The 115,343-nt window shown below is 60.0% G+C and carries 87 protein-coding genes and 1 CRISPR repeat array (1 of these 88 running past the window's edge); of the genes, 44 read left to right on the top strand and 43 right to left on the bottom strand.

Annotated elements, in window-relative coordinates; translation table 11 throughout:
- From IE111_RS12435 to IE111_RS12490, 12 genes are all read right to left on the bottom strand, one after another.
- Window positions 1-1,217: hypothetical protein (locus IE111_RS12435; protein WP_189609111.1), on the bottom strand; the 1,217-nt coding region annotated here is incomplete at its 3' end.
- A 474-nt stretch (window positions 1,218-1,691) separates the two neighbouring features.
- A CRISPR array of direct repeats spans window positions 1,692-5,585; the repeat unit is 32 nt; unit sequence GTTTCTATCCACGCGCCCGCGTGGGGCGCGAC.
- A gap of 180 nt (window positions 5,586-5,765) precedes the next feature.
- Window positions 5,766-6,059: a CRISPR-associated endonuclease Cas2 gene (cas2, locus tag IE111_RS12440; RefSeq protein WP_189609120.1), complete on the bottom strand. Its 294-nt coding sequence runs from the start codon at window positions 6,057-6,059 to the stop codon at window positions 5,766-5,768.
- 1 nt (window position 6,060) lies between these two features.
- Window positions 6,061-7,083: a type I-C CRISPR-associated endonuclease Cas1c gene (cas1c, locus tag IE111_RS12445; RefSeq protein WP_189609122.1), complete on the bottom strand. Its 1,023-nt coding sequence runs from the start codon at window positions 7,081-7,083 to the stop codon at window positions 6,061-6,063.
- The gene (cas4, locus tag IE111_RS12450) at window positions 7,080-7,694 is read right to left on the bottom strand and encodes a CRISPR-associated protein Cas4 (RefSeq protein WP_189609123.1); all 615 of its coding nucleotides are present in this window, start codon (window positions 7,692-7,694) and stop codon (window positions 7,080-7,082) included. Before cas4 ends, cas1c begins: the two co-directional genes overlap by 4 nt.
- Window positions 7,695-7,703: 9 nt before the next feature.
- Complete coding sequence (gene cas7c / locus IE111_RS12455) at window positions 7,704-8,585, bottom strand: type I-C CRISPR-associated protein Cas7/Csd2 (protein ID WP_189609125.1); 882 nt, start codon at window positions 8,583-8,585, stop codon at window positions 7,704-7,706.
- On the bottom strand, window positions 8,582-10,393 hold the full coding sequence (gene cas8c / locus IE111_RS12460; protein ID WP_189609127.1) for a type I-C CRISPR-associated protein Cas8c/Csd1: 1,812 nt from the start codon (window positions 10,391-10,393) through the stop codon (window positions 8,582-8,584). Before cas8c ends, cas7c begins: the two co-directional genes overlap by 4 nt.
- The gene (gene cas5c / locus IE111_RS12465; RefSeq protein ID WP_189609129.1) at window positions 10,390-11,064 is read right to left on the bottom strand and encodes a type I-C CRISPR-associated protein Cas5c; all 675 of its coding nucleotides are present in this window, start codon (window positions 11,062-11,064) and stop codon (window positions 10,390-10,392) included. The genes cas8c and cas5c overlap by 4 nt, the downstream gene beginning before the upstream one ends.
- 51 nt (window positions 11,065-11,115) lie before the next feature.
- Window positions 11,116-13,347, bottom strand: coding sequence for a CRISPR-associated endonuclease Cas3'' (locus IE111_RS12470; protein WP_229805343.1), 2,232 nt, complete (start codon window positions 13,345-13,347; stop codon window positions 11,116-11,118).
- Between the two features lie 124 nt (window positions 13,348-13,471).
- Window positions 13,472-14,296: a helix-turn-helix transcriptional regulator gene (locus IE111_RS12475; protein ID WP_189609134.1), complete on the bottom strand. Its 825-nt coding sequence runs from the start codon at window positions 14,294-14,296 to the stop codon at window positions 13,472-13,474.
- Between the two features lie 386 nt (window positions 14,297-14,682).
- On the bottom strand, window positions 14,683-15,438 hold the full coding sequence (locus tag IE111_RS12480) for a YdcF family protein (protein ID WP_189609136.1): 756 nt from the start codon (window positions 15,436-15,438) through the stop codon (window positions 14,683-14,685).
- Window positions 15,435-16,895 carry a molybdate ABC transporter ATP-binding protein ModF gene (modF, locus tag IE111_RS12485; RefSeq protein WP_189609138.1) on the bottom strand — a complete coding sequence of 487 codons (1,461 nt, stop codon included), beginning with the start codon at window positions 16,893-16,895 and terminating at the stop codon, window positions 15,435-15,437. Before modF ends, IE111_RS12480 begins: the two co-directional genes overlap by 4 nt.
- Before the next feature lie 279 nt (window positions 16,896-17,174).
- Window positions 17,175-18,275, bottom strand: coding sequence for a GNAT family N-acetyltransferase/peptidase C39 family protein (locus IE111_RS12490; protein WP_189609139.1), 1,101 nt, complete (start codon window positions 18,273-18,275; stop codon window positions 17,175-17,177).
- Between the two features lie 124 nt (window positions 18,276-18,399).
- On the opposite strand from IE111_RS12490, the gene IE111_RS12495 reads away from it, so the two are divergent.
- On the top strand, window positions 18,400-19,845 hold the full coding sequence (locus IE111_RS12495) for a RimK family ATP-grasp domain-containing protein (RefSeq protein WP_189609141.1): 1,446 nt from the start codon (window positions 18,400-18,402) through the stop codon (window positions 19,843-19,845).
- A 166-nt stretch (window positions 19,846-20,011) separates the two neighbouring features.
- Here the strand turns inward: IE111_RS12495 and IE111_RS12500 are convergent, their stop codons facing one another.
- Together IE111_RS12500 and IE111_RS12505 are read right to left on the bottom strand one after the other, a co-directional pair.
- Entirely contained in the window at window positions 20,012-21,769 is a 1,758-nt protein-coding gene (locus tag IE111_RS12500) for a response regulator (protein ID WP_189609143.1), read from the bottom strand.
- A gap of 3 nt (window positions 21,770-21,772) precedes the next feature.
- Complete coding sequence (locus IE111_RS12505; protein ID WP_189609146.1) at window positions 21,773-22,240, bottom strand: putative pterin-binding protein; 468 nt, start codon at window positions 22,238-22,240, stop codon at window positions 21,773-21,775.
- 156 nt (window positions 22,241-22,396) lie between these two features.
- Between IE111_RS12505 and IE111_RS12510 the strand changes: the two genes are divergently transcribed.
- Window positions 22,397-23,899, top strand: a complete 1,503-nt coding sequence (locus IE111_RS12510) for a carboxypeptidase M32 (RefSeq protein ID WP_189609148.1) — start codon at window positions 22,397-22,399, stop codon at window positions 23,897-23,899.
- Window positions 23,900-24,026: 127 nt separating this feature from the next.
- Here the strand turns inward: IE111_RS12510 and IE111_RS12515 are convergent, their stop codons facing one another.
- Entirely contained in the window at window positions 24,027-24,659 is a 633-nt protein-coding gene (locus IE111_RS12515; RefSeq protein WP_229805344.1) for a DNA-deoxyinosine glycosylase, read from the bottom strand.
- A 78-nt stretch (window positions 24,660-24,737) separates the two neighbouring features.
- Here IE111_RS12515 and IE111_RS12520 point away from each other — a divergent pair, with 78 nt between their 5' ends.
- Entirely contained in the window at window positions 24,738-26,573 is a 1,836-nt protein-coding gene (locus tag IE111_RS12520; protein ID WP_189609156.1) for a sensor domain-containing diguanylate cyclase, read from the top strand.
- Window positions 26,574-26,582: 9 nt separating this feature from the next.
- On the opposite strand, the gene uvrD is transcribed toward IE111_RS12520, so the two are convergent.
- A complete protein-coding gene (gene uvrD / locus IE111_RS12525) occupies window positions 26,583-28,748 on the bottom strand; it encodes a DNA helicase II (RefSeq protein WP_189609158.1) in 2,166 nt (721 codons plus the stop codon).
- Between the two features lie 163 nt (window positions 28,749-28,911).
- On the opposite strand from uvrD, the gene IE111_RS12530 reads away from it, so the two are divergent.
- Together IE111_RS12530 and IE111_RS12535 are read left to right on the top strand one after the other, a co-directional pair.
- Window positions 28,912-31,650: a putative bifunctional diguanylate cyclase/phosphodiesterase gene (locus tag IE111_RS12530; RefSeq protein ID WP_189609160.1), complete on the top strand. Its 2,739-nt coding sequence runs from the start codon at window positions 28,912-28,914 to the stop codon at window positions 31,648-31,650.
- Between the two features lie 329 nt (window positions 31,651-31,979).
- The gene (locus IE111_RS12535) at window positions 31,980-32,171 is read left to right on the top strand and encodes a PA3496 family putative envelope integrity protein (RefSeq protein ID WP_189609823.1); all 192 of its coding nucleotides are present in this window, start codon (window positions 31,980-31,982) and stop codon (window positions 32,169-32,171) included.
- 292 nt (window positions 32,172-32,463) lie between these two features.
- Here IE111_RS12535 and IE111_RS12540 read toward each other — a convergent pair whose 3' ends face one another.
- Both IE111_RS12540 and IE111_RS12545 read right to left on the bottom strand, forming a co-directional pair.
- Window positions 32,464-34,524 carry an EAL domain-containing protein gene (locus IE111_RS12540; RefSeq protein WP_189609163.1) on the bottom strand — a complete coding sequence of 687 codons (2,061 nt, stop codon included), beginning with the start codon at window positions 34,522-34,524 and terminating at the stop codon, window positions 32,464-32,466.
- 405 nt (window positions 34,525-34,929) lie between these two features.
- Entirely contained in the window at window positions 34,930-36,132 is a 1,203-nt protein-coding gene (locus tag IE111_RS12545; protein ID WP_189609164.1) for a sensor histidine kinase, read from the bottom strand.
- Window positions 36,133-36,430: 298 nt separating this feature from the next.
- Here IE111_RS12545 and IE111_RS12550 point away from each other — a divergent pair, with 298 nt between their 5' ends.
- From IE111_RS12550 to thpD, 8 genes are all read left to right on the top strand, one after another.
- On the top strand, window positions 36,431-37,204 hold the full coding sequence (locus IE111_RS12550) for a response regulator (protein WP_189609167.1): 774 nt from the start codon (window positions 36,431-36,433) through the stop codon (window positions 37,202-37,204).
- Between the two features lie 18 nt (window positions 37,205-37,222).
- The gene (locus tag IE111_RS12555) at window positions 37,223-38,593 is read left to right on the top strand and encodes an HD domain-containing phosphohydrolase (RefSeq protein ID WP_189609170.1); all 1,371 of its coding nucleotides are present in this window, start codon (window positions 37,223-37,225) and stop codon (window positions 38,591-38,593) included.
- A 6-nt stretch (window positions 38,594-38,599) separates the two neighbouring features.
- Window positions 38,600-39,289: a DUF6901 family protein gene (locus IE111_RS12560; protein ID WP_189609171.1), complete on the top strand. Its 690-nt coding sequence runs from the start codon at window positions 38,600-38,602 to the stop codon at window positions 39,287-39,289.
- 505 nt (window positions 39,290-39,794) lie between these two features.
- The gene (locus tag IE111_RS12565) at window positions 39,795-40,061 is read left to right on the top strand and encodes a DUF4212 domain-containing protein (RefSeq protein WP_189609174.1); all 267 of its coding nucleotides are present in this window, start codon (window positions 39,795-39,797) and stop codon (window positions 40,059-40,061) included.
- Between the two features lie 11 nt (window positions 40,062-40,072).
- Window positions 40,073-41,773, top strand: a complete 1,701-nt coding sequence (locus IE111_RS12570) for a sodium:solute symporter family protein (RefSeq protein WP_189609176.1) — start codon at window positions 40,073-40,075, stop codon at window positions 41,771-41,773.
- A 356-nt stretch (window positions 41,774-42,129) separates the two neighbouring features.
- The gene (locus tag IE111_RS12575; RefSeq protein ID WP_189609178.1) at window positions 42,130-43,998 is read left to right on the top strand and encodes a DUF294 nucleotidyltransferase-like domain-containing protein; all 1,869 of its coding nucleotides are present in this window, start codon (window positions 42,130-42,132) and stop codon (window positions 43,996-43,998) included.
- Entirely contained in the window at window positions 43,991-44,617 is a 627-nt protein-coding gene (locus IE111_RS12580; RefSeq protein ID WP_189609180.1) for a 3'-5' exonuclease, read from the top strand. Before IE111_RS12575 ends, IE111_RS12580 begins: the two co-directional genes overlap by 8 nt.
- Before the next feature lie 459 nt (window positions 44,618-45,076).
- Window positions 45,077-46,033 carry an ectoine hydroxylase gene (thpD, locus tag IE111_RS12585; RefSeq protein WP_189609182.1) on the top strand — a complete coding sequence of 319 codons (957 nt, stop codon included), beginning with the start codon at window positions 45,077-45,079 and terminating at the stop codon, window positions 46,031-46,033.
- Between the two features lie 43 nt (window positions 46,034-46,076).
- Here thpD and IE111_RS12590 read toward each other — a convergent pair whose 3' ends face one another.
- Window positions 46,077-46,523: a MerR family transcriptional regulator gene (locus IE111_RS12590; RefSeq protein ID WP_189609185.1), complete on the bottom strand. Its 447-nt coding sequence runs from the start codon at window positions 46,521-46,523 to the stop codon at window positions 46,077-46,079.
- A 74-nt stretch (window positions 46,524-46,597) separates the two neighbouring features.
- Here IE111_RS12590 and IE111_RS12595 point away from each other — a divergent pair, with 74 nt between their 5' ends.
- The 3 genes from IE111_RS12595 to IE111_RS12605 are packed head-to-tail and all read left to right on the top strand — an operon-like array spanning window position 46,598 to window position 48,720.
- On the top strand, window positions 46,598-47,221 hold the full coding sequence (locus tag IE111_RS12595; protein WP_189609187.1) for a cation efflux transmembrane domain-containing protein: 624 nt from the start codon (window positions 46,598-46,600) through the stop codon (window positions 47,219-47,221).
- A 57-nt stretch (window positions 47,222-47,278) separates the two neighbouring features.
- Entirely contained in the window at window positions 47,279-48,136 is an 858-nt protein-coding gene (locus IE111_RS12600; protein WP_189609189.1) for a cytochrome c oxidase assembly protein, read from the top strand.
- A complete protein-coding gene (locus IE111_RS12605; protein WP_229805345.1) occupies window positions 48,133-48,720 on the top strand; it encodes an SCO family protein in 588 nt (195 codons plus the stop codon). Before IE111_RS12600 ends, IE111_RS12605 begins: the two co-directional genes overlap by 4 nt.
- Before the next feature lie 18 nt (window positions 48,721-48,738).
- Here the strand turns inward: IE111_RS12605 and IE111_RS12610 are convergent, their stop codons facing one another.
- The 5 genes from IE111_RS12610 to IE111_RS12630 all read right to left on the bottom strand — a co-directional run bounded on the left by IE111_RS12610 (window position 48,739) and on the right by IE111_RS12630 (window position 54,838).
- On the bottom strand, window positions 48,739-50,313 hold the full coding sequence (locus IE111_RS12610; RefSeq protein ID WP_189609190.1) for a methyl-accepting chemotaxis protein: 1,575 nt from the start codon (window positions 50,311-50,313) through the stop codon (window positions 48,739-48,741).
- Window positions 50,314-50,404: 91 nt separating this feature from the next.
- Entirely contained in the window at window positions 50,405-51,250 is an 846-nt protein-coding gene (locus tag IE111_RS12615) for an ion transporter (protein WP_189609192.1), read from the bottom strand.
- A gap of 61 nt (window positions 51,251-51,311) precedes the next feature.
- Window positions 51,312-53,066, bottom strand: coding sequence for a putative bifunctional diguanylate cyclase/phosphodiesterase (locus tag IE111_RS12620; protein WP_189609194.1), 1,755 nt, complete (start codon window positions 53,064-53,066; stop codon window positions 51,312-51,314).
- Window positions 53,067-53,082: 16 nt separating this feature from the next.
- The gene (locus tag IE111_RS12625; protein ID WP_189609196.1) at window positions 53,083-53,466 is read right to left on the bottom strand and encodes a PleD family two-component system response regulator; all 384 of its coding nucleotides are present in this window, start codon (window positions 53,464-53,466) and stop codon (window positions 53,083-53,085) included.
- Window positions 53,459-54,838 carry an ATPase domain-containing protein gene (locus tag IE111_RS12630; protein WP_189609198.1) on the bottom strand — a complete coding sequence of 460 codons (1,380 nt, stop codon included), beginning with the start codon at window positions 54,836-54,838 and terminating at the stop codon, window positions 53,459-53,461. The genes IE111_RS12625 and IE111_RS12630 overlap by 8 nt, the downstream gene beginning before the upstream one ends.
- A gap of 159 nt (window positions 54,839-54,997) precedes the next feature.
- Here IE111_RS12630 and IE111_RS12635 point away from each other — a divergent pair, with 159 nt between their 5' ends.
- The 5 genes from IE111_RS12635 (at window position 54,998) to IE111_RS12655 (ending at window position 61,935) form a co-directional block, all read left to right on the top strand.
- A complete protein-coding gene (locus IE111_RS12635) occupies window positions 54,998-55,309 on the top strand; it encodes a putative signal transducing protein (RefSeq protein ID WP_189609200.1) in 312 nt (103 codons plus the stop codon).
- A gap of 278 nt (window positions 55,310-55,587) precedes the next feature.
- Window positions 55,588-57,453, top strand: coding sequence for an ABC transporter ATP-binding protein (locus tag IE111_RS12640; RefSeq protein ID WP_189609202.1), 1,866 nt, complete (start codon window positions 55,588-55,590; stop codon window positions 57,451-57,453).
- Between the two features lie 31 nt (window positions 57,454-57,484).
- Entirely contained in the window at window positions 57,485-58,285 is an 801-nt protein-coding gene (locus tag IE111_RS12645; protein ID WP_189609204.1) for an acyl-CoA thioesterase, read from the top strand.
- 291 nt (window positions 58,286-58,576) lie between these two features.
- Window positions 58,577-60,898, top strand: a complete 2,322-nt coding sequence (locus IE111_RS12650) for a YncE family protein (RefSeq protein WP_189609206.1) — start codon at window positions 58,577-58,579, stop codon at window positions 60,896-60,898.
- 35 nt (window positions 60,899-60,933) lie between these two features.
- Window positions 60,934-61,935 carry a hypothetical protein gene (locus IE111_RS12655; RefSeq protein WP_189609208.1) on the top strand — a complete coding sequence of 334 codons (1,002 nt, stop codon included), beginning with the start codon at window positions 60,934-60,936 and terminating at the stop codon, window positions 61,933-61,935.
- 115 nt (window positions 61,936-62,050) lie between these two features.
- Here IE111_RS12655 and IE111_RS12660 read toward each other — a convergent pair whose 3' ends face one another.
- The 4 genes from IE111_RS12660 to IE111_RS12675 all read right to left on the bottom strand — a co-directional run bounded on the left by IE111_RS12660 (window position 62,051) and on the right by IE111_RS12675 (window position 66,070).
- Entirely contained in the window at window positions 62,051-62,881 is an 831-nt protein-coding gene (locus IE111_RS12660) for a heparin lyase I family protein (protein WP_189609210.1), read from the bottom strand.
- Between the two features lie 98 nt (window positions 62,882-62,979).
- A complete protein-coding gene (gene mgtE, locus IE111_RS12665) occupies window positions 62,980-64,323 on the bottom strand; it encodes a magnesium transporter (protein WP_189609211.1) in 1,344 nt (447 codons plus the stop codon).
- The gene (locus tag IE111_RS12670; protein WP_189609213.1) at window positions 64,320-65,171 is read right to left on the bottom strand and encodes a magnesium transporter MgtE N-terminal domain-containing protein; all 852 of its coding nucleotides are present in this window, start codon (window positions 65,169-65,171) and stop codon (window positions 64,320-64,322) included. The genes mgtE and IE111_RS12670 overlap by 4 nt, the downstream gene beginning before the upstream one ends.
- A 44-nt stretch (window positions 65,172-65,215) precedes the next feature.
- Entirely contained in the window at window positions 65,216-66,070 is an 855-nt protein-coding gene (locus tag IE111_RS12675; protein ID WP_189609215.1) for a mechanosensitive ion channel family protein, read from the bottom strand.
- Window positions 66,071-66,341: 271 nt separating this feature from the next.
- Between IE111_RS12675 and IE111_RS12680 the strand changes: the two genes are divergently transcribed.
- A complete protein-coding gene (locus IE111_RS12680; RefSeq protein ID WP_189609223.1) occupies window positions 66,342-67,430 on the top strand; it encodes a GGDEF domain-containing protein in 1,089 nt (362 codons plus the stop codon).
- A gap of 121 nt (window positions 67,431-67,551) precedes the next feature.
- Window positions 67,552-68,541, top strand: a complete 990-nt coding sequence (locus IE111_RS12685) for an LLM class flavin-dependent oxidoreductase (protein WP_189609225.1) — start codon at window positions 67,552-67,554, stop codon at window positions 68,539-68,541.
- Between the two features lies 1 nt (window position 68,542).
- Here the strand turns inward: IE111_RS12685 and IE111_RS12690 are convergent, their stop codons facing one another.
- Together IE111_RS12690 and IE111_RS12695 are read right to left on the bottom strand one after the other, a co-directional pair.
- Window positions 68,543-70,132, bottom strand: coding sequence for an ABC-F family ATPase (locus IE111_RS12690; protein ID WP_189609227.1), 1,590 nt, complete (start codon window positions 70,130-70,132; stop codon window positions 68,543-68,545).
- A gap of 124 nt (window positions 70,133-70,256) precedes the next feature.
- Window positions 70,257-71,366, bottom strand: a complete 1,110-nt coding sequence (locus IE111_RS12695; protein ID WP_189609235.1) for a GGDEF domain-containing protein — start codon at window positions 71,364-71,366, stop codon at window positions 70,257-70,259.
- Window positions 71,367-71,620: 254 nt separating this feature from the next.
- Between IE111_RS12695 and IE111_RS12700 the strand changes: the two genes are divergently transcribed.
- The 3 genes from IE111_RS12700 to IE111_RS12710 all read left to right on the top strand — a co-directional run bounded on the left by IE111_RS12700 (window position 71,621) and on the right by IE111_RS12710 (window position 73,587).
- On the top strand, window positions 71,621-72,409 hold the full coding sequence (locus IE111_RS12700) for an oxygen-binding di-iron domain-containing protein (RefSeq protein WP_189609237.1): 789 nt from the start codon (window positions 71,621-71,623) through the stop codon (window positions 72,407-72,409).
- A 25-nt stretch (window positions 72,410-72,434) separates the two neighbouring features.
- Complete coding sequence (locus tag IE111_RS12705) at window positions 72,435-72,872, top strand: ester cyclase (protein ID WP_189609239.1); 438 nt, start codon at window positions 72,435-72,437, stop codon at window positions 72,870-72,872.
- Between the two features lie 127 nt (window positions 72,873-72,999).
- A complete protein-coding gene (locus IE111_RS12710; RefSeq protein WP_189609241.1) occupies window positions 73,000-73,587 on the top strand; it encodes a TetR/AcrR family transcriptional regulator in 588 nt (195 codons plus the stop codon).
- Between the two features lie 12 nt (window positions 73,588-73,599).
- Here the strand turns inward: IE111_RS12710 and IE111_RS12715 are convergent, their stop codons facing one another.
- Window positions 73,600-74,958, bottom strand: a complete 1,359-nt coding sequence (locus tag IE111_RS12715; protein ID WP_189609243.1) for an MATE family efflux transporter — start codon at window positions 74,956-74,958, stop codon at window positions 73,600-73,602.
- 295 nt (window positions 74,959-75,253) lie between these two features.
- On the opposite strand from IE111_RS12715, the gene IE111_RS12720 reads away from it, so the two are divergent.
- From IE111_RS12720 to fghA, 7 genes are all read left to right on the top strand, one after another.
- Window positions 75,254-76,033 carry a substrate-binding periplasmic protein gene (locus IE111_RS12720; protein ID WP_189609245.1) on the top strand — a complete coding sequence of 260 codons (780 nt, stop codon included), beginning with the start codon at window positions 75,254-75,256 and terminating at the stop codon, window positions 76,031-76,033.
- Between the two features lie 351 nt (window positions 76,034-76,384).
- The gene (locus tag IE111_RS12725; protein WP_229805346.1) at window positions 76,385-78,520 is read left to right on the top strand and encodes a choice-of-anchor B family protein; all 2,136 of its coding nucleotides are present in this window, start codon (window positions 76,385-76,387) and stop codon (window positions 78,518-78,520) included.
- 126 nt (window positions 78,521-78,646) lie between these two features.
- Window positions 78,647-79,588 (top strand): FixH family protein, encoded by a 942-nt coding sequence (locus IE111_RS12730; RefSeq protein WP_189609247.1) that lies wholly within the window; start codon window positions 78,647-78,649, stop codon window positions 79,586-79,588.
- A gap of 148 nt (window positions 79,589-79,736) precedes the next feature.
- Window positions 79,737-81,023: a cytochrome-c peroxidase gene (locus IE111_RS12735; protein ID WP_189609248.1), complete on the top strand. Its 1,287-nt coding sequence runs from the start codon at window positions 79,737-79,739 to the stop codon at window positions 81,021-81,023.
- A gap of 599 nt (window positions 81,024-81,622) precedes the next feature.
- Entirely contained in the window at window positions 81,623-82,138 is a 516-nt protein-coding gene (locus tag IE111_RS12740) for an REP-associated tyrosine transposase (RefSeq protein WP_189609251.1), read from the top strand.
- A gap of 277 nt (window positions 82,139-82,415) precedes the next feature.
- Entirely contained in the window at window positions 82,416-83,531 is a 1,116-nt protein-coding gene (locus tag IE111_RS12745; RefSeq protein WP_189609781.1) for an S-(hydroxymethyl)glutathione dehydrogenase/class III alcohol dehydrogenase, read from the top strand.
- A gap of 252 nt (window positions 83,532-83,783) precedes the next feature.
- Complete coding sequence (gene fghA, locus IE111_RS12750) at window positions 83,784-84,629, top strand: S-formylglutathione hydrolase (protein ID WP_189609252.1); 846 nt, start codon at window positions 83,784-83,786, stop codon at window positions 84,627-84,629.
- 236 nt (window positions 84,630-84,865) lie between these two features.
- On the opposite strand, the gene purU is transcribed toward fghA, so the two are convergent.
- From purU to IE111_RS12775, 5 genes are read right to left on the bottom strand one after another with little or no spacing between them, the layout of a single operon-like run.
- Window positions 84,866-85,732: a formyltetrahydrofolate deformylase gene (gene purU, locus IE111_RS12755; protein ID WP_189609254.1), complete on the bottom strand. Its 867-nt coding sequence runs from the start codon at window positions 85,730-85,732 to the stop codon at window positions 84,866-84,868.
- Window positions 85,733-85,743: 11 nt separating this feature from the next.
- Window positions 85,744-86,460 (bottom strand): sarcosine oxidase subunit gamma, encoded by a 717-nt coding sequence (locus IE111_RS12760; protein ID WP_189609256.1) that lies wholly within the window; start codon window positions 86,458-86,460, stop codon window positions 85,744-85,746.
- Window positions 86,453-89,473: a sarcosine oxidase subunit alpha gene (locus IE111_RS12765; RefSeq protein ID WP_189609258.1), complete on the bottom strand. Its 3,021-nt coding sequence runs from the start codon at window positions 89,471-89,473 to the stop codon at window positions 86,453-86,455. The genes IE111_RS12760 and IE111_RS12765 overlap by 8 nt, the downstream gene beginning before the upstream one ends.
- An 11-nt stretch (window positions 89,474-89,484) precedes the next feature.
- Window positions 89,485-89,784: a sarcosine oxidase subunit delta gene (locus tag IE111_RS12770; RefSeq protein ID WP_189609261.1), complete on the bottom strand. Its 300-nt coding sequence runs from the start codon at window positions 89,782-89,784 to the stop codon at window positions 89,485-89,487.
- A 15-nt stretch (window positions 89,785-89,799) separates the two neighbouring features.
- Window positions 89,800-91,053, bottom strand: a complete 1,254-nt coding sequence (locus IE111_RS12775; RefSeq protein WP_189609262.1) for a sarcosine oxidase subunit beta family protein — start codon at window positions 91,051-91,053, stop codon at window positions 89,800-89,802.
- Window positions 91,054-91,447: 394 nt separating this feature from the next.
- Here IE111_RS12775 and IE111_RS12780 point away from each other — a divergent pair, with 394 nt between their 5' ends.
- Entirely contained in the window at window positions 91,448-91,987 is a 540-nt protein-coding gene (locus tag IE111_RS12780) for a flavodoxin family protein (protein WP_189609265.1), read from the top strand.
- 144 nt (window positions 91,988-92,131) lie between these two features.
- Here IE111_RS12780 and IE111_RS12785 read toward each other — a convergent pair whose 3' ends face one another.
- The 3 genes from IE111_RS12785 to gbca form a co-directional block, all read right to left on the bottom strand.
- Window positions 92,132-93,514 carry an L-serine ammonia-lyase gene (locus tag IE111_RS12785; protein ID WP_268245029.1) on the bottom strand — a complete coding sequence of 461 codons (1,383 nt, stop codon included), beginning with the start codon at window positions 93,512-93,514 and terminating at the stop codon, window positions 92,132-92,134.
- 199 nt (window positions 93,515-93,713) lie between these two features.
- Window positions 93,714-94,976: a serine hydroxymethyltransferase gene (glyA, locus tag IE111_RS12790; RefSeq protein ID WP_189609267.1), complete on the bottom strand. Its 1,263-nt coding sequence runs from the start codon at window positions 94,974-94,976 to the stop codon at window positions 93,714-93,716.
- 307 nt (window positions 94,977-95,283) lie between these two features.
- Complete coding sequence (gbca, locus tag IE111_RS12795) at window positions 95,284-96,555, bottom strand: glycine betaine monooxygenase oxygenase subunit (protein ID WP_189609269.1); 1,272 nt, start codon at window positions 96,553-96,555, stop codon at window positions 95,284-95,286.
- A gap of 321 nt (window positions 96,556-96,876) precedes the next feature.
- Between gbca and gbcB the strand changes: the two genes are divergently transcribed.
- The 10 genes from gbcB (at window position 96,877) to IE111_RS12845 (ending at window position 111,074) form a co-directional block, all read left to right on the top strand.
- The gene (gbcB, locus tag IE111_RS12800) at window positions 96,877-98,004 is read left to right on the top strand and encodes a glycine betaine monooxygenase reductase subunit (protein WP_308427542.1); all 1,128 of its coding nucleotides are present in this window, start codon (window positions 96,877-96,879) and stop codon (window positions 98,002-98,004) included.
- Window positions 98,005-98,528: 524 nt separating this feature from the next.
- A complete protein-coding gene (gbdR, locus tag IE111_RS12805; protein WP_189609271.1) occupies window positions 98,529-99,677 on the top strand; it encodes a choline metabolism transcriptional regulator GbdR in 1,149 nt (382 codons plus the stop codon).
- Window positions 99,678-100,024: 347 nt separating this feature from the next.
- Complete coding sequence (locus IE111_RS12810) at window positions 100,025-101,002, top strand: dipeptidase (protein WP_189609273.1); 978 nt, start codon at window positions 100,025-100,027, stop codon at window positions 101,000-101,002.
- Window positions 101,003-101,004: 2 nt separating this feature from the next.
- Window positions 101,005-101,556: a 4-vinyl reductase gene (locus tag IE111_RS12815; RefSeq protein ID WP_189609275.1), complete on the top strand. Its 552-nt coding sequence runs from the start codon at window positions 101,005-101,007 to the stop codon at window positions 101,554-101,556.
- A 347-nt stretch (window positions 101,557-101,903) separates the two neighbouring features.
- A complete protein-coding gene (gene dgcA / locus IE111_RS12820; RefSeq protein WP_189609277.1) occupies window positions 101,904-103,967 on the top strand; it encodes a dimethylglycine demethylation protein DgcA in 2,064 nt (687 codons plus the stop codon).
- A 179-nt stretch (window positions 103,968-104,146) separates the two neighbouring features.
- Window positions 104,147-106,099 carry a (Fe-S)-binding protein gene (locus IE111_RS12825; protein ID WP_189609280.1) on the top strand — a complete coding sequence of 651 codons (1,953 nt, stop codon included), beginning with the start codon at window positions 104,147-104,149 and terminating at the stop codon, window positions 106,097-106,099.
- A complete protein-coding gene (etfA, locus tag IE111_RS12830) occupies window positions 106,099-107,415 on the top strand; it encodes an electron transfer flavoprotein subunit alpha (protein ID WP_229805348.1) in 1,317 nt (438 codons plus the stop codon). Before IE111_RS12825 ends, etfA begins: the two co-directional genes overlap by 1 nt.
- Window positions 107,405-108,187 carry an electron transfer flavoprotein subunit beta gene (gene etfB / locus IE111_RS12835; protein WP_189609282.1) on the top strand — a complete coding sequence of 261 codons (783 nt, stop codon included), beginning with the start codon at window positions 107,405-107,407 and terminating at the stop codon, window positions 108,185-108,187. The genes etfA and etfB overlap by 11 nt, the downstream gene beginning before the upstream one ends.
- 173 nt (window positions 108,188-108,360) lie before the next feature.
- A complete protein-coding gene (locus tag IE111_RS12840; RefSeq protein ID WP_189609284.1) occupies window positions 108,361-109,113 on the top strand; it encodes a substrate-binding periplasmic protein in 753 nt (250 codons plus the stop codon).
- 353 nt (window positions 109,114-109,466) lie between these two features.
- Window positions 109,467-111,074, top strand: a complete 1,608-nt coding sequence (locus IE111_RS12845) for a BCCT family transporter (RefSeq protein ID WP_189609286.1) — start codon at window positions 109,467-109,469, stop codon at window positions 111,072-111,074.
- Window positions 111,075-111,155: 81 nt separating this feature from the next.
- On the opposite strand, the gene IE111_RS12850 is transcribed toward IE111_RS12845, so the two are convergent.
- The 4 genes in view from IE111_RS12850 to IE111_RS12865 are tightly spaced (at most 11 nt apart) and all read right to left on the bottom strand, a layout consistent with a single transcriptional unit that may run on beyond the window.
- The gene (locus IE111_RS12850) at window positions 111,156-111,842 is read right to left on the bottom strand and encodes a nucleotidyltransferase family protein (protein WP_189609288.1); all 687 of its coding nucleotides are present in this window, start codon (window positions 111,840-111,842) and stop codon (window positions 111,156-111,158) included.
- Window positions 111,814-112,815 carry an XdhC family protein gene (locus IE111_RS12855; protein WP_189609290.1) on the bottom strand — a complete coding sequence of 334 codons (1,002 nt, stop codon included), beginning with the start codon at window positions 112,813-112,815 and terminating at the stop codon, window positions 111,814-111,816. Before IE111_RS12855 ends, IE111_RS12850 begins: the two co-directional genes overlap by 29 nt.
- Window positions 112,812-113,369 (bottom strand): hypothetical protein, encoded by a 558-nt coding sequence (locus IE111_RS12860; protein WP_189609292.1) that lies wholly within the window; start codon window positions 113,367-113,369, stop codon window positions 112,812-112,814. Before IE111_RS12860 ends, IE111_RS12855 begins: the two co-directional genes overlap by 4 nt.
- Window positions 113,370-113,380: 11 nt before the next feature.
- A protein-coding gene (locus IE111_RS12865; protein ID WP_189609294.1) for a xanthine dehydrogenase family protein molybdopterin-binding subunit crosses the window boundary here: on the bottom strand, window positions 113,381-115,343 show its 3' portion. It continues 284 nt past the right edge of the window; only the last 1,963 of its 2,247 coding nucleotides appear in the window; its start codon lies off the right edge, out of view; the stop codon is at window positions 113,381-113,383.

Below are 115,343 nucleotides of genomic sequence, written 5' to 3' on the forward strand. Positions count from 1 at the left end.
GGTACTTGCAGGGTGGCGGTGACCAATTGCGAGTCCGGCGCGGACTGGGTCAGTACCTTGGCCTGTTGGCGCATCCACTCGGCCAATTGCGTCAGGCTTTGGCCAATGTTCGCCAGCACGTTGTGGTAAGGCGACCGGTTGCCGGCCTGGGATGATGGTGCGACAGAGCAGCGTTGGCTCAGCAGGGCCACCAGGGCCGCTTCCAAGGCCCAGGCCTCCGGTTCGGCATAGTCCCAGTCCGTTGCCAGGGTGACCAGCGGTTCCAGTACGGCGTCGTCACTGAGCAGGTAAATCAGGTCCAACAGGCTGTTGGAGACGGTGTCGATCCGAACCGTCCGTGTGGACAGTCCCAGGCTCGAGCCAAGATGTTGGCTTAACGTTCCAGGCTCTACCGTGCAACGATCCCGAAAGCCATCGACGAACCGGTTCGGTCGATGTGTTTGCCGTTCCCAGAGTTGGGCGGCGGTATCGAACAGGGTGGCGAAGGGATAGCCCGAGCTGAACAGCTCGGTGGGCATATCGGCCGGGTTACCCGGCGTCAGTACCCGGGTGTTGATCAGGTGCAGCGGTTGCAGCCGGTTGGGGATGTGCTGGGTGTCGCCGGTATCGTCCCGCGCTTCCGCCAGGGCTTGGCAATGGTCTTTCAACCGGTCCAGCTCGGTTTGCCACGCTTCCGTCGAGACCGGCGTGCCGACTGTGTAGGTGACCGTGCCCGCTTTACTCAGCGGTCGCTTGCGGGTATCGCCACCGATGAGGCGGCCTTCGAACGATTCGGTATCGGTCTCAATGGTGAACGGCGCGACCACGCCGGACCCATCCGGGTAGGTGAATCGCAGTTGGGCGTAGAACTCGGGTGCTACTTCGGGCTCCACGCCCGGAGTCCCTTCCGGCAACGGCGTGTCTTCAATCACCTCCGCCTTGGGCCGGTTCAGTTCCACCCGCGGCGCGGCCGGTTTGGGGCCGCCGATGCCTTCGCTGCGGTGAATGGCGTACACGATGCCGCGTTTGTGGTTGGAATGCCGGGTGAGGAACTCAAAACCGGTGTTGCCTTTCAGCAGATAAAAACGCCGGTGCGTGCGTTCCGGTTCGAACCGTTTGGCGTCATCCGGGTAGCGATAACTGGCGTGCCACACCAAGGGGTTCAGTGAAATGCCGTGTCGGCGCAAAAAGTTCTTGGCGTCGTCGGGGAGTTGGGCGATGTCCCTCTGGGTGCTCATGGGTATCCCTGGTCGTGTGTGTCCGTGTCCATGGCGTACGTCCTGGCTCGCCGAGGGGATAGATACCAGAGAAAGTTAAAGTGTTCATCTCTGAATAGGAAATATCGGTTGGTTTGTATCAAAAACGGGAGGTTGATCACATAAAGAATTACACAGTGTAATATGGGGTTTGGAAGGTAATTACTTTGAGTGATTGGTAGGCAGAATATCAGCTCTGACGTTCTGGTGAAACTGTTTACTTCGGATCTTCAGGAGTGGCAGTAAAGGCTATGATGTGTTCCTCTGTAACTGAAAACCTTCATGAATTGTCAATACCACAGCGAAGTTACGCCCGAACCGGAAAGCAGTTTTATTCTATGCGTCTCCGGAGCTCTATGACTACGATCTAGAGGTACTGACCTGGATGATCGTTTCATTCCACTTGGCCGTGAGTGGCGGACAACGCACAGGCGATCGAATACATGAGTATATGATGTTCCAATCCACGCGCCCGCGTGGGGCGCGACCCAGTTTATGACGATCAGCCAGGGCTTATCCTGGGAGTTTCTATCCACGCGCCCGCATGGGGCGCGACGAGGAATGCTCCAGGTCGACATACAATTTGTCGTAGTTTCTATCCACGCGCCCGCGTGGGGCGCGACCCATGGAAGCGGCTGGCATCCCGTTACTGGACGACACGTTTCTATCCACGCGCCCGCGTGGGGCGCGACACTTCAACCGTCGCGGCCAGGCCGGTACCACGCTGTTTCTATCCACGTGCCCGCGTGGGGCGCGACGACGAAGCCAATGCGAATCGAGCGATCCCAAAAGGTTTCTATCCACGCGCCCGCGTGGGGCGCGACTTCATCGATAACTTCAGCGTCCAATAGGCAAGGATGTTTCTATCCACGCGCCCGCGTGGGGCGCGACACTGGATCAATTCGGAGTATCTTATGCTGGTACAGTTTCTATCCACGCGCCCGCGTGGGGCGCGACGCCATGACGGTTCCGATCAGCCTGGAGCTGGGTGAGTTTCTATCCACGCGCCCGCGTGGGGCGCGACATTGGATCACTTCGGAGTATCTCATGTTAGTAAAGTTTCTATCCACGCGCCCGCGTGGGGCGCGACGAGCCAGGCCAGGCCACACAGGTTGATCAGGGAGTTTCTATCCACGCGCCCGCGTGGGGCGCGACCTGTGTCAGGGCCGTTCACCAGGTCGGTGAACTGCAGTTTCTATCCACGCGCCCGCGTGGGGCGCGACATGCTGTAGTGGTGCTGACCCCACACCGACGTGTTGTTTCTATCCACGCGCCCGCGTGGGGCGCGACCAGCGGCAAACGAGAACATCGCCACCAGGGATAGGAGTTTCTATCCACGCGCCCGCGTGGGGCGCGACCTGCAGTATTGGTTTTTGGGTATTACGCGGTGTGTGTTTCTATCCACGCGCCCGCGTGGGGCGCGACCACCTTAACCCTGTTTCTGTCGGCGCTGGTTGTACTGTTTCTATCCACGCGCCCGCGTGGGGCGCGACGCAGTTCCCCGAATTGCCCGGTAATCCATGGGATGTTTCTATCCACGCGCCCGCGTGGGGCGCGACTTTCCCGCCAATGCGAACCCGGCAGCCGTGATGCATGTTTCTATCCACGCGCCCGCGTGGGGCGCGACGGAGGCTTTCCTGGAGCGCCACATCGATCGGTACGTTTCTATCCACGCGCCCGCGTGGGGCGCGACGCGTACAAGGACCGGATCCACGGTGACCTCGAACGTTTCTATCCACGCGCCCGCGTGGGGCGCGACGCCGGTTAACGGTGAAGTGATTAATAACATGGCTAGGTTTCTATCCACGCGCCCGCGTGGGGCGCGACGGTGGTCATCATCGACGAAGCCGCCTTCCACGAGTTTCTATCCACGCGCCCGCGTGGGGCGCGACGTATAAATGCCGTTTAACCGTCCCTCACTGCCGGTTTCTATCCACGCGCCCGCGTGGGGCGCGACCGGGTGGTCCGGATCCGCCAGGTTGGCGTTTTCCAGTTTCTATCCACGCGCCCGCGTGGGGCGCGACGCGCAAAAGCGGCGCACGTTTCGGGCATGACAAGTTTCTATCCACGCGCCCGCGTGGGGCGCGACGCTGATCAGATAGGTCTGACCGTTGTCGCACTCGTTTCTATCCACGCGCCCGCGTGGGGCGCGACGTCAAGCACGTTTACGACATGCTGTGGGGTACAATGGTTTCTATCCACGCGCCCGCGTGGGGCGCGACCAGCTCTCTCTACGGCGTCTGACGGGGATACCATGTTTCTATCCACGCGCCCGCGTGGGGCGCGACACCTTAGACACTTCGGTGTCTTTGTTTTCTTTCATGTTTCTATCCACGCGCCCGCGTGGGGCGCGACTCCTCAACCGGGCGGATATGGATGGCGTTGATGTGTTTCTATCCATGCGCCCGCGTGGGGCGCGACGTTGGGACTGACTTTACCCTAGTCAAACTAGGTCTGTTTCTATCCACGCGCCCGCGTGGGGCGCGACAAACGGACACGTGTTACACCTAACAGTGGTCCACCTGTTTCTATCCACGCGCCCGCGTGGGGCGCGACCCAGTACGTACCTTTTCGCGTCTTCCAGTTTGCGGTTTCTATCCACGCGCCCGCGTGGGGCGCGACGTTGCTACTGGTGCCGCTTGTACGCCGGTAACAAAGTTTCTATCCACGCGCCCGCGTGGGGCGCGACGCGTCTGAGAAGGCTTGTTTCGTGTCGTAGGCCCTGTTTCTATCCACGCGCCCGCGTGGGGCGCGACCCGTCTACTGGAAGCGGACTCCGCGGGCCAAAATGTTTCTATCCACGCGCCCGCGTGGGGCGCGACAATCACGCCACGATAGAATAAATGCTGTGCATGTGTTTCTATCCACGCGCCCGCGTGGGGCGCGACATGCCGTCCCTGACCTGGGCATCGAGTTCCACCCGTTTCTATCCACGCGCCCGCGTGGGGCGCGACTCGCGGCGGTCGACAAGCCGACCCAAAAAACCGCCGTCGTTTCTATCCACGCGCCCGCGTGGGGCGCGACCAGCCACCCAGTCGGAAAACGTCATGGACGGGGTGTTTCTATCCACGCGCCCGCGTGGGGCGCGACATGGGCCGCTGTTGGCCGCGATGACCGTGCAAGAGTTTCTATCCACGCGCCCGCGTGGGGCGCGACATGCTGACCCAGGCATCCGAAGGCGCTGATAACATGTTTCTATCCACGCGCCCGCGTGGGGCGCGACAGGGGCGCTTGGTAATCAGCCACGCCGTCCAGCGGGTTTCTATCCACGCGCCCGCGTGGGGCGCGACGATCGTCATAACGGCCAATCCGCAGCGGCATGCCGTTTCTATCCACGCGCCCGCGTGGGGCGCGACTTCACGGACTTGGGTGGCTTGGCGTCGACCACTGTTTCTATCCACGCGCCCGCGTGGGGCGCGACGTCCAGTCGGCGATAGACCGCTTGCAGGTCTTCATGGGTTTCTATCCACGCGCCCGCGTGGGGCGCGACCACCCGGCGCCGGTCTTCCGGCGATAAGTGCTTGGTTTCTATCCACGCGCCCGCGTGGGGCGCGACATTGCTAAATGGAAGCCAATCGCCAGACCGCTCTGGTTTCTATCCACGCGCCCGCGTGGGGCGCGACGCCGATACGCGAACCGCCAGGGATCCAATCGCCATGTTTCTATCCACGCGCCCGCGTGGGGCGCGACCGAGCCAAGTATACAATCCAAATAGTGCCACAGTTTCTATCCACGCGCCCGCGTGGGGCGCGACCAGCGCGGGTCGCTGTTGTTGATGTGGTAGTCCACGTTTCTATCCACGCGCCCGCGTGGGGCGCGACCGCGGGTGTTCATAAGGAAGGCTCCAAAACTTTGTTTCTATCCACGCGCCCGCGTGGGGCGCGACATGGCGATCTTGCTCCAGGTCGACGGAGCCGCTTCGTTTCTATCCACGCGCCCGCGTGGGGCGCGACTCATGGGCGACCCCCGTTGTTCATCATGTAGTCGTGTTTCTATCCACGCGCCCGCGTGGGGCGCGACTTCGTCACTGAGACAGCGGAACTCAATGGCAGTGTTTCTATCCACGCGCCCGCGTGGGGCGCGACTTTACTGACAGGGTTCGTCAGGCGGCTGGTTTCAGTTTCTATCCACGCGCCCGCGTGGGGCGCGACGGATCAGTTTCGGGACGGGCAGGTCCAGGAAAATGTTTCTATCCACGCGCCCGCGTGGGGCGCGACTTCCAGCACGTCGAACTTCTGGTTCGACCTGGCGGGGTTTCTATCCACGCGCCCGCGTGGGGCGCGACGGCGGCGCCCAGGGCTTCGGGCTTCAGTTGGTTGTTTCTATCCACGCGCCCGCGTGGGGCGCGACCGCTCAAGTCTAGGTTGTTAAAGAGCAAAGGAAAATACGTCTGTTTGCGATAACCACGGAAATCCAAGTGCAATGGCCAAGAGTAATTAGGAGTGAATGAGAAGAATGTAGTAAAATCAGTTGGTTAGATATGCGCTAACAAACCAGCACTTTCATGAGAACTCCTGGTTAGCGCACGCATCAGACAATCAGCGGATCGGAAGTTGGATCACTAACAGGCTTACTACCATAGTGCTCGACACGCTGTCGACCTTTCTTACCCAGAAAATAAAATCGAAGACTGTCCTCATTAGAATCGTAAGTGCTTATCAGTTCTTCCTTCAAGACGGCAAATTGCGCAGGGTCGACATCGCACTCGAAGACCGAGTTCTGCACTCGCATGCCATAATCCAGGCAAATTTTCGCAATGGTTCTCAGTCGTCTCCTACCCTCGGATGTCGTTACGCTTACATCATAGGTAACCAGTACCAGCATATCATCTCACCAAGTAAGGAGTATAAAACTCTGTATCTCCGCGGAGGTGTCGGGCCAGAAGCAACGCCTGGCAGTGTGGCAGTAATCCAATCGGTACTTGCTCGTCAAGGTAAGGATGCACCACTTCTTCCTGCTTACGTTCCTGGTAGGCTGTCAGCACTTTCTTGCGTGGCTCTTCTTTCAGTCTTACAGCGCCCGATGCTTCTGTCACAAAGTCCTTCAACTGAATCTGCTTTCGGTTCACGAGAGTTAGCACAAAACGATCTGCCCAAGGTGCTCGGAACTCCTCAAGGAGATCCAGCGCAAGGCTGGTTCGGCCTGGCCTGTCCTTGTGCAGGAACCCGACATAGGGATCAAGACCGACCCCCTGCAGAGCTGAAACACACTCCTGAGTAATTAATGTATACACAAATGACAATAGTGCATTAACCGGATCCGTAGGTGGCCGCCTCACCCGGCCACTGAACGTATAACCGGTGCCTCGCAGCAATGTATCAAATACACCGAAATATGTCCTTGCGGCATCTCCCTCCATACCCATGGCCTCTTCAACGCTGTTGCTATTCCGAACTCGTCTTAGGTTAACGGCCAGATTGTCAATCGCTTTCCGAAGTTGCTCAGATTCGTTGTCACCGTGATTTCTCTTTTCACGCTGGAGAATGGATCTCGAATTGGCCACTTTCGCTGCTACGGACAGTCGGGCAATTTGAACAGACTTCGCAGGGTCGTCGGCCCAGCGATATTGCTCGCGGCGCAACAATACATTGCCATTTTCCGGTCCCTGTACACGAGCCAGAAACCGGCCATACTGGGTGTAGTAAGCAAGTCCGATGGCCCGTTCCGCACAATAACCCATCAGATATGGTGAAACTGAGACACGACCAAAGCACATAATCCCACCGAGTGAGAGAGCAGGAAACTGGCCCAGTTTTTCGTCGCCCTGCTTGATGACTATTGTCTCCCGATCCTTATGGAGGTAAGTCTCCTGGCGAGTGATAAATAGAGTATTCAGAAGTTTCTTCATTTTTCAAACAGCCGGGTAATATAGTTGCTGGAACGATCATCTCGAAACATCTGAGGCTGACAAATATCAGCCAGTGAACAGGCTCGGCAGCGCTTCCTGTGGCTGGTGGGTGGTGGCGTCCTGCCTTGCGACAATAGTACCCGTGCGTTTCTGACGATGTTCTTCGTTGCTTCACGCAACTCCAGGTCAATTTCAACGGCAACTCTCTGCCTGACCTCCCAGTACCAGATGGCACCTTCCTTTACCTGAACACTTCGCATCTCTTCGATACATAGTGCTTGAGCACACAACTGAATGCGATCCCAATCCTCTGTCTTCGGTTTACCTCTTTTATACTCGACCGGCGTATACTTAGGCGTCTTGCCCGACTTGATTTCCAGTAAGTCCAGCTTCCCAGTGAGCCCAAGCACATTGGACAATACACTTACACTTCTTTCAAACCGGGTATCGCCCCGCTGTTCAGGCTCGGCGGAATCTACTCGTTTATGGAGTATTCTGCCCTCTGCGGTGAAGCGGTTCTCTGACCATACCTGCTCCACGTGAATCAGCGCAAACTGCCTGGGACAGTAGGCATAATGTTGTAAAGCAGATATAGCCAGAAATTCGTCCATAAAGTACCTTTAAAGTTTTTCCTCGACACTGACGCCCTTGGGCACGGATTCGGAATCAATACTGACTTCGTAATCCGTGAAGCTGCGGGCTGGCGTGTCTTCTTCCCCCTCGACGCGTTTCACCTTGACCGCATCAAATAACAGATGTGCCGGTGCATTACCCATCGGGTTGTCATGCTTAAAGACAATCAACTTGCGAGCTGACATTTCCCCTCGGGCGGCCGATCGATCATGCTCAAACATGTTGATCAATGACCTCCACACCAGATCCAGGTCTTCCTCACTGAAGCCGGTCCGCTCCGCAAGTTTGGCAGAAATGAAACCATGGGCCCGATACAGGCCATAGGGGACAATATGCTTTCTGCCCATGGTTCGGTTATCACCACTCTGTTTTTCGGCCTCGGCCTCTGTCGTTACGGCCATTCGGGTGATAGATACTTCCAGCGGAACAACAGGGTCAATGGAGCTAGCAAAGGCTAGCTGAACTGGGCCACGGACCTGACCACTGTTAACTTTGGTGGTCATAACGGCACCGAATGTGCGCACGTCGAAAAAGTTCTTGCACATCCACTGAGTCAACTCTTTCGACTTTGCTTCTTCCTTGGGCAGCTTGTTGTCCACGGGCTCTATCGACAGTGCCTCATAAGCTTTCTTGTGCTGATTGTTGAGTACAGCCTTCTCCTGCATATAAATGCTGTAACCGGGGCTGTCCTCCTTCTCGAGGCTGACGTAGTTCCGAATCTTCCGCTTCAGACAAACGTCCGTTACCAGACCTTCATTGGTTTCAGGGTCTATGCGAGGCAGGTTACCGGCATCCGGGTCTCCATTTGGGTTGCCATTGGTCACGTCGAACAGAAAGACGAATTCGTATCGGTTGGATATAGGGTTCATTGGGCTTCTCCTTCCTCGGAATTACTTTGTTTGGTATAGCGGGCTTTCGACTGATGGTAGTAGCCAATAGCGAACTGCCCTTGGGCCTCTATTCTCAGGCTTTTCGGGAACTGTGCCGGTAGCCCATCCACGATTTCTTGAATATCCCTCTCCAGATTGACTGCCAGACCGGGCTTGTCTTTCCGCAACCGTGACAAATGATGCTGACTGTTTCGCAGCAGTACGGGGAATATCGAGGCCGGTGTTGCCGAGGCCGCTCCATAGTAGCGGTCGCGGATGGTCGCATTCACACTCTTTCCGAGTGCCGAGATTTGAATATTCTCCAGCACAGAGAACAATCGCCCCAGCCGATAACCGGGACTCGTATTGTTGATATCTAGACTCACAGGCACCTCCTCTTTGATTCCTTTGACGTCAAGCCGGCGGTCCCGGCTCAGGACAGCTTTACAGAGTGCAACCCGCAGATCGGTAATATGACCATCCGCTCGAAGTCGCATGACAATGTTGGTTAACAGACTTCTTGGATACCGGCGGCCGGTCAGAATGCTGCGTGTCATTTCTCCGGCAAGTTGAGGCTGGATATCGTCTGCCTTCGGATTGCCGGTTTTGGGTCTTGGCGCGGTTTCAAGTAGAAGTCGCCAGACACCGGGCTCATGTTTCCATGGCCGTGGCTCCAGAATCAAATCTTCATAGTGGCGCGTCAGCCGCTCTGCAAACAGACTCAGAGTGCCGACTTCCCAGAAGCGAACAGAGAGTCTGGAAGCGTTAGGTGCCAGGCCCAGAACATAGATGAATGTATCGTCATCCAAGTCAACTCCCAAATCCCTAAGTGGCTTCCCTTGGGCAATATTGTTCATGACACTCCTGAGCTTGTCCGTTTCCGAATCATCATCCGGTCTTGGATCCAGAAATGCTGCCAATGTGTTTTCAGCTGCTTCCGCCTTTGCAGGATTGTCGGCTTCTGCCCAAAACACCGTTGTGGCGTCTCCAATCTGCAGTTTCTGACGGTTGCTTGGGTCGCCGCTAAGCAGGTAATTCAGGACCGTGGTATAAGAGAATGCAGCCTTTTCGGAGACAGGCGAGTTCTCACCCTGTGACTTGCCATAGGAAGTAAAGGCACTCAGGTTGAACGAAACTATAGAAGCTCCTGAACTCTGCGCATCTCGCACCCCTTTTATCTTTGGGTGGAGTTTGGACAGCGGTGCGTTTTCCCCGGTCACAAGGCAAATACCAGGCTGTGCAGACTCGTTTTCAAGCAGCTTCGACCGGATTGTTCGTGCTTCTTCACTTTCATGAATAAAGGCCTGTTCAGCGTCCAGCCTGAACACCAGGTTGCTGGTCAGAACCTCATCCACCAGTTTAGGGTACTCATCCCTTTTCTCAGGTGACCACTTGTTAAAAAACGCTAGCAATGCCAACAAACCATCATCATTCGTGTTTCTGAGAACATCCTTGTGATAGGCCTTGAACGCTTCATGTTCTTCAAGGATTCTTGCCTCACGCTTTTCTTTCTTTTTCTGTGTAGTTTCCTGATTGTCACCAAGACCCAGCACATAACTGGACTTGTCCCACAAGAAAAACGGCTTCACACCGACTGTCCTGATTTCAGGTTGTGGAACGCTCATAGATCTAGGTCTCGGTTTCTTGGATGAGGTATCTCTCAGGTCCATGACATCCACCAAATCTCCGGATGGACTAATTACCAGCGCATAGCTTATTTTCTCGTAGCTGTACCCTATCGGGGCAATATCGGTATCCGGTTGCGCAAGCAGTCGATCATAGTAGCGATCCAGCGCTGTCAGAATCATGCACGAACCTCCTCTGATTGCAGGGGCGGTACTTGAACTGTGCCATCTTGCATCCGGGCCCTGAAGAAATGGGGGGTTACCTCATTGGCAAAGTCGAAGTCATGAAGCATATACCCCAGGTCCTTTTGGCCCACCAGTGAATCATCGACTGCCAATGGGGGTTCGCCATCTTCTATCAACCGAAAATAGGCAGGAAACTCTCGCACACCAAGACAAGGTGCATGGTAATACTGACCTTTTCTGGCACGGCGACTAAAAATGTCCAAATGCTTGCCTTCGGTGTCATCGCTGCCGGCCTTGGGAGTTATCTCGAAATGGGCTTCGATTACATAAGCGACATCTCTTAGAACGGTTGCTGCTCGTTGCTGTCTGTCATCCTCGACAACGTTGTGCAAACCTTCGGTGGTCCCTTTTTTCATGGCGCTGCCAATGGTTCCGGCAGAAGCCTTTGAGCCAACTTCGTTGCGTCTGATCGACTCGAATCGAATCGGCTTAAGAACCGTAATTCGGTCAATAACCCAGCGTATGGCTGGTTTCCAGTGTATAGCTTCCAGGATGCCCCGTGCTGCCGACGGAGTAATAACGTCATAGCTGACACGCTCCACCTTCATCTCCGGTCGCGTAAAGCAGGCTCGCTCGCCCCAGACTAGCAATTTCACTCCGTACGCCATATTACCTCCTGATTTATCCACTCCCCCGATGCTCGGGTCGACATTTCTTGTTCAAAAAACTGATGTATCGGCCCTGATGAATGCAGGTTCATCCCAATTTAGACCATAGTGGTCGCTGTAAACGTCTGTATTGACCAATTCCATGAACTGCTCACCAAATCGTTCCTCGGCTACCGGCTGAATCGCCCCAGCACTTTCAAGTGATTTGTAGCCCTGCGCGGGTATCTGGACTAGATAAGGCTGTAGCTGTCGAGCAATACCGCCAACCTTGTCTGCAAACGCCAAGTCCCTCAGTGCCCTCCTGGCTGAGTCATCAAAAGGAATGATGATGGGAATCATGGTGCTTTCGATCATCCGGAACTTCTCGGCCATCCATTCATATGGAATATTGTCTATCTGCCCATTCTTTACCCTTTCTAGCAGTTGATGCCGGTCTAAGTCACTGTCTCCCTTTTGCCAATAGAGCTCTCGGAAGTAGGCGTTGATCGCCTCCAGAGACATCGGGTCATCAGGAAACTGCCGAAAGATGGATCTTGCGGCTTGGGCATATTGAGCCAATTCAGTAGGAGTGGGCCATTCGTCAGCCACTGAAAAAACCAGCACTTCGCTATCAGAAGCCGCTCTCTTGCCTTCGCGGTTACACCGGCCGGCGGCCTGGGCAATCGAGTCCAGTCCGGTTTCTGCCCGAAGTACGGTTGGGAAATCCACATCGACACCCGCCTCAATCAGTGAGGTTGATATCAGGCGGCAAGGCCTGCCGGCTTTCAGTTCTTTACGAACCTTCGCCAGCACCATGCTACGATGCTTAGCACACATCAGAGTCGTCAGGTGATAAGCGCCAGGCTCACCCGAAATGCGCTCGTATAGCGCTCGAGCGTGACGCCTATTGTTGACGATACACAGTGCCTGCTCGCGCCGCTGCATTGCCTCGGAAAGATTATCATCCGACAACGGACCAACATGCCTCAGCTGAACTCGCTTTAGGGCGCCATAAAGGTAGAGTGGGTCAGGAGCGAGTTCTCTGACATCAGAGAGCCCACCCTTGAACTCATCCTGCGCTTTGAGTGCCGGTTGAGTTGCTGTACAAAGTACAACCGAACTCCGATAGTTCAGTGCCAGTTCATCCATGGCGGCAACGCATGGACGCAGCAACGGCAGCGGTAACGTCTGGGCTTCATCCAAAATAACTACGCTGTTGGCGATGTTATGCAACTTCCTGCATTTGGAGGGTCGGTCAGCAAACAGGCTTTCAAAGAATTGCACGGCCGTTGTCACGATAATGGGGGCTTCCCAGTTCTCCATCGCCAACCTGAGTTTGGCGATGGATTCCGGGTTCTCTGACGGATTCTCCTGATAGGTGCTGTGGTGTTCCAATACCGCAGCCTCGCCCAGTGGGCCCAGTGCTTTTCTAAATACCGCAGCGTTCTGCTCCACTATGCTGGTGAATGGGATCACGTAGATGACCCGACGCTGGCCATGGCGGATGGCATGATCCAGCGCGAAAGATAGAGAAGTCAGCGTTTTTCCGCCTCCCGTTGGAACGGTCAGGGAAAACAGACCCGGCTCGAGAGCTGCCTTTTCCTGACCGTGCGCCAGAATGCGCGCGCGTAACTTATTCACGTCCGTATCGGCTTTGAACGTGCTCAGAGTCTTGTTCAGTTCATTTCGAAGTGATTCAAGTGAAGGAAAGCCCGTTCTGTCTTTTACCTCACCTTCGACCTGAGAATAAAAATACTCCGTATCCCTAAAGTCTGCATCGACCAAGCTCGAAAATAACATCCTGCCAAGCATTGACAGCTGAAAATGCTCCCGGCCTTCTCTGGGCTTGAAACATGGTGGGAGATTCAGTTTTTCGCTGAGTGCGATTTCTTGTTTCCAGTATGGATCAAGTGGCGGCAGGTCATAATCTTTCAGGCGCACCTGCAACGGCGTTCTAGCACCGCTGTCCCGCCCATTGGCAAGGCCTGCATGATGACCAGCAATGCCATAGGCAATCAACTTGCCCAGTTGGCCGTAACGTTCAGTGACGATCTGTGCACCCCGTGTCGAGTGGTCGACGCGCACACTGTCACCGTAAAGCCTCCTCTGGAATGGTTGTGTGTACTTACCAACATCGTGAAGCCGCCCGGCAACCTCCGCCAAATCTGATGCACCAAAGTGCTTAGCGAACTCTGCCGCCAGGTGTCCGCTCGCCAACAGATGCGCTGACAAAAGATGCCAATCGCACTGATCGGTACTACCGGTAGAGTGCGCATAAAACACCGGTTTTTGTATCGCGTGCACCTTGGATTTCCTCTTAGTTCTGTCCTGACTATGTCTGGCCACTTTATCGCCCAACCTCCGACACACAACACTGTCCATAACCACAGGTCAACTAAGCTGACAGGTTTACCGCCGGTCGGCTACATTAGCCGTCGAACAACCACGGCTTTATGTCATCCCGGTTGACCAGTATCAATTGTTGGGCCAGGGGCGAGGCGTCGATCATCTTGGTGTTCACCTGCATTTCCTGGAGGACGTAATGCACCAGGGCGGCGCGAGTGGTGACGGCCAGTTGCCCGTTCTCCATCTGGTAGTCCTGTTCGATAACGGCGCGTTTGTCAGCCGGTAAGCGTGAATCCGCTTCGAATTGCAAGGTGACCCGGGTATTCCAGGCCTGATCGTCTTCGATGCCGTGAGGCGATGTATCCAGCAGTTCGGGCTCACCCCGGAAGCGACTGAGTACGAAATCCCGATACTCCTGGGATTTTTCGCACCAGGCGCGCAAGTGCCAGCGCAGGCCGGTGTTGACGAAAGTATGAGGGACGATGATGCGGCCTTCACGGTCGGGGTTGGTGAGGGAGACGTAATCCACTTCCAGCCGGCGTCTTTCCCGGAGCGCTTGGGTCATGGGTCTCAATACAGTGGGGGCGACGTTTCGGCGGGGCGGGTCGAGTGTGGCGAAACCGGAGTTCAGTGCGGTGGGGTGTCGGTGTTCACTCACCCAATTGAAATATTCGGCGACATCGCCACTGATCAATGACAGCGTCATTTGGTCAGTGGGTCGGTAAGCTTTGGCGCTTCGACTGTAGACCAAGTTGCCTGGATATTCCTCTTGGTACTGACCCAGCAATTTACTGGCGTGCTGGCGCGATATGGCGAATTCACGGGTCAGCAAGGTAGTGTTGATCCGCCCTTCCCACCAGGCGTGCAGTTCGATGAACCAATATCGGATCCAAGTATCCGTGGCCATAAAGTAGGGCTCCATAGGCAAAAGAGATGCGCCCAATGAACCCTAACACAGTTTTATAAGCATGAGGGAGGCGGTCAAATGTGTCCGCTCGTCACTTCGGGGCACAGCAGCACGTTCGAAAATCTGAGCTGAATCGACAAGGTGGTTCGAAACATGATTAGCCGTCTTGATCAGCCGATTTCTGAGAATGAATTGGCCGCCGTGGGCGCGGAACAGGGATGCAGGGTCGAGAGTCTGATGATGTCAGCGTTGGTCGGCCATTATCAATCAGACAAACTGTCACCAGTTATGATTATCTGGTGACAGTTTGTCTGACGTCGGTAAACGGTCAAATTCGAGGTCTAGACTGAAGACAGGATATTGACCCGCTTATAAAACTGATCCTCTCAATACAACACCCGATACGCCAACATCCCCAGATACTCATGAATCGCCATACTGCTGCCGTTCAAAGCCAGGGCGGATGGTGTAAGCCCCAGTATGCCGGTGTCGGTCATGCCATAGGAGGTGGTCGGCGCCGGTATCACTTCGAGCCCCTGGTTTTCGAAGGCCTGAACCGAGCGCGGCATGTGGAAGGCTTCGGTGACCAGCAGGATGCGGTCGATGCCGGCCTCGGCCAGCATCTCGGCGCTGTAGGTGGCGTTCTCGTGGGTGGTTCGGCTGTTTTGTTCGCGCCAGCGCACCGGGACCCGGTACAAGGTTTCCAGTTCGCGCGCCATGATCCCGGCAAGCGTTTCATCGGTCTCGCCGAACACGGAGCCGCCGGATACCAGAATCGGCAGGTCGGTGCGCCGTTGCAGATAGGCGCCGTAGCGCAGCCGCATCAGAGTGTGGTTGCTGGCCATGGGCTGGCCGTATTCGTGGGCATTGGTGACCACGCCGGCGGCGAGAATGACGATGGCCTGGGCGTCGGTCCGGTCGGCCTGTTCCGGGGTCAGGAAGTCATGTCGGGTTTCCAGTGATTCGAGGAGGCCGTTGGCCACCATGGGTGTGGCCAGCAACCACAGGCTGACGATCGACAGGGCGGTGAGCCAGCGTGCCAGGCGCGGCCGCCAGCGCCAGAACAACAGCGCCGCCAGAAGCATCAGCAGTTGCAGGAAAGGCGGCAGTATCATTCCTTTGAGCAGGTAACGCAGGATCATGTGATGTGTATCCGGTAGAGGGCGTCGTTATTGTCGGGGGTGTTGGGTTCGAAGACCAGTCGATGCCGGATCAGGGCCGGACGTTCGTCCTCGCGGTGGCTGACGAACAACAGGGTGGTTGGGCCGTCGGTGAGGATGCGGTCGACGGCGGCCAGCACGCGGAAGCGGTTCACGTCGTCCAGGCCCTGGGTGGGTTCGTCCAGAATCAACAGCGGCGGTTGCTTGATTAGGGCACGGGCGATCAACACCAGCCGCTGCTCGCCGGTGGACAGGCTGCGAAAGGCGTGTCCGGCCTTGTCGGCCAGGCCGAGTAAATCGAGCCACTCACGAGCCAGTCGCGCTTCCTCTTTACCGGTGCTCTGGTAGACGCCGATGGAATCGGTCAGCCCGGAGACGACGGCGGTGATGGCGTTGCCGGCGACGCGGTAGTCGCGGTGCAGGTGGCCGGAGACCAGGCCGAGGTGTTTCTTGATGTCCCAGATGCTCTCGCCGCGTCCGCGGCGATAGCCGAATACCGTCAGGTCATTGCTGTAGCACTGCGGGTGGTCGCCGGAGACTAGGTTCAATAATGTGGATTTGCCGCAGCCGTTGGGGCCTACGATCTGGGTGTGTTCGCCGGGCATCAGGTCCCAGTCCAGACCCTGGAACTGACGGCCACTGGCGTATTCGACCCGGCCATCGCGCAACCGCACCAGGGGTTCGTCGGCCGGCCAGTCGGGCAGTTGATAATCGGACTGGCGCGGTGGCAGCGTCAGGTCCTCACTGTGCACCCAGTGCAGAGCGGCCTGCCAATCCGGATGGTCGGTTACTTCCGCGACCGGGCCGGCCAACATCAGACGGTGCCGGTCGATCAGCGCCAGATGGCTGGCCCAGTCCGGGATGTCCTGGCGCTGGTTGATCAACAGCATCAGCCATTGGCCCTCGTCGGACAGACGGCCGAGGGTGTGCAGCAGGTCCTGCCGGGCATGCGGGTCGAGCCCTTCGAAGGGTTCGTCGAGCAGCAGGAGGTCGGGTCGGGCGAGCACGGCGCGGGCCAGCATCACCTTGCGCCCTTCGCCGCTGCTGAGCAGGCGGTAGCCCCGGTCGAGCAGTGTGGCCATACCGAGCAGCTCGACCAGACGATCATGCTCGTCGCTCCAGGGGGCGATCTCCTCCATCAGCACGCGCACTGGCGTGCCCGGGTCGAGCTGGTCGGTCAGGTCGGTGTCGTCCCGGTAGAGTTCACGCTCGTAGAGTTCCTGTTGCCGTTCCAGCGATAGCCAATGCACGCGTTTGGGTGCATCGGTCAGTGTGCCGCCGGTCGGTGTCAGCTCACCGCACAATACCCGCGCCAGCGTGCTCTTGCCGCTGCCGTTGCCGCCGAGTACCACCCAGGCGTCGCCGGGTGTGAGGGTCCAGTCGGCGATGTGCAGGGTGGGCCTTTTGGCCGCGTTTACTTCGACCTGATCGAATCGCATCCGTATGCTCCGTGAGAGTGTTGAACGAGGCTTCTTAACTCAGGTTTCGGGGGTGCTCACCAGGGCAGTTTTGGTCCGGTTGTCGGGTCGGAGCCGTCAACCGCCGCAAGGAGCATATTGCGCCTGTGGATGAGCCGGTGCCGCCTTATCTTACCGCGGCAGATAACGGCCTTCGGCCTCTTCTGCCCTACAACCGCCTGCCGTTTGCGAACTCCGAAACGTGAGAGCCTAAGCTATTGGCCGGACGAGACGCGATCAAGATCGATTTCGGCAACGAAGTCATGCAACGCGTTTCCGCACCAGAACCGCCGCCCGGTAGCGGTGCTTGCCGTAGCGGGTCATGGCGTCCAGTTCATCGAGCGAGACCGGCATGAACTGGTTGTCCAGTTCGGATTGCTGGGTGTCGTCGTCAATGTCCGGGTCGTTCAGGTAGGCGTGATGGTCGTCCAAATCGACCAGCCAGACCCAGTGCGGGGCCTTGTTACGGTTCAGTCGCCAGGTGCTGATCAACAGCAGGATGCCCCAGCCTTCGGCCAGCAGGTCGGGAATGTCGGTGCGATACAGATCGCGGGCTTCAAGCGACACGCCGTGTTGGCCGCACTCGTCAATGAACTGTCGATGCACCAGCGTCATCAGGTCGCGTTTGTGGTCGGAGCGCACACTGTCGAGAAAAGGCACATCCAGGTGGCTGGCCCAGACACGCGCCTCGAAGCCGCGTCGGGCAGCAGCCAGAGCCAACCCGAACGGTGAGGTGCCGCCAAGCCCCGTGGTCATATAGACGGTAGTGGCTTCACGCCAGAGTTGCACTTCCTCTTCGCGCGACAAGGGGCGCTGCCGGTCCTGGGCGTGCAGAACCATCATCAGCGCGGCCGGGCCGCAGGTGAAGGGTGTGGATTGGGGGTAATACGGCAGGTTCCTGGGGTGCGGCCGGGCCGTGCGCAGCCGTTTCTCCATCAGCAGGGCGTCGCCCCCGTCCTCGTAGTAGCCGGTGCGTTGTCCGATGGGCCGATAGCCCTCGGCCCGGTAGAGGGCGATGGCGCCTTCATTGCCGGTGCGGACTTCGAGCCGTATGAAGCGGCAATCGAATGGCCGGGAGGCGTCTTCCAGCGCGCGCAACAGCGCACGACCCACGCCCTGACCGCGTGCGCGGGGCGAGACCGCGAGCGAATACAGGCGCGCCAGATGGGTGCCACGCCGTTGCAACAACAGCCCGTAGCCGAACAATTCGCCGGTGTCGGTTTCCGCGACCAGCAACAGGTCCAGCGGTTGTTTGAGAAAGCGGCGAAAGCTGCGCGGACTGAGCCTATCCGTGTCGAAGCAGGTTTCCTCGAGTGCGATCAGGGCGTTTAAATCGGCGCGTACAGCGGGCCGAATCTGCATGACATTTCCTCAGTGAAAAAAGTGCGCGCGCGGGGTTTGAAAATCATTGTGTTTGTGCCAAAACTGGAGACACTCTCACATCTCGATGGGTTCGCATGGTGCGAACCGCCGCAAGGATCACAGAGTGACCAAACTCCGTATTATCGTCGAACAGGCTGCCGACTGGAAAGCCTATTACCCGACGGAAGACCTGCGCTCGGCGCAAGACTATCTTGACGTGGCGGACCTGGAACCGCAACGCGTCATCAACCTGTGTCGAAACTACAAATACATGAGCCGGGGCTATTACGTCTCCCTGCTGGCCGAGGCGCGCGGTCACAAGGTCATCCCGTCGGTGAAGACGCTGACCGACCTGTCGCAGCCGGCCGTCTACGGCGTGCTGCCGCCGGGCTTGCACAAGACGCTGGATGCGCTGTCCGGGGGCGCGAAAAGCTATCGCTGGCGCATCTACTTCGGGGACGCCGAGCAACCGGCCCTGAACGAGGTGTCGCGCCAGTTGTTCGAACGGTTTCCGGTGCCGATCCTGGACGTCACCTTTCAGCACAAGACCGACTGGCAACTGACCCACATCAAGGCAGTCGGACTGACCAAATTGTCCGACGCGGAAGAAACCCGTTTCGCCAACAGCCTGGAGCACTTTTCCCGGAAAGTCTGGCGCGCGCCCAGGGCCAAACGCAGCTACCGGTACGATCTGGCGATCCTGGTCAATCCCGAGGAGGAACTGCCGCCGAGCGACAAGGCGGCGTTGCGCAAATTCGAGAAGGCCGCCAAACGCCAGGGTATGGATGTCGATTTCATTCACCCGAGCGATTATTTCCGGCTGGCGGAATACGATGCGCTGTTTATCCGCGAGACCACCAACGTCAATCATCACACCTATCGGTTCGCGCGTAAGGCGGCGCATGAAGGCATGGTGGTCATGGACGACCCGGACAGCATTCTGCGCTGTACCAACAAGATTTATCTGTCGGATCTGATCACCCATCGCAAACTGCCGGCGCCCAAGAGCCGGGTTGTTTCGCAAACCAATGCCCGGGTGATGGCGGACCTGGAAGCCGACCTCGGTTACCCGATGGTGCTGAAAATACCGGACGGCGCCTTCTCGCGCGGCGTGGTCAAGGTGCGCGACGCCGACGAACTGAAACGGACCGCCACCGAATTGCTCAAACAAAGCGCTATTATCCTCGCCCAGGCCTTCGTACCCACCGACTACGACTGGCGCATCGGCGTGCTGGCCGGGCGTGCCATCTACGCCTGTCGCTATTTCATGGCCAAGGGGCACTGGCAGATCTACAACCACAGCGCCAAACCCAAGGACCAGAGCGGAGGGTTTGAGACACTGCCGACCCACGAAGTGCCCCGCAAGGTACTGAAGGCGGCGCTCGACGTCGCCAGCGCCTTCGGCGACGGCCTCTACGGGGTGGATCTGAAACAGCGCGGGGACGAGGTTTACATCATCGAGGTGAACGACAACCCCTCCATCGACAGTGGCGTCGAGGATGCCTGGGCCGGTGATGGTCTCTATGACACCATTATGGGGGAATTCCGGTTGCGGTTGGATCGCCGTTAGGGTCGGTCCCCGACGATGGTCGAGTAGGGTGGGCATTGCCCACCATGGAAAGATACGTCGGTTCCGGTCTGTCTCATCGCTGAACGTGCCCTACTGTGATTGCATTTCACAGGCTGGTGGGCGGCCGAAGCGTCGGACCGACCCACCCTACTGTTCAGGCAGCCGCCTATACCTCCTGTCGGTTGGTGAGATGCCGCTGCAGCACCGCGCGCAGGCCCGTGTAGCGGAACGGCTTGGAAATGAAGTCCACCATGCCGGCCTCGATGCAGGCCTGGCGGCTTTCCAGGGTGGCGTTGGCGGTGAGTGCGACGATGGGCGCGGGATAGCTGCGCAGCCGCAGCCGGCGCGCCGCTTCCAGCCCGTCCAGTTCCGGCATCTGCACGTCCATGAAAATCAGGTCGTAGCGGTGGTCGCGGCAGGCCGCCAGAACTTCGTGACCGTTTTCGGCGATGTCCACCCGCAAGCCGGTCTTCTCCAGCATACGCCGGGCGATGGTCTGGTTTACGGCGTTGTCCTCGGCCACCAGCACCCGGCCGCTCAGTTTCAGCGGCGCCTCCTCGGCTTCCGACTCATCCGACTCCAGGCGTTTGGCCTGCTCGGTGCGCGGCAGTTCCAGCAACAGGCGGAATTCACTGCCGACGCCCACCTTGCTGTCCAGTTCGATGCGCCCGCCCAGCAACTCGGCCAGTTGACGGCTGATCGCCAGCCCCAGGCCGGTGCCGCCGAAGCGTCGGCTGGTGGTGGTATCGCCCTGACTGAACGGCTTGAACAGCAGGTCCTGTTTGTCGTCCGGAATGCCAATGCCGGTATCGCGCACGGTCAGCGTGACGGCCAGAAAGTCGTCTTCCGAAGTCACATCGAGAAACACATCGACCCGTCCCCGGTCGGTGAACTTGATGGCGTTGCCGACCAGGTTGAGCAGGATCTGGCGGATCTTGGCGTCGTCCGACAGGACCCAGGCGTGTGACCGGTCCGGCTCGTGGAAGCGCAGTTCGATCCCCTTGGACTGGGCCTGGGCGGAAAACACCTGGACCGAGGTGCCCACCAGCTCCATCACGTCGAAGGCCTGGGCATCGATGTGCTGACGACCGGATTCCAACCGGCTGTAGTCGAGCACATCGTTGATTTGCGCCAGCAGAGCTTCGGACGAGTGGGCCAGGGTCGCGATCAGCGAATTCCGTTCGGATATCGAATCGGAATCCCGCAGTAACTGGATGGTGCCGATGATGCCATTCAGGGGGGTGCGGATTTCATGGCTCATATTGGCCAGGAAGTCCGCCTGAATGCGGTTGGCCTGTTCGGCGGCCACACGCAGACGGCGGTTGCGGTAATAGGCATACAACAACAGCGTTACCGCGACAAAGCCCATGGTGCCGAGACTGATCAGAATTGTGCGAATGGAATTATAGGTGCTTTGAACCATATGGCTGCGCTCGACGGCCGCCCGGTAACCGTCCTCGGACAAGCGCACGATGCGGTACTGGAAGGCCTCGATCCAGTTGTTCAGCCGCTGCCAAAGCTCCTGAGCATAGGCCGGGGACATCTCGTAGATGTGGTCTTCATGGGCGCGCAAATAGTTCAGGATGCCCTGAATTTGCTGGTGCAACTGGGTGTCGTATTTCTCGACATAGTCGCCGGTATCGCCCTCGTTCAGCAGCTTGGCCCGGCTCCAGAAGATCTCGGTGTGCAACACGGCCCGGCCGCGGTGTTCGGGACTGGGGTCGAGCAGGTACAGATCGAGCGAGCCCTTCATGCGCTCCATCTCGATCTGCAACTGGCTGATGTGCCAGGGCCGGTCGTCGCGCAATTGCTCGCCGTACTGTTCGATTTCGCCGGACACGCGCACCACCAGACTGCCCAGCCAGACCAACAACCCGATAAAGACGAGCGCCCAGACGGCGATGACGCCGTATCGCTTCAGCATGCGTTATTCCAGAGACTGCAGACGTTGCAACTGCCAGATCGACCAGGCGTGGACGTCGCGGTTATCCAGGTCCGCATTGGACGACCAGGGAAACACGATCCAATATGGGCCCTTGTCCTTGACGCGCATGGGTTCACCATCGAGGTGCGAGGCCAGGAAGGCGCCGGCCTCGACGACGGCTTGCACCGGAATGTCGACGCTGTAACCGTTCAAGGCTTCGGCCGCGACCCGACCGCTTTCGATGCCGGCCACGGCCAGCACCCGCTCAAGTGGAACGCCGCCAAAACTCTGCGGACCGTCGGTCCAGGGGGTTTCGGTCTCCAACCGGTCCCGGCCAAGCTCCAGCAGTGACGTCTGGGTGTAGGTGTGGGTGCCGTTCGGGCCGGCAACCTCCAGGGTTTCCGCCAGTGCCCGAGCTACTGGACAGATGAGCAACAGGAGGACGGCCAACGTATACAGTGGACGCATCATAAAGGTATCCCGACCGTTGGTGAGTAAAACAGAGTGTAGTAGGGCGTGGGTCGTTCACATCCCTGTAGTACAACGGTGCCGAAGACCATTCTTCCCGGCTTGAAACAGACCGTCAATGCTGGCTTGATAAACCCAGTTGAAACCGGAGCCCGAAACATGAGTTATCACGAACTGGAACGTACTTTTTATCGTTTGTCACAACTGGACCATGCGTCCGGCATGCTTCAGTGGGACCGCTACGTCATGATGCCGCCGGGCGGCAACGCGGCCCGCAGTCGGGCCCTGGCCGAGCTCGACGTCATGCGCACCGAAATCCTGCAGGACCCGGCCCTGGACGAACGCTTTGCGAGTGCTCTTGAGGCGAACGACCTGAGCGACTGGCAGCAGGCCAATCTGCGTCAGATGACGCTGGACTGGAAGCGTGCCCGGGCCTTGCCGAAAGACCTGGTCGAAGCCCAGTCGCTGGCGAGCACCGAATGCGAGCACGCCTGGCGCACACTACGGCCCGAAAACAACTGGCGCGATTTTCAGCCGCTGCTGCAGAAGGTGTTCGATCTGGCGCGCGAGGCGGCCCAGGCCCAGCGCGAGGCTCTGTCCGAGGAGCGTGGCTTCGCCAACGATTACGATGCCCTGCTCGACCAGTTCGACCCCGGCACCCTGATGCACTGCATCGACCCGGTGTTCGACCGGCTGAAGTCGACCCTGCCGAACCTCACGCGTGACATTCTTGAACGGCAGGCGACCCGTCCGACACCGATGACGCCCGCCAAGCCGGTGCCGGTGGACAAACAGGACGCCCTGGCGCGTGAATTGATGGCCGTGCTCGGCTTCAATTTCGACGCCGGCCGGCTCGACCCCACCGCCCATCCGTTCAGCGGTGGGGCGCCGGAAGACAGCCGGGTCACTACCCGCTACGACGAGCACAACGTCATCGAAGGTCTGATGGGCGTCATCCACGAAACCGGTCATGCCCGTTATGAATCCGGCCTGCCGCGGGACTGGCTGCATCAACCGGTAGGCCGCAGCATGGGCATGGGCGTTCATGAAAGCCAGAGCCTGTTCTTCGAGATGCAACTGGGCCGGTCGCGCCCGTTCATCAACGCCATTGCCCCGTTGGTACGCAAACACCTCGGCGAAGACCCCGCGTTCGAGGCGGACAACCTGCACGCCCTCTACACCCGTGTCGAGCCGGGCAAGATCCGCGTCAACGCGGACGAAGTCACCTACCCGATGCACGTCATCCTGCGCTACGAACTCGAACGCGACATCATCCTCGGCCGCTCCGAGGTCGCCGACATTCCCGAACGCTGGGACGAAGCCATGTCACGCTATCTGGGGCTCGACACCAAGGGCGATTTCCGAGATGGCCCGATGCAGGACATCCACTGGCCCATGGGCGCCGTCGGCTATTTCCCGAGCTATACCCTGGGCGCGCTCAACGCCGCACAATTGCACGCGGCCCTGGTTCGCGCCGTGCCGGATGCGGGAGACTGCATCGCCCGGCTGGAACTGCAGCCGATTTTCGACTGGCTGGCGGAGAACATTTGGCAGAAAGGATGCTACCTCGAATACGACGACCTGATGAAACAGGCCACCGGCGATACCCTGAACCCGGATTACTTCCTGAACCACGTCCGCGAGCGGTATTTGGGCGAATGAGGTGACTTTGTAGGGCAGAAGAGCGACAGCGTTATCTGCCGGGGGCGAATGTGGAGGCACGGGTTAATCCACTGGCAACCTATGCTTCCTCGGCAGATAACGGCTTCGCCTCTTCTGCCCTACGGACCTATAAATACCCTCCGATCAACTCGATCCACTGCTCCGCCTTCTGCTCCGGCCGCATGGCCGCATGTGCCGGGCTGGTCGAGGGCAGTTTGTGCACCGGCCGCTCCCGAACGGACTCCGGCAAGATCGGCACCACGCGTCGCTGAAAACTCTCGTACGCCTTGCCGCCGTTGCAAAACACCGCCCGCGTATCCGGATGCCGCTCGAACCAGCCCGGGAAATCGTTGATCACGATCGAGGATTCGACGATGTCCGAATCCAGACTCGAGGTGCGGGTGCAGGTTTGCAGCACATCCCACAGGCCGACGCCGTTGTCTCTCAATTGCGTGACTCGCCCTGCGTAGGGCAGGTTGTCGTCGAAGCCGAGTAATTGCCCGAGGATCGGCCAGAAGGCGTTGCGCGGATGGGCGTAATACTGACCGGCCCGTAACGAGGCCTTGCCGGGCATGGACCCGAGGATCAGGATTTTGGCGCGCCCGGGTTCGACGGGCGCGAAACTGTGGACGGTGGTCATGGTGTCTCGATGTATTGAAATCGACGCCAGCCTATCAAAAAGTGTGCGTCGATTCAGGGTGCGATCGACTACCTCGTCCTGGGTGGTGCGCACAGCATTACCGGTGATTCGGACGCTCAATTCGTGAACTCTACCGACGTAAGGCGGGCAGGCTTTGTTATGCTTGCCGGGGAAAGCATGTGAAACAGGCCACCCCGAATGAACGACATCTCGATTGAGCTCACGTCCGATCAAACCCCTCGCCTGCAGGAATTGCTGGAAGTTCAGGCCAAACTGGCCAGCAGTGACCTGGGGCTGGACGACCTGATGCAGGAGGTCGTGCTGTCGGTCCAGCGTCTGACCGATGCCCAGGGAGCCATAGTGGAGCTGGTGGAAGGCGATGAGCTGGTGTACCGGGCCGCCTGCGGTAATGTGGCCGATGCCGTCGGCACTCGCTTGAAGGTGGCGTCCAGCTTGTCCGGGCTCAGCGTTCGATCGGCCTCGGTACTGCGTTGCATGGACACAGAAACCGATGATCGTGTCGACCGGACCCTGACGCGCAAACTCAACATCCGGTCGATGGTGGTCACGCCGTTGTTTCATGGCCAGAAGGTCATCGGGGTATTGAAAGTCTCGGCGGACGAGGCGCATTGGTTCGACGACCTCGATACGCACATCCTGCAGCGCATGGGCGATGTCATCGCGGCGGCGCTGAGCCGTCGGATCGAAGCCGATGCCCGTCAGCAATTGTACGAAGATCGCGCTCTGGCATTGGAAGCCCTGTCCGAGAGCGAAGAGCAATTGCAAAACATCATCGCCTCGATTCCCGGCGTCGTTTACCAGCAAACCATCCAGGCCGATAGCCAGCGGCGCAGTGTCTATCTCAGCCCGACCGCGGCCCGGTTTTTCGGGTACGAGGAGGTCGAGTCACTGCAAAGTTGGGAGCAGACGGTGCCGCCGGCGGACCGGGAACTGGTCGACCGAACCCTGAAGCATGCCGTCGAGACCGGCCTGGACTGGCAGTTCGACCACCGGGTACGGCTGGCCGACAACAGCACGCGCTGGGTGCGCAACCGGGCCCAGCGAGCGCGGCAAAACGGTGATGATGTTCTCTATACCGGCGTCCTGTTGGACATCACCCGCGAATACAAGGCCAAGGAGGCGGTCGAGGAAAACGAACGCCGTTTCCGGGCCCTGGCGGAAGGGTCGATTCAGGGCATCGTGGTCGAGCGCATCCACGAGAATTATCGCCCGCTCTACGTCAACGAGGCCGCCGCCCGCATGTTCGGCTTCGACTCCGCCGGCGACGTGATGGACCTGCCGTCATTGGCGCATCTGATGCCGGAGCTCACCCGTGAGGCCGGTGACAATCAATGGGTCCAGTTGCTGCACGGCGAGGTATCCAGTGTGCGCGATACCGTGCCCGTACATCGCAAAGACGGCGGTACGATGTGGATCGAATTGCTCGGCACCATGGTCGAATGGGACGGTGAGCCGGCCTTTCAGATGACGCTGACCGATGTCACCGAACGCCAGCGGATGATGGACGAACTCAGGCTCATGGCCGCGACCGACGAGTTGACCGGCGTGCTCAACCGGCGCCAGTTTCAGTTGGTGGCCGACCAGGAAATGCGGCGCAGTAAACGACACCCGCTCAACTTGTCGGTACTGGCGTTCGATCTCGATCGATTCAAGGCCATCAACGACACCTACGGCCATCCCGGCGGCGATGAAGTATTGAAGGCGTTCGCCTCCCTGTTGCAGCAGGAATTGCGGGACAGCGACGTGGTCTGCCGTTATGGCGGCGAGGAATTCATCGCCCTGTTGATCAACGCGACGGCACAGCGGGCGCTTGAGGTGGCCGAGCGCATCCGCGAGCGCTGGGCATCGACACGGGTGCCGTACAACGACGATGCCATTTCAACCACGGTGAGCATCGGTGTGACGGAGATCCAGACGACGGACGACCAGATCAGCGACGGCATTCGCCGGGCGGATGTGGCCTTGTACGAGGCCAAAAACAGCGGCCGTGATCGGGTTAAATTGCGGGACTGAACGGGCGGCTTACACCGCCTCCAGCTTCGCGTACTGCATCATCAGCCAACGCTCGTTGCCGTCGTCGAAGGCCACCTGTATCCGCGCCTGGGCGCCGCCGCCTTCGGCATTGACAATGATGCCCTCGCCGAACATCGGGTGACGCACGCGCTGGTTCAGATTAAAGCCGCCGGCGTCCATCGCCAGGTCTTCCTGTATACCGAAACTCACCGGGCGGCTGACGGTCGAACGCAGCCGGACTTCGCTGAGCAGTTCGGCCGGAATTTCCTTGACGAAACGCGACACCGAATTGAATTGTTCCGAGCCGTAGAGGCGCCGGCTTTCGGCGTAGGTGAGCGTCAGCTCCTTGCGCGCCCGGGTGATGCCGACATAGGCCAGGCGCCGTTCTTCCTGCAGGCCGCTGGCTTCGTCCATCGACATCTTGTGCGGGAACAGGCCTTCTTCCAGGCCGACCAGATAGACGTGATCGAATTCCAGGCCCTTGGCACTGTGCAGCGTCATCAGGTTCACGCTTTCCTCGAACTCGTCGGCCTGTCGGTCGCCGGCATCGAGTGAGGCTTCACCGAGGAACTGGGCGAGCATTTCAATGGGCGTGGCGGCTTCGTCGTCGCCGGCGAAACTCTGCGCGGCCGTGACCAGTTCCTGCAGGTTCTCGACCCGGGCGCGGCCTTTCTCGCCTTTCTCTTTTTCGTGGTGCTCGATCAGGCCGCTGACCTCGTTGACGATCTTCACCATTTCGCCCAGTTCTTCTTTTTCCTGAACCAGGCCTTCCAGGTCGGAAATCAGCAGCATGAAATCTTCGAGCGCGTTGGTGGCACGCTTGGCCAATACCTTGTTCTCGATCGCGAACAGGGCGGACTGCCACAGCGAACAGCCCTGGTCGCGGGCGATGGTGCGCAGCGTCTCGATGGTTTTGTTGCCGATGCCGCGCGTCGGCACATTGATGATGCGTTCGATGGCGGCGTCGTCCTGGCGGTTGAGGATCAGCCGAAGATAAGCGACGCTGTTGCGGATTTCCATCCGCTCGTAGAAGCGTTGGCCGCCGTAAATCCGATAGGGGATCTGGCTGTGGATCAACGCTTCTTCCAACACCCGGCTCTGGGCGTTGGAACGGTACAGCAGCGCGACCTCGTCGGCGTTGGTACCGCCTTCGATCAGACGGTTGATCTCGTCGGCGATGTAGCGGGCTTCATCCTGTTCGTTGAAGGCCGCGTACAGTCGAATCGGGTCGCCACGTTCGCCCTCGGTCCACAGGTTCTTGCCCAGGCGGGCCGGGTTCCGGGCGATTACGGCGTTGGCCGCGTCGAGAATGGTCGAGGTCGAGCGGTAGTTCTGTTCCAGGCGCACCACCTGGGTGCCGGCGTAGTCGTGGCCGAAGGTCTGGATGGTCTCGACTTTGGCGCCGCGCCAGCCGTAGATCGACTGGTCGTCGTCGCCGACGATGGTCAGGCTCAGGCGCTCGCCGGCCAGCACGCGCAACCAGGCGTACTGGATGGTGTTGATGTCCTGGAACTCGTCGACCAGCAAATGGGTGAAGCGTTGCTGGTAGTGGGCCAGCAGCTCCGGGTTGTTCAACCAGAGTTCGTGCGCGCGCAGCAGCAGTTCGCCGAAGTCGACCAGGCCGCTGCGCTGGCAGACGGTCTCGTATTCGGTGTAGATGTCGCGCAGGGTTTCCTCGAACCAGTCGCCGTGGGTCTGGACATAGCGGGCGCGGCGCCCCTCGTCTTTCTGGCCGTTGATGAACCACTGCACCTGCTTGGGCTGGATGCGGTCGTCCTGGATGTTCATGTCGGCCAGCAGGCGTTTGATCAGCCGCAGCTGGTCGTCGCTGTCCATGACCTGGAAATTGTCGGGTAACTCCGCCAGCCGGCTGTGCGCCTTGAGCAACCGATGCGCCAGACCGTGAAAAGTACCGATCCACAGATGATTGGCCGGGCCTTCAAGCAATTCTTCAACCCGGCCACGCATCTCGCGCGCCGCCTTATTGGTGAACGTCACGGCCAGAACGCTGTACGGCGATGCCAGGCCGGCGGCGATCAACCAGGCGATGCGGTGGGTCAGCACACGCGTCTTGCCACTGCCGGCGCCGGCGAGCACCAGCAAATGCTGGGCGTCGCTTTCGACCGCCTGGCGCTGTTCGGGGTTCAACTGGTCCAGAAGGGCGTTCAGGTTCATGGGTGTCGCATCACTGTACAAAAAAACAGGGAAAGTGTATCAGAACCCTTCGCCGATGTTGATGAGCCGGGTACGGCTACTTTATCTTGAACGGCGGTTCAACAATCCGTGCAGAATAGTGCATCTGCACTATACTGGCGGGAGTATCACGACGGATTGAGCGATGCACCAACCCCAGGACACCCTGCGACATCTCCGGAACGTCTATCTGCTGCGCTACAGCCGTCTGCTGTGGGTCGCTTCGGCTATTCTCGGCGTGCTCTGCCTGGCCTCCCAGAATCTGAACCTGGGAATGCTGGTCGGGCGCTCGGTGTTGCTGGTGATGTTGGCCGGTGCCGGGCTGATGCTGGTGTCGCTGGGTCGGGAGCATCTGGACACTCACCCGGGCTGGAATCCGGCGGTCTGGGTTGGCGGTCTGGCGGTGTTGCATGCGCTGGTCTGGGGCTTTCAGGCCCGCATGGGCGGGGTGTGTCTGACCCTGGCCATCGCCTTCGCCGGGTTGGCCGGTGTCGCCTTTTTCACCCATTGGCGTCTCTTTTTGATGAGCTGGCTCCCGGTCGCCGGGATGCCGTTCCTGTTCGACGGGCCGGTCACCAACGCCGAACTGCTGCAGGTGCATGTCCCGTTGATGGCCGTGGTTGTGGTCGGCATCTGGCAGGGGCATCGCATGTCGATGCGGATGCTGGAAAACACCCTGGAAAGCCGGCATTTGAGCGAACTGCTGGCCCGCCATCGCGATCAACTCGAAGACACCGTCACCCGGCGCACGACCGAGCTGGAACAAAGCAACGACCGGCTCAACAACGAAGTCGAACTGCGCAAGCAGATCAACCAGTCGCTGGTAAAAAGCGAAGAACAGATGAACATGGCGATGGCCGCCAGCGGCATCGGCTTTTGGGACTGGGACATCGCCAACCGCCGCGTCTATCACTCCGACAAGCAGAAGTTCTTTGGCCACGCCACCGATGATGCCGACTACATCGACCTTGAATCCCGGGTCTATGAAGCCGATCGGCCGCGCGTGCGTCGTGCGCTGATGCTGCACCTGAAAGACCGAACCCGCTACTACCACGCCCGCTACCGCATCCGCCACGACGATGTCGACGGCTATAAATGGCTCGAGGACAGTGGCAAGGTGATCGAGCGGGATGCCCGCGGCCGGCCGATGCGCATGGTCGGTACCCGGCGCGACATCACCGACGACATGCGCAAGCAGGAAGAGCTGCGGCTGTCGTCTTCGTTGTTCAACAACAGCCCGGACGGCGTCTTCGTGCTCGACAGCGACCAGCGGCTGCGCACTTGCAACCGGATGTTCAGCCAGATGTTCCATCAGCAGAAGGGCCAGATCATCGGTTTGCCGCTGTTCCAGGTCATCCCCACGGAGCAACAGTCGCGCATCGCCCAGGGCATGGTGAACAACGGTCGCTGGCAGGGCGACATCGTCGCGCTGCGCAAGGGTCATCAACGGTTCCCGATGAGCCTGACGCTGACCGCGATTCGCGACACCGACGGTCGGATCAGCCACTACCTCGGCATCGGCCGCGACCTGACCGACCAGCGCCGCAGTGCCCTGCAGCTCGATTATTTGAACAACTACGACAAGCTGACCGGCCTGGTCAATCGGAGTTACTTCCACCGCCTGATCAAACAGTTCGAAGAGCACGAACCCCTGCTGCGCGACCACTATGCCATCGCCGTGCTCAACCTGGACCGCTTCAAGACCGTCAACGACAGCCTGGGCCAGGACGTCGGCGACCAATTGCTGAAAGACGTCGCCGCTCGCCTGAACAACCTGAACGACCCGGTGCGCCAGGTCGCGCGTCTCGGCGGCGACGAATTCGCGCTTTACATCGACTACGAAGGCGACCGGCAGGCACTGGACGAAGTGCTCGCCCTGGCGCTGGAAGAAGTCAGCCGCCCGAGCCTGATCGACGACCACGAATTGATCGTCACCGCCAGCATCGGCGCCTGTATCGTCCACCACGACAACCTGCGCCAGCTCCTGAACCAGGCCATCAGCGCGATGAACCAGGCCCGGTTGCAGGGCGGCAATAACGTCCAGTTTTATCGCCAGTTGTTGCCGAACCAGCCGGAACAGCGCCAGAACCTGGAAGACAGCCTGAAACACGCCGTCGACAACGGCGATCTGACCATCAACTACCAACCCAAACTCAACCTCGCCACCGGTCTGATCGATTCGGTCGAGGCGCTGGTGCGCTGGCATCACCCGGAACAGGGGCCAATCGCACCGGAGGACTTCCTGCCGCTGGCCGAGGAAACCGGCCTGATCAACCGCATCAGCGACCAGGTGCTGCAACGGGCCTGTCGCGACGCGGCGAATTGGCGTAACCAGGGGCTGGGCGACATTTCGGTATCCGTGAACCTCTCCGGTCAGCAGGTCTTCCGAGACGACCTCTACGATCGCGTGGCCGGCGCCCTCGAACACAGCGGGCTGCCTGCCGAATACCTGGAACTGGAAGTCACCGAAAGTGTCCTGATGGAAGACGCCGCCCACGCCCAGGACTTCCTCAACCAGTTGCGGTCACTGGGCGTGCAACTGGCGCTGGACGACTTCGGCACTGGCTATTCCTCGCTCAGCTATCTGAAACGACTGCCGATCGACACCCTGAAGATCGACCGTTCCTTCCTGCGCGAAGTCAACGACGGCGGTGCCAGCCAGGTCATCGAGGCGATTATGGCGATGGCCGAAAGCCTGAAGATGTCCGTCGTGGCCGAAGGCGTCGAAACCCGCGAGCAACTCGGCTACCTGAAAAAACGGGGCTGCGACTACGCCCAGGGTTTCCTGATCAGCCGCCCGTTGCCGGCCCACGAGATCCTGCCGCTGATCCGTCACTCCAACCTGCGCCTGTTCGGGGAAGCCCAACCGGATCAATTGCATTAACCACACTGTAGGAGCCATGGTCCGCACTCGGCTCCGTGCGCGAAGGCTTAAAGGGCCACAGCCGAAATTGTCGCGCACTGAGCCGCGTGCCGACCGTGGCTCCTACAGGTCAGGCACGCATTCTGCATATAAGTTCTAACGTTAGACCGAATTCCAGGGGTTGTTGGCAAATCGCGGTGCTGTTTCACAGATTTGCCACAACAGCCGCCTAGAATGCAGTCGTGATACCGGGAAGGCGCGCTGTATCGGCCCAAAAGGCCGCCCCGAGGCGCTTCCCATGCAAGAAAAATAAGAAACGGCAGTCGCCATTGAAAAGGAGCTGAACTCTTATGTCTGTGAATCTTTTTGACCTGGAACTGGCCAACATCGAGGATAACCAACTGCACAAGCCGGCCGAAGCCAGCGAAACGAAACGCACGACGAACCACCGTAGACTGGCGGCCCGGCGGGCCATCGAGGATCACCTCGAGCAGCAACGCCTGCGCCAGGAGCTCGACGATCTGGACCTGGAGTTGTTCTAAAAAGCGATCCCGCACGGCCCGGACCCGATTGGGCCGGGCCGTTGTTCCCTCCCCCGCCTGCTCTCTTTCCCCACTGTTACACAACCTCACACCCGGTGTTACCAACCGTTACCGGTCACATCGCGTGGTCGTTATTGGGCTTGAACCTGAAGCCGGATGTCGGCCAGAGAGGCGGACATGATCGACACCTTTTTCAACTGCCCGCACCAAGCTAACGGCAAGGCGTCATTGGATGGTGCGGATCGGGCATCAATCGCACCGTTATCTGGCATTCAGGGTTTGCCAGGGTCATTCAGGGGCGGGAAGCGTTCAGATCGAAGGCATCGCTGATGATCTGGCGCAGTTCGTCGTCGTCCCAGGGCTTGGTCAGAAACTTGTAGATGGCACCCTGGTTGATGGCGTCGGTGACGGATTGGAGGTCGGTGTACCCGGACAGAATGATGCGCACGGTTTCCGGATAGAGCGATTTGACCCGTTTGAAAAACTCGGTGCCGCTCATTTCCGGCATGCGCTGGTCGGACAGGATCACCTGCACATCCACCTGGGCCAGCATGCGGAAGGCATCGTCCGCCTTGTTCGCGAGCAGGACCTGATAGCCCTCTCCCCTCAATGCGCGGGATAAAGACTTCAGAATGAATTCGTCGTCGTCGAGGATCAGCAGACAGCGTGAGTTGTCCGGTGTGACCGAGGCGTCGTTTTCAGCCTGCCAGCGCGTACGGTCCAGATAGGTGATCAGGTCGGGCAACGGTAAGGCACGACTGTGCAGGAAGCCCTGAATCTCGTCGCACCCTTCGCGCTTCAGGAACGCGGACTGGGATTCGGTCTCCACGCCTTCGGCGGTGACACTCAACTTCAGTAAATGCGCCATCGAGATAATGGCCCGTACGATGGCCGCATCGTTCTGGTCACTGATCAGGTCCTGGACAAAGGAGCGGTCGATTTTGACCTTGTGAATCGGCAGGCTTTTCAGGTAATTCAAACTGGAAAACCCGGTACCGAAATCGTCCAGCGACAATCGAAAGCCGGCGTCGCGCATTTCATTCAGCAACGTGAGCGCGCGGTCGTGATGACCGAACATCACGCTTTCGAGAATTTCCAGTTCGAACTGGTCGCACCGAAGACCATTTTCGGTAATGGTCCGGACCATGTGTTTGACCAGTTGGTTGTCCTTGAACAGCACCGGCGACAGGTTCAGGGAAATGGGCAGATTGTGGTCCAGTTTGAGCAGTTGCCGGCGCGCATCGCACGCGGTTTGCAAAACCCAGTCGCTGAGTGCGGCGATCTGACCGGTCGATTCGGCCAGTGGAATGAAATCGCCGGGAGAGACCATGCCCAGTTCCGGATGGCGCCAGCGAATCAGGGCTTCGAGCCCGGTTACCCGACCGGTGGTCAGGCTCAGTTGAGGCTGGTAGTGCAATTCGAAATCGCCGGAATCCAGGGCGTTTTGCAAGTCACTGCGCAGCCGCAGGGAATGGGACACTTCCCGGTTCAGGTCATCGGTGTACCAGTGGTAGATATTGCGCCCGGCTTGTTTGGCCTGGTACATGGCGAGATCGGCCTGTCGCACCAGTTTCATCGGGTCCTCGTCTTCGTCCTGATTAACCGCGATGCCGATGCTCGCGGTCAGGTGGTAGGACGTTGATTCGATCCAGTACGGTTGGGCGATGCTGGTCAACAACTTTTCGGAAATGGGAACGATGTCGTCGTGATGCGCCAGATCCGGCAGCAGCACCACGAATTCGTCGGCCGCCAGACGGGCCACGGTATCGCCCGGCCGCAGCACCTGCTCGATTCGCCGGCCGACCTCGATCAACACCTGGTCGCCGCTCAGGTGTCCCAGGGTGTCGTTGATCGCCTTGAAGCCGTCCAGGTCGATGTAGAGCACCGCCAAAGTGCGTTGATACCGGTGGGCGATCTGCATGCCCTGTCGGATACGATCCTCCAGCAGAGACCGGTTGGGCAGGTTGGTCAGTACGTCGTGGCTGGCGTTGTAGGCCAGGGTGTGCTCGTAGCGTCGCTGTTCCGAGATGTCATTGACGATGCCGATGAAATGGGTGACCTCTCCCTGTTCGTCCGGCACCGGGGAAATGTAGAGATCGTTCCAGAAGGCGGTGCCGTCCTTGCGGTAGTTCTTCAGGACCAGGCTGGTCTCGACGCGCTGTTCGATCGCTTCCGCAAGCTGGCGTACGGAAGAGGAACCGGTGTCCGGTCCTTGCAGAAAACGGCAATTCCGACCCAGAACTTCGTCCAGCGTATAGCCGGTGATGCGCTCGAAAGCCGGGTTGGCGTAGATGATCGGAATATCGTCCTGGCGGACGTCGCAAATCAGCACGCCATTGCGTGTCGATGCCAAGCTGCGCTCCAGCAACCGCAATCGCTCGCTGTCGACCTCTTGAACCGCGGGCCCGGATCTTAGGGCATCATCGCCTGGCATCAGTTGGCCTGTCGTTCGCCGGTAACGAAGCGAACATCAATGGAGCGTGTGACAAAATTCCTTTGACTCACCATAGACACCTCTTGGCAAAAGAGAGCCGGCCGACGCCATCAATTCCGTTTGGGGCGATCCGTCCGGCGCGTCCGGCGGACGCGTTTTCCGATCAATCGTTTAGTAATGTGATGGACTTCAAGTTTTGGTCGCTCCGTGGATGCTGTCAAGCCGGGAACCATGCGTTCCCCATATCGGGGCGAAACCGTTCTTGGACCGTCAATGAATCGTTGTTGTCGGTGAATCCTGAACGAGCGATAACGTTCAAAACCGTCAATTCGCAGGCGAACGGTTCGGTTGTGTAATCGGCAGCCAGACACGAAAGCAACTGCCGTGGCCGATTTCGCTGTCCACTTCGATGCGCCCGTGATGACGCTGGACGATAGTATAGCTCAGGGACAAGCCGAGCCCCGTACCTTTACCGACGTGTTTGGTGGTGAAGAAAGGCTCGAAGATGCGTTGACGATGGGATTCGTCGATGCCCCGGCCGTCGTCCTCGACCTCCAGCCACACCCAGCCGTTGGTCTGACCCAGGCGAAGCCAGATGGTGCCCTGCTCCTCGATCGCATGGGCGGCGTTGACCAGGAGGTTCATGATCACCTGTTTGATCTGGCCCGGGTTGCACTCCACCGGCGGGACCTCGGCGAAGTCCTGATGCAGCGTGCATTTGTATTTCAGTTCGTTGGTGACCAGGCGCAGCGTCGAGGTAATGGCCTGTTCGAGCCGGGTGGGGGTGAAGCGTCCATCGTCCGAATGGGAGAAGTCCTTCAGCGCCGCAATGATGTCGCGCACGCGGTTGGCGCCCTCGATGGACTCGACGATGCAGTCCTCGATATCGGTCTTGATGTAGTCGTAATCCAGCTTGTCGCGCATCCGGCGCAATTCATCGAGTGACTCGACCTGATCGATCTTGTTCGCCAGTTCGATCAAATCCGAGGTGTAATCCGACAGGGAATTCAGGTTCGAGCAGATGTAACCGATCGGGTTGTTGATCTCGTGCGCCACCCCGGCCGCCAGTTGACCGACCGCGGCCATCTTGTCGGATTGGATCAGGTTGCGGTCCTGTTCGGTCAGCGGGCGGCTGTTCACCGCGCTGCGATCACGCCTCTGGTTGAGCAGCCCGATCAGGGATTGGATGGGCACCGTGGTGTTCTCGTTCGCACTGGCATTGAGCAATAAAACGACGGAATAGCGATCCCCGGACAGGGTTGTGATCGGAAAAACCACCAGGCTGTGATCCGCCGAGTCGAGCGACACCAGGCTGGCTTCAACCTCGTTCTGTTGCCAGAGTGAATCCAGGGTTTCACTGGCGCGGGCCGAACCGGGAATGGGCAGCTCGCTGAGCGGCAAGCCGAGCCGTTCGTTCCAGGGACCCGGAAAATGGTGTTCCAGCGCCGGGCTGACGTAGCTGACGGTCCGATCGGCATCGACAATCAGCAACGGCAGGGAATCGGAATAGCGCCAGGTTTCCAGCATCTGCAGACTTCCTTCCCGGCCGGACGGTCCGGTGAGTTTGGGTACAAGGTTAATTCGGGTATAGCAAAGCCCGTCAGTCCCCGCAACTCGTTGGCTCGAATTCACGCCAAAGCGGACACACTCGACACTTTTTACACGAAACCGGCGGTCATTTGTTGGCACCGACTGTGCAAGCCCTGAAATTGAACTAAGCTTCATTTCAGGTACGCACAACCGGTTTTATGTGAATGATCACCGGCCAGACCGGGTAAATTTTTCCGGGAATAATTTTCAGCCGTCGGGCGAATGAGGAAGACCGATGACCAGCCACCATTCATTGCTGATCGTGGATGATGAACCCCATATTCTGAAAGCGTTGGGCCGGGTGTTGCACAGCGACCGCTATACCCTGAGGACGGCCGGCAGTGCGGAAGAAGCACTGGCGTCGATGGAGCGCGAACCGCCCTCGGTTTTGGTAACCGACCAGCGTATGCCGGGAAAATCCGGCACCGCGCTGTTGGCGGAAGTGGCGCAACGATACCCGGATGTGGTCGGCATTCTGATGAGCGGTTACGCCGATTTCGACAGTCTGACCGATGCCGTCAACGACGGCCAGATCTACAAATTCGTGCTCAAACCCTGGGATAACGCCGAGCTGCGCCAGAGCATCAACGACCTCTTTACCCAGATCGAACTGGGTGAAGAGGGGTTGCGTGCGCAGCGTCGCCTGAAAGCGGAAAAGGAAGCGCTGGAGCAACGCCTGAACGCCGACGATCGTCCTCGCGAGACGTTCTACAATCGTTACGAACATCTGTTCAATGAAGTGCCGGTCGCTCTGGTCATGACCGATCCGGAGGGTGAGATCCTGGACTACAATGCCGCTTTTGGTGCTCTGGTCGATGTTCGCCATTCCCTGATCGGCCGAACGGTGGACCCATGGCTGCCCCGGAGCCTGAGGGACAGGCTGGTCGACTCCGACCCGGATGATGCCGTCCCGGTTACTCTGGAAAATATGAACTGTTCGGTCGCCGCCTGCCTGCTGCATCACGGCCCGGCGGTCCACCATGTCTATGTCGTGACGCCGAAGAGATGACTCGATTAGGAAACGATAGTGACCCAGACACAAGGTGATACCACCGCAACCGACAAGGTCCCCGCCTCCCGCGTTCTGGTGGTGGACGACGAATCCAACATCCGCAAATCGCTCGAACGGTTGCTGCGCCGTCGTGGCTACGAGGTCGTGCAAGCCGAATCCGTCGCCCGCGCCAAGGGCGTACTGGCGAATGCCGGCGACGTCGACCTGATCATCACCGACCTGAAAATGCCCGGCGAGGACGGCATCGCCCTGTTGATTCACGCGGCCGACCACTACCCCAGTATCCCCCGGATTCTGTTGACCGGACATGCCGACCTAGAACAAACCATGCGGGCCATCAACGAAGGCTGCAGTGGACAAATCCTGACCAAGCCCTGGGAGGACAACCATCTGCTCCGGGTTGTGGCCGAGCAACTCGAACGCTCTCAGCTGCAACGCAAGAACGCGCAACTGCTGAAGCTCAACCAGAAGCAGAATGCCCAGCTGCGGGAAATGAACAAGCTGTTGGAGGAGCGTGTACAGGCCCGCACGGCCCAGTTGAAAGCGTCGGCCGATACCCTGAAGAAATCGAACAAGTCGCTGCTGCAGTCGTACAAATCCACCGTGCGCCTGGTGTTGGAGCTGGCGAGCATGAACCCCGCCATCGACAGCGATCTGGCCCAGGACATGTCCGAACTCGGCGTCACACTGGCCCTGTCGATGGAACTGAAACCGGCGGACGTCAGTGCCATCCGCTACGCCTGTCAATTGCATGAACTGGGCAAGTTGGCCCTGCCGCAGGACATCGCCACCTCGCGCGAAGCCCTGCTGTCGTCTTCCGAATGGAAGACCTACAGTCAGTATCCGGAACAGGGGTCGCTGGCGCTGACCAGTGTCGAATACCTTTCAAGTGTGAGTCAGTTGATCGCCAATCACCGGGAGCACTGGGACGGCACCGGTTTCCCGCGCAATCTCGAAGGCGAGGAAATTCCGCTGGGCAGCCGGGTCGTATTGATGTGTCGCGACTACGTTCAGGCGCTCAACAAATACAAGAACAAGAAAGAAGCCATCGGCAAACGCGCCGGTGACATGAACATTCAATTGCTGGCGTTCGAAGAGATCGAGCAATGGCGCGACGTGCGCTACGACGGCGCCCTGGTCGACGTGCTGAAAGACACCCTGGCCGTGCGCGAAGTCGAAGAGGAAGGCGGTTCGGACGCGCCCCGCGGACACCTGGTGTCGGCCCAGTCGATCGAACCCGGCATGGTGCTGGCGCAGGACGTCTACACCGATAAGGACCTGCTGATGCTGACCAAAGGGCAGAAACTCACGGCCCGTCACATCGAAAAATTGCTCGCGATGGAAACCGAGTATGGACGCGATCTGAGCATCTACATTCAGAGCTGACAAGCGATGAACGACTGGCTTTACCGGTTCGAATTCCACACCGGCGACACAATCGACATCGAGGCCCGTTGGTCGGAAGACGACGGGGTGATTCAGGCGACGCCAGGTCCCGACTCGCTGCCGGACGACCTGAAACAATCGGTCTGGCTGGAAAACGACCAGTGTTCCCACTGCCCGCTGGTCCCCTCGCGTTCGCCGCTGTGTCCTCTGGCGGCCACCATCATCCCGGTGACCCATCGATTCGAACAGCACGACTCCACCGAAGCCGTCCGCGTCATCGCCACCAGTCGCGACCGGGAAGTGCGCGCGGACACCAACCTGCAACGCGGTCTCGGCTCATTGCTCGGCTTGCTGATGGGCGGCAGCGCCTGCCCGCATTTCGCGTTCTTCCGACCCATGGCCGCGATGCACCTGCCCTTTTCGAACGATGAAGAAACCTTTTTCCGGGTGATCGGCAATGCCCTGCTGAGTCTCGCGATGCGCGACGAAGAGACCAGTCTGGATCAAGCCAACGAGCATCTGAAGAAACAGTACGAAGCCCTGGGCGTCGTCAACCTCGGCATGGCGCAACGCCTGCGCCGCTGTGCGACCACCGACTCGGGCATCAACGCCGTTATCGTCCTCGATATGTTGGCGCGATTGATTGGTGATGATCCCGAGGAGTACATTGAGGCGTTGCGACCCTGGTATACATAATACGTAGGGCGGAAGAGCCCGAAGGGCGTTATCCGCCATTGGTAGCATAAAGCACCGATGGTCCAACCAGCGCCATCCCAGCCTACCGACGGCAGATAACGCTGTCGCTCTTCTGCCCTACGAAAACCACCCATAACCGCTCCCCCAAAAGGAATTAATATTTGGCCTAGCCGATAAACCGAGTGCTGGATGCCGGGTTAGCCCTTACAGGGATGTCCGCAGCATGGATGCTGCGGCCAAGCCTACAGGGCGGTCCGACGCTTCGGGGTATTCACGGCGACCCTGTAAGGGCTAACCCGGTAGCCAGCATGGATTCCCGCCACAGACCCATTTATCCATTAGTCGTAATCCATACCAAAGTCTAAGCGTTCCGATTTCCTCGCGGTGATAGCTTGTTATTGCTCGTCACTGCCACCCGGCTCAGTGTCCGGTGGGGGACCCCAACCGGGGTGGCCCGGCCGGTGTCGCAGCAGTGCACAACAACAACAATCTTGGAGGAAACGCGATGAGCTTCGAGAGCAAAGAACACGCCGCGAAATACTGGCGTGAAAATGTTCGCCTGATGCTCACTCTGCTGGCGATCTGGTTTGCCGTATCCTACGGTGCCGGCATTCTGCTGGTGGATGTGCTGAACGAAATCAAATTCTTCGGGTTCAAACTCGGCTTCTGGTTTGCGCAGCAAGGTGCCATCTACACCTTTATCGTGCTCATCTTTGTTTATGTGAAAAAGATGAATGCGCTCGATAAGAAATACAACGTACACGAAGACTGAGGGGCTCGGGGATGGATATACAATTACTGAGTTACCTCTTCGTCGGGGTAACGTTCGCACTCTACATCGGCATCGCGGTCTGGTCGCGGGCCGGTTCCACCAATGAATTCTACGTCGCCGGCGGCGGCGTTCCGGCCGTGGCCAACGGCATGGCGACAGCGGCGGACTGGATGTCGGCGGCGTCGTTTATTTCCATGGCGGGGATCATTTCCTTCCTGGGGTACGACGGTTCCGTCTACCTGATGGGCTGGACCGGTGGCTACGTCTTGCTGGCCCTGTGTCTGGCGCCCTACTTGCGCAAATTCGGCAAGTTCACGGTACCGGACTTCATCGGCGACCGTTACTACAGTCAGGCGGCCCGCGTGATCGCGGTGATCTGCGCCATCTTCGTCTCCTTCACCTATGTCGCCGGGCAGATGCGCGGTGTCGGCGTGGTGTTCTCCCGTTTTCTGGAAGTGGGTGTCAGCACCGGGGTCGTTATCGGTATGGTCATCGTCTTCTTCTACGCCGTGCTCGGCGGCATGAAGGGCATCACCTATACCCAGGTCGCCCAGTACTGCGTGATGATTTTCGCCTACATCGTACCGGCGATCTTCATTTCCCTGCTGATGACCGGCAACGTCTTCCCGCAGTTGGGCTTCGGCGGGTCGGTCGGTGACGGGACGCCCTTGCTGCAAAAACTCGACGGTTTGTCGACCGAGTTGGGCTTCGCGCAGTACACCGAAGGGTCGAAACCGATGATCGACGTCTTCTTCATCACCGCCGCCCTGATGGTCGGTACCGCCGGTCTGCCGCACGTGATTGTCCGTTTCTTCACCGTGCCGAACGTGCGTGATGCCCGTCGCAGTGCCGGCTGGGCTCTGGTGTTCATCGCCATCCTGTACACCACCGCACCGGCCGTGGCGGCCTTTGCCCGGGTGAACATGATCAACACAATCAATGGCGAGAACATGCAGGGCACACTCTATGAAGACGCGCCGAGCTGGATCAAGAACTGGGAGACCACAGGCCTGATCGGTTGGCAGGACAAGAACGGCGACGGTCGCATGTTCTACGCTGCCGACGAGCGCAACGAGATGACCATCGACCGCGACATCATGGTGCTGGCGAACCCGGAAATCGCGCAATTGCCGAACTGGGTGGTGGCGCTGGTGGCGGCCGGTGGCATGGCGGCGGCGTTGTCGACCGCGGCCGGTCTGTTGTTGGTGATCTCGACTTCGATCTCGCACGACCTGTTGAAACGAAACCTGATGCCGAACATCACGGACAAACAGGAGCTGCTTTTCGCCCGAATGGCGGCCGCCGTTGCGGTGGTCGTGGCCGGTTATCTCGGCATTAACCCGCCCGGCTTCGTAGCCCAGGTGGTGGCCTTCGCCTTCGGTCTGGCGGCGTCGAGTTTCTTCCCGGCCATTATCCTGGGTATCTTCCATAAGAAGATGAATAAGGAAGGCGCCTTGTCCGGTATGGTGGTGGGCATCACCTTCACCGCCGCCTACATCATCTACTTCAAGTTCATCAACCCGGGTGCGAACGTGGCGGACAATTGGTTGTTCGGTATTTCGCCGGAAGGCATCGGTACCCTGGGCATGATCCTGAACTTCGCGGTCGCCTTCGGGGTCCACAAGTTGACCGGCGATGCACCGGACAATGTCCAGGACATTGTCGAAAGCATCCGCTTCCCGAAAGGCTCCGGGGCCGCATCCTCGCATTGAGGTGAGTGCAAGGTCAGGTAGAATTGAAAGCCGGGGCATGCCCCGGCTTTTTTGTGGCAACAGTGACATATTAGCTTGAATCCGGGGAGGCGACCCGGTGGCTATGTGCGGGGTCGCCGTGGACCCATCCATGGGGGCTTGACCTCGGCATCCTGCCTCGCACATCCCCGCACATAGCCACCGGGCCTCCTCCCCTGACCAAATGTGCCACAGGCTCGAAATGTGTAGGGCAGAAGAGCGACAGCGTTATCTGCCGTTCATTACGGAGGCGTGGGTCTCCCCCTTGGCCACGGACACATTCGGCGGATAACGCTGTCGCTCTTCCGCCCTACACCCCACCGACCTGAGGTTGAAACATGACCACCGCCGATGATTTACGAGACGTTGTCTCTTTCCTGGCCGACACTCTCCCTTTTTCCGCGTTGTCGGAAGACGACCGCCTGGACGTCGCGCGGTGCCTGACCATCGATTACATTCCCCGCCACCAGAACCGGGCGCTCGATCTGGGCAAGCAGTTGTTCCTGATCCGAACCGGCGCCTTCGAGCTGAAAACCGCGGATGGTGAATTGGTGGATCGTCTGGGCGAGCACGATCTTTTCGGGATCAATACCCTGATGACGGGTAACCCGCAGGGGTTGAAGGTGTATCCAATCGAGGATGCGCTGGTGTTCAAGCTGCCGCAGGCGGATTTCGAGCGACTGTGCGAACGCTACAGTCCCATGCGCCAGTTTTTCCATCAGGTCAGCAGTCAGCGCGACCGATTGGGCCGGTTGCGCGTGCGCGATGACCGGTCGCAACGGCTGGAGCAGCAGTTGATGCAGCGGGTGGCGGAGTTCGCCAGTCAGACGCCGGTGAGTTGCGCCTTCGATGCGACCATTCGCGAGGCGGCGTCGGTGATGCGGGAACACCGCGTGTCGTCGTTGTTGTTGCTGGAGGGGTCGGAGCTGCGCGGCATTGTCACCGACCGGGATTTGCGCAATCGGGTGGTGGCCGAGGGGTTGGATGTCAACCAAGCGGTTATCGGCGTCGCGACCCAGGAACCGGTGGCGATCGGTCCCGATGCCTTGCTGTTCGATGCGCAAAAACTGATGAGCCAGTTTCAGGTGCATCACTTGCCGGTGCTGGATGACGGTCGTCCGGTCGGCATGATCACGGCGACGGATCTGATCCGCGCCCAGCAGGTGTCGCCCTTGTATCTGATCAACGACATTCTGCGCCAGACCGATCTCGATGCCCTGGCCGAGCTCCGGCATAAGGTACCGGCGTTGATTCATAATTGGGTGCAGGCCGACATTCATCCCTATGAAATGGGGCGGGTGCTCGCGGCCATCGGCGATGCCTTTGTGCAACGCTGCCTGCGGCTGGCTCAAGACGAGTTGGGCGAAGCGCCGTTTGCGTTTGCCTGGTTGGCGTTCGGTTCCCAGGCGCGCATGGACCAGACGTTCGCATCGGATCAAGACAACGCGCTGATCCTGGGTCGTGAGCCGACACACGAGGAAGCCGAGTATTTCGGTCGACTGGCGGACTGGGTCTGCCGGGCGCTGGACCGATGCGGTTATAAGCTGTGTCCCGGCGACATCATGGCCAGCAATCCGAGGTGGCGGCGAACGGTCGCGGGCTGGATCGAGTTGTTCGATCATTGGATCGACAGTCCGACCCCCGAGGCTTTGTTGAACGGCAGCATCTTTTTTGACGTGCGCGTCGTCGAGGGTGATGAGCGCTTGCTGACGCCAATTCAGGACCGGCTGGTACAGCGCACGCCAAAGGCGGAAATTTTCCTCGCCATGATGACGCAGACGGCGGTGCGCAACCGGCCGCCGCTGGGTTTCTTTCGCCAGTTCGTGGTCAAGAGCGGCGGCGAGCACGAGGACGCTCTGGATCTGAAGCACCGGGGTGTTGCCCTGGTCAACGATCTGGCCCGCATTCACGCGCTGGCCGCGGGCTCACGCGCCGTCAGTACCCAGGAACGGCTTGAGGCCGCGATGGCGGCCGGTGTGCTCGACCGCGATCTCGGCCACAGCTTGCAGGAGGCCTGGAGCCTGATCGCCGGTTTGCGCATCGAGGAACAGAGCCTGGCCGTGCGTCGTGGTGAAACCCCGACCAGCTATCTGGATCCGGACGGTTTGAACCCGCTTACCCGGGCTCACCTGAAGGACGCCTTCGGCACCTTGAAGCGTGCCCAGCAGGCCGCGCTGCAGCAGTTCGCCCGGGGTCTGCATGGTTAAATTCTGGAACCGGTCGACGACACCGGCGCGGCCCTGGACCGAACGCACCTTCTGGGTGCTCGATCTTGAACTGTCCAGTCTCGACGCCCGTACCGGCCATGTGCTCAGTGCCGGCTGGGTGTGCATCGAGCACGGGCAGGTGCGGCTCGCCGAGGCGGGGCATTGCCTGTTTCGACAGAGTGCCATGATGGGTGACGACGTCAGCGCCAGTGCGCATCTGCATCACATTACCGACCAGCAACGTGAGCAGGGGGTCGACCTCGGCGACTGGCTCACCGAGCGGCTCGCCCGACATGCCGATGACCTCTGGGTCTGCCACCATGCGCCGCTCGACATCGCCTTTCTGAAGGAACAGTGCCGCCGTTTCGCCATCGACTGGCCGGAGCCGAAAGTGCTCGACACCCTGCGCTTCGAGAAAAAACGTCTGCCCCGGGAAATTCCGGGTTCCTATCGGGACCTGAACCTGAACGCCTGTCGGCGGCGCTACGGCTTGCCTACCTACCGGGCGCACCATGCGTTCAGCGATGCCCTGGCGACCGCCGAACTGTGCCTGGCACAGGTGCGCAGCCGACTAGGGCCGGACCCGACCGACGTCGATCTGATCAAGGCCTATCGCTGAGGGTTGAAAAATAAACAGAAGCCGCCACACTGTGTGGCGCTGGACGTAGAGGTTCGCCGATACGGTTCAGGCTGGCCGGCACCGCCCGGTGTCGCGACACGCCAGCTGCAATCAGCCAATTCAAGGCTCTGGCATCCAGAGCACATTCGGCAACCGCGTCCCAAGCCCGGCTAACGGCAGGCGGCATCAACAGCGACGCCTATCACCGCATGATTCAGTAGACGCACGCGTCGCAACGCACGGCTCGCCCCTGCCCGACTGGCGGGATGCCCGGCGGAAGACGTTCGACAGGACACATTGCACCCGTATCGATTCATCCGCCGGCATCGGACAAGGCTTTCGGATGGGCGACCCTTGTCGGCCCATCCCGTCTTCCGTCGACCGACCTCCCGCCACGCCGGGTACATCAGACTGCACAACAGTGAATGTTCGAGTACTCAAGTGGAAGGAGGTAACAGTATGAGTCATGTACACGATCTCTATCCCAGTCGTCTGGACCAACACAAGTCACCTTTCGAACGCCTGGATCCGGTGGTCTACACCGAGGGTCGTGAACGCCGTGAAGGCCCCCTGAGCGAAGACCAATTGCGTCAATACGATGAACAGGGCTTTCTGTTTTTCGAGTCGTTCTTCTCCGAACGCGAGATGCAGGGCTTCCTGGACGATCTGAAAGAGTACGACAAGGACCCGTCGCTGAAAGAGCAGGACCAGGTGATCATCGAGCCGTACGCCGATGAAATTCGCTCCATCTTCGCCATCCACAAACTGTCTGAACGGTTCGACCGGCTGACTCGTGATCCGCGCTTGCTGGATATGGCGCATCAGATTCTCGGCAGTGATGTCTATATCCACCAATCGCGCATCAACGACAAGCCGGGCTTCACCGGCACCGGGTTCAACTGGCACTCCGACTTCGAGACCTGGCACACCGAGGACGGTATGCCGCGCATGCGCTGTTTCAGCCTGTCGATCCTGCTGAGCGAGAACAACCAGTTCAACGGCCCGCTGATGCTGATTCCGGGCTCGCACCGCTGGTTCGTACCGACCGCCGGCAAGACGCCGCAGGAGAACTGGAAGCAATCGCTTAAGGCGCAGGAAATCGGCGTGCCCGACACCAAAGTGCTTGAGGAAATGACCGCAAACGGGGAATTGGTCGCACCGCAGGGGCCGGCCGGGTCGGTCATCCTGTTCGAGTGCAACACCCTGCACGCCTCGGCCAACAACCTCTCGCCCTGGCCACGGCGCAACCTGTTCTTCGTCTACAACAGCATCGAAAACCAGATGGAAGCGCCCTACTGCGGCAACCGGCCACGTCCGGAATTCGTGGCCACGCGCGAGGATGTCGAGCCGTTGCGGAGTCTGGAAGATGAGCGGCAGGGTAAGGTCGTCGCCGCCAACTTCCGTCGGACGGCCTGACCTGTAGGAGCGCACGCCGTGCGCGATCCACGCCGACTCCCCCTCAATCGCGCACGGCGTGCGCTCCTACATGATGATCCCCATGCTGACACAAGTCATGATTCCCCAGCACTTCGATCACCCGGCAATTCGCCACCACGTTGCACTCGCATTGCTCGACCATATCCGCCAATTCCGCCTCGAGCGCCTGTAGCCGCGCGATCCGCGACCGCACCTGATGCAACTGTTCGCGCGCCAGGGCGTCGGCCTGTTGGCAGGGTTCATCCGAATGACGGCTGAGGCGCAGCAGGGTGCGGATCGAATCCAGCGAGAACCCCAATTCCCGGGAGTGCCGGATAAACTTCAGGTGCTCCAGATCCTTCTGGCCGTAACGCCGCTGACCGCCCTCGGTGCGATGGGCGGGGGCGACCAGCCCGATTTGTTCGTAGTAGCGCAATGTCTGGACATTGCACCCGAGGCGTTTGGCCACCTCGCCGATGCTGAAACTCATACCGACCCCCTTGAACCTACAGTCACTGTAGGTTCTATAGTAAGGGCATCGACACACAATTCGAGAGGTGAACCATGGGTTCGTGCTGTGGAAACGATGTCCGCTTTGACGGGGCCTCGAAGGGCTATCGACGCGCACTCTGGGCAGTGATCGCCATCAACGCGGTCATGTTTGTGGTGGAAATGACGGCCGGTGCCTTGTCCGGTTCCCGGGCCTTACAGGCGGATGCCCTCGACTTTCTGGGTGACTCCTTCACCTATTCCATCAGTCTTTTTGTCATCGGCAAGGCGTTGATCAGCCGCGCCAATGCGGCCCTGTTCAAGGGCGTCACCCTGGGCCTGATGGGGCTCTGGGTACTGGGGTCGACCGTCTATCACAGCCTGGTGCTGGGCCTGCCCAGCGCTCCGATCATGGGCGCGGTCGGCGCGCTGGCCCTGGCCGCCAACCTGACCAGTGTGGTTATCCTGATGCGGTACCGCGACGGCGATGCCAATGTCCGCTCGGTCTGGCTGTGCAGTCGCAACGACGCCATCGGCAACGTCGCCGTGATCGGTGCCGCCCTGATGGTGGGTGTGACCGCCTCGCCCTGGCCGGATCTGATCGTCGCCGCGCTGATGGCCACGTTATTCCTGCGCTCCGCCAGCCTGATCCTGCGTCAGGCCTGGCAGGAACGTCGGGAAGCGCTGACTGCGCATTGAGACCGGTAGCCGGGTTCGATACCCTGCTGCTTCCGATCCACCCAGCGGAGACCGCTTATGGACTGGGCCCAAGCCGCCTCGGCCCTGCTGCCCTACCGATTTTCCTGGCTGGCCGTACTGTTCTTCGGCCTGGCCGCCCTGGCGTATGGCCGGGGTATACGTGTTCTGTCCGAACAGGGCGAGCCGGTGTCGCGCTGGCGGCAACTGGCCTTCTGGGTGGGGCTGGCGTTGGCCTATGGGGTCATGCACACGCGCTTCGATTATTACGCCCAGTTCATGTTTTTCATTCACCGGGGCCAGCATCTGGTGCTGCATCACCTGGCGCCGCTGCTGATCGCGCTGGCCAACCCCTGGCGGGCACTGGCGGCGGGTGTGCCCGAGAGCCGGTTCAAGGCCTTTCTGGGCTCGGTGTTGGGTTCCGCGCCGGTTCGGTGGGGCTATCGCGTCCTGCAATTCCCGCCGGTCGCCGCCTTCCTGTTCGTCGGCCTGATCTTCTTCTGGCTGCAGCCGGAGGTGCATTTCTACGCCATGCTCAGCGAACCCCGCTACCTGCTGATGAACTGGAGCATGTGGCTCGACGGTTTGCTGTTCTGGTGGTTGATCCTCGACCCCCGCTCGCCGCTCAAGGCCGGCACGCTCGGTTTCGGTAAGCGTATTTTGCTGATCTGGGCGGTGACGGTGCCGCAACTGGCGCTGGGCGCACGCATCGCCGTCAGCAAGACGCCCCTGTTCGACGTCTACGAGGTCTGTGGCCGAGCCTGGCCGATCGACCCGATGAACGATCAACTGCTCGGCGGCATACTGACCTGGATTCCGCCGGGCATGATGGCGGTGATCGCCATGCTCATCGTGCTGCGTCGCCTGCTGCACCAGGGCGAAACCCGGCCATTGGCAACCCAAGGAGACACTCCGTGACGCTCAAACCCCTGCTGACCGGCCTGACCGCACTGGCCCTGACCGCCTGCTCCGGGCCGGACATTGAATGGGACGGCACCGACATCACCGGCGTCATGCCCGACCTCGAATTCGAATTGACGTCGGAAACCACCGAGTCTGTAACCGCGGCCGACTGGTCCGGCACCCCGACTCTGGTGTTCTTCGGCTACACCCACTGCCCGGATGTCTGCCCGGGCACGATGCAAGCCCTCTCCCAGGCCATCGAGGGTCTGCCCGAAGCGGATCGTGAGGATTTGGCGGTGCTGTTCGTCAGTGTCGACCCCGAGCGTGACACGCCGGAACAGCTTGATGCCTATACCGCCTTCTACGGGCCGCAGTTCGTCGGACTGACCGGCACCGAGCCGCAATTGAGGGATCTGGCGAAGCGCTATCGCACCACTTTCGGCTATGACGAGCCGGACGAGAGCGGCTTTTACGCCGTCTCTCACAGCTCCGCCATCTACGGCTTCGACCGGAACGGGGAGGCCCGGGTGCTGCTGCGCGGCAACCTGCCGACCGACCGGCTCACCGCCGATGTGCGCCAACTGCTGGCGATCCGCTGAACACGCCGGCCGGTCCGCTCAGGACACCTGATAGCTCGACACCAGTTCCTTGAGCTGGCCCGACATTTCGTCGATGTGTTGAATGCCCGCCACCAGGTGTTCGGTCTCCCGCGCATTGTCTTCGGACAGGTCGCTGATGCGCACGACATTGGTGTTCATGTCTTCCGCCACCTTGGACTGTTCTTCGCTGGTGGTGGCGATCTGTTCGTTCATCGATGAGATTTCCTCGATGGCGCCCAGAATCTGTTGCAGCCCTTCGCCGATGCGACCGATGGTCGCCGTGCTTGTGGTCACGACCTCGACGCTGGATTGCGCCGACGCGGCCGCCGCTTCCCCCTGACGCTGCAGGGAGTCGATGACTTTCTCGATCTGCTTGGTGGATTCGGCGGTTTTTATGGAGAGCGTGCGGACTTCATCGGCGACGACCGCGAACCCGCGTCCGTGATCGCCGGCCCGGGCGGCTTCGATGGCCGCATTGAGCGCCAGCAGGTTGGTTTGTTCGGCGATGTCGTTGATCGTCTTGACCACGACCGAGATGTCGTCGGTCTGGTCTTTCAGCGACAGGATGTCGTCGGACAACGTCTTCATCTGTTGCTGCATCTGCTCGGCGGACTGCACCGAGGCGTCGATTTCGGTTCTCGACTGACCGGCCTGTTGATTGACGTCCTGGGCTCTGCGCGCGGTGTCCACGGCGTTTTGCGCCACTTCGCGCACACTGGCCGACATCTCCGTCATCGCCGTGGCGACCTGCTGGGTTTCGTCGGACTGATGGCGGGCCCGATCCGAATAATTGCGGCTGGCCTGATTGAACTCGGCCGAGAGGTCATGGAGCTCCTGCGACATTCGGGTCACCTGACCCAGGGTCTCGGCCAGACTCCCGGCCAACTGATTGAAATGATGGGCCAGTTGGCCGAATTCGTCCTTATGGGTCTCATCGGCACGGGCGGTCAGGTCTCCGTTCGACACCGCGCCGAAGGATCCCAGGAGCCGTTCGATGCCGCGTTTGAGTCGGCGGGACAAGCTGAAGGCGACCAGAATGAAAATGACGACGGAGACCAGGGCGACACCGGCGATCACGTTCAGCACCCGATCCAGGATCGAGCCGATCTGAGCATCGACGATGCTGACGATGCGGTCGATCACATACTCGGCTTCCGGCGCATTGTCATCCCAGGCCTGGAAGGCCGCCAGCAGGTCGCCGTCGATGGGCGATCCGGGTTCGTAGCGTTCGACTTCGCGGATCAACCGGTCCATCAGTTCGACGGTACGGACAATGCGGCTCGAAATGTCGGTATTGCCTTCGAACGGCGCGTTTTCACCCTGGGCGGACGCGGCCAGAACCTCGACCGTCCGCTCCGCTTCTTCGATGGTGGCCTCCAGCCCGTCGAAGTCCTGCTGGTAGACGTGCAGTTTCAATCGGGCGGCGGCATGGCGCATATCCCCGTAATTGGTGACACCCGGTATCAGGCCGGTGGAGTAGTAGTTGGCCAGGCCGGCCACGGTCCGACCGCCGAGATAGCCCGCCAGGGCCACGATGACCATCAAGACTAACAAGCCGCCCAAAGACAGCCGTATCCGGGTTTGAATCGTCATTACAGGCTCCGCGCACTGTTGGAAAGTGTCTCCGGGTTAGCGGCGGAGCAGCATGATTCTTGATGGCCGGGTCCGGCGGACGTGCCGCCCGTCAGCGGTGATCGTCCCGGGACTCGGGCGGCCCCGCCCGATCGGTCATCATCCGATGCATTTCATCCAGTTGACTCTGCATCCGGATCAACTGTTCGGCCATGTCGTGACGTTCCTGGTGAGCCTGTTCCTGGGAGCTGGCGTTTTGCTCGGCGGTCATGACGTCGAGAATGGCGCCGACCATCATGTTGAGGAACACGAAGGCGGTCAGGAAGATGAAGCTGAGGTAGAACACCCAGCTCATCGGGTAGACGGCCATGGTCTCGTACATCACGTCCGTCCAGTCCTCGAAAGTGGCGACGCGGAACAGCGTCAGCATGGCGATGGAGACGTCACCCCAGAGCGTCTCGTTGATGCCGGCGAAGAACAGGGCGCCGACGGCGCCGTAAATGTAGAAGATGATGAACATCAGCAGGGCGATGTAGCCCATGCGCGGAATCGCCTTGAGCAGGGCGTTGATCAACGAGCGCAGTTCGGGCACCACCGAGACCAGTCGCAATACACGGAAGACGCGCAACAGCCGGCCGATCAGAACGGCATCGGCGTGTTCCAGCGGAATCAGGCTGCCGATTACCACCACGGTGTCGAACAGGTTCCAGCCGTCCTTGAAGAAGCGCTTTTTATCCTCGCTGGCGATGAAGCGCAGCAGAATTTCCGCCAGGAAAAAGAAGGTGATGGCGCTGTCGAGAAAGGACAGACTGCTTTCAACCAGGGGCGGCAGGTCGTAGGTTTTGGCGCCGATGGCCAGGGCGGACAGGACGATGATGAAAATCACCGCGCTCTGAAACAGGCGGCTTTGTTCGATGCGCTTGAGCGCGACGGCGGCCGGGGACACATGGGTGCTCATGACAGACTCCTCAATGACGCGGCGATTTTAGGAGTCTGTCCCGTCCCGCACAAGCGAGAACTCAGCTGGCTACGGAATCCCCCTGTCGCCAGCGATCGAGCCATTGTCGAAACGCCGGGTCCGGCATCGGCCTGGCGTAGTGGTAGCCCTGGGTCATGTCCACGTGAAGGGCTTTCAGGAAGTCCGCCTGCTCCCGGCTTTCGACGCCTTCGGCGATGGTGTTCAGCCGGAAATTGTTGGCCAGCCATAAGATGGAGCGGGTGATGGCCGCGTCGGTCTCGACGGTCAGAATGTTGCGGATGAAACACTGGTCGATCTTGAGAATATTGATCGGCAGGGTGTGCAGGTAGCTGAGCGAGGAATAGCCGGTGCCGAAATCGTCGAGGGCGATGTCCAGCCCCAGATCGCGCAGTTCCGACAGTTTCCGCAAAGTGTCGTCGTTGGCATCCATCAAGGTCGATTCGGTCAATTCCAGTTCCAGAACCGACGGCGGCAATCCAAAACGCACCAGTTGGGAACGGACAAAGGCCACGAAATCGTCGCATCGCACATCTTCGGCGGTGATATTGACGGCCATCCGGTCGATGTTGAGCCCGTCGTCGAGCCATTTGCGCAGGGTGGCGCAGGCCGTGGTCAGCACCCAACGGTCGAGCGGGACCGTCAGGTTCGCGGCCCGGGCCACCGGCAGGAATTCGTTCGGCGGCGCCACCTCACCACCGGGCAACCGCCAGCGGACGAGCGCTTCCACTTGGTGCACCTGATGGTCCGCGAGACTCACTTGAGGCTGAAACCAGAGTTCGAACTGGTTCTTGCCGAAGGCGTCGCGCAGCCGGGTCTCGGTGCGGATAAAGCGTAAGGCGCGGTGCTGCATTGCACGGGAGTAGAATCGAGGCGTTGAATCCGTCGCCGAGGACAGCGCGTTGATGGCGCAATCCAGTGCGCCCAAGGCTTCTGTGGCGTCGTCCGGGTAGACGCCGACACCGAGGGTCATGTCGATATGAATGCGTTCATTGTTGACCGGTATGGGCTTGTCGGTCACGGACTGAAGACGTTGGCACTGCTCCACCAAGGCGTCCATCGATTGGCCCGGTGGTGGAATCAGCCCCCAGGTGTCGGTGGTCAGTCGTGCCAGGGTGCAGTCCGGAGCCAACAGCGCTCGCAGCCGGGCCGAACAGGTTTTCGCCGCCCGGTCGAGTCCATGGTGACCCAGCGAGCGCATGATGGGTGTAAAGTCAAAGGCCAGCACGACGACTTGCACCGTTCGGTTGAGCACCGAGGCGTCGACGATTCGGTCCGACAGGGTGTCCAGAAAGCGGGGTTTGTTGGGCAGCCCGGTGACACGATCGTGTGTGGTGAGGTAGGCCAGTTGTGCCTGCTGTTCCTGCGCCATGCGCCGGGCGCGCAACAGCATGGCGACGCGTTCGGACAATTCCAGTCGATCCACCGGGGTGACGATGAACTCGTCGACCAGGTCACCGTAGGATTTCAAATGCAGCGACAACTCGTTGCGCGACACCATCAGAATGGTGGGCAGGAACACTGGTTCCTCGTGCAGTTTGGCGTCGAGCACGGCCTGGTGCCAGCGTCGATAACCGCTGGGGTCCACGATGGCGAGGTCGAATTGGCCGTCCTCGGCGGTGAGTTGGTGGGGGTCGACCAGGTCGTATTGCGCCTGGAAATGCGCCCGCAACCGGTCGCGATTGCCCCTGGACCCGACGGCCAGCAGCACACGCGCGTGAGACAGGTCCAGACGATTCGGATCGGTGTCGGCGGACTGTGCGGTAGCGCGTAAGTGGATCGGATGAATCTTACCCATGGCAGTGGTGCCCTCGTCAACGGCCTTCCAGTCTCTTCAGCAAGTGGATCAGCGCGGCTTTTTCCACCGGTTTTTCGATAACACTGAGCGCGCCGTAGGCCAGCGCTTCGTGGCTGGCCCGGAGCCCGCGCGACGGCGACAGCACAATAAACGGAACGCCGGCGGTGCGCAGCCGTTCGCACAGGGTCCAGGTGCCGGCACCGAACCCCGAGACATCGACCAGCGCCAGTCGAATAGGCGCATCCAGGGACAGTGCGGTCGCCAGGCTGTCTTCGTCGACCGCTTCCAGGCCCCTAAGGCCGTGTTCCGCCAGGAATCGGCCGAGCACCTTGCGGTTGCCCTGCGAACGGATCACCAACAGCACGGCTTCCGTGTCGCGTTGCGGCCCGGACTCAGTCATCCCGAATAACCACCGCCTTGGGCCCGACCTGGAACCGGTGCGGCCGACGGTCGAAATCGCTGAGGCGTTTCTTGGCGACGGTCAACTGGCTGACCAGGTTGTCGCCCTCTTCGCGATAGCTCAGTGAGATGATGTTGTCCGCCAGATAGCTGATGCCTTTTTCCGACAGACTCGGATTACCGGTCAGCATGGCGGTTTCGTTGACCAGCAACACCGAGACGTTGATGCGGGCCAGGCTTTTCGCCAGTGCATGCAGGCGCGACTTGATCGACTCGTCCATCAGCGTCAATTGAAATCCGGCGGTGCTGTCGAACACCACGAGCCGGGTTTGGCGCATCATGACGTCGCGGTAGACCTTGCTGGCGAACTCGTCGGCCAGATAGCGCATCGGTTCCACCTGCTCAATCGTGACCGCTTCCTGGTCCCGCGGTCCTTCCAGATCGATGCCCAGGTTGTTGGCGCGGTGGCGGAAGGACGAGACCTCTTCTTCGAACAAATAGACGCAGGCGTGCCCTTCGATGCGCGCGGTTTCCGAGGCGATGCAGGAGGCCAGGGTCGATTTGCCGATCCCGGAAGGGCCGGTCAGCATGGTGATGGTGCCGCTCTCCAGGCCGCCGCCGAGCAGGGTGTCGAGCCGTTCGATGCCGGTCGGGATCGCCTTGAAGCGGTTTTCGGTCAATTCCTCGACCGGCGGAACCGGCCGGGGGAAGACTTCCACGCCCGCCGCACCGTTGCGCATCTGGTGGCACCCATGCATGAAGCTGGAGCCACGGAATTTATCCACACACAGGACGGAACCCATCTCGTCTTCAGTCAGCGACAGGACGCCGTCGGCGAGAAATTGCAGGTCGTCGTCCGGGGTGTTGTCGCTGTGTTCGGACGAAAACACGACGGTGGCGTTGCGTGCCTTGAGGTACTGCAGGAAGGACAGGACTTCCTTGCGGTACTGAAAGACATCGGCCGTCAGGAAGCGCAACTGGGTGAGGGAGTCGACGAAGACGCGTTTGGGTTGCAGCCGTTCGACCGCCTCGACGATGGATTCCGACAGCGGTGCCTGTTCGACGTCGGATGCGGCGAAGACGTCGTAGTGTTCCTGCTGGGTGAAGAAGTGCTCGTCGGGCGAGAGGTTGAGAAAGGTGATGTGCGAGACATCCAGGCCGATGGCCCGGGCGTTGTGTTGCAACTGGCGGTCGGATTCCTGGAAGCCGATGAACAGGCTGTGGTCGTCCGGGGCGCCGGCGTAGAGGAAGTGAAGTCCGAGGGTGGTTTTACCCCGGCCCGGTCCGCCGCGAACCAGATAGGCCGATTCGGCGATCACGCCGCCATGAAGGACCTGGTCCAGGCCGGGTATACCGGTGGATAGGCGTTGCATAGCCTCCTCCCGAGTCAAAGTGAGGCGGTCCTTGCCCGGTGGTGTGTCAACGTCAGTGAATCTGAGGCTAGCAGCGGGGTGGGGGTTGTCAAACGGCTTTCATTTGCGTTTGATGGGGGTGTCACAGTGTGTTCCTTCCCATCCGACATCGGTGCCTGAATGAAACTGGTTTATACCCACCCCAATCTGTACGCGGTCGCCAATGCCCAGACTCTGGTGGAGAGCGTGGGCATCGGGTGCGAGCTGCACAATGAGTATGCCGGCGGGGGCATGGGGGAGTTGGCGCCGATCGATACCTGGCCGGAGTTGTGGGTGGTGGATGATCGGGATTATGACCGGGCGGTGCAGTTGATTGATGAGGCGCAGGCTCGTGGCGCCGGGGAGGATTGGTTTTGCGGCCGGTGCGGGGAGCGAAACGGGGCGAGTTTCGAGGTCTGCTGGGCGTGTGGGCGGGAGCGTCGAACGTCTTGAAGTGCCAATGGTCCGCGCTGATGTTGCCAATGGTCCGCGCTGGCTGCCAGGGATGCTCAATCGGGGTCGCCGTGTATCCATCCATGGAGGCTTGACGGCAGCATCCCTGCTGCCCACATCCCCGCTTGAGCATCCCTGGCATCCAACGCTCGCTACAGTGCCATTGTGTTCAGCAATCATTCCCTTCGGCAGCTGTGACCTATGGCTCATTCGGGCTGAATGAAATTCCACTATACTGGCCGGTTCCCTATTGAACCTCCAAGTACCCAGGACCCGCCATGTTTGCCTTTTTCGAGCGTCTGATCCGTCCGTTCCCGGTGGATGAACCCGGCCAGCCGCCGGAGCAGTTGATTCCTTTTTTACGGCATTACACGAAGGGGATGGAGGTCCCTCTGATTGTGATGTCGTTGCTGACGGCCATTCTGGCGATTCTGGAAGTGACGCTGTTCGGGTTTCTGGGTCAGTTGGTGGATTGGCTGGTGGAGCAGGATCGGTCGACGTTGTTGCAGGATGAGGGCGGTCGTCTGTTGTGGATGGCGGTGATTCTGCTGGTGGCGTTGCCGGTTGTGAGTATTCTCCACGGTCTGGTGATTCATCAGACGTTGCTGGGTAATTACCCGATGGTGATTCGCTGGATGGCGCATCGGTATTTGCTGAAGCAGAGTCTGTCGTTTTATCAGAACGATTTCGCCGGGCGTATCGCGACGAAGGTGATGCAGACGTCGTTGTCGGTGCGCGAGACGGTGATGAAGATGCTGGATGTCCTGGTGTACATCCTGGTGTATTTCACGGCGATGATCGTGATGCTGGCGCAGCTCGACAGTTGGATGATGCTGCCGATGATGGCGTGGCTGGCGTTGTATGTCGGCAGTCAGTCGTATTTTGTGCCGCGCCTGAAGAAGGTGTCGACGGAGCAGGCGAACGCACGCGCCGGGATGACCGGGCGGATCGTGGACAGTTACACCAACATTGCGACGGTGAAGTTGTTTTCGCATACGGATCGTGAGGCGGATTATGCGCGCGAGGGCATGGACGGGTTTCTGGATACGGTGTACCGGCAGATGCGGCTCGTGACCGGGTTCAATTTCAGTGTGGACCTGATTAACTACGTTTTGATTTTCGCCGTGGCGGCGATGTCCATCGGGCTGTGGATGCAGGAGGCGATCACGGTCGGGGCCATCGCGATTGCGGTCAGTATGGCGTTGCGTCTCAACGGGATGGCGCAGTGGATCATGTGGGAAGTCGGCGCGCTGTTCGAGAACCTCGGTGCGGTGGCGGACGGGATCACGACCTTGTCGAAGCCGCACGACATCACCGACCGGGACGATGCCAGGCCGATCCGGGTCGAGCACGGTGAGATTCGTTTCGACAACATGGGTTTCCATTATGGCCAGGGCAGTGGCGTGATCGATCATCTCGATCTGCGCATCAAGCCCGGCGAGAAAGTCGGTGTGGTGGGGCGCTCCGGGGCGGGCAAGTCGACGCTGGTGAACCTGCTGCTGCGCTTTCACGATGTGGAATCCGGCCGGATCCTGATCGACGGTCAGGACATTCGCGATGTGACCCAGGAAAGCCTGCGCGCGAACATCGGCATGGTAACGCAGGACACCTCGCTGCTGCACCGCTCGGTGCGCGACAACATCCTTTATGGTCGTCCCGATGCCACCGAACAGGACCTGATCGATGCCACAAAACGCGCCGAGGCGTACGATTTTATCCAGGGGCTCACAGATCCCTACGGCAACACCGGTTTCGACGCCCAGGTGGGCGAGCGGGGTGTTAAGCTGAGCGGCGGTCAGCGCCAGCGCATTGCCATCGCGCGGGTATTATTGAAGGACGCGCCGATTCTGGTGCTGGACGAAGCCACCTCGGCGCTGGACTCGGAAGTGGAAGCGGCCATTCAGCACAGCCTGTATCAGTTGATGCAGGGAAAGACGGTGATCGCCATCGCCCACCGGCTTTCCACCATTGCGGCCATGGATCGCCTGATCGTGATGGACCGGGGACGCATCGTCGAGGAAGGCACCCACCATGAATTGATTCAGGCCGGTGGCATCTACGCTCACCTCTGGGCGCACCAGACCGGTGGCTTCCTGGCGAATGACCTGGAACAGGAAGACGAAAAAACCACAGCCACCGACTGAACCGATACACACGAGACACAGGACAGCGACCATGACCACCATCGACGAACTGCTGAACCAGGCCCACGACTGCGGCACCGACGGCCAGATGAGCGTACCGGACAGCTGGGGTCAGGGCCGCACCTTGTTCGGCGGCCTGTCGGCCGCACTCGCCTACCGGGTCTTACGCAATCGTATCGCCGACGACCGGGTGCTGCGCAACCTGAGCGTCAGCTTTGTCGGCCCGATCGCCACCGGGCAGCCGTTCGGGTTCGAGGTCGAGATCCTGCGCGAGGGCAAGAACGTCACCCAGGCCCTGGCGCGCATTACCCAGGACGGCCAGGTCGCCCAGGTGCTGCTCGCCAGCTTTGGCGTCGCGCGCGACTCCTCCACCGGCGTGGTCAATGACCAAAAACCCCCGTTCGACTGGCCGGAAAAACCGACCTTCCTGCCGTTTATCCCCAAGGTCACGCCCCAGTTCTTCCAGCATGTCGACCTGGCCCTGGTCGACGGCCAATTCCCCTTCACCGGCGCCAAAACCGCCCATCATGGCGGCTACATGCGTTTCAAGGACACCCCGGAAACCCTCACCGACGCTCACCTCATCGCCCTGATCGACACCTGGCCGCCAACGCTGCTGCAACAACTCAAACAACCCGCCCCCGCCAGCTCCCTGGCCTGGAACATGGAATTCCTGCACCCCCACCGCCCGGTGCAACCCGACCACTGGTTCGCCTACCACTGCGACACCCGTCAGGCCGGTGAAGGCTACGGCCATACCGAAGCGAACATCTGGGATACGCATGGGGAGTTAGTGGCGATCAGCCGGCAGACGGTGACGGTGTTTGCGTAGTGGTCGTCGATTAATTGACGATCGGTAACAAAAACATCCGGCTAATATGGTTGCGGTGTCGAATATTTTTACATAGTGTTGACGGTCTATGCCTTTTTATCACGCGATAGGAGTCGAGGTATGCCGTCCCGTTCAATTCTTCAGGCTGCGCTAATAGGTATCGCAGGGATTCTGACCGCTTGTCAGCCCGGAGGGGATTCCTCGGGGGGCGGAAGTGGAAATTCGGCACCCACATTTGTGGATATCAGGACTTACGTTCGGTCCCACGACAGCCATGAAGCGGAGAGCGATATGACCCTCACCGCCGACTTCCAGGTAGAAGATGCGAACGGCTTTGACGATGTCGATCATGTCCGCCTGACGTTTCCGGATGGCACATATTACATATTGGATCGAAATGAAAACCTGTATAAGCGGAATGGAGTGCTGTATTTCAAAGGATTCATCTACATGGATTCCGAATCCGATACGGGAGAACGGAGCTTCCCCATGCACGGCTACAAGGCCGAGGTATTTGATACAGCAGGCGCATCCACCAGTCAGATTTTTTCCATAGCCGGTGCGAACGGTGAAGAACCTGCGGCGGGCAGTGTCATGATTCACCCCAATGACTATTCGAGCCAGGCTGATGATCAGGTTTCCGGTCTATCAATACCCATTGTCAACGATGTAACTCGGTACGATGACGGCCTGTCCATTAATGTCACAGTGTCGGATGATCGTGTGGGCGAAATACAGTTCTGGGTTGCGGATTCCGACGAAAACTGGTTCATGAATTATCTGGAGCTGGATGCGTCGGTTATCGAAACCAACGGATCCAAGACCTACAAATTACCGTTGGATATGTTCAATATAAACAGCGGATACAGCCTTTCGGATGCCCAATATGTCGCCGTGAATACCTATGACGCAGGCGATACCAAGAGCGGCCCGTTCGAAGGATTGAGTTGGCTTGGGAGCTCATCGGTACAGGTCAGCATCAATACTGTATTAAACGAACCATTGGAACCCATCACTGGTGAGCATACCGGCGTGGTTCTGGATTCGCGCATTCAAGGGTTGACGTATCAAACCTCCTCCGGTGTGGAGGGTGTGACCAGTGCTCTGGGGCAGTTCGACTACAACACGGACGACACGGTCCAGTTCTCTATCGGTTCTTTGGTGTTCCCTGAAGTGGCTGCGAAACCGGTGATGACTCTCCTGGATTTGCTCGAAACGGATAATCACCAGTCGCAAGAAGTCACCAACCTGGCTCGATTGATCCAAACACTCGATGACGACGGCCTTTACGAAGAAAGCATCGTATTGACTCAGGATAACATTGCAGCAGTAACCTCGAATGACATCTTATTGAATGATCTTTCCGTAGCGCCGGACACGTTTGAGTCGAGCTACAAGATCAGTGGGCTTATCTGGGACCTGGACACCGTCGATGCATTGGTAACGGAAGAAGTCGCCACCGATCATTTCATCTCGACGCTTCAATCATCGGAACTGCTCGATACCGATGGTGACGGCAATAGTAACGCCATCGATTCCGACGACGACAACGACGGTATTGCGGATGATCAGGATGCGTTCCCGTGGGATGCCAATGAGTGGTCCGACCATGATGGGGATGGGATTGGTGATGTCGCTGATCCTGATGATGATAATGACGGTATTGATGATGCTCAGGACACGTTATTGAGTGATCTTTACCCTTTACCGGATTCATTGCCGGTTATTACGGAATCCATGCTATTGCCTTCTAAAGGGTATGTTGTCTTCAGCCATAAAGACGACAATTCAGTGACGATTCTGAATGTACCTGAAATGACGGAAGCGGCTTCAATCAACTTCAGTCGGATGCCCAATCGCATGACCGTTTCACCGGACATATCGACCTTGTACATAGCCTTGATGGATAACGAATTTGTCAATTCTACAGACGAAACCGGTCAATCCGGCGCGGTTGCCATTATTGACCTGTCGGACCTGACACTCACTGGGACGCTACCCGTCGAAGTCGATCCCTATGATCTAGTGGCGACTGACTCCGGGCATATAGTGGTCTCCTCCGGTTCCGACCAATGGACCACTATTGAGAAATACGATACGAGTAATAGTCTGTTGTTGGATAGCGCGACTATTCGGCAACGATCAAGGTTGTTTTTGTCAGCTGACCAGAGTCGAGTATTTGCAGCTGATACCGATTTAAATCCCAGTGACATAGAATCCTTTGATATCAGTGGAGATACCATCGTAAGTGAAGGAGATTCCCCCTACCATGGTGATCATCGAATGTCCGGTAATGTCTGGGCTACACCCAATGGTGACTATTTAATTACGCGTGGTGGTGACCTGTTTAATGCATTGGACATGACCTTTGTCGATGAATTGACCGTTAGTGGTGTCATGGTGGAGGCTATTGGCTTTGATACTGTAAATTCCAAAGTGTTGTTGGCACAATCGAATGGCCGCATCAAACAGTTTGCGTCAACCACGATGGCGGCAGAAACTGAATGGACAATGTATGGAACTCCGTTCGACATTTCGCTTGCTAATGGGGATCGATACTACTTAACAGATGGGGAAAATGGGTTTCGCCTGGTTGTTGATGATCTTCAGTAGCTGGAAATGGATCACTTTATAAGGGGTAAGGGGTCGTGATTCGGACAATTTTTCGTTTAGTTGTCATTAGTCTGGGAGTGGTGTTATCGGGCTGTAACACAGGTTCTGATGGTGGCTCTGGTGACAGTCTATCCGACGGCACCGGGTCGGTAGTCAATGGAATGTGTGACTTTGGGAAACATGACACTGCGAAGTCGAATGGATCTCACGGAATCCTGATTCAATTGCCCGACGCCAAGTGCATTGGCCAGGACTACCCGAAACCGATGAGGAAAAGTCTGCCCGTTACGGTCGACAGCGCTCCAGACGGATTGGAAATCGAAAATGCCGTTAAAGTCTTCAGTGGTTCCCAGCCAACCTATACGTTTTTGCTAACAAACAAGAGTGAATCGGACTATTGTCTCGTTAGTTTCAATCAGCCATCAGTTCTGGATGAAAACGGTAGTGTCTTGCACGAAAGTGACGGTAGTTATTTGGACGGTGAAATATATTCAGGCAGTTCGGTAACCACCAGTACATGCATCAGTGCAGGGGAGTCCATACAATTCGGGGAGTATCTCGGTTACGATCCGATCGACGACTTCGATCGAGCCGTATCATTTCATGTCAGTTCAATCACCGCGCAGGTCAGGGATTATTCAAAAGAAGGTGTGGTGAGTTTTGTTCAGCTTGAATGGGATTCAGACGAATCGGCGACCTTTGTCAACAATACTGGAAAGTCTATCGACTTATCATATGGTTTTTCCGAAATAAACTACTTTGACGAAGATGGCTATCTGATCGCGTCCCTGTTCCTATCTGTCAATGATTCAGGTGACATTGTTGGTAACGGCGATACCTTCACGATATCCAGCCGGAATCAATGGGACTACCTGGCGATCAGTACGGTGGGTATCACCCTTGACTGGGAATTAGCAGACTCTGCAAAAAGTCGGGTCGGGCGGTCAAATAATGGCATGAATTTGCGTCAGTTGAAGCGTTTGGAACATGAGCGTGATTTGCAAGTCCACAGTATGAGTTATTCGGACGATCGATAGCATACTGTTGAATTAGACCGGTGTTTTCCAGTCAGGTCATCCGGATGGCCTGATAGCTTTCGTGACGAGTCGTCCGGTTGTCGATCGTCGGTCAACCAGGGCGTTTGTCATTCCATCACTCCGAATCCACCTCAATGCGAATGGTCGGATTGCGCGGCGGTTTGGGTGCAGCCAATGATTGCTCACTGAGGCTCAGGTTATCGATGTACAGAACTGTGTCCTCATCGAATCCTGAGTTGGACCAGCCCAACAGGTACAGTTCATTGAAGTAATTCTCGTCGTCCCCGCCGTAGTTGTTCAGGGCCGTTTCATCGGTCACCAAAGTGCCGTTTTTCCACATGCGCATTACACCGTCGTTGCTGTCTGCAGACGACGGTACGCGGATGAAGGCTTCGATACGCACCCATTGTCCGCGGTCGTCGGCGGTCAGCACACCCACGCCCAAGTCGTCGGCCGGGGGGCGGGCGGCTTGCTCGGTCCCGTTCCGGTACCGGTGCAGGAACAGGTTGGAGCCGCCGTCTCCATCGGGGTTCACCGACCAGTTCAGGTGAAATCCGGGGTCGGTGTAGGGCGCGCGATAGATGGCGAGGAATTTGTTGTTGCTTGCTCCGGACTCGGTTCGGTGGGCGTAGTTCAACGGCACGTACAGGTCGTAGGCGATCCAGAGTTCAGTGCGGTCGGGGAACGACAGGCGTTGTTCCGACCAGGCGTCCTCGCCGGTGGCGCCACCCTTGAACGTGAAGCGGAGGGCAAACTGCCCGGTGCGGGCGCGCTCGTTGGTAACCGAGGTATAGATACTGGAGCCGTACTGGACGCCCGGTTCGGTGTGGTCGAGCGTACCGGATTCGAACCCGTCGGAAAAGAAGGGAGCGGGCCAGGCGGGCAGTGCCATCAGTAACATCGTGGCCGGTGCGAAGAGGAGCTTGAATGCCTTGCATCGTGTCATACGGAGTCTCACTGTCGTCCTTGTATCAGTCCGGATGCGATAAATTATCACACTGCGTTGCAACAGACTGTGCGGAAGCCCCGGTTTTAGAGGCATAGTCAGGTCATGGCATCGCTGAATACAACCAGCATCAGGGTGGCGATCCCCAAAAAGGACAGGAACCCGGCAATGTCCGTAATGGTGGTCAGTATGATCGAGGATGACTGTGCGGGATCCTGGCCGAGCCGTTTGAGGACAATGGGGACCAGTGCCCCGGCCATTCCGGCGATGGTCATGGAAATAATTAACGACAGGGCCAGGACCAAAGCCAGGATCAGGTTTCGGCTCCAGACATACACCCCCAGTGCTGCGGTAATGGCAACGGCCAGGCCATTCAGGCAGCCCGCGGCCGCTTCTTTGAGCATGACGCGCGTCCAATGCCGTAAGGTGATCTCTCTCAACGTCAACCCTCTCATGGTGACGGCGAGTGCCTGCGCGCCGGTGTTTCCCGATTGGCCCGCCGCCACCGGCATCAATACCGCCAAAGCGGTGACTTGCGCGATCGTGCTTTCAAACAGGCCGACCACGGCCGCGGCCAGGAAGCCAGTCAACAGGTTGATCTGTAACCAGGGTTGGCGTTTGCGAACCGCGAACAGGCTGCTCGACAACGCCTGCTCGTCCCGACTGACTCCGACCATGGTCTGAATGTCGGCGGATATGTCCTCACGCAGTGTGTCGATGGCATTGGGACCACGAATCACGCCCAGTAGACGCTGGTGAATATCGACCACCGGTATCGCATCCAAGCGGTGTTTTTCCAACAGGTCGGCCACTTCGTCTTTGGTGTCCAATGGCGATACAAACACTGGTGTGTCGGTGCCGATGTCACGCATAGTCTGTTCCGGTGCGGCCACGACCAGGGCTTCCAGGCCCACTTGACCTTCCAGGCGCTGGCCGGAGTCGACGACGTACAGACGGCGTCGCGAGGTGGCCGGAAAATGTTTCAACTGCGCCAGCGCGGTCTCGACTGTGCTGTCACTGTTGAGCGTGATAACCCGAGTCTCCATCATTGCACCCGCGGAGTCGGAGGGGTAGGCCATGAGGTCACTCAATTCAGCACTCAGGTCGGGGGTCAACAAGGCTAAAAGCCGGCTTCGCTGTTCCGGGTCAAAGCGCTTCAGCAGAGCGGCGCAAAGTCCTGTATCCAGGGCTCTAAGCCATGGTACGGCCACTTCATCGGTAGCCCGTGAAAGCAAGTGTGACGCCATGGAAGGCGTCAGTTCGATCCAGACTCGGTTGCCGATCGGGGGGCTTTGCGTAGCCAGCAAAGCATAGGCTTCATCCGGCGGCATCGACTCCAGCGCTCGGGCGGCCTCACGCGGATAGTCACGCAAATAGGATTGCGTCAGGACGGTGGCCGGTGCTGACGGTTCTTTCGAGGAATGCAACGGGGTGTTGGTCATAAACGTGGCTCGGCGGGGGCGGATGGTGCCGAAGCCACCAGAGTCAGCAACGCGACCAAACACTCGGCGTAAAGCGGCCCCACAGTGCTCAGGGTGTCAGTGGATGCCGATGGTGAGGAGGCTGGCGCTCGTTCCGTCTGTGCCAATGCGCATCTGAGATCATGGTGTCGCAGCACTCCGACCGCTACCCGATATCGATCCAACACGACCAGAGTGCTGTGAACGGTCCAGAGTGGATGTGTCAGTGCGGCGGAAAGTTTCATTCGGCCTGGCAGGGTCGGGCAAGGGGAAATTGCCAGTTGACCAAGGCCGACGTCCGCTGGAGCTGTGAGTAGACGTCTCGCACTCACCAGCCCGATGGGTTGGCCCGCATCGTTCACGACAGGAAGGGCATCGCTGTCCAATTCGGAATCGGCACGCGTCAGCCGAGCCAGCGCATCGGCGGCATTGATGGACGCCGGCATCATCAGCGTGTCGGCGATCATCCAGGCGCCAACGGTGTCTTCCGGGTAGGACAGCAGAAATCGATACAAAACCGTACGTCGTTCGGGCAGGTTTTTGAGCATCCCGATCCGTACCGAATTCGACAGGCACCTTAGAATGGCAACGGCCTTGCGGGCATCGATAGACGACAACACAGTCAGAGACAACTCGTCAGGAATCGCCTGCAGCAGCCGAGCGGCCAAGGCCGGCACAAGATGTTCAAACAGTCGTTGGGCCTGTCTCAACGGCAGGTTTTGAAGGAGGTCGGTGGCGAGATCAACAGGGTGTCGCTCCAGTTCCCGCGCTGCGGCATCGGGATGGGTGCGGACGTAGGTGTTGATCAAGTTCAGTTCACTGTGTTTCATCCGGTCCTTCCCCCGTATGAGGACGCCAACTTGTTGTCGGGGTACTAGGGTTGTTCGTCCGGCTCGGGAGTGTCGGGCTCGAACTGGCTGATGTGTTTGTGGAAGACATGGGCCGGCACAATCGCCCGGCCCGTGTCCGTATCGACGACAAACGCCGTGCGGGAAATGTCCAGCAGGGTTCCTTTAACGCCGGCCAGCGTCAGTGTCTGCCCGACACGATAATGGTTGCGGGCATCGATCGCGCCGATCACATTGGCCATGTACTGACGGGCACCCAGTCCGAAAGCCAATGCGGCGCCGAACAACAGAACGCCGATGATGACAATCAGAACGGTCGTGAAAAAAGCGACGTTGATTCCGAATTGCTCGACACCGATGACCACGGCCATAACGACCGTCGCGCTTTGTGCGACCCGGGGTAAGACCGAGGCTTCGGTGGCGTTTCGGGTGGTCGTGGCGGCCTCGACCAATGAGCGAACCAGGACGCTGAGCGCCAGACCGGCGAAGATCAGCAGCAAGCCGGTAAAGAGTCGTGGCAGGTAGGACAGCATGACCGTGGAGAACTCGCTGAAAAGTCGCCACTCCAGAATGCTGGCCGCGATGGCCACAAAGAACAGAATGATAACCCAGTAGATCGTATTGACCGCCCAAAGCCCCAGCAACCGAAACCGTGGCGTCGCAATCTCGTATCGGGCGAGAAAACGAGGCAGAAAGGCGTCAATCGCATGGACAAACCGGCGTGCGATCAGTCGGACCAGCCGTGCGATCAACCAACCAAAGATCAGAAGCAGGAGTGCCGCGATCAATTGGGGTAGATAACCCAGTGCGAGTGCCAGGGCGTGCTGGAGCGATTCGTACAGCGTTTCGTTCCAGTCCAACCGGGGTGTTGAATTCGCCATTTGGATCACCTCACTGTGCCCCTGTGGCATACCCTTTCCGTTGCGGTGATTTCCTTGGTGATGCGAAATGACACCCACGCCGGGTAGTTAAGTCCATGGCGGCCGACTCTACAACCTGATTGTGCTAAAAACCGGTAATGAGGCCGGATCGAAGGCAAGCCCATGCCGGGATATGGGCTGCCTCTCGGCACAGCAGGGATGGCGGACACCGCCGAGTTGCCTCGCCCTCGGAGGTTGATACTATGAACCAACAGTGTAAGCGAATCATACCATGACGGATTGGTTTCCCTGGCTGACCTGGCGGCCCGATACGACAGAGCAAGCGTTTCGAGACTCCTTCATTCGACGAATGCGGACACCCACGAACTGGTCCATTGCATTGGCAACCGTGGTTGGGTTGAGCTTTATTCTCTATGCCATGTGGACGGGTGATGACTGGCAGTCCACCAGTAATATATATCGCGTGTCGATGATTGCCGTCATGGTTGGCTTTTTACTGATCGGGACACGCCTGGGCGATCCGACCTGGATGATGAGCCTATACGCGACAACCCTAATCGTCATCACACTGGCTGGCCTGATGTTTCTAGCCTCAGCCCGTCGTTACGGAGCATTGACCGAGGGTGGTCCGATGGTGGTGGCCATGCTGTGCGGTATTCTGCCGGTGCTGCATCTGGGGCACAAACTGATGATTTGGTTGCTATTGGCGGTCTTTGTCGGGGTCATTACGCAGCAACCGGGAATTGAAACCGGTTGGACTCTGTTTTATTACGCGGTCACGGTCAGCGTCCTGTCTGTCTACCAATGGCAGATGGACCGGCTCATGCGCATTCAGTATCTGGCGGAATCGCTTGAGCGGGAAAAAGCCGAAACCGACCATCTCACCGGAACGTTAAACCGCTATTCGTTCGAAGCCCGGTTGTCCGAGCGCTTGACTACGCTGGAGCCCGGAGAAGGCGTCGCGCTGGCCATGGTGGATATCGACTTCTTCAAGCAATTCAACGATCACTATGGCCACCTGGAAGGCGATCGGGCCTTGGTTCGTATAGCCAAATCGCTGGATCAGACACCCGCCGACCTGGTGGTGCGCTTCGGCGGCGAGGAATTTGTGGTGCTGTCTTTCTTCACGGACCGGCCTCCGGCCTGGGTGTCTGACTTGCACGAAACCGTCTCCGCCCTGGGTCTGGTCCATGAAGCGTCCCCTCTGGGTACATTAACGATATCGGTCGGGGTGGCGTGTTTTGTGAGCCAAGGGAAGAGCGATCGTGCAACGGTTAAGTCTCTGCTGACCGCGGCTGATCATCAGCTTTACCAGGTGAAAGCGAACGGCCGCAACCAGACCCGTTATGTTGATCTGTAGGGAATCCAATGCATCGGGCATATCGGTAGCGGCTTAAACACCGTGACGATCGGCCGGCTTGATTCAGCCTGAATCTCCCCCATCCAGAAGCTGAACCTCAATCGCAGACCCGATTCCTGTTATGACCCGTTATTCTTTACTCGACCTCGCCCCCGTCAACGAAGGCAGCACCCCACGCGAGGCCCTGCTCAACGCCCGCGCACTCGCCCAAAAAGCCGAACAGCTGGGCTTCACGCGCTTCTGGATGGCGGAACATCACAACATGCCCGGCATCGCCAGTGCGGCGACAGCGGTGGCGCTGGGTTTTGTGGCGGAAGGCACGGAGCGGATTCGCATCGGTGCGGGCGGTGTGATGTTGCCGAACCATGCGCCGCTGACCGTGGCGGAACAGTTCGGGACCCTGGCCTCTGTGTACCCCGACCGGATTGATTTGGGGCTGGGACGCGCCCCGGGGACGGACGGGGCGACCGTGCAGGCATTGCGACGCGACCCGATGACGGCGGCCGATCGGTTCCCGGACGATGTGTTTGAATTGCTGGAGTATTTCGAGCCGGTCCAACCCGGGCAGCGGGTTCAGGCCGTACCGGGCGCCGGCCTGCGGGTACCGGTCTGGCTGCTGGGGTCGAGTCTGTTCAGTGCGCGCCTGGCGGCGCACATGGGGCTGCCCTTTGCCTTTGCCTCGCATTTCGCGCCCGACTACCTGGGTCGCGCGCTGACCCTGTACCGTCAGGAGTTCCAACCTTCAGTCTATCTGGAACGCCCTTACAGCATGGCGGCGGTGAACCTGTTCGCGGCTGATACCGAAGCCGAAGCGCGTCGGCTGCGCACCTCGGTGGAACAGCAATTTCTGGCGTTGCGTCGGGGGACGCCCGGGCCTTTGAAACCACCGGTGGAGCCCGACCAGGTCTGTGGTCCCTTGGAACGGGCGCAACTGGAGCAGACGCTGGTCGAATCCGCGACCGGCACGCCCGAGCAGGTCGAGCTCTGGCTGGCCGCTTTCGTGGAGCGAACCGGTGTCGATGAGATCATCTTCACTTGCCAGCTGTTCGACCAACCGGCCCGCTATCGGGCGCTGGAAATCGGCGCCGGGGCGATGGCTCGGTTGGTGTAACTTACACGAACCCCTGACTGCGTAAATAATCCTCATAGTTCCCGCTGAAATCGACGATGCCGTTCGGGCTCATGTCGATGATCCGGGTCGCCAGCGACGACACGAACTCGCGGTCGTGGCTGACGAAGATCAGGGTGCCGGGGTAGTTTTCCAGCGCGAGGTTCAGCGCCTCGATGGATTCCATATCCAGGTGGTTGGTCGGTTCGTCCATCAGCATGACGTTGGGTTTGATCAGCGTCAGTTTGCCGAACAACAGACGACCCTGTTCGCCACCGGAAACCACCTTGACCGATTTTTCGATCTCGTCGCCGGAAAACAACATCCGACCCAGGGCGCCGCGCACCATTTGTTCGCCTTCCTTCGTCCATTGCGACATCCAGTCGATCAGGGTCGCGTCGTCGGCGAAGTCGTCGGTGTGATCCTGGGCGAAGTAGCCGACCTCGGCGCTGTCCGTCCACTTCACCTCGCCCGCTTGCGGCGTCAGTTTTTCGGCCATGCAGTTCAGCAGCGTGGTTTTGCCGATGCCGTTGGGTCCGATGATGGCGATGCGTTCCCCCGCCTCCACCTTGAGACTCAACCGATCGAACAGTGGCGCGTCGTCGTTGTAGCCAAAGGTGAGATCGGTCAGCGTCACCGCCTGGCGGTGCAGCTTTTTCTTCTGCTCGAAGCGGATATAGGGGCTGACCCGGCTGGACGGCTTCACTTCCTCGAGCTGAATCTTGTCGATCTGGCGAGCGCGGGAGGTGGCCTGCTTGGCCTTGGAGGCGTTGGCCGAGAAGCGGCTGACGAACTGCTGCAGTTCGGCGATCTGCGCTTTTTTCTTGGCGTTCTCGTTGAGCAGGCGTTCGCGCGCCTGGGTGGCGGCGGTCATGTATTCATCGTAATTGCCGGGGAATAGCCGCAGTTCGCCGTAATCCAGATCCGCCATGTGGGTGCAGACGCTGTTCAGGAAGTGACGGTCGTGCGAAATGATGATCATGGTGCTGTTGCGGGCGACCAAAATGCCTTCCAGCCAGCGGATGGTATTGATGTCCAGGTGGTTGGTCGGTTCGTCGAGCAACAGGACATCCGGGTCGGAGAACAACGCCTGGGCGAGCAGGACGCGCAGCTTCCAGCCAGGGGCCAGCGCGCTCATCGGGCCGTTGTGCTGTTCCAGCGGAATATCCAGGCCAAGCAGCAGTTCGCCGGCCCGGGCGTCGGCCGTGTAGCCGTCCATCTCGGCGAAGGCCACTTCCAGTTCGGCGACGGCCATGCCGTCTTCCTCGCTCATTTCCGGCAGGGAATAGATGCGGTCCCGTTCGGCCTTGACCCGTGCCAGTTCGCTGTTGCCCATAATGACGGTGTCGATGACCGTCGAGTCTTCGAAGGCGAACTGGTCCTGGTGCAGCTTACCCAGCAGCGTTCCGGGTTCGAGCATGACCTGGCCATTGGTCGGCTCGAGGTCACCGCCCAGGATTTTCATGAACGTGGACTTGCCACAGCCGTTGGCGCCGATCAGACCGTAGCGGTTGCCACGGCCGAATTTGACGGAGACGTCTTCAAACAGGGGCTTCGCCCCGAACTGCATGGTGATGTTGGCCGTTGAAATCAAAGGAGGGACTCATCTGTAGTGGGGTCGGCGCAGGGGCCGATTCGAAAAGGCAGGCATTGTACAGTTTTTAGACACGAAAAACAGAGCGGGACGCCGGTCTTCCGTTTAACACTGAACGGCTCGGTCAGGGGCTGCCGGGCGCCACCCGGGTCCGGTTCCGGCCGGCGTCCTTGGCGGCATAGAGCGCCGTGTCCGCGCGGTGGATGAGGCGGTCCAGCGACTGGTCCGGTTGCCATTCGGCCAGGCCGGCGCTGAAGGTCACCGGGCACACCAGGTCGGTGCGCCGGTCCAGTGCGCTGCGCAGTTGTTGGTCCAGCACCAGGGCTTGATCGACGCCGCCGGGCACCATCAGCAGAAACTCCTCGCCGCCTAGACGCCCGGCATCGGCGTTCATGGTCGCACAAATATCCAGCATCAGATCCGACAGGGCCTTGAGAATGGCATCGCCGGTTTGGTGACCGTATTCATCATTGATGCGTTTGAAATGGTCGATATCCGCGAGATACAGCGTGACCGGCAGGCGCTCCGACAGACGCTGTTCGACCACCTCCAGAATACTGTGGTGGTTGAGCAACTGGGTCAGGCTGTCGCGCCGGGCCAGTTCCCGCAATTGCTCGGCCAGTTCGTCGGCCCGTTGCAGTTCCTGCCGAAAGCGCCGCGAATGACCCAGGATCAATACACCGAGCGAGATCGAACTGAGCACATAGCTGATGATCAGATCGCCGAAGCGGTCCGACGGGTGTCGGTATTGAAAGATCCATTCCGGAAATCGATGTTCGATCGCCAGCATGACGGCCGGCATCAGCACCAGCCCGCCCTGGGCGAGGCGCAGCACCGGATCGTTGCGCTGGTGCACGCCGACGCTGTAGGCCAGTGCAATGGTCGAGACCAGCAGGGTAGGTCCATGTGAGCCGGCGTTGAACACCCAGTTGGTGGGCAGGGCGATGAAGCTGAGAACAATCAGTACCCCGTTCGTGGTCAGTCGCAGACGGCCATGCCAGCGCCCCTGGTACCAGAGCCAGGCATGAACCGGCATCAGACCGGCGTAGATCCAGTCGAGGCGCGGATCCGCGGTGCCGGCGATCACGTTGAACACCAGGGCGATGAACAAGAACGCTGTCGCGGTCAGGGCGAACAGCAGTTGTGCCTGACTGAGCGGGTCGGAATCCGGCCCGAGCAGGAGGGTGATGGCTCGGCGAAGGTGCGCGCGATGGCGTCGATCATCGGTTGGCACGGGTACTCCCAGGGCGCATACGGCGGCGATTGCGTCGGCAAGAGTCGGTCTGCCTGTCTTCACTATAGCCGATTGTTGCATCCGTCTGGGTTGGTTTTCGGTATGGAGCGCTGTTCGATTAATTCGTTAAACACGTCTGTTTTATTAAATGTTGACACGCCGAGAAGTCTCTGGCTAAACTATTTTCAGTGAACATCGATGATCACCTAAAGTAATCCGAACACAAACACTGAAACCCACAAGAGACTGGTTCCATGAACACTGCAATCGAACATCGAAAAGTCGGTCCGAATACCTATCTGATCGGCGGCTATATCCCGGTTCCGGGAATGGGGGTACTGCCGGTGAATGCCTATGTCATCCGGGCGGACGAACCGGTGCTGATCGACACCGGGCTGGCGGCCATGCGCGAGGACTTTCTGTCGCACCTGGCCGAGGTCATCGATCCGCAAGCCCTGCGCTGGATCTGGATCACCCACACCGATCCGGACCATCTCGGCAATCTCGCGGCGGTACTCGAACAGGCGCCCCAAGCGCGTGTTGTCACCAACTTCCTGGGCATGGGCAAGCTCGGCCTGCTACAGCATCAGGTCGATAGGGTGCATCTGTTGAATCCCGGTCAGAGCCTAAACGTCGGTGATCGGCAACTGCGGGCGGTGCAGCCGCCGACCTACGATGCACCGGAAACCTGCGCCGTGTACGACCTGAAAGACCGGACGCAGTACAGCTCCGATTGTCTCGGCGCGGTGCTGCGGGAACCGGCACGGGCGGCGAGCGACATCGACCCGGACGCACTGCGTGAAGGGTTGGTGGCCTGGGCGCACATCGATGCCCCCTGGCTGGCGCAGATCGACCCGCTGCGTTTCGATGCCGCGCTGCGGGAGATCGAACATCTGGGCGTAGACCGCGTATTGGGCAGCCACCTGCCGCCGGCCGAGTGGATGACCGAGACCTTGCTCGGCTATCTCGAATCCGCACGTCACGTTACCCCGGCCGAAGCGCCGGACCAGGCCGCCCTGGAACAGATGATGGCCCAGGCCTGATACAAACGAACAGGAGCATTCGAACATGAGCAAAACCCAACGGACCGAACGCAACGAACAGATCGTTGAGCGTTTTCTGATCGAGAGTCACGGCAATCGCCCCGAGGTCGTGGACGAACTGGTGACCGAAGACGTGCGGCTGCACGGTTTCCCGGGTGGCGATCCGGCCAATCGGGACGAGTACAAGCAGTTCTTCGTTAACCTGAACGCCGCCTTCCCGGGCATGACCACCCAGGTACCGCTGGTGATCGCGAACGACCACTATGTCGCGGCGCGCTGGCGCGTGGTCGGCACCCACCGGGCGCCGTTCGCGGGCATCCCGGCGACGGGTAAAAACGTCGATTTCAGCGGCATGGTGATTTATCGCATGGAGGGCGATCGCATCGCCGAGACCTGGCTTCAACCCGACAGCGTGACGCTGTTGCAACAGCTGGGTGCGATGCCGGAACCCGAGGCGGCGTGATCGCCAGCACGGTTCCGTTCCGTGCCGGCATCCCCGGGGCTGTATCCGGCCCCGGGGATTCGTCCCGTTCAAGGCGGTCCGGTATACTGGTGCGCCCACTCAGAATCGAGTCGCCGACGGTTTTCGCATGACGAAACGCAAGTACCAGAAAAAGCAACGGGCCGAACAACAAGAACAGACCCGGATGCGCATTGTCGAAGCCACAATGGCGTTGCACGAAGAGGTCGGGCCGGCCAGGACGACCATCAGCGCCATCGCCGAGCGCGCCGGGGTTCAGCGGCTGACGGTCTATCGTCACTTCCCGGACGACGCCGAACTGTTCCGCTCCTGCACCACCCATTGGCTCGAACTCAACCCGCCGCCGCAATCGGAGCTGTGGTCGAACGAAGCGGACCCGTTGGCCCAAACGGAAATCGCCTTGCGGCACTTTTACGCGTATTACCGGGACACGCAAAACATGTGGGTCGGCGCCGTTCGGGATGTTAACGAAGTGACCGCGCTGCAAGGCCCGATGCAAGCGTTCAACGATTACCTGAATGACGTGCGCGACCGGTTGCGCGATGCCTTCGGTTCACAATCCACCGAAGCGCTGTCACACACCCTCACCCATTGCCTGCGGTTTCAAACCTGGCATTCGCTGTCGGAAGACGGATTGACCGACCCGGCTATGGCCGAACTGGCCACTCGCTGGGTCGGCGCCGTGGTGGGACCTTGAGTTCTCCCGGGGTTAACGACCGTGCCGAGGCAGCCACAACAACATCAGCACCACGGTACCGACCAGTCCGGCGGTCAACCCGATCCAGATGCCCAGCACACCCATCTGCATTCCGCTCGCCAGTAAAATGGCCAGCGGCGCACTGATGCCCCAGTTGCCGAGCAGTGAAAACAGCATGGGCATGCGGGTGTCCTTACGGCCGCGCATCAGGCCGCAGGCGCCGGCGCCCATCGGTTCGAGCAACTCCATCAAAGCCAACAGGAAGATCAGATAGACCGTCAGCAACTGGCTGTCGATACGATTCGGAAAGATGCCTTCGGCAATGAAGGGGGCGCCGATCACCAGCGCCAGACACAGGATCACACCGGCGATCAGTGAGACGCCCAGCGTGGTGATCAGCAACTCTTTCCGATCCGCCGCCGGGCTGTCCGCACCCAGCCGCGCCATACGTACCAGACTGGCCTGCAGCAGACCCAGAGACACCGCGAAGGTCACGCCCGCCAGACGAATGGCGACGGCATGGGCGGCCACGGCGTCGGGACCGAAACTGGCGGCGTACAGGGTCGCGCCGAGGAACAGGCCGACCTCGGCCAGTGTCGCGATGCCGATGGGGAAGCCCACCCGAATGATCTCCCAAAGCAGGTCGATGGTCAGTTGTCGGGCCAGTCCGCCGCCGTCGTGTCGGCGACTGATCACGGCCAGGCACCCGGCGATGAAGCACGCCACCAGCAATGACGAATAACCGGCGCCGGTGACGCCAAAGCCGGCCCAGCCACCGACGCCGTGCATCAGGATATAGTTGAACAGGGCGTTCAGCGGTAAGGCGCTCAGGGTCACCTTCAACAGAACACCCGGTTGTTCGACCGAGGTCAGGCGGTTGCGATAGACGGCAATGGCCAGCATCGGAATCATCGTCAACGCCATGGCCCGGGTGTAGGTGCGCCCGTCGGCCAGCAAATCCGCGTTCAGGCCGGCACGGGCGAGCAAGTCCGGAGCGAACCAGACCAGAGGGGCGGCCACCAGCGACACCAGGGCCCAGAGCACCCAGCCGTGGGTGCGCAGCACGCGCAGCCGCCCGTCGGCTCCATCGGCGGACGCCTGGGCGTAGAACGGCGCCAGGCCCCCCAAAATACCGGCGGCCAGATAGAAGACGATGGAATAGGCGTCGCTGCCCACCGCGACGGCCGCCAGAGCATCCGCGCCGAAGGCGGCCGACATCACCGTGTCGGTCACACTCATGCCCATGTTGACCAAGGCGACCAGCATGATGGGGGTGGCCAGCCGCACCAGGTGGCTGGCTTCGCCACGATCGAATCGCGGCCAGGCGCGACCGCGCCGACCGGGTAGGGGTTGGGTCTGCTGAAGAGACATGACGAATACCTCGAATACGGACCGAACGCTTTGGGGTGCGGTCTTATGGGCGGTGTTGGAAACCGCGCCATTCTAGAGGCGAGGGGGCTGTAAGCGGGCAGCGATATCGGCCAGAAACCGGCTTATTCGGTCATGTTCGACCAGCGGCGGATGCGGTCGATCTCGCTGTCGTCTAGTCCCAACGAAGCTGTAGACGGGTCAACGCTGAATCGCGCAGTGGAACAACCGGTCGGGATTTCCAGCGCCAGACTGGTCTATACTGTGGGGCTCACGTCGGACGAAGGACTCTGCTCTGATGCTATCCCGATGGCTACCGATCCTGGCGGTGCTGTGGGTCTGTTTTGTCGTGTCGGCGCGGGCCGACACCATCACAATCGTTGCGGACCCCTGGTGTCCCTACAATTGCGAGCCGGAATCCGATACGCCCGGGTTTATGGTGGAGATCGCCCGGCGCGTGTTCGCCGAGGTCGGCATCGAGGTGCGTTACGAAACCGTGCCGTGGGTGCGGGCGCTGCAGGCGACGGAGACCGGGGAATACAATGGCGCCATCGGCGCCTCGAAAGTGGAAGCACCCGGTTTCGTATTCCCGGCCATCGAACAGGGCCGCATGCGCAACGGGTTTTGGGTGGCGCGCGAGACCGGCTGGCATTTTCAGGGTATCGAATCGCTGACGGACATTTTCCTGGCTTCGCTGGCCGGCTACAGCTATGGCCCGCAAGTCGAGGAGTACCTGACCGACCCGGCGAACGCCAGCCGCGTAACCCAGTTGTACGGCCCCACACCCCTTCAGAACGGCCTGAACATGCTGCAACGCGGTCGTATCGATGCTCTGCTGGAAGACGAGTATGTGTTCCGTTATGAAGTGAAGCAACGCAACGAAGTCGATCTGTTTCGTCTGGCCGGTCGCGTCGAGCTCGATCCACAGTTCAGCGATGTCTACATTGCCTTCTCGCCAGCCCTGGCCTCCTCCGAACGCTATGCCCGTCTGCTCGGCGAAGGCATGGCCCGCTTGCGCGCCAATGGTGAACTGGACGAGATCCTGGCCCATTACGGCGTCTCCGACTGGCGGGATTGAGAACCCCGTCCCAATCTCGCGATCCCGCATTTGCGTTCCCATTACCTTCGGTGACACTGCCCTGTTACCTAAGCGCCCGGTGGTGCACCAAAAATGACCATCGATTCGTTACTTCGTTCGAGGTAACCCCATGATGCAGGCGTTTTTGATCACTGGTTCAATCTTTGCTTAGGCACTGACTCGCCCAAAACGGCGAACCACCCATGCGTTCCGAGTGTGGCGGCTACCACCGCCCGCAGTACTCACCCGACAAGGAAAGCGCCACAGCCTCCCCTGCAGTCCGTGGCCGGTCGGAGTGTCGACATGGGTCAAACCAATAACAACGAACTGAAATAGAGGGATACTTAACCCATGATGAAAACATCATCCATTGCAGCTATGGTCGCCACAAGCGCCCTCTGGCTGTCCGCTCAGGCCTGGGGGCACAGTGCCATGTTCCCCGATGGCTTCGAATTCGACGAAAGCAACGGCGGGGGTGGCTTATCCCAGCCTCAGTCGCTGATGGAGTCGTCCTCACTGACCAACAATACCGCCACACCCTGTGTCAACGGGGATGCGGCTGGATACCCCTGTAAAAACGTAGATTTGCAGTCGTTTTTGCCCAAGGAAGATATGGGCGGTAACGCCTCCAATTTGACGGACATCTGGGGCTGGACCGATCCATCGACCGGCGATGAAATCGCCATCGTGGCGCGGACCAACGGCACATCGTTTGTGGACGTCACCGACCCGGTGAACCCGGTCTTCCTGGGCTTCCTGCCATCGCACAACAACGGCTCGGATTCCTGGCGCGACGTTAAAACCTATAACGACCATGCCTTTATCGTCGCCGACGGCAGCGGTAACAGCACGCACGGTCTGCAGGTGTTCGATTTAACGACCCTGCGTAATGTCACACCCGGCGGTACCCTGAGCGAGACCGCGCACCTGGGCGGCTTTGGCAATGCGCACAATATCGCCATCAACGAAGCCACCGGTTATGCCTATGTCGTCGGCAGCAACCAGTGCAGCGGCGGTCTCTACATGGTCGACATCTCCAGCCCGACCAGCCCGAGCTATGCCGGCTGTTTCTCCGGGGATGGCTATACCCACGATGCGCAATGCGTGATCTATAACGGCCCGGACAGCGACTACACCGGCCGTGAGATCTGTGTCGGCTACAATGAAGACACCATCACGCTGGTGGACGTCACCACCAAGACCAACCCGATGCAGATATCGCGCACGCCCTACCAGGGCTCGCAATACACGCACCAGGGCTGGTTCCTGGACGACAACCACGAAATGCTCATCATGAACGACGAACTGGATGAGCAACGCAACGGGCACAACACCACGTCCTACATCTACGATGTCAGCGACCTGGACTACCCGGTTGAAGTGGGTCGTTACGTCGGTCCGACCGAGGCCATCGACCACAACCTCTACACCCAGAACGGTTATGTGTTCGAGTCCAACTACCGGGCCGGTCTGCGCATTCTGGATGCCGCCGACATCGCCAACGGCAACCTGAGCGAAGTGGCCTACTTCGACACCATTCCAGGGTCGAACTCGGCGCAGTTCTCCGGTACCTGGAGTAACTACATCTACTTCGCCAGCGGCAACATCATCACCAGTGACATCGGCAACGGCCTGTTCACGGTGCGGCCGGACTGGGACGCCATCAACAATCCCGACCCGGATCCAGACCCGGACCCGACCTACTGCAGTGCCGCCGGCGATGACGCCAGCTACGAGTGGATCGGCCAGGTCGATGTCGGCAGCTTCAGCAATGCCTCCGGCTCCGCCACCTACAGCGACTTCACCAGCCAGGTGATCGATCTGGGTACGGGCGACACCGCCGTCACACTGACCCCCGATTTCGGTAGCAGCAGCTACCAGGAATACTGGAAGATCTGGATCGACCTGAATGGCGACGGCGACTTCGCCGACAGCGGCGAGGAAGTATTCACCTCCGGCGGTTCCTCAAGCAGTGCGGTCTCCGGCAACCTGACCGTGCCGAGCGGTACACCGGAAGGTGAAACCCGGATGCGTGTGGTCATGCGCTACAACGGCACGCCGTCCGCCTGCGGCTCGTTCAGCTACGGCGAAGTCGAAGACTACACGGTGAACATCGGCAGCGACGGTACCGACCCCGATCCGGGTCAGGACCGTTTCGAAAGCACCACGTCCTATGACATTCCGGACAACAACAGCACCGGCATCTACAGCCCGCTGTCGGTCAGCCGCACCGGCCAGTCTGGCACCGTCGACGTGACCGTGGACATCACCCACACCTATATCGGGGACCTGATCGTCGATCTGATTCATCCGGACGGTTCGGTGTTCAACCTGCACAACCGCAGCGGCGGTTCCGCCAACGACATTCTGGAAACCTACACGGTGAATGTCGGCAGCGCGGACTCGGCCGGCGACTGGCAGGTGCGGGTGCGCGATCGTGCGAATCGCGACATCGGCACGTTGAACGGTTGGGTGCTGCAGTTCTGACAGGCCCGTGATGCATCCCCGTACCGGTTGGGGGAGAACCGGTCGGGCGTGAGGTAACAGGGAGAGAGTCAAACCGTGGCCGCTGCGGCGGCCACGTATCCATCGATAATTTTTAGGAGAAGGGTCATGTCCCTGAACCCACTGAGAATTTGGTTGGGGGCCTTGATGTGTGTCTGGACATTTATTGCCCAGGCTGAAAGCGAGGCGCACCACCACGCAAGCGACACGGACGCCCAGGCTCTGATGCACAAGGCCGGACACATTCTGAGCCAGGCGCAAGCACTGGAGCTGGAATCCGTCGCCGTGTTTCGCAATGCCAACGACCTGCTGAATCGGATAAAAACGCTGCGGATGACCCAGCGGGAATTGGCCGGCACCGAACAGGAAGCGGCCTTTACCGACATGGTGAATGCCCTGAACACCCAGCGTGAACATTGGCAAACCCAGGGCGCCCATTTGCGTCGTTACAGCGGCGAACTGAAAACCGAAGCCCTGGGATTGATGGAAATCGGCTTCCGCCAGGCCTGGTCCGACAAAGTCAACCTGAGGGGGCCGATGCAGTTGATGCCCGAAAGCGGCCAGGTGATGGCGCACAACGCCCAGGTGCGCAGCGTTCACCCGACCATGCTGAACCGTATGGATGACGGACCCGACACCCGGCAGGACGCCGGCATGACCATGAGCATGCCCGGCATGAGTGGCCAACAGGCGCCCGAAGATCTGGATATATCCACCTTCCAGGCATCGCGCAATCTGAATTTTTTCGCGCACGTCGAACCGATCACCAAGCCGCACCCGATGGTGCCGCTGAATGAGATTCATGAATGGCGTCTATTGATTTCCGATGCCGACGGCCAACCGCTCACCGGCGCGAACATCGTCATCGACGGTCACATGCCCGGCCACGTACACGGCTTGCCGACGCAACCGCGCGTGACCACCGAAGTGGCCCCGGGTGAATACCTCATTGAAGGCATCAAATTCCAGATGACCGGCTGGTGGGTGATGCAAATCGACGTCACCCGGGGCGACATTCAGGATGCTTTGGTCTTCAACGTCGTACTGTAATTCCGTGCTCTCTCCCTGGGTAACGGGATAGAGCGGTCACCGTATTCCCTCTTCTGCGGGAGAGGGTTGGCACTGTAATCCCCTCTTCCAAGGGAGAGGGCTAGCACTGTATCCCCTCTCCCTCTGGGAGAGGGTTAGGGAGAGGGAAATGATCCGACCCGCTGTACTTTTTTTACTCTTGGCATTCACCCTGCCAACCACACAAGCCGAACAAAACCCCTACACCTTCACCGAGGCGGACATCCAGTTCCTGTCCATGTTCACCCTGGACAACCTACCGGACCTGCCCGATGCCCCCAGCAATCGCCTGGCCGACAACGACCAGGCCGCCCGTCTCGGTCACCAATTGTTTTTCGACACCGGCTTGAGCGCGAATGGCGAAGTCGCCTGTTCCACCTGCCATCAACCGGAACGCTATTTCACCGATGGCCTGCCGCAATCGCAAGCACTCGGCACCACCCGCCGCAATGCACCGTCGATTCCGAGCGCGCTGCACGGCCCCTGGCAATTCTGGGACGGCCGTACCGATAGCTTGTGGGCGCAGGCGCTCAGCCCGCTGGAAGACCTGAACGAACACGGCATGGACCGGACCTCGGCCGCGCGCTATTTCGTGACCGAATACCGCGACGAATACGAAGCCTTGTTCGGTGCCAGCGACGAAGCCGAACGCGTACGCGCACTGACTGAATCGGCCAGCCCAAAACAACCGGGCGAGCCCGCACAGGCTTGGTCCGACTTGGACGAAGCCGATCGCGATGCCGTGAACCGCGTCTTCGCTCAGCTCGGCAAAGTCATCATGGCCTACGAACGCAAACTCGACCTGGAACCAGCCCGATTCGACCGCTTCGTTAATGCCTTGCAGGAGGATAAAGAAGAATCCCGTTTACGGAATTTATTAACCGACGACGAAGTCAACGGCATGCGCCTGTTCATGGGCAAAGCCAACTGCGCCAGCTGCCACAACGGCCCGCTGTTCACCAACTTCGAATTCCACAACATCGGTGCTCCCGAAGCGGATCGGAAAAACGTCGACCTGGGGCGCTTTGAAGGCGTGGCGGAACTGCAGGACAACACCTTCACCTGCCTATCCGACTACAGCGACGCCGACCCGGAGCAATGCGAGGAAATGCGATTTTTAAAACAACAGGGCCCGGAATTGGTCGGCGCATTCAAAACCCCAAGCCTGCGCAACGTCAATGAGACCGCCCCCTACATGCAAGCCGGCCAGTTAGCGACCCTGATGGACGTCATCGCCCACTACAACACACCCACGCCCCCGTTCTACGACCGGGAACAACACCCCAGCCGACCGCACTTCGACATCCTGCCGTTGAAGCTGACAGTGGAAGAACAGGAGCAACTGGCGGCGTTCCTGGCAACTCTGACCTCACCCATCCCCGATCAGGATAAATGGTGGCAAGCTCCAACCAGGTAGGGCAGAAGAGCGTCAAGCGACATCTGCCGTTCCAACCATTGGCACAAAACGTGACAAGTAATCGGGCCGACCCAAGGCAGATATCGGCTCCACCTCTTCTGCCCTTCGAAGTGTGCCATTGCAAGCAAAAACCAGCGGCGGCACGGATATGTAGGGCAGAAGAGCGTCAAGCGACATCTGCCATTTCAACCATTGGCACAAAGCGTGACAAGTAATCGGGCCGACCTAAGGCAGATATCGGCTTCACCTCTTCAACCCTACGAAGTGAGCCATTGCAAGCAAATACCAGCGGCGGCGCGGATATGTAGGGCAGAAGAGCGTCAAGCGACATCTGCCATTTCAACCATTGGCACAAAGCGTGACAAGTAATCGGGCCGACCCAAGGCAGATATCGGCTTCACCTCTTCTGCCCTACGAAGTGAGCCACCGCAAGTAAAAGCCAGCATTTGCACGAACCTGTAGGGCAGAAGTGGTCCGACACATCGGGCGTCAAGCGACCTCCAATGTACAAACTCCAACTTTGTGATTGGCTTCAACATCACATTCTTTAATACCTGATACAGTGAGACGTTCAAGGATTATTGGTAAAGGAATACCCCATGCCTAATTACCGCAGAAGTCGATTGGCAGGCGGTACCTACTTCTTCACGGTCACACTCAAAGACCGGTCCAGCCGATTATTGACAGAGAACATCGAATCACTCAGATCGGCCATAAAGCAGACTCGTGAGAAATACCCATTCAAAATCGATTCCTGGGTTGTACTTCCTGAACACATGCACTGCATTTGGACCTTGCCCAAGAACGATGGGGATTATGATCTGCGTTTACGCCGACTGAAAACCCTGTTCACCTATCAACTAAAGCTGAGCGCTACAATTCATCCAAAACAGAAAGTCTGGCAACGTGGTTATTGGGAGCACACGATTCGCGATGATGAAGATTTCAAAGCACATGTAGATTACGTTCACATTAACCCGGTCAAACATGGGTGGGTAAATCGGATTATCGAATGGCCGTATTCCACTTTTCACCGCTATGTTCAATCGGGTGTCTATGCCCCGGATTGGGCCGGTGGATATGAAATCGGCCTGTCGATCCCCGTGGGGGAGTAGTTCACCCTTGTAGTGCAGAAGAGCGTTAAGCGAAAACTGCCGAAAGATCACCGGGGCGATCGTTGTGCCCATTGCCAACATCCGGAAGCGGCAGATATCGCTTGACGCTCTTCTGCCCTACAAACCCAACCCAACCCAACCCAACCCAAACCCCAAATGCAAACCCGACCCCAAACGGCCTATACTGACCCATCAACGTCACCGACATTGAGACTCCTGGTGCCTCGCGGCAAGCTGTCCAGGGAAAATCCAACCACACAATGGAGAGCCTGCCATGATCAAATCCAAAGCCGCCGTGGCCTGGGGGCCCGGCAAGCCGTTAAGCATCGAGGAAGTGGACGTCGCCGCGCCGAAGGCGGGTGAGGTGCTGGTGCGTATCGTCGCCAGCGGGGTCTGCCATACGGACGCCTTTACCCTGTCCGGTGAAGACCCGGAAGGCAACTGGCCCGCGATTCTGGGCCATGAGGGCGGTGGTATCGTCGAGGAAGTCGGCGAGGGCGTCTCTGGCCTGGCCGTCGGAGACCATGTCATTCCGCTGTACACACCCGAATGCGGCGAGTGCAAGTTCTGCCTCTCCGGCAAAACCAACCTCTGCCAGAGAATCCGTGCCACCCAGGGCCAGGGGTTGATGCCGGACAGCACCAGCCGCTTCTCGATCGGCGGCGAGATGATTCACCACTACATGGGGTGCTCGACCTTCTCCGAATACACGGTCCTGCCGGAAATCGCCCTGGCGAAAGTCAATAAGGCGGCGCCGCTGGAAGAAGTCTGTCTGTTGGGTTGCGGGGTGACCACCGGCATGGGCGCGGTGATGAACACGGCGAAAGTGGAACCCGGTTCGACCGTGGCGATCTTCGGTGTCGGCGGCATCGGTTTGTCGGCCATCATCGGCGCGACCATGGCGAAGGCCGAGCGCATCATCGCCATCGACATCAATGAGAAAAAGTTCGACCTGGCAAAAAAGCTGGGCGCGACCGATTGCATTAATCCACAGGACTATGACCGTCCGATCCAGGAAGTGATTGTCGACCTGACCGACGGCGGTGTGGACTATTCGTTCGAATGCATTGGCAACGTCAATGTCATGCGGTCGGCTTTGGAGTGCTGCCACAAGGGTTGGGGCGAATCGGTGATCATCGGTGTCGCCGGGGCCGGTCAGGAAATCAGCACCCGCCCGTTCCAGTTGGTGACCGGTCGGGTCTGGCGCGGGTCCGCTTTCGGGGGTGTCAAAGGCCGTTCGGAGTTGCCCGGCATCGTCGAGGATTACCTCGCCGGCAAGTTCCCGCTGCAGGATTTCATTACCCATACCATGGGGCTCGAAGACATCAACAAGGCGTTTGATCTGATGCACGAAGGGGAAAGCATCCGCAGTGTGATTCATTTCGACCGTTGAATTTAAGGTGACCGTGGTTCATCTCGGTTGCCGTGGCACTGTTCCCGTAGGGTGGGATGGTCCGACACGTCGGCTGCCCACCAGTATTGACAAGCAACCGGAGGAAGCAATGGACAGCGGGTGGATTGTGCAAAGCCAGCGTATCCTTCCATGGTGGGCATTGCCCACCCTACGATTGTTAGCACCGGCTACCGGTGATCCCCTTATGGGATATCCGTTGAATACTTTTTCCAACCGATCAGGAGCTCATCCATGACGATCGAAATCGCCAGCACCGCCAAGAGTTTCGGCGGCTGGCACAAGCAGGTTCAACACGAATCAAAGACGCTCCAGTGCACCATGCGGTTTGCCGTCTATATGCCGCCCAAGGCTGTATCGGGCGAACCGGTACCGGTGCTGTACTGGCTGTCGGGTCTGACCTGCACCGACGAGAACTTTATGCAGAAAGCCGGTGCCCACCGCATGGCCGCCGAACTCGGCATTGCCATTGTCGCACCGGACACCAGCCCGCGCGGCGATGATGTACCGGACGACCCCGATGGCGCGTACGATTTCGGGCATGGCGCTGGTTTTTACGTCAACGCCACGCAATCGCCCTGGAGCCGGCACTATCGCATGTACGACTATGTGGTGCATGAATTACCGGAAATCGTGGAAGCGGAATTTCCGGTCACCTCGACTCGCGCCATCAGCGGGCATTCGATGGGTGGGCATGGGGCCTTGATGATCGCCTTGCGGAATCCGGATCGGTTTACGTCAGTGTCGGCGTTCGCGCCGATTGTGAATCCGATTGATGTGCCCTGGGGACAGAAGGCGTTCTCGAATTATTTGGGGGACGATGCTGAGGCTTGGAAAGCCTATGACAGCTGTGTGTTGATGGCGAAGGCCGAGCAATTTGTTCCGGCTTTGGTGGATCAGGGGGATGCCGATGGGTTCCTGAACGAGCAGTTGCAGCCGGAAACATTACGCGCGGTGGCAGAGGAGCGGTCGTATCCGTTGGAGTTACGGATGCAGGAAGGGTACGACCACAGTTATTATTTTATTTCGAGTTTTATTGAGGATCACCTGCGGTTTCATAGCCGGTATTTGGGTGCGTAACCGCCGTTGAGATGGTGTTGGATTACGGCGCGCAGGCGCGCCTAATCCAACCTACTTGGTAACATTCGCTCTTTTGGATATGGGTTGTGTGGTGCCTTGGTATGCATATGGTGGGCGGTGCCCACCCTACGTCACTTGGCAGATAACGCCCTTCGGGCTCTTCTGCCCTACTTGTAGGTTGGGTTAGGCCGAAGGCCGTACCCAACACATCGACGGCATTGCGCGATGCTCTCGGTTCAATCCGGAAACACCACCGTCCGATCCCCGGTTAAAAACACCCGTTTTTCGGTGTGGTACCGCACCGCCCGGGCCAACGTCTGACTCTCGATGTCCTGTCCCTTGGCCACCAGATCCTCCGGATAGTGATTGTGATCCACCGCCTGTACGCCCTGTGAAATGATCGGGCCTTCATCCAGATCGTCGTTCACATAGTGCGCGGTGGCGCCCACTAACTTGACGCCCTTGGCCCAGGCCTGGTGGTACGGTTTGGCGCCCTTGAATCCGGGCAGTAGTGAATGGTGAATATTGATCGCCCAGCCATCCAGCTTGGCGGACAACTCCGACGACAGCACCTGCATGTAGCGCGCGAGCACGACCAGTTCGCAGTCGTACTCGTTGATCAAGCGCCAGACCTTGCCTTCCTGTTCCGGTTTGGTCTCCGGTGTGATCGGCAGATGGAAATACGGGATGCCGTGCCAGTCCGCCAGGTGTTTCAGGTCCGGGTGGTTGGAGATGATCAACGGAATCTCGATCGCCAGTTCACCGGTCCGGTAACGGTACAGCAGGTCGTTCAGGCAGTGATCGTATTTCGACACCAGGATCGCCGTGCGAGTCCGGTGGTCCGGCTCCGTCAGTTGCCACTGCATGTCGAAGCCGGCGGCGCGGGCGTCGAACAGCTCGCGGAATTTCTCCAGCGAGTGTTCGCCGCCGAGCGGCCGGAATTCGACGCGGATGCTGAAACTCTCCGTCGCCTTGTCGTCGAACGAATTCATCGTGACGATGTAGTTTTCCGTCTCCGCGAGACTGCGCGTAACGACATCCACAGTGCCCAGACGGCTCGGGCATTGAGCCGTCAGGATCCAGCGTTGCTCTTTGACGCCCATGGTTCGCGCCCTCAGCCTTCGACCGGGTTGGCCCGGCTCGGGTTGGACTGACGCGCCGCCGTGGCGGCATCGGGTTGGCCCAGGTGCAGGCCGTATTCGCCACTGGCATCCATCAGCCAACGCCAGATGTAATCGGCGAAGCTGCGCCGCACCACCAGCTCCCAGTCGTTCTCGCCGAGGCGGCGGATCGTCGCCTGGGATTTGGCCAGCACGGTGTTGACGATTTTACCGATCGGGAAGTTGCGATCGTGCACGTCGTAGGGGCAGCTCTTCATCAGGACAGACCGGGCTTCCGGTCCGGCAAGCCGGACCAGGGTCTGGCCGCCGCTGACATTGATCACCGCGTAATGACCGCTGAGGTGTTTGCGCAGTGTCGTTTCCATGGCGAACGCCTGGTCCCCGGGCCCGGTCAGCAGCCATTCGTCGGGCGCGATCCAACCGAGCGCCCAGTCGTCGGACTGGGTGCTTTGCAACGCCTCGGGCAAATCGAGCCCGGTCGCGGCTTCGATACCCTGGCGGAAGTCGGCGTTGTTGGCATCGCCGCGCAGCACCAGATGGGTTTTCAGGGCGTCCTCCCACAGGAACACGCCCGGGTTTTGCGGCGCCACCTTCGACGACTGATCCTGGTGCGCCAGGGGACTGCGCGCCGGAACATCCGCTGTCGGGCATTGGTCCATGATGGCCACCTGGGTGGCCTCGTCGACCGTCTTGTTGATCACTTCAGACATTTTGACGCTCCCCTTTCGGATCCAGGAATATGGTGCTGCAGATTTCGGCTTCGACGACACGGCCGTCGGTCAGAGGGTAGTACACGGTCTCGCCCATGCGATCGTGACCGCCTTTGACCACTCCCAGCGCAATCGATCGACCCAGGTTGGCGCTGTAGTAGCTGGAGGTGATGTGCCCCAGCATCGGCACCGGGATCGGGTGGTTCGGGTCGTCCACGGCCTGGGCACCCTCCGGCAATACGATGCTCGGATCCTTGGTTTTCAGCCCGACCAGTTGCTTGCGGTAGTCGCGCACACAGTCCTCGCGCTTCATGCCGCGCTTGCCGATGAAGCTGTACGGCTTGTCTTCCTTCACGGCCCAGCTCATGCCCAGATCGTACGGATGGACGGAACCGTCGGTGTCCTGGCCGGCGATGATGAAGCCTTTCTCGGCACGCAGGATGTGCATGGTCTCGGTGCCGTAGGGCGTCAGGTTGTACTTGGCGCCGTGTTCGAACAGCTTCTCCCAGACGTGCAGGCCATAGTTCGCCTGAACGTTGATTTCGTACGACAGCTCACCGGTGAAGGAAATGCGGAACACCCGTGCCGGTACGCCGGCCACGGTGCCCTGGCGCCAGTCCATGAACTTGAAGCTGTCGCGGTCCAGATTGATGTCGTCGGTCAATTCGGACAGCAGCTTGCGCGCGTTCGGCCCGGCGATGGTCATCGTCGCCCAATGGTCGGTGACGGTGTTCATGTACACCTCCATCTCCGGCCATTCGGTCTGGTGATAGAACTCAAGCCATTCCAGCACACCGGCGGCGCCACCGGTGGTGGTGGTCATCACGAAATGGTTTTCGCCCATGCAGGATGTCACACCGTCGTCGAACACCATGCCGTCTTCGTGGCACATCAGGCCGTAGCGGCACTTGCCGACCGGCAGCTTGGCCCAGGCGTTGGTGTAGACGCGGCCAAGGAACTCGCGCGCATCCTTGCCCTGGATGTCGATCTTGCCCAGCGTGGAGGCGTCCAGAATGCCGACGCTCTCACGCGTGGCCAGGCATTCGCGGTCCAGCGCCTGCTGCATGGTCTCGCCCGGTTTCGGGAAGTACCAGGGGCGTTTCCACTGGCCGACGTCCTCGAATTCGGCGCCTTGCTTGACGTGCCATTCGTGCATGGCGCTGTAGCGCATCGGGTCGAACAGATCGCGGCAATGGCGGCCGGCGATGGCGCCGAAGGTCACCGGTGTGTAGTTCGGCCGGAAAATCGTGGTGCCGGTTTCCGGGATCGTCTTGTTCATCGACTTGGCGGCGATCGCCATGCCGTTGATGTTGCCCAGCTTGCCCTGGTCGGTACCGAAGCCCATCGCCGTGTAGCGCTTGACGTGTTCGATGGACTCGAAGCCCTCGCGCGTCGCCAGTTCGATGGCGGCGGCGGTGACGTCGGTCTGGAAATCCACGAACTGCTTCGGCGCCCGGCTGTTGCGCTTTTTGTGCGGTACGCAGAACAGAGCCATTGGCTTGGCTTCCGGCCAGTGCTCGGTGCTCGGGGTTTTAACGGCCTGCGACGGGAAACCGGCCAGCGCGGCGGCCTCGGCGCCTTTTTGCGCGCCTTCCTTCAGGCATTCGTTCAAAGTGAAGGTTCCGGCCACGGCGCCGGCGACCAGTTGTTGCTGCACGGTCTTGCCCGGTACGAAGCCGATGACCTCGTCGTCCCAGACCGGTCGACTGCCGGTGTGACAGGACAGATGCAAAGCCGGGCTCCAACCGCCCGATGTGGCGATGGTGTCGCAATCCAGAACCCGACCACCACCGACGACTTTGTCGCCGGTGGGATCCAGTTGCGCAACAACGGCGCCGTCAACACGCTTGTTGCCGCGCGCTTCGATCACGCCCTGACCGAGCAGCAGCTTGATGCCGCGACGACGGGCCTCTTCCTGGTAGCGACCGCTTACATCGTGGCGCGAATCGACGATGGCAACGACCTCGCGGCCGGCGTCCTGCCAGTCGAAGGCGGTGCGGTAGGCGTAGTCGTTGCTGGTCATCAGCACCAGACGACGGCCGGGGGCGACCGCATATTGGTTGATGTAGGTGGACACAGCCGAGGCGACCATGCAACCGGGCACGTCGTTGTTGCCGTACACCAGCGGCCGCTCGTGCGCGCCGGTGGCCAACAGGACCCATTTGGCGCGGACGCGGTGCAGGCGCTGACGCGAGATGTTGTCCGGCGCTTTGTCGGCCAAGTGGTCGGTACGACGCTGATGAATCGTCAGGAAGTTATGGTCGTGATAGCCGTTGACCGTCGAACGCGGCAACAGTTGCACATGATCGTAACCGGCCAGTTCGTCCAGTGTGGCCTTGACCCAGTCGGCGGCTGCCTGGCCGTCCAACTGATCGCGCGTCGCCAGCAGCGAACCGCCCATCTCGGCCTGCTCGTCGGCCAGGATCACACGGGCCCCGGCCCGGGCGGCGGAGAGCGCCGCCGCCAGGCCGGTCGGGCCGGCACCGACGATCAGCACATCGGTGTGCTGGTTCATGTGGTCGTAAGTATCAGCGTCTTTCACGCGCGGTGACCGACCCAGACCCGCCGCCTTGCGGATGTATTTCTCGTAGGTTTCCCAGGCAGCCTGCGGGAACATGAAGGTCTTGTAGTAGAACCCGGGCGGCAGCATGCGGCCGAACACCTTGCTGAAGGTGCCCATAAAATCGAAGTTCAGGTTCGGCCAGCCGCTGGTCGGCTGGGCGACCAGGCCGTCGAAAATATCCTGCTGGGTGGCGCGCACGTTCGGCACCTGGGTCGCTTCGGTGGCACCGAGCTGAAAGACCGCGTTCGGCTCTTCCGCACCGGCGGCGACAATGCCGCGCGGACGGCTGTACTTGAAGCTGCGTCCGACCACGTCGACGCCGTTGGCCAGCAACGCCGAGGCGAGCGTATCGCCCCGGTACCCCTGATAGGATTGGCCGTTGAACTGGAAGGTGACCGGTTGGCTTCGATCGATGCGGCCACCGGTGTTGAGACGGTTGGTTTGTGTCATGGCGTCGCCTCTCAAGACAGCGGGTCGTTAGCGTGGGTGACCTCGGGAGTCGCACCCATCCGGTAGGATTCCTTGATCTCGTACGTCTGGGTGTCGCGCGTCACGTTGAAGAACTTGCGACAACCGATGGCATGCACCCAGATTTCATGGTGTATCCCGCGCGGGTTATCCCGGAAATACAGGTAGTTGCCCCATTCCTCGTCGGTGCACTCGTCCGGATTCTCCGGGCGCGCGAGGTGCGCCTGACCTTTGGGGTGGAACTCCTCTTCCTCCCGGTGTTCGCCGCAGTACGGACAATAGATGTAAAACATGCTGCCATTCCTCGCTCAGTGCGCGACGCCCGCGGCGCCGTGTTCGTCGACCAGGGCTCCGTTGTGGAAACGGAACATGGAAAAGGGTTTGGCCAGATCGTGGGCGACGCCCTTGGCCAGCGTCGCCGCGAACACATGGCCTGAACCGGGGGTCGCCTTGAAGCCGCCGGTGCCCCAGCCGCAATTGAAAAACAGGTTCTCGACCGGGGTGTCGGAAATGATCGGGCAGGCGTCCGGGCAGGTATCGACAATGCCGCCCCACTGGCGGTTCATCCGCACCCGGCTGAACATCGGGAACATCTCGACGATGGCCTGCAGCGTGTGTTCCACGGTCGGGTAGGAGCCGCGCTGGCCGTAGCCGTTGTAGCCGTCGATGCCGGCGCCGATGACCAGGTCGCCTTTGTCGGACTGGGAGATGTAGCCGTGTACGTGGTTGGACATGACCACGGTGTCCAGGATCGGCCGGATCGGTTCGGAGACCAGCGCCTGCAGCGGGTGGGACTCAATGGGCAATTTGAAGCCGGCCATTTCCGCCAGCACGCCCGAGTTACCGGCCACGACGCAGCCGACGCGCTCGCCCAGAATGGTACCGTGTTGTTTGGTCTTCACACCGACGGTTGCGCCGTCTTCGATCAGGATGTCGCTGACCTCGCACTGCTGAATCAAATCCACGCCCATGGCATCGGCCGCGCGGGCGAAGCCCCAGGCGACGGCGTCGTGCCGCGCCACACCGGCGCGCGGCTGCCAGGAGGCGCCGAGTACCGGATAGCGGGCGTTCGAGGAGCAATCCAGAATCGGCACGATCTCCTGCACGCCCTGGGCATCGAGCGCGTAGCTGTCGATGCCGTTCAGCCGGTTGGCGTTGACGCGGCGGTGGATGTCGCGCATGTCCTGCAGGGTATGGCCCAGGTTCAATACGCCGCGCTGGGAAAACATCAGGTTGTAGTTCAGGTCCTGCGACAGACCTTCCCACAACTTCATGGCGTGTTCATAGAGCCAGGCGGACTCGTCCCACAGGTAGTTCGAGCGCACGATGGTCGTGTTCCGCGCCGTGTTGCCACCGCCCAGGTAGCCCTTCTCGATGACCGCCACATTGGTGATGTTGTGTTCCTTGGCCAGGTAATAGGCCGTCGCCAGGCCATGGCCACCCCCGCCGACGATGATCACGTCGTACTTCTTTTTCGGTTTGGGGCTGCGCCAGACCCGTTGCCAGTTCTCGTGATAGGTCAGGGCGTGTTTCAGCAGTCCGAAGCCGGAATATTTCTGCATGTTCGGGTCCTCTCAGGTGGCCACCGGATGGGCTGTCGCCGTGGGTGGATCAGGGCTCGACGTCTGTGACTGTCCCACCATGCCCGAGCCTCGGGTGTGGGACAAGATGAAGGGATGGTATGCCCCCACCCCCGGATTCATCTGCTTGCCCACGACACCGGGGTGATGATTTGCGACAGGGGGTGGGGAAGGACCGTAGGGCCGAAGAGGCTACGCCGATATCGGCCGTTTATACCGGTGGCGATGGGCGGGATATTGCCATCGGTATTACCCACGGCCGATATCGGCGGAGCCTCTTCGGCCCTACGATTGAACGCACAATTGATGTAGGACAACCCAACCCATCCCACCCGAATTAAACTTTCCGCATCACACCCTCAATGAGACCACCCCCATGAACACCCTGGTCCTCTACTACAGCCGAACCGGCAACAACCGCTACCTGGCCGAACACGTCGCCAGCCACCTGAACGCCGACCTCGAAGCCATTCGGCCTCGGCTGGGCGGGTTGTTGTTCCAGATCCTGTTCAGCTTTCTGCCGTTCTCGCCGGGCATTCGACCGCTGACACACGACGTTCAACAGTACGACCGTCTGGTGGTGTGCGGCCCGGTCTGGATGGGACGCCTGATCGCACCGCTTCGAACCGCCCTGAAGCGGTATGGGACCCAGGTCGATGAAGTCGACTTCGCCACCTGCTGTGGCAGCGTTGATGCGGACAAGGACGGTACCTTTGGGTATGAAGGTGTGTTCAGACAGGTGCGCACTTTGCTGGGTGATCGGTGCCGGCAATGCGCGGCCTTTCCGGTGGTGCTGACCCTGCCCGAGGACAAGCGCAAGGATGACGAAGCGGTGATGAACGCCCTCTTGTCGGATGAGAGTTTCGGGCCGGAGTTGCAGAGTCGGCTGGATGATTTTCTGACACGACTGGCGTGATGGCACGATTGTAGGGCAGAAGAGGCCTAGCCGACATCGGCCGCTTCCAGCGGTGGCGGTGGATCGGCTACTGGCACCGTATCCTACTCACGGCAGATATCGGCTAAGCCTCTTCTGCCCTACACATTCAATACCCAGTCTTTCTCAACACTCAATCACATTGACCGCCAACCCACCGCGCGACGTTTCCTTGTACTTGTCCAGCATGTCCCGACCGGTATCCCGCATCGTGCGAATCACCTTGTCCAGCGACACGAAATGCTCACCGTTCCCGCGCAGAGCCATTACAGCGGCATTGATTGCCTTGACCGCGCCCACCGCGTTGCGTTCGATACAGGGCACCTGGACCAGCCCGCCGATCGGATCGCACGTCAGCCCCAGGTGGTGTTCCATACCGATCTCGGCGGCGTTCTCGATCTGTTCGGCCGTTGCGCCGGTCGCGGCGGCGAGTCCTCCGGCGGCCATGGCGCAGGCGGAACCGACTTCGCCCTGGCAGCCGACTTCGGCACCGGAGATCGAGGCGTTTTCCTTGAACAGGATGCCGATGGCGGCGGCCGTTAACAGGAAGCGTATGACGCCCTCTTCGGTGGCGTTCGGGCACCAGTTCCAGTAGTAGTGCAACACGGCCGGGATGATGCCGGCGGCGCCGTTGGTGGGGGCGGTCACCATGCGGCCACCGGCGGCGTTTTCTTCGTTCACCGCGAGGGCGTAGAGATTGACCCAGTCCATGGCGCTGAGCGATGGGGAGATCAGATCCTGTCGGTCGGCTTCCATCAGCGACGCGTAAAGTGTCGCCGCACGACGCTTCACCTTCAGCCCGCCGGGTAAAATGCCTTCGTTCCTGATGCCGTTCTGCACGCATTCCTGCATGACCTGCCAGATGTGCAGAATGCCTTCGCGGATCTCGGTCTCGCTGCGCCAGACCTGTTCGTTGGCCATCATGATTTCGGGGATGGTCAAGCCGGAGTATTTGCATTGCTCCAGCAAGTGGGCTGCGGTCTTGAACGGATAGGGCAGCGGTGTCTTGTCCTCGACGATGCGGTCGGCGCCCGCCGCTTTTTCGTCGACGACGAATCCGCCACCGACCGAATAGTAGGTGCGTTGCCGCAGTATCCCGCCTTGCTCGTCGAAGGCGGTGAACATCATGCCGTTCGGGTGGTAGGGCAGGGTTTCTTTCCGGTGATAGGTGAGGTCGCTTTTCTCATCAAAGGTGATCGGGTGTTCACCGTTTAGCAGCAGTTCACCCTGGGTGCGGATCTCGTCCGTGCGCGGCGGCAGGATCGCCGGGTCGATGGCGTCCGGCCTGTGACCTTCCAGACCCATTAAGACCGCCGGGCCGGTGCCGTGGCCTTTGCCGGTGGCACCGAGGGAGCCGTACAGCTGGATGTCGATGCGGGCGACATTGGTAAGCAGGTCGGATTTTTTCAGGCCGCGGACGAAGCGGCGCGCGGCGGCCATCGGGCCAACCGTATGGGAGCTGGATGGGCCGATGCCGATTTTCAACATGTCGAATAGACTGATGGCCACGGTGGTTCTCCCCTGGTTTGTCTCAGTGGTTGGGTTTCGTTGGGAGGCAGGAACCCGCGCTGGCTACCCGGTATGCTCATTAGAGGTCGGCGTGAACCCATCCATGGGGCCTAGACCGCAGCATCCATGCTGCGGACTCCCTCTAATGAGCATACCGGGCATCCATCGCTAGCCTCTGGGCAACACAAATCAAAAAAATTTAACTGTAAGCCGGAAAATCCCGACACAGCTGACTTACTTTCTCCCGCACTTCATTGATCACAGAACTGGCGTCACCCGCCTGCAATCCATCGAGGATGTCGGCGATCCAACCCGCCAGAGCACGGGATTCGTTTTCCTGCAATCCCCGCGTGGTGATCACCGGTGACCCGATGCGCAGACCGGACGTGACGAACGGGGACTGTGGATCGTTCGGGACGGCGTTTTTGTTGACGGTGATGTGGGCGTCACCAAGGGCGGCGTCGGCGTCTTTTCCGGTCAGGCCCTGTTTGACCAGGCTGAGCAGGAAGAGGTGGTTGTCGGTGCCGCCGGAGACGACGTCGTAGCCGCGTTCGATGAAGACGTCGGCCATGGCCTGGGCGTTGCGGACGACCTGTTGCTGGTAGGCCTGGAAGTCGGGTTCGGCGGCTTCCTTGAAGGCGACGGCCTTGCCGGCGATGACGTGCATCAGGGGCCCGCCCTGGCCGGCGGGGAAGACGGCTGAATTGAACTTTTTCTCAAGCTCGGGCTGACCCTGGCTCAGGATCAGGCCGCCGCGCGGGCCGCGCAGGGTTTTGTGCGTGGTGGTGGTGACGACATGCGCATGCGGCAGCGGGTTGGGATAGACGCCGGCGGCGACGAGGCCGGCGACGTGGGCCATGTCGACCATCAGGTAAGCGCCGACGCTGTCGGCGATCTCGCGGAAGCGGGCCCAGTCGACGACGCGAGAGTAGGCGGAGAAGCCGGCGACGATCATGCCGGGTTTGTGTTCCTTGGCCAGGGCTTCGACCTGGTCGTAGTCGATTTCGCCGGTGGCTTCGTTCAGGCCGTATTGGACGGCGTTGTACAACTTGCCGGAGAAGCTGACGTGGGCGCCATGGGTCAGGTGGCCGCCATGGGCGAGGCTCATGCCGAGCACGGTGTCGCCCGCGTTGAGCAGCGCCATGTAGACGGCGGCGTTGGCCTGGGAGCCGGAGTGCGGCTGGACGTTGGCGTAGTCGGCGCCGAACAGGGCCTTGGCGCGGTCGATGGCCAGCTGTTCCACCCGGTCGACGTGTTCGCACCCGCCGTAGTAGCGCTTGGCGGGGTAGCCTTCGGCGTATTTGTTGGTCAGGCAGGAGCCCTGGGCTTCCATCACCACGGGGCTGGTGTAGTTTTCGGAAGCGATCAGTTCGAGGTGGTCTTCCTGGCGTATCGCTTCATCCTGCATGGCCGCCCAGAGGGTGTCGTCGTATGAGGCAAGGGTTCTGGTTTTATCGAACATGGCTGCGAATTCCTGTTGGGTGAGTGCGAACCTGACGGGCCAGGCGCGGTTGTGATTGGAGGGGATAGTAGGCCGGTGCCGGTACGATGATCTGCTTTGGCACGACATGGTGGCGATGATTTGCGACAGAGTGGCCCGGATCGGGTTGGGGGCAGGGTCGTAGGGCAGAAGTGGTACGTCTGGTCCGGCATCCCGGCATCGGGTGACAGCGTTATCTGCCGCGGTAGGCTATTAAGCCAGTGGACGTACCACCGGCACATTCGTCTACCCACGGCAGATATCGGCAAAGCCTCTTCTGCCCTACTAATTACAACGCGGACTGGGTCAGGTTCTTGAGGACTGTGTCGCTGTACCAACCCAGGAAGTTGATGACGCCGAACTCGAACGTCTCGGAATAAGGGCCGGGTTGATACGCCAGCGAGTTGATCCCCAACTGGTTTTGCTCCGCCAGTTCCCGGTCCTGCTTGTTGGTCTGGTCCCAGACATGGCGCAACCGCTCCAAGTCGTAGTCCTGGCCTTCGACGGCGTCCTTGTGCACCAGCCATTTGGTAGTGACCAGTGTCTTCTGCGCCGATATCGGCTGAACCTGGAAGACGATGGCGTGGTCGCTCTGCATGTGGTTCCAGGAATTCGGCAGGTGCAGAATCCGCATGGACCCGAGGTTCTGGTTCTGGATGCGGCCGAGTTTCCTGGTGCAGGCCGGCTTGCCGTCCATGGTCATCACCGAGGTGCCTTCCTTCAGCGGCATGCGGACGAGGCGGTTGCGCAGGCCGAATTCGACGTGCTTGTGGGGTATACCTTCCTGGTCCCATTCGGCGGCCTGGCGTTCGCACAGCGCCTTGAATTCGGGCGTGGCGCGCGGGTCGTTGGTGTCGTCCCATTCCAGCAGGGTGCGCAGCAGTTCCGGGTGGGAACCGGAGCAGTGGTAGCACTCGCGGTTGTTCTCGATCACCAGCTTCCAGTTGGCGTTTTCCTCCAGTGTGGATTCGGCCGCAACCTTGGCGTTCTCCATGTCGTAGGGTTCCATGTAGGTGGCCAGGGTGTCGAGATAGTCGTCGATTTCCGGCGGTTCGCCTTCCGCCAGGCACACATAGATGAAGCCGCCGGCGGTCTTGCAATGCGCGGGTTTCAGACCATGCTCGCCCTTATCGAAAGAGTCGCCCATTTCGGTACCGGCGAACAGCAGGTTGCCTTTCAGGTCGTAGGTCCACTGGTGGTAGGGGCAGGTCAGGTTGGCGACCTTGCCCTGCTTGCCGGTGCAGATACGCGAGCCCCGATGACGGCAGACGTTGTGAAAGGCGCGGACCTCGCCATCCCGGTCACGCACGACCAGAACCGGGTTCTGACCGATCTCCACCGTCATATAGGCGCCCGGTGTCGGCACCTCGCAGGTCATGCCGACAAAGAGCCACTCTTTCATGAACACCTCTTCCATATCCACACGGAACAGGAAGGGGTCGTTATACAGCGACTGCGGCAGGGACAGGTTTCCGGGGCGCTCCTTCAGCAACCGGCTCATGTCCTGCCGAGCTTCCCCGAGGTGGTGGTATTTGAGATTGAGCAGATCGAATTCGGTCATTTGGAGCGATTCCTGTAAAAGGCGATGTAAGCCGGCTCGGCACCGGCCGCCGTTGTGGATACCCGCGCCACGTCGACATCGTCGGTGGCGTCCGAAAAGCGACCTCATTTTCAGTGTGGGTATTGGTGTCTATTTGTCCATTCGCGACATTCCCGCGCAACTTTTCGACTCGGTTGGGGCGGATGTCGCGGGTAGACTCGGCGGTTGGAGAAGTTGATCAACGGTATGTCGTAATTGGTTAACTGGCCGGTGTCGGTTTTCATGAGAATGTCGGGGCAAACAGACCACTGGCGGAGTTCCGCCCTCGACGGAGAATACAACATGACCAGCGTCACCGAAGCCACCGAGTCCTCCGCTCACTTCAACATGCTCAATACCCGGGTGTGGGCCAATGGCCGTCACCTGGTCCGGTGCGTCCGGGTGATTCGTGAGACCTGGGACGTCAAGACCTTCTGCTTCAACGCCGAGCAGTCGATCATGTTCTTCTTCAAGCCCGGCCAGTTCGTGACGCTGGAACTGGATATCGATGGCGAACAGGTGATGCGCTCCTACACCATCTCCAGCTCGCCGTCGGTGCCCTACAGTTTCTCCATCACCGTCAAGCGGGTTCCGGGCGGTCGGGTCTCCAACTGGCTGCACGACAACCTCAAGGAGCAGGACGAACTGGCCGTTCACGGCCCGGTCGGCAACTTCAACTGCATCGACCATCCGGCCGAGAAGGTCCTGCTGCTCTCCGGCGGGGTCGGCATCACACCGCTGATGTCCATGGCACGCTGGTACTTCGACACCAATGCCGATGTCGACATGCAGTTCGTCCACAGTGCCCGTACACCGAACGACGTGATCTTCCAGCGCGAGCTGGAGCACATGTGCTCGCGCGTACGCAACTTCAACCTGTCGGTCATCAGCGAGCGCATCGAGATCGGGCAGGCCTGGAACGGCTATCGCGGTTTCCTGGACCAGGCCAAGCTGGAGATGATTGTTCCGGATTACCTGAGCCGGCGGATTTTCTGCTGCGGTCCGACGCCCTACATGCGGGCGATCAAGCAACTGTTGATCGACAACGGCTTCGACATGGACCTCTACCACGAGGAGTCCTTTGGCGCGACGCCAGCGGATGTCACCCAGGACGCGTTGGAGCAGGCCGAGATCGCGGTCAAGGAAGCCGAAGAGATCAAGGACGCCGACATGTTCACCGTCGAGTTCACGGAAACCGGCATGAGCGTTCAGGTGCCTCCGGGCGAGACCGTCCACGCCGCCGCCGGCCGACTCGGGCTGAACATTCCCAAAGCTTGCGGTGTGGGCATCTGCGGCACCTGCAAGGTGCTCAAAAAGACCGGCGATGTGGATATCCAGCACAATGGCGGCATCACCGAGGAGGACCTGGCCGAGGGCTACATTCTGTCGTGCTGCAGTACGCCGACATCCGATCTGGTGATCGAGGGGTAACCGGCCGACGGGACCGATTTCGATTCAAAGCGAAGACAATTCCTTCTAATTTATGTGGGATTGTCATAAATAGATTCACAGCTTGCGAAGGGCTTCAAGGCTTGTGTCGTGAATGAACCCTGAGCGACGCTCATGGTGACGTTTTTGGATAACTCGGCGCCCGACACCGGACGTACCATGAGCACAGCGATAGACGTTAGGGAGAGGGGCTCCAAGCCAGTACGGCGGAGTCTGTCAGGGGTTCAAGGTACCTTGCCGAAAGGCGACACGGGTACCTTAACACTTTGAAGCGTTTTAACGTTTGCGCCCGGGAGGGTGGCTCCGTATATTTCGAAGATGTCGGGTTCGGAACACCCTCATAAAAAAGTCAGAGGCCGTATGACAAACAACGAGGGGGTTGCGACCCTGGGCTAGCTCAGCCCATGGATACCCCCAATCTACAACAATAAACAGTCGCACCCGGGAGTCCGCAATGCTCCAACGCAAGCGACTGGACTTACAAGTTACAACAGAGGGGTAAGTCCATGAATGAGAACACTGTATCTCCAGCCAACGCCGCTGGTCCTCAGCCCTATCGGGTCGGGTTCCTGCTGATCGACAACTTCACTCTGGTCGCGTTGGCGTCGGCGATTGAGCCGTTGAGAATGGCCAATCAGCTGACCGGCAGTGAGCTCTATACCTGGCAACTGCTGTCCCGTGACGGGGATACCGTCAAGGCCAGCGACGGCATCGCCATCGCCCCCGACGGCTCGATCGCCGATAAGAAAACCTTCGACATCGTCATCGTCGTCGGCGGCGTCGACATCACCCGCAGCTTCACCAACAAAGAAGTCCACTGGCTGCAGAACCAGGCTCAGCGCAAAGTCCTGCTCGGTGCCGTCTGTACCGGCGCCTATGTGCTCGCCAGCGGCGGCCTGCTCGACGGCTACAACTGCAGCGCCCACTGGGAATGCCTGGCGGCCCTGCAGGAACGGTTCCCGCGTGTGAACTGCACCAACCACCTCTACACCCTCGACCGCGACCGCATGACCTGTACCGGCGGCAGCGTACCCATGGACATGATCCTGTCCATGATCGGTCGTCAACACGGCAAGGCGTTGACCAATGCCATCTGCGACATGTTCGTCTGCGACCGGGTGCGCCCCGACAACGAACAGCAGCGTACCCCGTTGCGTCGTCTGCTGACCACCGCCCAGCCCAAACTGGCCGAAGTCACCGAACTGATGGAAGCCAACATCGAAGAGCCGATCGAGCTGGAGGAACTGGCCAGCTACGTCGGTATCTCCCGTCGACAGTTGGAGCGTCTGTTCCTCAAGCACCTGAACTGCACCCCGTCCCGCTACTACCTCAAATTGAGGCTCGACCGGGCCCGCCAGTTGCTCAAGCAGACCACCTGCTCGATCATCGAAGTGGCCTCCATGTGCGGCTTCGTCTCCGCGCCGCACTTCAGCCGTTGCTACCGGAAATACATCGGCATCTCACCCAAGGAGGAACGGGCCGCATTGTGGTCCATAAAACAGCTGGACGAGCCGAATGACGGCTCAGTGGCGGAATTGCCGACGTCTTCCTTCAAAGCCTTGCGGGTGGCGCAGGCCGAACCGACCTACGGCGCGGTGAATTTCTTGGCGGCGCCGTTGCGGGTCGGGACACCGAAGGTGGCTGTTACCGGCTGACCGGTAGGTTGGATTAGATCCGAAGGATCGTAATCCAACATTTCCACGCCCTGTTCGGCAGGTAATGTGCCTGGTTTAGGTGTTGGATTACGCCTACCGGCTAATCCAACCTACATTGCCCGCCATTGGACATATCCCCCAATCATCAATAACCCCGATGGATGCCGTGTATAACGGTGTCCATCGGGGTTTGTTGTTGATGGCCTGTGCCCACCCAACGCATTATTCACCTCCTTCAACACCCCTGCCGATTTTGGACCCCCCTCTGTCGCATCCAGTGAACTTGGGCCAGAACCCCGTGGATACACTTCCTGCATTGTCATCCACACAACCGCCGGGGTGCCGCCATGAACGCAACCGAATTGCACCAGGACTCCATCGTCATCGATGGACTCATCATCGCCAAATGGGGGCGCGACCTCTTCGAGGACATGCGTAAAGGTCAGCTCACCGCCGCCAACTGCACCGTCTCCGTCTGGGAAGACTTCCAGGCCACAGTCGACAACATCGTCATGGTCAACGAACTGATCGACGAAAACAGCGACCTGGTGATGAAAGTCAGAACCACCGACGACATCCGAAAGGCCAAAGAGCTGGGCAAAACCGGCATCATCATGGGCTTCCAGAACGCCCACGCCTTCGAAGACCAGCTCGGCTACATCCAGATCTTCAAAGACCTCGGCGTCGGCGTCGTCCAGATGTGCTACAACACCCAGAACCTCATCGGCACCGGCTGCTACGAACGCGACGGCGGCCTGTCCGGATTCGGCCGCGAAGTCGTCGCCGAAATGAACCGCGTCGGCATCATGTGCGACCTCTCCCACGTCGGCAGCAAAACCTCCGAGGAAGTCATCCTCGAATCCAAAATGCCCGTCTGCTACTCCCACTGCCTGCCGTCCGGCCTGAAAGAACACCCGCGCAACAAATCCGACGACGAACTCAAGTTCATCGCCGACCACGGCGGCTTCGTCGGCGTCACCATGTTCACCCCCTTCCTCAAAAAAGGGGTCGACGCCACCATCGACGACTACGTCGAAGCCATCGCCTACATCGTCGACATCGTCGGCGAAGACCAGGTCGGCATCGGCACCGACTTTACCCAGGGCCAGGACAAAGCCTTCTTCGACATGCTCACCCACGACAAAGGCTACGCCCGCGAACTCACCCGGTTCGGCAAAATCGTCAACCCCGACGGCATCCGCACCGTCGGCGAATTCCCGAACCTCACCGAAGCCCTGCTGCGCAACGGCTTCTCCGAACAACTCACGCGCAAAGTCATGGGTGAAAACTGGCTGCGCATCCTCGGCGAGGTATGGGGAGAATGACCATGGCCACACACGCACCCGAAATGCCCATCGAAGTCGACAGCGAGACCGGCATCTGGACCACCGACGCATTGCCCATGCTCTACGTCCCGCGTCACTTCTTCATCAACAACCACCAGGCCATCGAATCCGAGCTCGGCCCCGAGCGCTACGCCGACATCCTCTACAAGGCCGGCTACAAATCCGCCTGGCACTGGTGCGAAAAAGAAGCCGCCCTGCACGGCCTCAAAGGCCCGGAAGTGTTCGACCACTACATGAAACGCCTCTCCCAACGCGGCTGGGGCCTGTTCAGCGTCGAACACCTCGACATCCAACGCGGCCAGGCGCGCGTCAGGCTTGACCACTCAGCTTTCGTCTACCACTACGGCAAAGTCGGCCGCAAGATCGAATACATGTTCACCGGCTGGTTCGCCGGCGCCATGGACCAGATCGCCAGCGACCTCGGGTACGACATTCGCACCCAGGCAAAGCAGACGCAGAGTGCGGCTGAAGAGGGGGCGGATTATGGCCTGTTTGAGGTGGAGCCGGTGCCGGCGTTCGATACGAGCAGCTAAGAAACGTAATTGATCACTGCCTTTCCGTGCGTTGGGCAGTTCAGGGTGAGGTTTGACCACCCTCTCCGACGTGTCGGACCACCTACCCCTCTCCCGCCAGCGGGAGAGGGGATTAGTTACCTAAAAAACAAGAGATTCAGTAGCGGAGTGAAAAAGGCTGACCGTGGCGCATATGGCTAGCGCCGGATGACGGGGATGCTGATTCGGGGATGTCGGCCGCCAGGACGGCGGCCGTCAAGCCCCCATGGATGGGTTCACGGCGACCCCGAATCAGCATCCCCGTTAGCCGGTGCGGGTTAATAACCACCCAGGCAAACCAAGCTCCGTACACAACGAGGGGAACCGAAATGTCCCAATTCGAAGCACTGTTTAAACCGTTGAAGATCAACCAGTTGACCATCCGCAACCGGGTCGTCAGCACCGCCCATGCCGAGGTGTATGCCACCGACGGCGGCATGACCACCGACCGCTACGTCAAATACTACGAAGAAAAATCCAAAGGCGGCTGCGGCCTGTGCATCTGCGGTGGCTCCAGCGTCGTCTCCATCGACAGCCCGCAAAGCTGGTGGAGCTCCGTCAACCTGTCCACCGACCGCATCATCCCCCACTTCCAGAACCTCGCCGACGCCGTCCACAAACACGGCGGCAAGATCATGATCCAGATCACCCACATGGGCCGCCGCTCACGCTGGGATGGCGAAAACTGGCCCAACCTGATGTCCCCTTCCGGCATCCGTGAACCCGTGCACCGCGCCACCTGCAAAACCATCGAAGAAGAGGAAATCTGGCGCGTCATCGGCGACTTCGCCCAGGCCGCCCGGCGCGCCAAAGAAGGCGGCCTCGACGGCGTCGAACTGTCCGCCGTCCACCAGCACATGATCGACCAATTCTGGTCGCCGCGCGTCAACAAACGCACCGACCAATGGGGCGGCAGCTTCGAAAACCGCATGCGTTTCGGCATGGAAGTGTTGAAAGCCGTACGCGCCGAAGTCGGTCGCGACTTCGCCGTCGGCCTGCGCATCTGCGGCGACGAATTCCATCCGGACGGTCTCAACCACGACGACATGAAAGAGATCGCCAAATACTACAACGACACCGGCGAACTCGACTTCTTCGGCGTCGTCGGCTCCGGCTGCGATACCCACAACACCCTGGCCAACGTCATCCCCAACATGTCCTACCCGCCGGAGCCGTTTTTGCACCTGGCGGCCGGCATCAAGGAAGTGGTCGACGTCCCCGTCATCCACGCCCAGAACATCAAAGACCCGAACCAGGCCGAACGCATCCTCGAAGCCGGCTACGTCGACTTCGTCGGCATGACCCGGGCCCACATCGCCGACCCGCATCTGATCGCCAAGATCAAGATGAACCAGGTCGACCAGATCCGTCAGTGTGTCGGCGCCAACTACTGCATCGACCGCCAGTACCAGGGCCTGGACGTGCTGTGCATCCAGAACGCCGCCACCTCGCGCGAACACCTGGGCATGCCGCACGTCATCGAAAAAACCGAAGGCCCGATCCGCAAGGTGCTGGTCATCGGCGGCGGCCCCGGCGGCATGGAAGCGGCGCGCGTCGCCGCCGAACGCGGCCACGACGTGACCCTGATCGAAAAAGCCGGCGAACTCGGCGGCCAGATCACCCTCGCCGCCAAGGCCCCGCAACGCGACCAGATCGCCGGCATCACCCGCTGGTATGCGCTGGAACTGGAGCGCCTTGGTGTCGACCTGCGGTTCAACACCTCGGCCGATTCTTCCGTCGTACGCGACATCCAGCCCGACGTCTGCATCCTCGCTACCGGCGGCGTGCCCTTCCTGGAACAGAACCCCGAATGGGGCCATGACGACGGCTTGGTCGTCTCCTCCTGGGACATCCTGAGCGGTGCCGTCGAACCCGGCGAAAACGTTCTGGTGTACGACACCATCTGCGAATTCTCCGGCATGTCCGCGGCGGATTATCTCGCCTCCAAGGGCTCGCTGGTCGAACTGGTCACCGACGACATCAAACCCGGGGTCGGCATCGGCGGCACCACCTTCCCGACCTATTACCGCAGTCTGTACGAGCGGGAAGTGATCATGACCTCCGACCTGATGCTGGAAAAAGTCTACGCCGAGGGCGACAAGAAAATCGCCGTGCTCGAGAACGAATACACCGGCCAGAAAGAAGAACGGGTGGTCGATCAGGTTGTCATCGAAAACGGCACCCGGCCGAACGAAGGCTTGTATTACGACCTGAAAGCGGACTCGATCAACAAGGGTCAGATCGACGTCGAGGCGTTGTTCGCCTGTGATGCCCAGCCGGTTCTGGAAGAGGCCGACAAAGGCATGATTCTGTGGCGTTTGGGCGACTGTGTGTCGCAGCGGAATACGCATGCGGCGATTTATGACGCGCTTCGTCTTTGTAAGGATTTGTGAGGTTTTTGGGTAATGGTTGTGTGACGGGTTGGTTGGGAACGGCAGATATCGGCTAGGCCTCTTCTGCCCTACTTACGGAGGCACCCTAATCCGTAGGGCCGAAGAGGTGGAGCCGACATCGGCCGTATCCTAACCCACCACCCAACCCAACCATCGCCCAATCAAAAAGAGGTACCACCATGCTCCTCGATTGGCTACTCCCGACACTGTTGATCGCGGCGTTGGCCTTGCTGGCCATCGGCGCGATCCGCCGCATCAATCTGTGGCGCGCGGGCCAACCCGAAGCGGTCAAACTCATCGCCGGTTTGATGGCCATGCCGCGTCGCTACCTGGTCGATCTCCACCACGTGGTCGAGCGCGACAAGGTCATGTCCAACACCCACGTCGCCACGGCGGGCGGGTTTGTCCTGTCCATGTTGCTGATCATCCCGGTCTATCTGTTCGGCCTGGAAAGCCGTTGGCTCACCATTCCGTTGCTGATCGCCACGGCCGCGATGTTCACCGGCGCAATCTTCGTCTACCGGCGTCGCCGCAACCCACCGGCCCGTTTGTCCAAGGGCCCCTGGATGCGGTTGCCGAAAAACCTGTTGGCGTTTTCCGGCTCGTTCTTTCTGCTCACCCTGCTGACCTCCGGCTTGTTACCCGAAAACTTTCTTGGTGTTTGGGGCGGCTGGGTGCTCACCGCGATCCTGCTCGTGGGCATTGCCTCCGGTCTGTCCGAACTGCTGTTCGGCATGGGCTGGGGCGGGCCGATGAAGCACGCCTTCGCCGGTGCCCTGCACCTGGCCTTTCACCGTCGCCCGGAACGCTTCGGCGGCGGCCGTTCGACCGGCCTGAAACCGGTGAATCTCGACGGGGCTCTGGGCGTCGCCGAACCCAAGGATTTCAAATGGAACCAGTTGCTCGGGTTCGATGCCTGTGTCCAGTGCGGTCGCTGTGAAGCGGTGTGCCCGGCCTTCGCCGCCGGCCAGCCGCTGAACCCGAAAAAACTGATTCAGGACATGGTCGTCGGCTTGGCCGGCGGTACCGATGCGAACTACGCCGGCAGTCCCTATCCCGGCACCGAAGTCGGCAAGGCGCACGGTAACCCGCATCAGCCCATCGTCGACGGTCTGGTTAACGCCGACACCCTGTGGTCCTGCACCACCTGCCGGGCCTGTGTCGAGGAATGCCCGATGATGATCGAACACGTCGACGCCATCGTCGATATGCGCCGGCACATCACGCTGGAACGCGGCGAAACCCCGAACAAGGGCGCCGAGGTGCTCGACAACCTGATTGCCACCGACAACCCCGGCGGTTACGACCCGGGCAGCCGGATGAACTGGGCCGCCGACCTGGACCTGCCGTTGATGGCCGACAAGCAGGAAGCCGAGGTCCTGTTCTGGGTCTCCGATGGCTGTTTCGACATGCGCAGCCAGCGCATCCTGCGCGCTTTTGTCTCCATTCTCAAAGCCGCCAACGTCGACTTCGCCGTGCTCGGCAACGAAGAATGCGACTCCGGCGACGTCGCCCGTCGCCTGGGCGACGACGCCACCTTCCAGAGCCTGGCGAAACACAACATCGCCACCCTGAGTCAGTATCGGTTCAAGCGCATCGTCACGACGGATCCGCACGCCTTCCACGTCATCAACAACGAATACGGCGACTTTGGCGGTCACTATGAAGTGCTGCACCACAGCACCTTCATCAACGAACTGGTCGAACAGGGCCGGATCCAGCTCGACCGGTTCAAAGGTGGCACCGTCACCTATCACGACCCCTGCTACCTGGGCCGCTACAACGGCGAATACGAGTCCCCGCGTGCTCTGTTGAAGGCTCTGGGTATTGAGGTCAGCGAGATGGAACGCTCCGGCTACCGGTCGCGCTGTTGCGGCGGCGGCGGTGGCGCGCCCATTACCGACATTCCGGGCGAGCATCGCATCGCCGACATGCGCGTCGACGATGCCCGCCAGGTGGACGCCGAAACCATCGCTGTGGCCTGCCAGCAATGTACGGCCATGCTCGAAGGCGTCGTCGAACCGCGACCCGAAATCCGCGATCTGGCCGAACTGGTGGCGGACGGTCTGGTGGTCGAAGCCGCCGAACCCGGGCCGGCGAAGACCCGTCCCGCCGTCGAGGAGGTGCACTGATGAGCGACATGCCGATTTCCGATGTGCCAAGACGCGACCCGCGCACCGAATGGATCCTGCGCAACCGCCTGCACCCGCAGCACGACGAACTGGTCGCCGCTAGCAGCGGGCCGGTGCGCGGCCCTTCCGGTTTGTTGCGCAAGAACCCGCGTGCCGTGGGTTATATCGGCCCCAACGGCCTCAAACGCATCGATCGCAGCGCCGGGTTCTCCGGCGGTGCCGGCGGGGTCTCATTCCGTTCCCGAGGGCGGTCGGGCCAGGCCGAGGTCGAGTTGCCGCTGCACACCGTCGAGCAACCCGATTTCTACGTCGCCGTTGTGGTCGACCTGGCGGCCGGGCGTTTGAGCGGTCACGATAAAGACGTCCTGGGTCAGGCGCATCAACTGGTCAACGCCACCGAAGGCGAGGGGGCCGTGCTCGCCATCGCGCTGGGCGAGGCCCGCGAAGCCGCCTTCGGTAAGGCCGGTGCCGACCGCCTGATTCACCTCACCGACGTACAGGGCGAACCGCTCGACGGCTACTGCCCGGAACGAAAACTGGCGGTGCTGGAAGCGGTCGAATGCGAATTCGAGCCACGCTATTGGCTGTTCCCCGATTCGGTCCACGGCGGTGCCGATCTCGGCTCCCGCCTGGCCGCCCGTCTGGGCGAACGCCCGGCCGTGCAGGCCTGGCAGGTGGACACCGAACGCACCGTCTGCCGCGGCGGCAGTCAGTTGACCGACTGGCACCGCCCCACCGCCCGCGTGATGTTGTTGGCGGCGGAATGCGCCCTGCCGATCGACGAAACCCGGCACGAAGCCAAACCGCTCGAACTGACGGTAATCCCGCCCGTGACACCGCGCATCGAGGACCTCGGCCCGGTCGACGTCGACCCGAGCAAGATCGCCCTGAGTGAGGCCGAGTTCATCCTCGCGGCCGGCAACGGCGTGCGCGACTGGGACCAGTTCCACGCGGTCGCCACCACCCTCGGCGCCACCGAAGGCGCCAGCCGGGTGGCTGTGGACGACGGCAACATGCCGCGTTTCCGCCAGGTCGGCGCCACCGGCACCTGGGTCACGGCGCGTGTCTACGTGGCCGTGGGCATCTCCGGCGCCATCCAGCACCTGCAGGGCATTGGCCAGTGCGACAAGGTCGTGGCCATCAACCTCGATGACGGCTGCGACATGATCAAACGCGCCGACCTGAGTGTGATCGGCAACAGTCAGGGTATCCTCGGCGAACTGCTGAACCTGGCCGAGTCCCGCCAGAACGGGACCGGGGCCGACACAGCGGACCTTGCCATCGACACCCGAGAGGAGGAACGCCATGTGGCCTGATCCCAACCTCAAGGTCGCGACCCTGGTGTCCGTCGGCCAGCATCCCAAGTCCGGTCGCGCCCGGCGCGCCGAACAGGATGCCCGTGCCGTCGAGCTCGGCCTGAAAATGGCCGGTACCCGATCCCGCCTGGTGAATGTCGGCGCTGGCGATGAAACCGGCCTGCGCCAATACCTCGGTATGGGCCTGCCCGAACTGATGCAGGTAAAAGCGGGTACGGAGGCGGACGCCGTGCCGGCGTTGGTCGAACACCTCAAGACCCACCCCACCGACATCGTCCTCACCGGCATACGTGCCGAGCAGGGCGAAGCCTCGGGCATGGTGCCCTATTTGCTCGGCGAACAACTCGGCTGGCCGGTGGTCTCACGCATCGCCGACATTCAGAAAATCGAAGACGGCAAGGCGGACGTATTGCAAGCCTTGCCGCGCGGCCAGCGTCGCCTGCTGCGCGTGCCACTGCCGTTCATCGCCACCGTCGACAACGCCGCACCCGAAGCCCGTCAATACGCCTATGGCCCGGCCCGTCGCGGCCAACTGGCGGAAACGAACGGCACCGCGATCGTCGACGAAGCCCGTCTCGAATGGCAGGAAACCCCGGCCAAACCGAGACCCAAACGCCTCAACGTCGTCAAAGCCAAATCCGCCGCCGACCGATTCAAAGCCGCCACTGCCAAACCGCAAGGGCAGGGCGGCCAAGTCATCCGCGACGGCACGGACCGGGAAAAAGCCGAAGCGATTATGGAGTTGCTGATTTCAGAGGGAGTTGTCAGGTAAAGCGCGGTTGCTTGTAGGGCAGAAGAGCCCCAGGCGATATCTGCCGTAGGTAGTAAACGATGGCGGTGAGTTATCCATTGGCTCGTCATTCTACTCACGGCAGATATCGGCTCCACCTCTTCTGCCCTACACAAAAAAACCACCCCTCAACAAAAACAAAAAAAGGTGCTCCAATGAAACACCTACTGGCTCTACTCCTAATCTCGATCCCTATAACCCTCACCGCCGAACCCATCAAACTCGTCACCTCCGGCAACTTTGCCCCCTTCACCGACGAGGACTGGAAAAACCGGGGCATGATCACCGACATCCTCGACCAGGTGATGCGCGTCGCGGACCTGGAGGTGGAGATCACCTTCCAGCCCACCTGGGGCAACCTCATGGCCGACACCGAAGCGGGCCAATACGACGGTACCTTCCCCTGGTACTACAGCGAAGAACGCGCCGAACGGTTTTTCGTGACCGAATCCCTCGGTGCCACCTATGTGCTCCCCTATGTCAAAACCGGCAGCGGCATCAATGCGAGCAGCCCGGACGATCTGGCCGGTTATCGATTGTGTCGACCGGCGGGGTATTTCACCCACGACCTGGTCGAACTGATGAAAGACAGCAATACCACCCTGACCCAACCCGACTCCCTGGCCGAGTGTTTTGAGATGTTGCGCGACGGGGAAGTCGATGTCGTACCGGTGGATTTGTTTTCGGCCAAATCGGCCATCGCGTCAGTGTTCGAAAACGATCGGGATATACAGCAACTGAGCATCGTGTTTTCAAAGCAATCGATGCATGTGCTGGTGCCGAAAAACCATCCCGAAGGCGAAGCCCTGGTCACGTCGATCAACAAGGCACTGTTCAAGCTGGAAACCCGGGGGGTTTTGCAGTCGATCAGAGATAACCACGCGACGATTTATCTACAACAGTTCTGATTAAGGTGACATATACCCGTAGGGCAGAAGAGCCTTAGGCGATATCTGCCGTGAGTAATGTAACGTGCCAATGGGTGATCCTATGGCGCTGTATTCTCCCACGGCAGATATCGGCTAGGCCTCTTCTGCCCTACAGGGTCGAAAACACCCCACGACGCAACAAGACACAAAACACCCCCACCATGTCGCTACCAGCACCCGGCGTTACCTCCAAAGCCGTACCCTAGTGTTCACCCGGAGCCCGGTCGGATACCCCAGACGGTAGCTGTGCTCAGGTGAACCCGAAATGCAGGTCGTTCGTTCGGGCTCCGGGTTCTCTTCTCGGACAACAAAAAAAATGCTGGAGAGTCTTCATGACCGAACGTTCGCAAAGCTCGGTAGGCGCCGCTCGTCCATACGACGACGTCGACTATCAAATCGGGCAGGACAATATCCAAATCGCCGGGTTCGATATACACAACCCGGTGTTCGGCATCAGTGCGGTGCTGATTCTCATCTTTGTCATTGGTACGTTGATGGCGCCGGAAGCCGCCAACACCATGCTGCTCGGTGCACGTAACTGGACCATTGACCATTTCGACTGGCTGTTTATGGCCGGTGGCAATCTTTTCGTGATTTTCTGTCTGGCCCTGATCTTCCTGCCGGCCAGCAAAGTCCGCATCGGCGGTGCCGACGCCAAACCGGAATTCTCGACGCTGTCCTGGTTCGCCATGCTGTTCGCGGCCGGCATGGGCATCGGCCTGATGTTCTGGAGCGTCGCCGAACCGGTGGCCTATTTTACCGACTGGTACGGCACGCCGCTCGGCGTGGCCGCCAACACGGCCGAAGCGAAATCGCTCGCGCTGGGCGCCACCATGTTCCATTGGGGTCTGCATCCCTGGGCCATGTACGGCATCGTCGGTTTGTCGCTCGCGTTCTTCGCATACAACAAAGGCTTGCCGCTGACCGTGCGTTCGGTTTTCTATCCGATTCTGGGTAACCGCATCTGGGGTCCGATCGGCCATACCATCGACATCATTGCCGTGGTCGCCACTATTTTCGGATTGGCCACCTCGCTTGGTCTGGGTGCACAACAGGCCGCCAGCGGTCTGGCCTATCTGGGCCTGGTCGAAAACGGCATCAGCGTTCAGATCGGCATCATCGTGTTTATTACCGTCATTGCGATCATGTCCGTGATCCGCGGGCTGGATGGTGGCGTCAAAGTGCTCAGCAACATCAACATGGGCATCGCCCTTGTGCTGTTGTTGTTCGTGGTGTTTGTCGGGTCTATCAGTGGGTTCTTCGTCAACCTGCTCGATATGTTCACCAGCTATGCCAAGAACATCGTACCGCTCGGCAACTGGGTCGGTCGTGAAGACGAAACCTGGTTCCACGGCTGGACCGTCTTCTACTGGGCCTGGTGGATCAGTTGGTCACCCTTCGTCGGTATGTTCATCGCCCGTGTCTCAAAAGGGCGTACCGTGCGTGAATTCATGCTCGCCGTACTGATCATTCCCACCGTCGTGTGCGGCATCTGGGTGACTGCCTTTGGCGGCAACGCACTGGATCAGATCCAGGCGAACGTGGGTGAACTGAGCGATGGCCTGACCGAGGTTCCACTCGCCATGTTCCAGATGATGGACAGCCTGCCGCTGACCTCCCTGATTTCGTTCCTGGCGATTGTTCTGGTGCTGGTCTTCTTCGTCACCTCGTCCGACTCCGGCTCGCTGGTGATCGACGGCATCACCGCAGGCGGTAAAGAAGACGCTCCCGTACCGCAGCGTGTGTTCTGGGCCACAATGGAAGGCGTGATCGCGGCGACCCTGTTGTTCGGCGGCGGAGCGCAAGCTCTCGGTGCCCTGCAGGCCGGTGCCGTCACCGCCGGACTGCCGTTCGCCATCATCCTCATCCTGATGTGTGTCAGCCTCTATATGGGCTTAAGCGGAGATGCCAAGCGATTGGCGAGAGCCGCTCAGGCGTAGGTAACAGGTAGGGCAGAAGAGCGACAGCGTTATCTGCCGGAATCAGACCATTGAGGCAATGGTGTTGGCCATTGCCTAAAGTCACGGCAGATAACGCCCTTCGGGCTCTTCTACCCTACCACCGGATTCCCGGCCGGGTTGGTTTTGAAAATCCGCTTCGCAGTCGAAGTCGATCAGACTGCCTGGGTCGTCGACATCCTGCACCACCATCCGGGCCGTGTGTTTGTCGAGTATTGATCGCGCCCCGGTATCCCCGCTCAGCTTGGACAGTTCCCCGAAATGTATCCGCCCGAATAAAACCGGATGGCCCCATTGTCCGTTGAAACGAGGCCGTACGATTGTGATGCCGGCACCCGGATTGAACGTCCGACTGAGCCGGGCGTAGGTATCGGCCGAGATACAAGGCATATCCGCCAGCGCGATAAACACCGCGTCGATATCCGAGCGGAGTGCGCGAATGCCGGCGGCCAGCGAGGCACCCATGCCCTGTGATGGATCGTCGATGGGCACGCGCTCGACAGATGTTCCATCCAGGGTGTCGCACATTGAAGCCGTGGTTTCGTTCACAACGGTGATAATCTGTGCGGGCGATACCCCGAGTACAGTGTCGAGGCTGTGCGCCATCAGCGGACGACCGCGCCAGGGTTTCAATAACTTGGGTTCACCCGGCAACCGGGTAGACAGGCCCGCGGCCAGCACTATCACAGCAAAGCGATGCGCCGGGTTCAGCATGGCGGGTTCAACATGGATAGCCGCGTTGCTGGGCATGGTGCAGCACTTCCGCCAGGGTGGAGACAGCAAGCGTGGTCGGGTTCTTGCTGCGCGGAATCAGCCCCATGGGGCCGTGGATGCGTACGATATCGCGGTCGTCAAACCCCGCCAAGCGCAGTGCCTCCACCCGGCTCGCGTGGGTGCGTTGACTGCCCTGGGCGCCGATGTAAAACACCGGGCTGTCGAGCAGGCGCGCCAGCAATTCGGGTTCGCCGTCGTGGTCGTGAAACAGCACGACCGCCGCCGTCCAGGCATCGGTCTTCAGTTCGACCGGGTCGCCTCTGTGGCGCATGCGTATGACGGGGAGGCCGTCGCGGGCCAGCGCCGCCAGACTGGCGGCTTCTGGGGTGTGTACCTGCACCTCAAAGCCACTGGTGTGAGCCAGCCGGGCACAGGCGCGCAAGGCCGGGCCTTCGCCGCACAGCAACAGTCGCAACGCGGGTGGGTAGTGGCGTACGAAGGTGCGGCCGTCACTCCGGCTAACGTCGGATGGTGATGACCCGCCAACGGTGGTCAGCCGGGAGTGTCCGCGGTCGAGATCCGTTTCAATCGCCACCGGTTGGCGTTGCTGCAGGCGGTCACGCGCCTGCCGGATCAGCGCCGGGTCCATGCTCTGGTCGAAATACAAGTCCAGCCCACTGCCACACGGCAGGACGATGTCGATGTAGGGCGAGCCCTTGCCGTAACGCACGCACTCGTTCTCGCCCCGGGCCAGCACCCGATGCGCCCGGTCGATGATCTCTCGCTCCAGACAACCGTTGGAGATAAAACCGCAGGCCTGGCCGGAGCCGGTGACCGCCATCTGGGCGCCCAGCGGTCGCGGGGACGACCCGTCGATGCCCACCAGGGTGACCAGGACGACCGACTCGCCCGCATCGAGCCAGTCAGCGGCCGTGGGCAGGACGTTGTCCACGTCGTCGGGCGCCTCGACGGTGTTCGCCGGTGCGCAAGCCGTGTCCAGCGGAGTCATGAGGCCTCCGGACAGACCGCACCAGCCCCGGCCCACTGTTCGATGAATACGGCCACCTCTTCCGGCGAATAAGGGGCCGGTTCCCGCCCCGGTCCCGGGTCCCAGCCCCAATGAACAAGCTCATCGTGGCGAATGTGATCGGCCACGGCCTGCAGGGTCCGGCCGCCGTTGCGGTCCGGGTCCTGAATCTGTTGGCACACCTCGCGGCTGCTCTTGTCCCACCATTGCATCTCGACCGGCGCCAGCAACCAAACGTGCGCGCCGGGGGCGCCGTGTGGCTCGGGCGAGTTCTGTTGGGTGTGGCAGGTGCTGCACAGTACGCTTTCCGCACCGATGCGGCTGCGGTCGGCGTTGATGTTCATGCCATGGGGCTGGGGCTCGCCATAGTGCTCGCCCGACCAGCGGGGAATGTGGTCATCGCCGACGTGACAGTTGGCGCAGCGCGGGTGCGAGAACACCTCGTAGATTTTGCTCCAGTGTTCCAGCGCCGGGTCTTCGGCCAGCGCGACGGCGGCCAACACCAGAGCGGCAAAACCGGTCAATACGCGTTTCATGGGTGTCCCTCCTAGACGAACCGAATGTGTTTGTTCAGCGGCATTTCGCGGATGCGCTGACCGGTCAACGCGAAAATGGCGTTGGCCAGCGCGGCGCCCGCCGGCGGTACGGGCGGTTCGCCCACGCCCAACACCTTGTCACCGTTTTCCAGACCCTGCACAACGATGTCGGGAGTCTGGTACAACCGCAGGCCCGGGTAGGCGTGATAATTGGTTTGCTCCGCCTGGCCGTCGGCGTAGGTGATCTCGCAATTCATGGCATGACCGAGCCCCCAGATCACACCGCCCTGGACCTGGTTTTCGAAATTGATCGGGTCCAGCACCCGGCCCACTTCGGCGGCGACGTAGACGGTGTCGATGCGAATGCCCCGGTCCGTCTGAGTCACCTCGACCACCTCGGCACAGGCCACCCCGAACGACAGGCAGAATGCCACACCGCGCCCGCGGTTCTCGCTGATGCGCGGGCCAGTCCAGCCCGACATCGCCTTGACCGTTTCCAGTACCTGACGGGACGGCTCGTGCCAGCACAACCGAATGCGCTCCTCCATCGGGTCGGCGCCGGCGGCGTGGATCAATTCATCGAGAAAACAGTCGTGGAAGAAACCGTTACTGGAAGCACCGACCGAGCGCCAGGAGCTGATCGGCGCCAGGCCATCCGCCCGGTACCCGGTCATGCGGTAGTGTGGAATCGAGAACGGCTGGTCCCAAGCCCCGGCGATGATCTGCAGGTCCGGTCCCGGCACGTTCAACCCCTGTCGGCTGAGCTGGGATGCGGTCACCGAGGGCATGGCGACCCCCAGATCGTAAGCCTCCACCCGGCCGTCCCGCACGCTACCGCGACCGCGCGCCATGGCGATCTGGCGCGGAAAATCATGCCGCATATCCTCTTCGCGGCTGTAGACCAGTTTGACCGGAGTGCCGGGCAGCGCTTTCGCTAATTCGGCGGCGCGTTTGACCACTTCGTCTTCCAGCCGGTGGCCGAAACTGCCGCCGACCATCTGGTTATGAATGTGGACCTGTTCGCTGTCCACACCGACGATCTTGGCGACGTTGGCCTGCACGAATCGGGGAATCTGGGTCCCGGTCCAGACATCGACCCGGTCCGGATTGACCCGGACGATGGCGTTGATCGGCTCCAGCGGGGCATGGGCGAGATAGGGCGCCCGGTATTCGGCTTCGACCACCTCGCTCGCCCGGTCCAGCGCTTCGACCACATTGCCTTCGTCTCGACGGCGGGCGTCGATCTGGTCCTCGTTGAAGGCGTTCGACAGGGCGGCCCAGTGCTCGTCCATGTCATTTGGATAGGGCGCCGGCCCCCAGTCGAACCGAATTGCCTCTGCGGCCTTGAACGCCCGCCAGGTATTGTCGGCAATCACACCCACGCCGCCGGTCACCGGTATCACCTGCTGAACCCCGCGCATGGCCAGTGCCTCGGTGGCGTCGTAATCCTGAAGGGAGCCGCCCTGGCGCGGGTTCAGTTTAATCGTGGCGTGCACCATGCCCTCCACCGCCAGGTCGATTCCGTAAACGGCGGTACCGGTCGACTTGGCCACGATATCGTGGCGCTGCATGGGTTGGCCGATCATCCGCCAGAGGTTGGGTGGGCGCAGCTCGACATCGGTCACCGGTTCGACCTGGGCGGCCTGGGCTGCCAGTTCGACGTAACTGAGCCTCGAGCCGTCCGGCAAGACAACCGCACCCTGTTCGGTCTTCAACCGGGACACGGGCAGACCGGTTCGTTCGGACGCCGCCCGTTTCAGGGTTTCCCGGGCCACCGCACCGGCATAGCGCAGCTTTTCGTAACTGTCCGGCACCGTGCTGGACCCGCCGGTAACATGCACGCCGGCGAATTTCATCACGGCGTCCGCCACTCCACGCACGGTATTGGCCATGGCCCCATCGTTCGTGGAGCGAACCGGGACGGACTCGGCTGCCAGCGCGGTGTTGTAATAGGCCGGTGCCGGTGGGCCGGGG

It is taken from the genome of Saccharospirillum salsuginis (assembly GCF_014651855.1).
In the GTDB taxonomy this organism is placed as follows: domain Bacteria; phylum Pseudomonadota; class Gammaproteobacteria; order Pseudomonadales; family Natronospirillaceae; genus Saccharospirillum; species Saccharospirillum salsuginis.

Excerpts from the sequence above, each read along its gene's own strand:
- IE111_RS12780 (WP_189609265.1), top strand. The coding sequence starts at position 91,448 with ATGAACACCCTGGTCCTCTACTACAGCCGAACCGGCAACAACCGCTAC.
- IE111_RS12710 (WP_189609241.1), top strand. The coding sequence starts at position 73,000 with ATGACGAAACGCAAGTACCAGAAAAAGCAACGGGCCGAACAACAAGAA.
- IE111_RS12595 (WP_189609187.1), top strand. The coding sequence starts at position 46,598 with ATGGGTTCGTGCTGTGGAAACGATGTCCGCTTTGACGGGGCCTCGAAG.
- IE111_RS12815 (WP_189609275.1), top strand. The coding sequence starts at position 101,005 with ATGGCCACACACGCACCCGAAATGCCCATCGAAGTCGACAGCGAGACC.
- IE111_RS12550 (WP_189609167.1), top strand. The coding sequence starts at position 36,431 with ATGACCAGCCACCATTCATTGCTGATCGTGGATGATGAACCCCATATT.
- IE111_RS12530 (WP_189609160.1), top strand. The coding sequence starts at position 28,912 with ATGCACCAACCCCAGGACACCCTGCGACATCTCCGGAACGTCTATCTG.
- IE111_RS12700 (WP_189609237.1), top strand. The coding sequence starts at position 71,621 with ATGAACACTGCAATCGAACATCGAAAAGTCGGTCCGAATACCTATCTG.
- IE111_RS12840 (WP_189609284.1), top strand. The coding sequence starts at position 108,361 with ATGAAACACCTACTGGCTCTACTCCTAATCTCGATCCCTATAACCCTC.
- IE111_RS12625 (WP_189609196.1), bottom strand. The coding sequence starts at position 53,466 with ATGACTGAGTCCGGGCCGCAACGCGACACGGAAGCCGTGCTGTTGGTG.
- gbca (WP_189609269.1), bottom strand. The coding sequence starts at position 96,555 with ATGACCGAATTCGATCTGCTCAATCTCAAATACCACCACCTCGGGGAA.
- IE111_RS12645 (WP_189609204.1), top strand. The coding sequence starts at position 57,485 with ATGACCACCATCGACGAACTGCTGAACCAGGCCCACGACTGCGGCACC.
- IE111_RS12705 (WP_189609239.1), top strand. The coding sequence starts at position 72,435 with ATGAGCAAAACCCAACGGACCGAACGCAACGAACAGATCGTTGAGCGT.
- IE111_RS12500 (WP_189609143.1), bottom strand. The coding sequence starts at position 21,769 with ATGCTGAAGCGATACGGCGTCATCGCCGTCTGGGCGCTCGTCTTTATC.
- IE111_RS12590 (WP_189609185.1), bottom strand. The coding sequence starts at position 46,523 with ATGAGTTTCAGCATCGGCGAGGTGGCCAAACGCCTCGGGTGCAATGTC.
- etfB (WP_189609282.1), top strand. The coding sequence starts at position 107,405 with ATGTGGCCTGATCCCAACCTCAAGGTCGCGACCCTGGTGTCCGTCGGC.
- IE111_RS12545 (WP_189609164.1), bottom strand. The coding sequence starts at position 36,132 with ATGCTGGAAACCTGGCGCTATTCCGATTCCCTGCCGTTGCTGATTGTC.
- IE111_RS12860 (WP_189609292.1), bottom strand. The coding sequence starts at position 113,369 with ATGAAACGCGTATTGACCGGTTTTGCCGCTCTGGTGTTGGCCGCCGTC.
- IE111_RS12775 (WP_189609262.1), bottom strand. The coding sequence starts at position 91,053 with ATGCAGAAATATTCCGGCTTCGGACTGCTGAAACACGCCCTGACCTAT.
- cas4 (WP_189609123.1), bottom strand. The coding sequence starts at position 7,694 with ATGGACGAATTTCTGGCTATATCTGCTTTACAACATTATGCCTACTGT.
- IE111_RS12535 (WP_189609823.1), top strand. The coding sequence starts at position 31,980 with ATGTCTGTGAATCTTTTTGACCTGGAACTGGCCAACATCGAGGATAAC.
- IE111_RS12680 (WP_189609223.1), top strand. The coding sequence starts at position 66,342 with ATGACGGATTGGTTTCCCTGGCTGACCTGGCGGCCCGATACGACAGAG.
- IE111_RS12765 (WP_189609258.1), bottom strand. The coding sequence starts at position 89,473 with ATGACACAAACCAACCGTCTCAACACCGGTGGCCGCATCGATCGAAGC.
- IE111_RS12845 (WP_189609286.1), top strand. The coding sequence starts at position 109,467 with ATGACCGAACGTTCGCAAAGCTCGGTAGGCGCCGCTCGTCCATACGAC.
- IE111_RS12575 (WP_189609178.1), top strand. The coding sequence starts at position 42,130 with ATGACCACCGCCGATGATTTACGAGACGTTGTCTCTTTCCTGGCCGAC.
- IE111_RS12720 (WP_189609245.1), top strand. The coding sequence starts at position 75,254 with ATGCTATCCCGATGGCTACCGATCCTGGCGGTGCTGTGGGTCTGTTTT.
- IE111_RS12855 (WP_189609290.1), bottom strand. The coding sequence starts at position 112,815 with ATGACTCCGCTGGACACGGCTTGCGCACCGGCGAACACCGTCGAGGCG.
- IE111_RS12510 (WP_189609148.1), top strand. The coding sequence starts at position 22,397 with ATGAGTTATCACGAACTGGAACGTACTTTTTATCGTTTGTCACAACTG.
- IE111_RS12850 (WP_189609288.1), bottom strand. The coding sequence starts at position 111,842 with ATGCCCAGCAACGCGGCTATCCATGTTGAACCCGCCATGCTGAACCCG.
- IE111_RS12615 (WP_189609192.1), bottom strand. The coding sequence starts at position 51,250 with ATGAGCACCCATGTGTCCCCGGCCGCCGTCGCGCTCAAGCGCATCGAA.
- IE111_RS12610 (WP_189609190.1), bottom strand. The coding sequence starts at position 50,313 with ATGACGATTCAAACCCGGATACGGCTGTCTTTGGGCGGCTTGTTAGTC.
- dgcA (WP_189609277.1), top strand. The coding sequence starts at position 101,904 with ATGTCCCAATTCGAAGCACTGTTTAAACCGTTGAAGATCAACCAGTTG.
- cas8c (WP_189609127.1), bottom strand. The coding sequence starts at position 10,393 with ATGATTCTGACAGCGCTGGATCGCTACTATGATCGACTGCTTGCGCAA.
- fghA (WP_189609252.1), top strand. The coding sequence starts at position 83,784 with ATGACGATCGAAATCGCCAGCACCGCCAAGAGTTTCGGCGGCTGGCAC.
- IE111_RS12685 (WP_189609225.1), top strand. The coding sequence starts at position 67,552 with ATGACCCGTTATTCTTTACTCGACCTCGCCCCCGTCAACGAAGGCAGC.
- IE111_RS12735 (WP_189609248.1), top strand. The coding sequence starts at position 79,737 with ATGATCCGACCCGCTGTACTTTTTTTACTCTTGGCATTCACCCTGCCA.
- IE111_RS12730 (WP_189609247.1), top strand. The coding sequence starts at position 78,647 with ATGTCCCTGAACCCACTGAGAATTTGGTTGGGGGCCTTGATGTGTGTC.
- IE111_RS12675 (WP_189609215.1), bottom strand. The coding sequence starts at position 66,070 with ATGGCGAATTCAACACCCCGGTTGGACTGGAACGAAACGCTGTACGAA.
- IE111_RS12770 (WP_189609261.1), bottom strand. The coding sequence starts at position 89,784 with ATGTTTTACATCTATTGTCCGTACTGCGGCGAACACCGGGAGGAAGAG.
- IE111_RS12725 (WP_229805346.1), top strand. The coding sequence starts at position 76,385 with ATGATGAAAACATCATCCATTGCAGCTATGGTCGCCACAAGCGCCCTC.
- IE111_RS12650 (WP_189609206.1), top strand. The coding sequence starts at position 58,577 with ATGACCCTCACCGCCGACTTCCAGGTAGAAGATGCGAACGGCTTTGAC.
- glyA (WP_189609267.1), bottom strand. The coding sequence starts at position 94,976 with ATGTTCGATAAAACCAGAACCCTTGCCTCATACGACGACACCCTCTGG.
- IE111_RS12505 (WP_189609146.1), bottom strand. The coding sequence starts at position 22,240 with ATGATGCGTCCACTGTATACGTTGGCCGTCCTCCTGTTGCTCATCTGT.
- mgtE (WP_189609211.1), bottom strand. The coding sequence starts at position 64,323 with ATGACCAACACCCCGTTGCATTCCTCGAAAGAACCGTCAGCACCGGCC.
- IE111_RS12570 (WP_189609176.1), top strand. The coding sequence starts at position 40,073 with ATGGATATACAATTACTGAGTTACCTCTTCGTCGGGGTAACGTTCGCA.
- IE111_RS12660 (WP_189609210.1), bottom strand. The coding sequence starts at position 62,881 with ATGACACGATGCAAGGCATTCAAGCTCCTCTTCGCACCGGCCACGATG.
- IE111_RS12640 (WP_189609202.1), top strand. The coding sequence starts at position 55,588 with ATGTTTGCCTTTTTCGAGCGTCTGATCCGTCCGTTCCCGGTGGATGAA.
- cas5c (WP_189609129.1), bottom strand. The coding sequence starts at position 11,064 with ATGGCGTACGGAGTGAAATTGCTAGTCTGGGGCGAGCGAGCCTGCTTT.
- IE111_RS12810 (WP_189609273.1), top strand. The coding sequence starts at position 100,025 with ATGAACGCAACCGAATTGCACCAGGACTCCATCGTCATCGATGGACTC.
- cas2 (WP_189609120.1), bottom strand. The coding sequence starts at position 6,059 with ATGCTGGTACTGGTTACCTATGATGTAAGCGTAACGACATCCGAGGGT.
- IE111_RS12580 (WP_189609180.1), top strand. The coding sequence starts at position 43,991 with ATGGTTAAATTCTGGAACCGGTCGACGACACCGGCGCGGCCCTGGACC.
- IE111_RS12480 (WP_189609136.1), bottom strand. The coding sequence starts at position 15,438 with ATGATCCTGCGTTACCTGCTCAAAGGAATGATACTGCCGCCTTTCCTG.
- IE111_RS12520 (WP_189609156.1), top strand. The coding sequence starts at position 24,738 with ATGAACGACATCTCGATTGAGCTCACGTCCGATCAAACCCCTCGCCTG.
- uvrD (WP_189609158.1), bottom strand. The coding sequence starts at position 28,748 with ATGAACCTGAACGCCCTTCTGGACCAGTTGAACCCCGAACAGCGCCAG.
- etfA (WP_229805348.1), top strand. The coding sequence starts at position 106,099 with ATGAGCGACATGCCGATTTCCGATGTGCCAAGACGCGACCCGCGCACC.
- purU (WP_189609254.1), bottom strand. The coding sequence starts at position 85,732 with ATGGGCGTCAAAGAGCAACGCTGGATCCTGACGGCTCAATGCCCGAGC.
- IE111_RS12490 (WP_189609139.1), bottom strand. The coding sequence starts at position 18,275 with ATGCAGATTCGGCCCGCTGTACGCGCCGATTTAAACGCCCTGATCGCA.
- gbcB (WP_308427542.1), top strand. The coding sequence starts at position 96,877 with ATGACCAGCGTCACCGAAGCCACCGAGTCCTCCGCTCACTTCAACATG.
- IE111_RS12600 (WP_189609189.1), top strand. The coding sequence starts at position 47,279 with ATGGACTGGGCCCAAGCCGCCTCGGCCCTGCTGCCCTACCGATTTTCC.
- IE111_RS12825 (WP_189609280.1), top strand. The coding sequence starts at position 104,147 with ATGCTCCTCGATTGGCTACTCCCGACACTGTTGATCGCGGCGTTGGCC.
- IE111_RS12565 (WP_189609174.1), top strand. The coding sequence starts at position 39,795 with ATGAGCTTCGAGAGCAAAGAACACGCCGCGAAATACTGGCGTGAAAAT.
- thpD (WP_189609182.1), top strand. The coding sequence starts at position 45,077 with ATGAGTCATGTACACGATCTCTATCCCAGTCGTCTGGACCAACACAAG.
- IE111_RS12760 (WP_189609256.1), bottom strand. The coding sequence starts at position 86,460 with ATGTCTGAAGTGATCAACAAGACGGTCGACGAGGCCACCCAGGTGGCC.
- cas7c (WP_189609125.1), bottom strand. The coding sequence starts at position 8,585 with ATGAACCCTATATCCAACCGATACGAATTCGTCTTTCTGTTCGACGTG.
- cas1c (WP_189609122.1), bottom strand. The coding sequence starts at position 7,083 with ATGAAGAAACTTCTGAATACTCTATTTATCACTCGCCAGGAGACTTAC.
- IE111_RS12670 (WP_189609213.1), bottom strand. The coding sequence starts at position 65,171 with ATGAAACACAGTGAACTGAACTTGATCAACACCTACGTCCGCACCCAT.
- IE111_RS12475 (WP_189609134.1), bottom strand. The coding sequence starts at position 14,296 with ATGGCCACGGATACTTGGATCCGATATTGGTTCATCGAACTGCACGCC.
- gbdR (WP_189609271.1), top strand. The coding sequence starts at position 98,529 with ATGAATGAGAACACTGTATCTCCAGCCAACGCCGCTGGTCCTCAGCCC.
- IE111_RS12630 (WP_189609198.1), bottom strand. The coding sequence starts at position 54,838 with ATGCAACGCCTATCCACCGGTATACCCGGCCTGGACCAGGTCCTTCAT.
- IE111_RS12740 (WP_189609251.1), top strand. The coding sequence starts at position 81,623 with ATGCCTAATTACCGCAGAAGTCGATTGGCAGGCGGTACCTACTTCTTC.
- IE111_RS12715 (WP_189609243.1), bottom strand. The coding sequence starts at position 74,958 with ATGTCTCTTCAGCAGACCCAACCCCTACCCGGTCGGCGCGGTCGCGCC.
- IE111_RS12620 (WP_189609194.1), bottom strand. The coding sequence starts at position 53,066 with ATGGGTAAGATTCATCCGATCCACTTACGCGCTACCGCACAGTCCGCC.
- IE111_RS12635 (WP_189609200.1), top strand. The coding sequence starts at position 54,998 with ATGAAACTGGTTTATACCCACCCCAATCTGTACGCGGTCGCCAATGCC.
- IE111_RS12560 (WP_189609171.1), top strand. The coding sequence starts at position 38,600 with ATGAACGACTGGCTTTACCGGTTCGAATTCCACACCGGCGACACAATC.
- modF (WP_189609138.1), bottom strand. The coding sequence starts at position 16,895 with ATGCGATTCGATCAGGTCGAAGTAAACGCGGCCAAAAGGCCCACCCTG.